The organism is Mycolicibacterium aichiense (genome assembly GCF_010726245.1).
GTDB lineage: Bacteria > Actinomycetota > Actinomycetes > Mycobacteriales > Mycobacteriaceae > Mycobacterium > Mycobacterium aichiense.
Genome location: NZ_AP022561.1, coordinates 1,938,219 through 2,053,044, shown reverse-complemented (window position 1 = coordinate 2,053,044; position 114,826 = coordinate 1,938,219). Strand labels below are relative to the sequence as shown.

Annotated in this window: 109 protein-coding genes and 1 pseudogene (2 of these 110 only partly in view); 41 read left to right on the top strand and 69 right to left on the bottom strand. The window is 67.5% G+C overall.

Going from position 1 to position 114,826, the window contains the following annotated elements:
- Nucleotides 1-2,637: pseudogene (locus tag G6N32_RS09900) on the top strand (FAD-dependent oxidoreductase); it begins 384 nt to the left of the window's first position.
- 7 nt (nt 2,638-2,644) lie between these two features.
- Here G6N32_RS09900 and G6N32_RS09895 read toward each other — a convergent pair.
- From G6N32_RS09895 to dapB, 4 genes are read right to left on the bottom strand one after another with little or no spacing between them, the layout of a single operon-like run.
- Nucleotides 2,645-3,097 (bottom strand): flavodoxin family protein, encoded by a 453-nt coding sequence (locus tag G6N32_RS09895; protein ID WP_115321049.1) that lies wholly within the window; start codon nt 3,095-3,097, stop codon nt 2,645-2,647.
- Nucleotides 3,098-3,123: 26 nt separating this feature from the next.
- Nucleotides 3,124-3,606: a nitroreductase family deazaflavin-dependent oxidoreductase gene (locus G6N32_RS09890; RefSeq protein WP_147292007.1), complete on the bottom strand. Its 483-nt coding sequence runs from the start codon at nt 3,604-3,606 to the stop codon at nt 3,124-3,126.
- The gene (locus tag G6N32_RS09885; protein WP_115321048.1) at nt 3,603-4,025 is read right to left on the bottom strand and encodes a tetratricopeptide repeat protein; all 423 of its coding nucleotides are present in this window, start codon (nt 4,023-4,025) and stop codon (nt 3,603-3,605) included. The genes G6N32_RS09890 and G6N32_RS09885 overlap by 4 nt, the downstream gene beginning before the upstream one ends.
- Before the next feature lie 35 nt (nt 4,026-4,060).
- The gene (dapB, locus tag G6N32_RS09880) at nt 4,061-4,795 is read right to left on the bottom strand and encodes a 4-hydroxy-tetrahydrodipicolinate reductase (protein WP_115319449.1); all 735 of its coding nucleotides are present in this window, start codon (nt 4,793-4,795) and stop codon (nt 4,061-4,063) included.
- Between the two features lie 99 nt (nt 4,796-4,894).
- Between dapB and G6N32_RS09875 the strand changes: the two genes are divergently transcribed.
- The gene (locus G6N32_RS09875) at nt 4,895-5,794 is read left to right on the top strand and encodes a PE-PPE domain-containing protein (protein ID WP_115319448.1); all 900 of its coding nucleotides are present in this window, start codon (nt 4,895-4,897) and stop codon (nt 5,792-5,794) included.
- 67 nt (nt 5,795-5,861) lie between these two features.
- Here G6N32_RS09875 and aldR read toward each other — a convergent pair whose 3' ends face one another.
- Nucleotides 5,862-6,374 carry an HTH-type transcriptional regulator AldR gene (aldR, locus tag G6N32_RS09870; protein ID WP_115319447.1) on the bottom strand — a complete coding sequence of 171 codons (513 nt, stop codon included), beginning with the start codon at nt 6,372-6,374 and terminating at the stop codon, nt 5,862-5,864.
- A gap of 94 nt (nt 6,375-6,468) precedes the next feature.
- Here aldR and ald point away from each other — a divergent pair, with 94 nt between their 5' ends.
- Nucleotides 6,469-7,584 (top strand): alanine dehydrogenase, encoded by a 1,116-nt coding sequence (gene ald, locus G6N32_RS09865; RefSeq protein WP_115319446.1) that lies wholly within the window; start codon nt 6,469-6,471, stop codon nt 7,582-7,584.
- 76 nt (nt 7,585-7,660) lie between these two features.
- On the opposite strand, the gene G6N32_RS09860 is transcribed toward ald, so the two are convergent.
- The 6 genes from G6N32_RS09860 to rpsO all read right to left on the bottom strand — a co-directional run bounded on the left by G6N32_RS09860 (nt 7,661) and on the right by rpsO (nt 14,567).
- A complete protein-coding gene (locus G6N32_RS09860) occupies nt 7,661-8,455 on the bottom strand; it encodes a VOC family protein (protein ID WP_115319445.1) in 795 nt (264 codons plus the stop codon).
- A 60-nt stretch (nt 8,456-8,515) separates the two neighbouring features.
- Nucleotides 8,516-9,430 carry a class A beta-lactamase gene (gene bla, locus G6N32_RS09855; RefSeq protein WP_115319444.1) on the bottom strand — a complete coding sequence of 305 codons (915 nt, stop codon included), beginning with the start codon at nt 9,428-9,430 and terminating at the stop codon, nt 8,516-8,518.
- The gene (locus tag G6N32_RS09850; RefSeq protein WP_115319443.1) at nt 9,427-10,452 is read right to left on the bottom strand and encodes a nitronate monooxygenase; all 1,026 of its coding nucleotides are present in this window, start codon (nt 10,450-10,452) and stop codon (nt 9,427-9,429) included. The genes bla and G6N32_RS09850 overlap by 4 nt, the downstream gene beginning before the upstream one ends.
- Before the next feature lie 2 nt (nt 10,453-10,454).
- Nucleotides 10,455-11,804, bottom strand: a complete 1,350-nt coding sequence (locus tag G6N32_RS09845; protein ID WP_115319442.1) for a M16 family metallopeptidase — start codon at nt 11,802-11,804, stop codon at nt 10,455-10,457.
- A complete protein-coding gene (locus tag G6N32_RS09840; RefSeq protein ID WP_115319441.1) occupies nt 11,782-14,031 on the bottom strand; it encodes a polyribonucleotide nucleotidyltransferase in 2,250 nt (749 codons plus the stop codon). The genes G6N32_RS09845 and G6N32_RS09840 overlap by 23 nt, the downstream gene beginning before the upstream one ends.
- Nucleotides 14,032-14,297: 266 nt before the next feature.
- Nucleotides 14,298-14,567, bottom strand: a complete 270-nt coding sequence (gene rpsO / locus G6N32_RS09835; RefSeq protein ID WP_115321047.1) for a 30S ribosomal protein S15 — start codon at nt 14,565-14,567, stop codon at nt 14,298-14,300.
- A 177-nt stretch (nt 14,568-14,744) separates the two neighbouring features.
- On the opposite strand from rpsO, the gene G6N32_RS09830 reads away from it, so the two are divergent.
- On the top strand, nt 14,745-15,083 hold the full coding sequence (locus G6N32_RS09830) for an ArsR/SmtB family transcription factor (protein WP_115319440.1): 339 nt from the start codon (nt 14,745-14,747) through the stop codon (nt 15,081-15,083).
- A gap of 3 nt (nt 15,084-15,086) precedes the next feature.
- Nucleotides 15,087-15,572, top strand: a complete 486-nt coding sequence (locus tag G6N32_RS09825; RefSeq protein WP_115319439.1) for an SRPBCC family protein — start codon at nt 15,087-15,089, stop codon at nt 15,570-15,572.
- Nucleotides 15,573-15,578: 6 nt separating this feature from the next.
- Here the strand turns inward: G6N32_RS09825 and G6N32_RS09820 are convergent, their stop codons facing one another.
- A complete protein-coding gene (locus G6N32_RS09820; RefSeq protein ID WP_115319438.1) occupies nt 15,579-16,556 on the bottom strand; it encodes a bifunctional riboflavin kinase/FAD synthetase in 978 nt (325 codons plus the stop codon).
- 80 nt (nt 16,557-16,636) lie between these two features.
- Here G6N32_RS09820 and mntR point away from each other — a divergent pair, with 80 nt between their 5' ends.
- Nucleotides 16,637-17,341, top strand: a complete 705-nt coding sequence (mntR, locus tag G6N32_RS09815; RefSeq protein WP_115319437.1) for a manganese-binding transcriptional regulator MntR — start codon at nt 16,637-16,639, stop codon at nt 17,339-17,341.
- 12 nt (nt 17,342-17,353) lie between these two features.
- Here the strand turns inward: mntR and truB are convergent, their stop codons facing one another.
- Genes truB through G6N32_RS09800 form a run of 3 tightly spaced genes read right to left on the bottom strand, consistent with a single transcriptional unit; the run spans nt 17,354 to nt 19,844 of the window.
- A complete protein-coding gene (gene truB, locus G6N32_RS09810) occupies nt 17,354-18,247 on the bottom strand; it encodes a tRNA pseudouridine(55) synthase TruB (protein WP_264028711.1) in 894 nt (297 codons plus the stop codon).
- Complete coding sequence (gene pptT / locus G6N32_RS09805) at nt 18,244-18,912, bottom strand: 4'-phosphopantetheinyl transferase PptT (protein WP_115319436.1); 669 nt, start codon at nt 18,910-18,912, stop codon at nt 18,244-18,246. Before pptT ends, truB begins: the two co-directional genes overlap by 4 nt.
- Nucleotides 18,909-19,844 (bottom strand): ACP phosphodiesterase PptH, encoded by a 936-nt coding sequence (locus tag G6N32_RS09800; protein ID WP_115319435.1) that lies wholly within the window; start codon nt 19,842-19,844, stop codon nt 18,909-18,911. The genes pptT and G6N32_RS09800 overlap by 4 nt, the downstream gene beginning before the upstream one ends.
- A 97-nt stretch (nt 19,845-19,941) precedes the next feature.
- Here G6N32_RS09800 and G6N32_RS09795 point away from each other — a divergent pair, with 97 nt between their 5' ends.
- Nucleotides 19,942-21,669, top strand: a complete 1,728-nt coding sequence (locus tag G6N32_RS09795) for a CocE/NonD family hydrolase (protein WP_115319434.1) — start codon at nt 19,942-19,944, stop codon at nt 21,667-21,669.
- Here the strand turns inward: G6N32_RS09795 and G6N32_RS09790 are convergent.
- Together G6N32_RS09790 and G6N32_RS09785 are read right to left on the bottom strand one after the other, a co-directional pair.
- Complete coding sequence (locus G6N32_RS09790) at nt 21,580-22,125, bottom strand: DUF1802 family protein (protein WP_115319433.1); 546 nt, start codon at nt 22,123-22,125, stop codon at nt 21,580-21,582. The two genes, G6N32_RS09795 and G6N32_RS09790, sit on opposite strands and share 90 nt — an antisense overlap.
- Nucleotides 22,122-22,385, bottom strand: a complete 264-nt coding sequence (locus G6N32_RS09785) for a DUF2277 domain-containing protein (RefSeq protein WP_115319432.1) — start codon at nt 22,383-22,385, stop codon at nt 22,122-22,124. Before G6N32_RS09785 ends, G6N32_RS09790 begins: the two co-directional genes overlap by 4 nt.
- Before the next feature lie 143 nt (nt 22,386-22,528).
- Between G6N32_RS09785 and G6N32_RS09780 the strand changes: the two genes are divergently transcribed.
- From G6N32_RS09780 to G6N32_RS09770, 3 genes are all read left to right on the top strand, one after another.
- A complete protein-coding gene (locus tag G6N32_RS09780) occupies nt 22,529-23,080 on the top strand; it encodes a TetR/AcrR family transcriptional regulator (protein WP_115319431.1) in 552 nt (183 codons plus the stop codon).
- Between the two features lie 144 nt (nt 23,081-23,224).
- On the top strand, nt 23,225-24,550 hold the full coding sequence (locus G6N32_RS09775) for a hypothetical protein (RefSeq protein ID WP_115319430.1): 1,326 nt from the start codon (nt 23,225-23,227) through the stop codon (nt 24,548-24,550).
- A gap of 21 nt (nt 24,551-24,571) precedes the next feature.
- Entirely contained in the window at nt 24,572-25,330 is a 759-nt protein-coding gene (locus G6N32_RS09770) for an enoyl-CoA hydratase (protein ID WP_115319429.1), read from the top strand.
- A 7-nt stretch (nt 25,331-25,337) separates the two neighbouring features.
- Here the strand turns inward: G6N32_RS09770 and G6N32_RS09765 are convergent, their stop codons facing one another.
- On the bottom strand, nt 25,338-28,004 hold the full coding sequence (locus G6N32_RS09765) for a Calx-beta domain-containing protein (protein ID WP_232077584.1): 2,667 nt from the start codon (nt 28,002-28,004) through the stop codon (nt 25,338-25,340).
- Between the two features lie 447 nt (nt 28,005-28,451).
- On the opposite strand from G6N32_RS09765, the gene G6N32_RS09760 reads away from it, so the two are divergent.
- On the top strand, nt 28,452-29,012 hold the full coding sequence (locus G6N32_RS09760) for a class I SAM-dependent methyltransferase (protein WP_115319428.1): 561 nt from the start codon (nt 28,452-28,454) through the stop codon (nt 29,010-29,012).
- Here G6N32_RS09760 and G6N32_RS09755 read toward each other — a convergent pair.
- The 8 genes from G6N32_RS09755 to rimP form a co-directional block, all read right to left on the bottom strand.
- A complete protein-coding gene (locus tag G6N32_RS09755) occupies nt 29,009-30,310 on the bottom strand; it encodes an MATE family efflux transporter (RefSeq protein ID WP_115321045.1) in 1,302 nt (433 codons plus the stop codon). The two genes, G6N32_RS09760 and G6N32_RS09755, sit on opposite strands and share 4 nt — an antisense overlap.
- Nucleotides 30,311-30,502: 192 nt before the next feature.
- Nucleotides 30,503-31,501, bottom strand: coding sequence for a DHH family phosphoesterase (locus G6N32_RS09750; protein ID WP_115319427.1), 999 nt, complete (start codon nt 31,499-31,501; stop codon nt 30,503-30,505).
- The gene (gene rbfA, locus G6N32_RS09745) at nt 31,476-32,009 is read right to left on the bottom strand and encodes a 30S ribosome-binding factor RbfA (RefSeq protein WP_115319426.1); all 534 of its coding nucleotides are present in this window, start codon (nt 32,007-32,009) and stop codon (nt 31,476-31,478) included. Before rbfA ends, G6N32_RS09750 begins: the two co-directional genes overlap by 26 nt.
- Nucleotides 32,009-34,807: a translation initiation factor IF-2 gene (infB, locus tag G6N32_RS09740; protein WP_115319425.1), complete on the bottom strand. Its 2,799-nt coding sequence runs from the start codon at nt 34,805-34,807 to the stop codon at nt 32,009-32,011. Before infB ends, rbfA begins: the two co-directional genes overlap by 1 nt.
- Nucleotides 34,808-34,887: 80 nt before the next feature.
- Complete coding sequence (locus G6N32_RS09735) at nt 34,888-35,271, bottom strand: YlxR family protein (RefSeq protein ID WP_172507309.1); 384 nt, start codon at nt 35,269-35,271, stop codon at nt 34,888-34,890.
- 49 nt (nt 35,272-35,320) lie between these two features.
- Nucleotides 35,321-36,727, bottom strand: a complete 1,407-nt coding sequence (locus G6N32_RS09730; RefSeq protein WP_163789211.1) for an NAD(P)-binding protein — start codon at nt 36,725-36,727, stop codon at nt 35,321-35,323.
- Nucleotides 36,728-36,825: 98 nt separating this feature from the next.
- Nucleotides 36,826-37,860, bottom strand: coding sequence for a transcription termination factor NusA (gene nusA, locus G6N32_RS09725; RefSeq protein ID WP_115319423.1), 1,035 nt, complete (start codon nt 37,858-37,860; stop codon nt 36,826-36,828).
- Entirely contained in the window at nt 37,857-38,390 is a 534-nt protein-coding gene (rimP, locus tag G6N32_RS09720) for a ribosome maturation factor RimP (protein WP_115319422.1), read from the bottom strand. The genes nusA and rimP overlap by 4 nt, the downstream gene beginning before the upstream one ends.
- 114 nt (nt 38,391-38,504) lie before the next feature.
- Between rimP and G6N32_RS09715 the strand changes: the two genes are divergently transcribed.
- Nucleotides 38,505-39,035 carry a hypothetical protein gene (locus G6N32_RS09715; RefSeq protein ID WP_115319421.1) on the top strand — a complete coding sequence of 177 codons (531 nt, stop codon included), beginning with the start codon at nt 38,505-38,507 and terminating at the stop codon, nt 39,033-39,035.
- Nucleotides 39,032-39,523 carry a ferritin-like domain-containing protein gene (locus G6N32_RS09710; protein WP_115319420.1) on the top strand — a complete coding sequence of 164 codons (492 nt, stop codon included), beginning with the start codon at nt 39,032-39,034 and terminating at the stop codon, nt 39,521-39,523. Before G6N32_RS09715 ends, G6N32_RS09710 begins: the two co-directional genes overlap by 4 nt.
- Here G6N32_RS09710 and G6N32_RS09705 read toward each other — a convergent pair.
- Both G6N32_RS09705 and G6N32_RS09700 read right to left on the bottom strand, forming a co-directional pair.
- Entirely contained in the window at nt 39,520-41,274 is a 1,755-nt protein-coding gene (locus G6N32_RS09705; protein WP_115319419.1) for a proline--tRNA ligase, read from the bottom strand. The genes G6N32_RS09710 and G6N32_RS09705 overlap by 4 nt on opposite strands.
- A gap of 23 nt (nt 41,275-41,297) precedes the next feature.
- Nucleotides 41,298-41,972 (bottom strand): 4a-hydroxytetrahydrobiopterin dehydratase family protein, encoded by a 675-nt coding sequence (locus tag G6N32_RS09700; RefSeq protein WP_232077583.1) that lies wholly within the window; start codon nt 41,970-41,972, stop codon nt 41,298-41,300.
- Between the two features lie 127 nt (nt 41,973-42,099).
- On the opposite strand from G6N32_RS09700, the gene G6N32_RS09695 reads away from it, so the two are divergent.
- From G6N32_RS09695 to G6N32_RS09685, 3 genes are all read left to right on the top strand, one after another.
- Entirely contained in the window at nt 42,100-42,813 is a 714-nt protein-coding gene (locus G6N32_RS09695) for an ATP-binding cassette domain-containing protein (RefSeq protein ID WP_172507276.1), read from the top strand.
- 2 nt (nt 42,814-42,815) lie between these two features.
- Nucleotides 42,816-44,822, top strand: coding sequence for a YhgE/Pip domain-containing protein (locus G6N32_RS09690; RefSeq protein WP_232077758.1), 2,007 nt, complete (start codon nt 42,816-42,818; stop codon nt 44,820-44,822).
- A 92-nt stretch (nt 44,823-44,914) separates the two neighbouring features.
- Nucleotides 44,915-46,279, top strand: a complete 1,365-nt coding sequence (locus G6N32_RS09685; protein WP_115321040.1) for a purine-cytosine permease family protein — start codon at nt 44,915-44,917, stop codon at nt 46,277-46,279.
- Here G6N32_RS09685 and G6N32_RS09680 read toward each other — a convergent pair.
- From G6N32_RS09680 to mqo, 8 genes are read right to left on the bottom strand one after another with little or no spacing between them, the layout of a single operon-like run.
- Nucleotides 46,276-47,769, bottom strand: a complete 1,494-nt coding sequence (locus G6N32_RS09680; RefSeq protein ID WP_115319418.1) for an MFS transporter — start codon at nt 47,767-47,769, stop codon at nt 46,276-46,278. The genes G6N32_RS09685 and G6N32_RS09680 overlap by 4 nt on opposite strands.
- A 52-nt stretch (nt 47,770-47,821) precedes the next feature.
- Nucleotides 47,822-49,390, bottom strand: coding sequence for an MFS transporter (locus G6N32_RS09675; protein ID WP_115319417.1), 1,569 nt, complete (start codon nt 49,388-49,390; stop codon nt 47,822-47,824).
- A 33-nt stretch (nt 49,391-49,423) separates the two neighbouring features.
- Nucleotides 49,424-50,647, bottom strand: a complete 1,224-nt coding sequence (gene cobA, locus G6N32_RS09670) for a uroporphyrinogen-III C-methyltransferase (protein ID WP_115319416.1) — start codon at nt 50,645-50,647, stop codon at nt 49,424-49,426.
- Nucleotides 50,644-52,026: a cobyrinic acid a,c-diamide synthase CobB gene (locus G6N32_RS09665; protein ID WP_115319415.1), complete on the bottom strand. Its 1,383-nt coding sequence runs from the start codon at nt 52,024-52,026 to the stop codon at nt 50,644-50,646. The genes cobA and G6N32_RS09665 overlap by 4 nt, the downstream gene beginning before the upstream one ends.
- Complete coding sequence (gene cobO, locus G6N32_RS09660; protein WP_115319414.1) at nt 52,020-52,634, bottom strand: cob(I)yrinic acid a,c-diamide adenosyltransferase; 615 nt, start codon at nt 52,632-52,634, stop codon at nt 52,020-52,022. The genes G6N32_RS09665 and cobO overlap by 7 nt, the downstream gene beginning before the upstream one ends.
- Nucleotides 52,635-52,667: 33 nt before the next feature.
- The gene (locus G6N32_RS09655) at nt 52,668-54,485 is read right to left on the bottom strand and encodes a VWA domain-containing protein (RefSeq protein ID WP_115319413.1); all 1,818 of its coding nucleotides are present in this window, start codon (nt 54,483-54,485) and stop codon (nt 52,668-52,670) included.
- The gene (locus tag G6N32_RS09650; RefSeq protein ID WP_115319412.1) at nt 54,482-54,955 is read right to left on the bottom strand and encodes a GNAT family N-acetyltransferase; all 474 of its coding nucleotides are present in this window, start codon (nt 54,953-54,955) and stop codon (nt 54,482-54,484) included. The genes G6N32_RS09655 and G6N32_RS09650 overlap by 4 nt, the downstream gene beginning before the upstream one ends.
- On the bottom strand, nt 54,952-56,523 hold the full coding sequence (gene mqo, locus G6N32_RS09645; RefSeq protein ID WP_115319411.1) for a malate dehydrogenase (quinone): 1,572 nt from the start codon (nt 56,521-56,523) through the stop codon (nt 54,952-54,954). The genes G6N32_RS09650 and mqo overlap by 4 nt, the downstream gene beginning before the upstream one ends.
- A 122-nt stretch (nt 56,524-56,645) precedes the next feature.
- Here mqo and G6N32_RS09640 point away from each other — a divergent pair, with 122 nt between their 5' ends.
- The 7 genes from G6N32_RS09640 (at nt 56,646) to G6N32_RS09610 (ending at nt 65,764) form a co-directional block, all read left to right on the top strand.
- On the top strand, nt 56,646-57,665 hold the full coding sequence (locus G6N32_RS09640) for an alpha/beta hydrolase (RefSeq protein WP_115319410.1): 1,020 nt from the start codon (nt 56,646-56,648) through the stop codon (nt 57,663-57,665).
- 10 nt (nt 57,666-57,675) lie between these two features.
- Nucleotides 57,676-59,088 (top strand): mycothione reductase, encoded by a 1,413-nt coding sequence (gene mtr, locus G6N32_RS09635; RefSeq protein WP_115319409.1) that lies wholly within the window; start codon nt 57,676-57,678, stop codon nt 59,086-59,088.
- Nucleotides 59,089-59,264: 176 nt separating this feature from the next.
- On the top strand, nt 59,265-60,056 hold the full coding sequence (locus G6N32_RS09630; RefSeq protein ID WP_115319408.1) for a DeoR/GlpR family DNA-binding transcription regulator: 792 nt from the start codon (nt 59,265-59,267) through the stop codon (nt 60,054-60,056).
- A gap of 95 nt (nt 60,057-60,151) precedes the next feature.
- A complete protein-coding gene (locus G6N32_RS09625; RefSeq protein WP_410432602.1) occupies nt 60,152-61,696 on the top strand; it encodes an amino acid permease in 1,545 nt (514 codons plus the stop codon).
- Nucleotides 61,693-63,120, top strand: coding sequence for an FGGY family carbohydrate kinase (locus G6N32_RS09620; RefSeq protein WP_115319406.1), 1,428 nt, complete (start codon nt 61,693-61,695; stop codon nt 63,118-63,120). The genes G6N32_RS09625 and G6N32_RS09620 overlap by 4 nt, the downstream gene beginning before the upstream one ends.
- Nucleotides 63,120-64,514 carry an NAD(P)/FAD-dependent oxidoreductase gene (locus G6N32_RS09615; RefSeq protein ID WP_115319405.1) on the top strand — a complete coding sequence of 465 codons (1,395 nt, stop codon included), beginning with the start codon at nt 63,120-63,122 and terminating at the stop codon, nt 64,512-64,514. Before G6N32_RS09620 ends, G6N32_RS09615 begins: the two co-directional genes overlap by 1 nt.
- The gene (locus G6N32_RS09610) at nt 64,514-65,764 is read left to right on the top strand and encodes an NAD(P)/FAD-dependent oxidoreductase (RefSeq protein ID WP_115319404.1); all 1,251 of its coding nucleotides are present in this window, start codon (nt 64,514-64,516) and stop codon (nt 65,762-65,764) included. Before G6N32_RS09615 ends, G6N32_RS09610 begins: the two co-directional genes overlap by 1 nt.
- 6 nt (nt 65,765-65,770) lie before the next feature.
- On the opposite strand, the gene G6N32_RS09605 is transcribed toward G6N32_RS09610, so the two are convergent.
- From G6N32_RS09605 to G6N32_RS09585, 5 genes are all read right to left on the bottom strand, one after another.
- Nucleotides 65,771-66,511 (bottom strand): energy-coupling factor ABC transporter ATP-binding protein, encoded by a 741-nt coding sequence (locus G6N32_RS09605; protein WP_115319403.1) that lies wholly within the window; start codon nt 66,509-66,511, stop codon nt 65,771-65,773.
- A complete protein-coding gene (gene cbiQ / locus G6N32_RS09600) occupies nt 66,508-67,284 on the bottom strand; it encodes a cobalt ECF transporter T component CbiQ (protein ID WP_115319402.1) in 777 nt (258 codons plus the stop codon). The genes G6N32_RS09605 and cbiQ overlap by 4 nt, the downstream gene beginning before the upstream one ends.
- Nucleotide 67,285: 1 nt before the next feature.
- Nucleotides 67,286-67,642, bottom strand: coding sequence for a PDGLE domain-containing protein (locus G6N32_RS09595; RefSeq protein ID WP_115319401.1), 357 nt, complete (start codon nt 67,640-67,642; stop codon nt 67,286-67,288).
- Nucleotides 67,639-68,322 (bottom strand): energy-coupling factor ABC transporter permease, encoded by a 684-nt coding sequence (locus tag G6N32_RS09590; protein WP_410432617.1) that lies wholly within the window; start codon nt 68,320-68,322, stop codon nt 67,639-67,641. Before G6N32_RS09590 ends, G6N32_RS09595 begins: the two co-directional genes overlap by 4 nt.
- Before the next feature lie 118 nt (nt 68,323-68,440).
- A complete protein-coding gene (locus G6N32_RS09585) occupies nt 68,441-68,773 on the bottom strand; it encodes an ArsR/SmtB family transcription factor (RefSeq protein ID WP_115319399.1) in 333 nt (110 codons plus the stop codon).
- Between the two features lie 78 nt (nt 68,774-68,851).
- On the opposite strand from G6N32_RS09585, the gene G6N32_RS09580 reads away from it, so the two are divergent.
- From G6N32_RS09580 to G6N32_RS09570, 3 genes are all read left to right on the top strand, one after another.
- A complete protein-coding gene (locus G6N32_RS09580; protein WP_115319398.1) occupies nt 68,852-69,571 on the top strand; it encodes a zf-HC2 domain-containing protein in 720 nt (239 codons plus the stop codon).
- A gap of 237 nt (nt 69,572-69,808) precedes the next feature.
- Nucleotides 69,809-70,060: a hypothetical protein gene (locus G6N32_RS09575; RefSeq protein WP_115319397.1), complete on the top strand. Its 252-nt coding sequence runs from the start codon at nt 69,809-69,811 to the stop codon at nt 70,058-70,060.
- 50 nt (nt 70,061-70,110) lie between these two features.
- Complete coding sequence (locus G6N32_RS09570; protein WP_115319396.1) at nt 70,111-70,683, top strand: hypothetical protein; 573 nt, start codon at nt 70,111-70,113, stop codon at nt 70,681-70,683.
- 56 nt (nt 70,684-70,739) lie between these two features.
- On the opposite strand, the gene G6N32_RS09565 is transcribed toward G6N32_RS09570, so the two are convergent.
- Nucleotides 70,740-71,411: a DUF5134 domain-containing protein gene (locus G6N32_RS09565; protein WP_115319395.1), complete on the bottom strand. Its 672-nt coding sequence runs from the start codon at nt 71,409-71,411 to the stop codon at nt 70,740-70,742.
- Nucleotides 71,412-71,517: 106 nt separating this feature from the next.
- Here G6N32_RS09565 and G6N32_RS09560 point away from each other — a divergent pair, with 106 nt between their 5' ends.
- Nucleotides 71,518-73,422, top strand: coding sequence for a cytochrome c oxidase assembly protein (locus G6N32_RS09560; protein WP_115319394.1), 1,905 nt, complete (start codon nt 71,518-71,520; stop codon nt 73,420-73,422).
- A 9-nt stretch (nt 73,423-73,431) separates the two neighbouring features.
- Here G6N32_RS09560 and G6N32_RS09555 read toward each other — a convergent pair whose 3' ends face one another.
- Together G6N32_RS09555 and G6N32_RS09550 are read right to left on the bottom strand one after the other, a co-directional pair.
- Nucleotides 73,432-74,052, bottom strand: coding sequence for a superoxide dismutase (locus G6N32_RS09555; RefSeq protein WP_115319393.1), 621 nt, complete (start codon nt 74,050-74,052; stop codon nt 73,432-73,434).
- A gap of 156 nt (nt 74,053-74,208) precedes the next feature.
- On the bottom strand, nt 74,209-75,357 hold the full coding sequence (locus G6N32_RS09550) for a GDSL-type esterase/lipase family protein (protein ID WP_115319392.1): 1,149 nt from the start codon (nt 75,355-75,357) through the stop codon (nt 74,209-74,211).
- Between the two features lie 144 nt (nt 75,358-75,501).
- Between G6N32_RS09550 and G6N32_RS09545 the strand changes: the two genes are divergently transcribed.
- Entirely contained in the window at nt 75,502-76,785 is a 1,284-nt protein-coding gene (locus G6N32_RS09545) for an amidohydrolase (RefSeq protein WP_115319391.1), read from the top strand.
- A 3-nt stretch (nt 76,786-76,788) separates the two neighbouring features.
- Here G6N32_RS09545 and G6N32_RS09540 read toward each other — a convergent pair whose 3' ends face one another.
- Genes G6N32_RS09540 through G6N32_RS09530 form a run of 3 tightly spaced genes read right to left on the bottom strand, consistent with a single transcriptional unit; the run spans nt 76,789 to nt 79,916 of the window.
- A complete protein-coding gene (locus G6N32_RS09540) occupies nt 76,789-77,403 on the bottom strand; it encodes a trimeric intracellular cation channel family protein (RefSeq protein ID WP_115319390.1) in 615 nt (204 codons plus the stop codon).
- A 41-nt stretch (nt 77,404-77,444) separates the two neighbouring features.
- Complete coding sequence (locus G6N32_RS09535) at nt 77,445-77,651, bottom strand: heavy-metal-associated domain-containing protein (RefSeq protein ID WP_115319389.1); 207 nt, start codon at nt 77,649-77,651, stop codon at nt 77,445-77,447.
- A gap of 15 nt (nt 77,652-77,666) precedes the next feature.
- Nucleotides 77,667-79,916: a heavy metal translocating P-type ATPase gene (locus G6N32_RS09530; RefSeq protein WP_115319388.1), complete on the bottom strand. Its 2,250-nt coding sequence runs from the start codon at nt 79,914-79,916 to the stop codon at nt 77,667-77,669.
- Nucleotides 79,917-80,048: 132 nt separating this feature from the next.
- Between G6N32_RS09530 and sigC the strand changes: the two genes are divergently transcribed.
- The 3 genes from sigC to G6N32_RS09515 all read left to right on the top strand — a co-directional run bounded on the left by sigC (nt 80,049) and on the right by G6N32_RS09515 (nt 82,877).
- The gene (gene sigC, locus G6N32_RS09525; protein ID WP_115319387.1) at nt 80,049-80,600 is read left to right on the top strand and encodes an RNA polymerase sigma factor SigC; all 552 of its coding nucleotides are present in this window, start codon (nt 80,049-80,051) and stop codon (nt 80,598-80,600) included.
- An 82-nt stretch (nt 80,601-80,682) separates the two neighbouring features.
- Nucleotides 80,683-81,747: a sodium:calcium antiporter gene (locus G6N32_RS09520; RefSeq protein WP_115319386.1), complete on the top strand. Its 1,065-nt coding sequence runs from the start codon at nt 80,683-80,685 to the stop codon at nt 81,745-81,747.
- Between the two features lie 71 nt (nt 81,748-81,818).
- On the top strand, nt 81,819-82,877 hold the full coding sequence (locus tag G6N32_RS09515; RefSeq protein ID WP_115319385.1) for a glucose 1-dehydrogenase: 1,059 nt from the start codon (nt 81,819-81,821) through the stop codon (nt 82,875-82,877).
- Between the two features lie 195 nt (nt 82,878-83,072).
- Here G6N32_RS09515 and G6N32_RS09510 read toward each other — a convergent pair whose 3' ends face one another.
- The 5 genes from G6N32_RS09510 to G6N32_RS09490 are packed head-to-tail and all read right to left on the bottom strand — an operon-like array spanning nt 83,073 to nt 87,995.
- Entirely contained in the window at nt 83,073-83,795 is a 723-nt protein-coding gene (locus tag G6N32_RS09510) for a FadR/GntR family transcriptional regulator (RefSeq protein WP_115319384.1), read from the bottom strand.
- A gap of 3 nt (nt 83,796-83,798) precedes the next feature.
- Entirely contained in the window at nt 83,799-84,572 is a 774-nt protein-coding gene (locus tag G6N32_RS09505; RefSeq protein WP_115319383.1) for a 3-oxoacyl-ACP reductase, read from the bottom strand.
- Complete coding sequence (locus G6N32_RS09500; RefSeq protein ID WP_410432615.1) at nt 84,573-85,889, bottom strand: aldehyde dehydrogenase family protein; 1,317 nt, start codon at nt 85,887-85,889, stop codon at nt 84,573-84,575. It abuts the gene before it with no gap.
- A gap of 44 nt (nt 85,890-85,933) precedes the next feature.
- Nucleotides 85,934-86,686, bottom strand: coding sequence for a gamma-glutamyl-gamma-aminobutyrate hydrolase family protein (locus G6N32_RS09495; RefSeq protein ID WP_115319381.1), 753 nt, complete (start codon nt 86,684-86,686; stop codon nt 85,934-85,936).
- The gene (locus G6N32_RS09490) at nt 86,673-87,995 is read right to left on the bottom strand and encodes a glutamine synthetase family protein (RefSeq protein WP_232077755.1); all 1,323 of its coding nucleotides are present in this window, start codon (nt 87,993-87,995) and stop codon (nt 86,673-86,675) included. Before G6N32_RS09490 ends, G6N32_RS09495 begins: the two co-directional genes overlap by 14 nt.
- Before the next feature lie 265 nt (nt 87,996-88,260).
- On the opposite strand from G6N32_RS09490, the gene G6N32_RS09485 reads away from it, so the two are divergent.
- The 3 genes from G6N32_RS09485 to ngg all read left to right on the top strand — a co-directional run bounded on the left by G6N32_RS09485 (nt 88,261) and on the right by ngg (nt 93,598).
- Entirely contained in the window at nt 88,261-89,832 is a 1,572-nt protein-coding gene (locus tag G6N32_RS09485; RefSeq protein ID WP_115319379.1) for an amino acid permease, read from the top strand.
- 191 nt (nt 89,833-90,023) lie between these two features.
- Complete coding sequence (locus G6N32_RS09480) at nt 90,024-91,832, top strand: N-acetylglutaminylglutamine amidotransferase (RefSeq protein WP_115319378.1); 1,809 nt, start codon at nt 90,024-90,026, stop codon at nt 91,830-91,832.
- Nucleotides 91,829-93,598 (top strand): N-acetylglutaminylglutamine synthetase, encoded by a 1,770-nt coding sequence (ngg, locus tag G6N32_RS09475; protein WP_115321039.1) that lies wholly within the window; start codon nt 91,829-91,831, stop codon nt 93,596-93,598. The genes G6N32_RS09480 and ngg overlap by 4 nt, the downstream gene beginning before the upstream one ends.
- A gap of 2 nt (nt 93,599-93,600) precedes the next feature.
- Here the strand turns inward: ngg and G6N32_RS09470 are convergent, their stop codons facing one another.
- The 5 genes from G6N32_RS09470 to G6N32_RS09450 form a co-directional block, all read right to left on the bottom strand.
- Complete coding sequence (locus tag G6N32_RS09470) at nt 93,601-94,164, bottom strand: alpha/beta fold hydrolase (protein WP_115319377.1); 564 nt, start codon at nt 94,162-94,164, stop codon at nt 93,601-93,603.
- A gap of 61 nt (nt 94,165-94,225) precedes the next feature.
- Nucleotides 94,226-94,897 (bottom strand): hypothetical protein, encoded by a 672-nt coding sequence (locus G6N32_RS09465; protein WP_115319376.1) that lies wholly within the window; start codon nt 94,895-94,897, stop codon nt 94,226-94,228.
- A 5-nt stretch (nt 94,898-94,902) separates the two neighbouring features.
- The gene (locus tag G6N32_RS09460; RefSeq protein ID WP_115319375.1) at nt 94,903-96,414 is read right to left on the bottom strand and encodes a cobyric acid synthase; all 1,512 of its coding nucleotides are present in this window, start codon (nt 96,412-96,414) and stop codon (nt 94,903-94,905) included.
- A gap of 73 nt (nt 96,415-96,487) precedes the next feature.
- Entirely contained in the window at nt 96,488-97,348 is an 861-nt protein-coding gene (gene map, locus G6N32_RS09455; protein WP_115319374.1) for a type I methionyl aminopeptidase, read from the bottom strand.
- A gap of 9 nt (nt 97,349-97,357) precedes the next feature.
- Nucleotides 97,358-97,933: a DUF1707 SHOCT-like domain-containing protein gene (locus G6N32_RS09450; protein WP_115319373.1), complete on the bottom strand. Its 576-nt coding sequence runs from the start codon at nt 97,931-97,933 to the stop codon at nt 97,358-97,360.
- A 43-nt stretch (nt 97,934-97,976) separates the two neighbouring features.
- Here G6N32_RS09450 and G6N32_RS09445 point away from each other — a divergent pair, with 43 nt between their 5' ends.
- Nucleotides 97,977-98,378, top strand: coding sequence for a QcrA and Rieske domain-containing protein (locus tag G6N32_RS09445; protein WP_170310588.1), 402 nt, complete (start codon nt 97,977-97,979; stop codon nt 98,376-98,378).
- A 1-nt stretch (nt 98,379) separates the two neighbouring features.
- Here the strand turns inward: G6N32_RS09445 and G6N32_RS09440 are convergent, their stop codons facing one another.
- Nucleotides 98,380-99,294 carry an NAD(P)H-dependent flavin oxidoreductase gene (locus G6N32_RS09440; protein WP_115319372.1) on the bottom strand — a complete coding sequence of 305 codons (915 nt, stop codon included), beginning with the start codon at nt 99,292-99,294 and terminating at the stop codon, nt 98,380-98,382.
- Nucleotides 99,295-99,495: 201 nt separating this feature from the next.
- On the opposite strand from G6N32_RS09440, the gene G6N32_RS09435 reads away from it, so the two are divergent.
- The gene (locus G6N32_RS09435) at nt 99,496-99,726 is read left to right on the top strand and encodes a hypothetical protein (protein WP_232077579.1); all 231 of its coding nucleotides are present in this window, start codon (nt 99,496-99,498) and stop codon (nt 99,724-99,726) included.
- A gap of 9 nt (nt 99,727-99,735) precedes the next feature.
- On the opposite strand, the gene G6N32_RS09430 is transcribed toward G6N32_RS09435, so the two are convergent.
- From G6N32_RS09430 to dxr, 5 genes are all read right to left on the bottom strand, one after another.
- Entirely contained in the window at nt 99,736-101,559 is a 1,824-nt protein-coding gene (locus G6N32_RS09430) for a penicillin-binding transpeptidase domain-containing protein (RefSeq protein ID WP_115319370.1), read from the bottom strand.
- 526 nt (nt 101,560-102,085) lie between these two features.
- Nucleotides 102,086-102,940: a GNAT family N-acetyltransferase gene (locus G6N32_RS09425; RefSeq protein WP_115319369.1), complete on the bottom strand. Its 855-nt coding sequence runs from the start codon at nt 102,938-102,940 to the stop codon at nt 102,086-102,088.
- A gap of 43 nt (nt 102,941-102,983) precedes the next feature.
- On the bottom strand, nt 102,984-104,135 hold the full coding sequence (ispG, locus tag G6N32_RS09420) for a flavodoxin-dependent (E)-4-hydroxy-3-methylbut-2-enyl-diphosphate synthase (protein WP_115319368.1): 1,152 nt from the start codon (nt 104,133-104,135) through the stop codon (nt 102,984-102,986).
- A 47-nt stretch (nt 104,136-104,182) separates the two neighbouring features.
- Nucleotides 104,183-105,412 (bottom strand): M50 family metallopeptidase, encoded by a 1,230-nt coding sequence (locus tag G6N32_RS09415; protein WP_115319367.1) that lies wholly within the window; start codon nt 105,410-105,412, stop codon nt 104,183-104,185.
- Nucleotides 105,409-106,587, bottom strand: a complete 1,179-nt coding sequence (dxr, locus tag G6N32_RS09410; RefSeq protein WP_115321037.1) for a 1-deoxy-D-xylulose-5-phosphate reductoisomerase — start codon at nt 106,585-106,587, stop codon at nt 105,409-105,411. Before dxr ends, G6N32_RS09415 begins: the two co-directional genes overlap by 4 nt.
- A gap of 193 nt (nt 106,588-106,780) precedes the next feature.
- Between dxr and G6N32_RS09405 the strand changes: the two genes are divergently transcribed.
- The 4 genes from G6N32_RS09405 (at nt 106,781) to G6N32_RS09390 (ending at nt 109,909) form a co-directional block, all read left to right on the top strand.
- Entirely contained in the window at nt 106,781-107,440 is a 660-nt protein-coding gene (locus G6N32_RS09405; protein WP_115319366.1) for a fasciclin domain-containing protein, read from the top strand.
- Nucleotides 107,441-107,541: 101 nt separating this feature from the next.
- The gene (locus tag G6N32_RS09400; RefSeq protein ID WP_410432613.1) at nt 107,542-108,132 is read left to right on the top strand and encodes a fasciclin domain-containing protein; all 591 of its coding nucleotides are present in this window, start codon (nt 107,542-107,544) and stop codon (nt 108,130-108,132) included.
- Between the two features lie 121 nt (nt 108,133-108,253).
- Nucleotides 108,254-109,597 carry a cryptochrome/photolyase family protein gene (locus tag G6N32_RS09395; RefSeq protein WP_115319364.1) on the top strand — a complete coding sequence of 448 codons (1,344 nt, stop codon included), beginning with the start codon at nt 108,254-108,256 and terminating at the stop codon, nt 109,595-109,597.
- Nucleotides 109,598-109,654: 57 nt separating this feature from the next.
- Nucleotides 109,655-109,909, top strand: a complete 255-nt coding sequence (locus G6N32_RS09390) for a DUF2631 domain-containing protein (RefSeq protein WP_115319363.1) — start codon at nt 109,655-109,657, stop codon at nt 109,907-109,909.
- On the opposite strand, the gene rlmN is transcribed toward G6N32_RS09390, so the two are convergent.
- From rlmN to G6N32_RS09360, 6 genes are all read right to left on the bottom strand, one after another.
- A complete protein-coding gene (gene rlmN, locus G6N32_RS09385) occupies nt 109,910-111,001 on the bottom strand; it encodes a dual-specificity RNA methyltransferase RlmN (RefSeq protein WP_115319362.1) in 1,092 nt (363 codons plus the stop codon).
- Between the two features lie 17 nt (nt 111,002-111,018).
- Nucleotides 111,019-111,885: a phosphatidate cytidylyltransferase gene (locus G6N32_RS09380; protein ID WP_115319361.1), complete on the bottom strand. Its 867-nt coding sequence runs from the start codon at nt 111,883-111,885 to the stop codon at nt 111,019-111,021.
- 23 nt (nt 111,886-111,908) lie between these two features.
- On the bottom strand, nt 111,909-112,466 hold the full coding sequence (frr, locus tag G6N32_RS09375) for a ribosome recycling factor (RefSeq protein WP_115319360.1): 558 nt from the start codon (nt 112,464-112,466) through the stop codon (nt 111,909-111,911).
- 10 nt (nt 112,467-112,476) lie between these two features.
- The gene (gene pyrH, locus G6N32_RS09370; protein WP_115319359.1) at nt 112,477-113,229 is read right to left on the bottom strand and encodes a UMP kinase; all 753 of its coding nucleotides are present in this window, start codon (nt 113,227-113,229) and stop codon (nt 112,477-112,479) included.
- Nucleotides 113,230-113,353: 124 nt separating this feature from the next.
- A complete protein-coding gene (locus G6N32_RS09365; RefSeq protein WP_102806847.1) occupies nt 113,354-113,707 on the bottom strand; it encodes a Fe-S protein in 354 nt (117 codons plus the stop codon).
- A 42-nt stretch (nt 113,708-113,749) separates the two neighbouring features.
- On the bottom strand, nt 113,750-114,427 hold the full coding sequence (locus G6N32_RS09360) for a class I SAM-dependent methyltransferase (protein ID WP_115319358.1): 678 nt from the start codon (nt 114,425-114,427) through the stop codon (nt 113,750-113,752).
- Between the two features lie 46 nt (nt 114,428-114,473).
- Here G6N32_RS09360 and G6N32_RS09355 point away from each other — a divergent pair, with 46 nt between their 5' ends.
- Nucleotides 114,474-114,826 carry the 5' portion of a MarR family winged helix-turn-helix transcriptional regulator gene (locus G6N32_RS09355; protein ID WP_115319357.1) on the top strand. It continues 73 nt past the right edge of the window, so 353 of the gene's 426 nt are visible here — the first part of the coding sequence; its start codon is at nt 114,474-114,476; the stop codon falls past the right edge of the window.

Below are 114,826 nucleotides of genomic sequence, written 5' to 3'. Positions count from 1 at the left end.
CCCGTCTACCAGAACACCCGTCGATCCGACGGCACCTCACACTGGACGCCGACCTCGCGCACCGTCTACGACAACGTGCGCCGAGTAGTCACCCAGGGAGCCACCGCAGACGGTGAGCCGTCACTTGTATTTCCTCGCGAACTTCCGCGCAGCCCGGCCGAATTCCTCAGTGTGCTGTCGCAACTCACGACTTTTGGGTTCGCCCCAACCGACATAGCGACCTACCAGAGCAGACTGCTTCGCTACCTTGTCACCAGCCCTTTACGTCGCAGGTTCGAACTGCAGAACGTCTCGGCATACGACTTCTTCGTTGGACATGACCCCCAGACCGGAACGGACAAATACTCCTACACCGCGCAATGCGACAAGCTATTGCGCCAAATGCCACGGGTTTTGGTCGCCCTCGACTCACGGTGGGGTGACGCGCGCACGAACCTCAGCACGAATCTCCAGCTTTACCTGAGCATGGACCGTCGCGACAACAAGGCCGACGGAGTGCTCAACGGCCCCACCACCGAATCGTGGTTCGACCACTGGTACCACCACCTCATCGCACTCGGCGTCCGCTTCGTCCACACGGCGGCGACCCGGCTTGACCCACCGACATTGGACCTCACACAGCCACCGCATCTGCGCCCACGCGCCCAGATCACGTTCGCCAACGGCACCCGGGTGACCGCGGACTACACAGTCGTCGCCGTCGACGCACCCGCTGCCGAGTACCTCGCCACCGCATTGCACGCGGCAGGCACCGGCGGTACTGCGGCCAAGCTGGAAGGCTTCACCACCACGGCTCCGCCACCTGATGGCCCGCTGCAACCCTCTTCCACCCGACCCAAACAGTGGCGGGATCCCTACTCGATGGACGAACTGGGTCGAGTGCCATGGGATCGTTTTCAGACTTTGTGCGGGATCCAGTACTACTTCGACACAGAATTCCAGCTCGTCCGAGGTCACATGCTGTATGTCGGCAGCCCATGGGCCCTGTCGTCGGTCAACCAAACAGGATTATGGGAAAAGCGCCCGATTCTGGATCGCGACGGACACGTCTCGGTGCTGTCGGTCGACATCGGCGATTTCAATACCCCCTCTCCGCACGTGCTCGACGAATCCGGCCGCGCGAAAGCAGCACGCGATTGCACGCCAGATGAGATCGCTTGCGAAGTATGGCGCCAGATCATCACCGCGCTGGCAGGCGACTCGGGATCAGCCGGACAAGGGGTGGTGCCGAGCCCGATGTGGTACGCACTCGACCGCGGTCTCGTCATGGCAGGTGGACCCGGTCAGGGCCAGGGCCGGGTGGTCCGCAACAAGACTCCGTATCTGGTCCCCATCGTGGGAGATTGGGGCAACCGGCCTGGTACCGAGCCGTGGAATCCGCACGGGACGTCATGGAGTTTCATCCCGCCGGAGGACGTGTGGCTCGAGAATCTCGAACAGGCCAACGTCTGGCAAGCGCGTCACGGCGGCTACCAAGTGCACAACAATTCGGTGGTCTTCGCCGGCACATGGAACAAGACGTTCACTCGGTTGACGTCGATGGAGGCCGCGTGCGAGTCGGGCCGCCACGCAGTCAATGCCATTCTCGACCACTACATCTGGGTTGAATCGGGCGGCGTCGACCGCCGGGAGAAGAGTCCGCCGCTGAAGTGGGTGTTCCCGTACGGCTTCCTCGATCAAAGTCTGTCCAGTCCGATCCGGATGCCGACACCGGCCGGCGATTACTGCTATGTGTTCGACATCGAGAACCGAGAGCCGGCCGACACCCGCCCCCTCCGCAATATCGATTCAGACTTTTGCGAGCGGTCACTGCCACACCCCTTGGACATCGTGGCGCCATACCCGCTCGGCGCCTCAGCGCTTCCGACCGCACCAGCAGGAGGTTAAACAATGTTCACACCGTCACCGTCGCCCGATTATCTTCAGCAGCTGTTCGCCTATCTCCAAGCCGGACAACAGCTTCTGCAGCAATGGGCCACCATGTCCGGAGCGCCTCAACTTCCCACGAATGCCTTCATGCCGCCCCCTTCGACGGCGGCTGCATATCCCATACCCACCATGCCGTTGCCGGCACAGCCCGCACCGGACTACGCACAACAGTTGTTCGGCTACCTCCAGGCCTGGCGGCAGCATCTCGAGCAGATGGCACCCACACCACCGGCGCCCGCCCAGTCCCCTGCCGCGGCACCGCTCTTCGGCGCTCCGCTTCAGGCCACTCCCCACCCTGCTCATGGTGGCGGGCCAGACATCCCCACCAAGCCCGACGACAACGGGAGCAAGAGCAATGTGTTGAAGACCCAGAATTCGGGGCCGACGCCGCCACCGGAGGTGGTGTCGGTCGGACCCGCCGTTCGAAACTCAACGCAGGTACCCGATTCGAAGCGGCTGGAGATCCTGATCCCGCCCTACCTGGATACCGGAAACCAGATCGACCGCCTCGGCCAAGCCATCGTCGCGGAGAGCCCGGACACGTCATCCGCGCAGGCGACGGCCGTCCGCCACTCGTCGAACATAGCCAGCCCGCGAGCCGCGTCGGCATTCACCAGTGCGATGAGTCGGGTGAACCCGGCATCCGTGCAGCCGATCAACGCCAAATCGCTTTTCTCTCAAGCCGGCTTCGACACCCCGTCCGGCTAAGCGGTATTCACTCCATCAACCCGGCCGCGACCGTCGCGCCGAGATTCCAGCACGCCTCGAGATCATCCTTGGTCGGCTTGCCGGACACGATGACCGTCTCGGCGGCTCGCACCCAGCCCAGCCCGGCGGCGATGCCGTCGACGGCACGCTGCGCCCCCTCGGTGCCCTCGTTACCGTGCAGATAGACGCCGAACGGACGACCTCGGGTGGAATCCAGGATCTGGTAGTAGGACTGGTCGAAAGCGTGTTTGAGCGCACCGCTGATGTAGCCGAGATTGGCGGGGCTACCCAGCAAGTAAGCGTCCGCATGGAGCATGTCGGCGGCCGAGCACGTCAGTGCCGGCCTGCGGATCACCTCGACTCCGTCGATCTCCGGGTCGGTCGCACCGGCGAGCACGGCCTCGAACATCTCCTGGCAGTGCGGCGACGGCGTGTGATGCACGAGCAGTAGACGCTTCATTTCCGACACCATGGATTCCCCCGCGCTCACGTCGCCGTCGGAGTCAGGACGATGACCGGGATCTGACGCGTCGTGCGTGTCTCGTAGTCGGCGAAGTACGGATACATCTGCACCAGTCGTCGCCAGAGCTCGTCGCGCTCATCGGCGTCGGCTTCGGTGGCATTGACCGGCACTGTCGTCTCCCTGACCTGAACCTGCGCAGAGGGATTGGCTTTCACGTTCAGCCACCACACTGGGTCGGTGTCGCTGCCCGAGTAGGCCGCCGCGATGACGAACCGGTCGCCGTCCTCGATGTAGATCAGCGGCACGGTCCGCGACTTGCCGGTCTTTCGTCCGGTCACGGTCAGCAGCATCGTCGGATACTTCGGGTTCTGGGCCTTGCCGCCGCTCACCCGGTACGCCGCGGAGTGCAGTCCGCTGACCGCCCGGGTCACCGGTCGCATGGCCGGGCGCCGCAGCACGTTACTCACGGCGTTGAAGAGACGCGCCCCCGGGGAATCAGTCGTCACCGCGTCACCTCCGCGTGCATGGCAACGGCTTTGCGCATCGTCTCACGGGCTCGGCTGCGATCTCCCGCATAGTCGTAGGCCCGCGCCAACCGGTACCACCGCTGCCAGTTGTCCGGATCGGCTTCCAGCTCGGCCCGCACCGTGTCGAACAGCGCGTCCGCAGCGTCGCGCTCGATACGTCCCGACGGCGTCCGCGGCAGCTGGCTCACATCAAGTTCCATCCCGGCCTCGACGGCCAGCCGCGCCAGCCGCTGATGGGCGAATCCGGCGCGCAATGTGGCCACCATCGCCCACACCCCGACGATCGGAAGGATCAGCACCCCGATGCCGAGCGCGACCGCGACCGGAGTTCCGGTGCCGATCAAGGTGATTCCGGTGCGGCCCAGCAGCAGGAAGTAGACCACCAGGGCCGCACACATCAGGCCGATCAGGAGCTGGATACGCAGGGCGGGGTTCACAGGTCCAGCAGCGGTTCGATTCCGATGGTGAGGCCGGGCCGGGTGGCGACCTGGCGGACTGCGAGCAGGACACCGGGCACGAACGACGTGCGGTCCAGGCTGTCGTGCCGGATGGTCAGCGTCTCCCCGAGCGTGCCGAACAGCACCTCTTGATGTGCGACCAGACCGGTCAGCCGAATGGAGTGCACCGGCACCCCGTCGACGTCGGCGCCGCGAGCTCCATCCAAGCCGGTACTGGTGGCATCAGGGTTGGGCGGCAAGCCTTTTCGCGCCTCGGCGATCAACCGGGCGGTACGGGTCGCAGTGCCCGAAGGAGCGTCGGCCTTGTGCGGGTGGTGCAACTCGATGACTTCGACGGATTCGAAATAGGGCGCGGCCTTCTGCGCGAAATGCATCGACAACACGGCGCCGATCGCAAAGTTGGGGGCGATCAGAACCGCTGACTCGGGGTGGTCGGCCAACCACGACCGGACGGTGTCCAGGCGCTCGTCGGTGAAGCCGGTGGTGCCGACGACGGCGTGGATCCCGTTGTCGATGAGGAACTTCAGGTTGTCCATCACCACATCGGGATGGGTGAAGTCGATGACCACCTCGGTGTCATTGTCGGTCAACAGCGACAGCGCATCACCGGCGTCGACCTCGGCGCTCAGCGTCAGGTCGTCGGCCGCGCGGACGGCGTCGCACATCGTGGTTCCGACTTTGCCTCTGGCTCCCAGGACCGCAACTCGCATACCTGCAGCCTAACGAGGCACCCCCGCCGTCATCTCAATGCACCAATCACCGTCCGCCACGGGTTGCTAGCACTTACCATCGGTCTGGGGAGGTCGGGGATGTTCAAGAAATCTGGATTGGCCGTAGCAATCAGCGCCGCGTTGATCGCGGCAGCGCCGGTGGGCAATGCCGCCACGGTGCTGACGATCGAGGGCGGTTTCGTGGGGATGCAGCACTTGGTGCACTTCGTGCCCACCCAGCTGCACGGCGACCTGTGTAAGAGCCCGAATCATTGTCAGCCCGTCGACTACTTCGCGTTTCCCACCAACGCTTTCACCGCTCAGGGAGCGACGAACGTGCAGCAGGCAATCGCGCGCCTGCCTGCTGACGAGCAAATCGTTCTCTTCGGCCACAGCCAAGGCGGACAGGTCGTGTACGCCGACCTGCGCAGGTTTGCCGCGGACCCGGCCACTGCACCCGATCCGTCCCGGCTGACCTGGGTCTCGATCGGCAACCCGGAGAATCCGTACGGGGGTCGGCGACCCAAGACCGAGAGCTCGACCACCCCCTGGCTGCCGGTGGACACCGCCTACACGGGCACCGAGGTCATCCGCCAGTACGACGGGTGGGCTGACTGGCCGGACGACACCCGCAACCTGCTCGCAGTCGCCAATGCGTTGGCCGGAATGTTCTCCATCCACACCAACTACCGCAACGTCGACCTCAACGACCCGAACAACGTGAGGTACACACCGGACGTGGCCGGGCAGCCGGGCAATGTCACGTATGTCTGGGTGCCGACGAAGACACTGCCGCTGGTCGCCTGGGCCGGACCACTGGCCCCGGCGCTGGACAAGAAACTGCGCCCGATCATCGAGAAGGCCTACCACCGGCCGGTCGACATACCCGATCCGCATGCGCCGGCCAGCGCGTCCAAGCGCACTGCCACCAAGGTCGCAAAACCGGACAGTAAGCCGAAACCGAAGTCGTCGACGGCGTCTTCGGCGCGCCGAAAGTAACGCCACGGCGATGGTCGGCGCGGTTTCCCGCCGTGGCGTTACGTTGGGCGCCAGGGGCATTGGCACGCTAGAGCGGAGCGGCACCGCGCAGGTGCTCGAAGATCAGCGACGTCTGGGTTCCCGCCACGTCGGCGTCGGAGTTGAGGTTCTCGACGACGAACGAGCGCAGGTCGTCGGTGTCACGGGCGGCCACGTGGATGATGAAATCGTCGGCGCCGGCCAGAAAGTACACGTCCATCACCTGTGGTTTGCGCCGGATGTGCTCGATGAAGCTGAGGATTTTTCCGCGGGCGTTGGATTGCAGGCTCACCGAGATCATCGCCTGCAACGACAGCCCGATCGCAGCGGGATCGATATCGGTGTAGAAGCCGCGGATCACGCCGATGTCCTGCAGCCTGCGCACCCGCCCGTGGCAGGTCGACGGTGCAATACCGACAGCGTCCGCCAGTGCGCTGTTGGAGATGCGCGCGTCCGCGTGCAGGGTGGCCAGAATCCGTCGGTCGACGTCGTCCAGCTCAGCCCGAACATCCTTCGGCGACATCGCCGGACGAGCATCGGATCTCGACGATTCTTCACTCATGCGTGCAATCTATCGAATCTTCACCAATTCGATTGCATTCCACTCGAATTTTCTTCACACTCTTGCTAAGCCAATTTCCAATCGAGGAGCGATCATGCGCGTCGGTGTCCCGACCGAGATCAAGAACAACGAATACCGCGTCGCCATCACCCCGGCCGGCGTGTCCGAACTGGTCCGACGCGGTCACGAGGTCATCGTCCAGGCCGGCGCCGGTGAGGGTTCCGCCATCCACGACGACGACTTCAAGGCCGCCGGTGCGCAGATCATCGCCGGCGCCGACCAGGTGTGGGCCGAGGCCGATCTGCTGCTGAAGGTCAAGGAGCCCATCGAGGCCGAATACGGCCGGATGCGCAAGGACCAGACCCTGTTCACCTATCTGCACCTGGCCGCCTCCCGCCCGTGCACCGATGCCCTGCTGGCATCCGGCACCACGTCGATCGCCTACGAGACGGTGCAGACTGCCGACGGAGCGCTTCCTCTGCTGGCCCCGATGAGCGAGGTCGCAGGCCGGCTCGCCGCGCAGGTTGGCGCCTACCACCTGATGCGCACCCAAGGCGGTCGCGGCGTGCTGATGGGCGGCGTTCCCGGCGTGGCCCCGGCCAAGGTCGTCGTCATCGGCGGCGGAATGGCCGGCGACAACGCCGCCGCCGTCGCGTGGGGTATGGGCGCACACGTCACCGTGTTCGACCTCAACATCAACATCCTGCGCAAGATCGATGCCGAGTACGGCGGAGCGATCGAAACCCGCTACTCCTCGCGACTCGATCTCGAGGACGCTGTCAAGCAGGCCGATCTGGTCATCGGCGCCGTGCTGGTCCCGGGCGCCAAGGCCCCGAAGCTCGTCACGAATGCGACTGTGGCACAGATGAAACCGGGTGCGGTGCTGGTGGACATCGCCATCGACCAGGGAGGCTGCTTCGAGGACTCCAAGCCCACCACGCACGACGACCCGACCTTCCGCGTGCATGACGCAGTGTTCTACTGCGTGGCGAACATGCCCGGCGCTGTCCCGCGCACCTCGACGTACGCACTGACCAACGCGACCATGCCGTACGTCATCAAGCTCGCCGACAAGGGCTGGCAGGCCGCATGCGGATCCGATCCGGCTCTCGCCAAGGGCTTGTCCACCCATCACGGACAGCTGCTCAACCACGAGGTCGCCAATGACCTCGATCTGCCCTATACCGATCCGGCCGGCCTGATGGCCTGAAAACCTCAGTGAGCCACCAGCTCACTACTGCACAGCGAACCGGGACTGCTCACCGCAGCGTCCCGGTTCGTTGGTCTTACATCCCAGCCGGCGGATGGCCGAGGCAGATAAGCGCGCCCAAGGGATCTTTGATCGCTGCCAAGGTTCCGTACGGCGTCTCCTCGACGGGCATCAGCAGCTGCGCACCGAGTGACTCGGCCTGCTTCGCCGTCGCCGCCACATCGTCGACGGTGATGTACACCTGCCAGAACGACGGCACCTCAGCGGGCATCAGCTTGGCTGCGTCCATGATTCCGGAATATGCACTCTCCCCGGCGAATACCTGGCCGTACCGTTCCGGGCCGATGGCGTCCGGGGCGCCACCGGTACCGATTTCCTCGATCCGGGCGCCCAGCACGGCGCGGTAGAACGCCAGTGATGCGTCGTAGTCCTTGCTCTGGCATTCGAACCAGTACGGCGTTCCGTGCTCACCCCACTCGGTGAACCCGGGATGTGTTCCGGGCTGCCAGAATCCGATCACCGCGCCGGCCGGATCGGTCACCACCATCATCGAGCCCAGATCACCGACCGCCATCGGGGGCACCATCACCGTCGCGCCCGCGGCCTCCGCCGCCGCGACGGTGGCGCTCCCGTCGGTGGTGTGCAGGTACACCGACCAGATGTTCGCCGGTCCCTCGCCCATCGGCGGGATCAGCCCGGCCACCCGCTTACCGTTGCGGGTGAAGTTCTGATAACCCCCGAACTCCGGGTGCGCCGGTCCCTCGAGCTCCCAACCGAAGATCTCCCGATAGAACTCCGCTGCTCGCTCGGGATCGCTGCTCATCAGGTCGAACCAGATGGGCGCCCCGACCGGGGCGGCGTACTCACTCACGATGGATCCTTTCGGCTGATGTCGTCGGTCTTCAGTACTGACATCCGGCGGGACGGAAACTCATCGCGGGCGCGTCACCTCCGGCAACGCCAGCGTCGCCACCTCGGCGATGAGCTGACGCAACGGCGCGGCCTGCGCATCGTCGGATTGTGTGCGGGTCATGATCGCCAGCAGAACGCGTTCGCCGCCCGGCCCGAACGCGATCCCGACGTCATTGGTGCTGGCGAAGTCACCGGAACCGGTCTTGTCAGCGGTCGTCCAGCCCGCAGGCAACCCAGCCCGCATGCTCGAGGTGGTATTGGCACGCATCCAGTCCTCGAGCTGCTTGCGGTGCGATCCGTCGAGAACGTCTCCGGTCAACACCCGGGCCAACCCACCGCCGAGCGCCCGCGGCGTGCTGGTGTCGCGCGGATCGCCGGGAAGGGCCGTATTCAGCTCGGTCTCCCAGCGGTCCAGCCGGCTGCGATCATCCCCGATCGACCGGGCGAAGGCGGTGATGGCCGGCGGTCCGCCGATGGCCCGCAGCAACATGTTGGCCGCGGTGTTGTCGCTGACTTGCAGCGCCGCCGCGCACAGATCTGAAATAGCCATGGGCTGACCGGCATTGGGCTCGGTGCGCGGGGAGTTGGGTTTCAGTTCCGCCGGGTCGACCAGCACCGTGTCCGTCAGCAGCAACTCCCCCGCCTGCGCCTTCTGCAGCACCCGAGCCGAAAGGTAGGCCTTGAACGTCGAGCACATCGCGAACGGGTCGCCGTCTCGGTGAGCCAGATCCAGCTTGGAATCCAGGTTCTGGGCGTAGAGCCCGACGAATGCGTTGTGCCGCTTCTCCAGATCGGCGATGCGCTGCCCGACGGGCGGCAACGGCTCGGCCGGGTCACTCAGAGTCGGATGGGCCGGTGAGGACTTGACGCCACAGGCCGCGAGAACGGTCGCCGCAGTGCCAGTGATCAGAAGGCGTCGCCGAGACAGGCTCATCGGGCGTCGCCAGCCAATGCCGCCACGATGTCGGTTGCGCTGCCCCCGCTGATCTCCCGCCACGCGGTGCCCGCCCACAGATTGGTTCCGTGCGGATCGCCCGCGGCGACGGCGGCGCGGCGCAGCGGCCCGGTCATCTGGTTGACCTCCGGATAGCCCAGCGGTGCCACATCGTCATAGCGGGCGGTGAAGTCATTGGCCAGGCCGCGCGCATACCGCCCGGAAAAGGCCCGTGTCACCACCGTTTCGGTGAAGTTCTCATCGGTCAGCGCTGCGCGGTGGGCTGCGTTGGTGCCGGCCTCCTCGGCCAGCAGGAACGCGGTGCCAGCCTGCGCCGCGGCCGCTCCCCCGTCCAGCACCCGCCGGACATCCGCCGCACCGGACAGACCACCCGCTGCGATCACCGGCAGGTCGTAGGCCGCGACGATCGCCGACAGCAACGAGTCCAACGGCTCATCGCCCGGCCGGACGACGGGATCGAACGTCCCGCGATGGCCGCCCGCTTCCGGGCCCTGCACCACCAGAGCCTCGGCGCCCGCGCCGGCAGCGACCCCCGCCTCGTCGAGGCTGGTGACCGTCACCGCAACCAGTACGCCCCGATCACGCAGACGGGCAATGATTTCCGGTGCCGGGCAGCCGAAGGTGAACGAGGCCACCTCCGGTGCGGTATCGGCGACCACGTCGAGTTTGGCCTGCCACCCGTCGTCGTCGGGATGGGGCCGCGGGATCTCGGCACCGTAGTGTTCGGCAAGTGGGGCGAGCAGGTCGCGGTAGCGCTCCAGCTCATCGGCATGTGCCGCCGACGGCTGCGGCACAAAGAGGTTCACGCCGATTGGTGCCGACGTCAACGCGCGGGCGCCGGCAATCACCTCGGCGAATCTGTCCGCTGGCAGGTAACCGGCTGCTACGAAACCCAGACCGCCGGCGTCGGACACCGCGGCCGCCAGAGCGGGCGTGCTCGGACCGCCTGCCATTGGTGCACCGAGAATCGGTAACGCCAAATCCTGCAGGCTGAAAGGCACGGCTAGCTCCTGATCGTCCGAAGTTGCTGCGGCAGAGATCGTTTGGATTTGTGTGGCCCCAGGACGGCTGCACCGAACGGCTTGTTCAGCACCTGGCGGGCGACCGCATTGACCTGATCCAGGGTGACTTCATCGATGCGCTCCAGAGTGCTCGCGACGCTGCGGTACTCACCGTAGTTCAGCTCGCTGCGACCGAGACGGTGCATGCGTGACGCCGAGTCCTCCAGGCCGAGCACCAGTCCGCCGCGGATCGAACCCTTGGCGATGCGGCATTCCGCCTCGGTGATGCCGTCACGCGCGACACCCTCGAGAACCTCGGTGGTCAACCGCACCACCTCGTCGAAGCGCTCCGGAAGGCAGGCCGCATACACCGACAATGCCCCGGCATCCGAGAAGCTGTCAACCGAGGAGTACACCGAATAAGCCAGCCCGCGGTTCTCCCGAATCTGTTGGAAGAGTCGGGAACTCAATCCACCGCCGAGGGCGGTGTTGAGCACCGATAAAGCCCAGCGATGTGGCCAGTGCCGCCCCGGTACCCGAACACCCAGCGACAGATGGGTCTGCTCGGCGTCACGACTGATCAGCTCCAGCCTGGGCGCGCCGGCCGGCCGGCCGGTGCCCTTGCGCGGAGCCTGCGGTGTTCGGCCCTTGACCAGATGTGCGCCGAAGTGCTTGCGCACCAACCGGACTACCTCGTCATGATCGATGTTGCCCGCGACCGCCACGACCATCCGCTCCGGGGTGTAGCGGCGCACATGGAATGAATGGAGCTGCGATCGGGTCATTCCCGACACCGAATCGACGCTGCCGATCACCGGCCGTCCGACCGGGTGGTCACCGAACATCGCCGACAGGAACACGTCGCCCAGGGCGTCTTCAGGATCGTCGTCTCGCATCGCGATCTCTTCGAGCACCACGTCGCGTTCCAGTTCGACGTCGTGCGGTGCGCACACACCGTTGAGGACCACGTCGGCCACCAGATCGACGGCCAACTCCAGATCGTCGTCCAGAACGTGGGCGTAGTAGCAGGTGTGTTCCTTGGCGGTGAATGCGTTGAGCTCACCGCCGACAGCGTCGACGGACTGCGCGATCTCCACAGCGGTGCGACGCGGTGTCGCCTTGAACAGCAGGTGCTCCAGGAAGTGCGCAGCACCGGCGACTGTCGGACCTTCGTCGCGGGAACCGACGTTCACCCAGACGCCCACCGAGGCCGAGCGCACCGAAGGCACATACTCGGTGACGACCCGCAGACCACCGGGAAGAACGGTGCGCCGCACCGCAACCGGCGCCTCGCTGGAGAGGCGCCGGCCGCGGCGAAGTGCGGGGCCGCTAGCTGCTGGCGGTCGCGGCATCGGCATCAGCGGGTGCCGGTGCAGCGTCCTCGGGAGCGTCTGCCCCGTCTTCGGACACCAGGATCAGCGAGATCTTGCCGCGGTTGTCGATGTCGGCGATCTCCACACGGAGCTTGTCACCGAGCTTGACGACATCCTCGACCTTGGCGATCCGCTTGCCCCTGCCCAGCTTCGAGATGTGCACAAGGCCATCGCGACCCGGGAGCAGCGAAACGAACGCACCGAAATCGGTGGTCTTGACCACCGTTCCGAGGAACCGCTCGCCGACCTTGGGCAGCTGCGGGTTGGCGATCGCGTTGATCATGTCGATCGCCGCCTGCGCCGACGGGCCGTCGGTGGCGCCGACGAACACGGTGCCGTCGTCCTCGATGGAGATCGACGCGCCGGTCTGCTCGGTGATCGAGTTGATCATCTTGCCCTTGGGGCCGATGACCTCGCCGATCTTGTCCACCGGCACCTTGATGGCGGTGACGCGGGGCGCATACGGGCTCATCTCGTCGGGCTCGTCGATGGCCTCGGCCATCACCTCGAGGATCGTCAGGCGAGCGTCCTTGGCCTGAGCCAGAGCGCCGGCCAGCACCTGCGAGGGAATGCCGTCCAGCTTGGTGTCCAACTGCAGAGCGGTGACGAAGTCCTTGGTGCCCGCGCACTTGAAGTCCATGTCGCCGAAGGCATCCTCGGCACCGAGGATGTCGGTCAGCGTGACGAACCGACGCTCTCCGTCGACGTCGTCGGACACCAGGCCCATGGCGATTCCGGCAACCGGGGCCTTCAGCGGCACACCGGCGTTCAGCAGCGACAGCGTCGAAGCACACACCGAGCCCATCGAGGTGGAACCGTTGGAGCCCAACGCTTCCGACACCTGGCGAATCGCGTACGGGAACTCTTCGACACTGGGCAGCACCGGCATCAGAGCGCGCTCGGCAAGCGCGCCGTGGCCGATTTCCCGACGCTTCGGGGAGCCGACGCGACCGGTCTCACCGGTCGAATACGGCGGGAAGTTGTAGTGATGCATGTAGCGCTTGGAGGTCTCCGGCCCGAGCGAGTCGATCTGCTGAGCCATCTTGACCATGTCGAGAGTGGTGACACCCATGATCTGGGTCTCGCCGCGCTCGAACAACGCGCTGCCGTGCGCCCGCGGGATGATCGCGACCTCGGCGGACAGGGCGCGGATGTCGGTGACGCCGCGGCCGTCGATACGGAAGTGGTCGGTCAGGATGCGCTGGCGCACAAGCTTCTTGGTCAGCGAGCGGTAGGCCGCGCCGATCTCCTTCTCGCGCCCGGCGAATGTCTCGCTGAGCTCTCCGAGGACCTCGTTCTTGATCTCGTCGGTGCGCTCGTCGCGCTCCTGCTTGCCGGCGATGGTCAGCGCCTCCGCCAGCGGGCCGGCGGCCACGTGCGAAACGGCGGCATACACGTCGTCCTGGTAGTCCGGGAACAGCGGGTAATCGGCGACCGGCTTGGCGGCCTTGTCGGCCAGCGCCTGCTGCGCGTCGCAGAGCGCGGCGATGAACGGCTTGGCGGCTTCGAGGCCTTCGGCCACCACGGCCTCGGTCGGTGCGCCCGCGCCACCGGCAATGAGCTCGATGACGTTGTCGGTGGCCTCGGCCTCGACCATCATGATCGCGACGTCATCGCCCGCCTTGCGGCCCGCGACGACCATGTCGAACACCGCTCCCTCGAGCTGCTCGACGGTCGGGAACGCCACCCACTGGCCGTTGATGAGGGCGACGCGGACGCCGCCGACCGGACCGGAGAACGGCAGGCCGGAAATCTGGGTGGACGCCGACGCGGCGTTGATCGCCAGCACGTCGTACAGATCCTTGGGATCCAGGCTCAGGATCGTGACCACGACCTGAATTTCGTTGCGCAGGCCCGAGACGAACGTCGGGCGCAGCGGGCGGTCGATGAGCCGACAGGTCAGGATCGCATCGGTGGAGGGACGGCCTTCGCGGCGGAAGAACGAGCCGGGGATGCGCCCTGCGGCGTACATCCGCTCCTCGACGTCGATCGTCAGCGGGAAGAAGTCGAAATGATCTTTGGGGGTCTTGCTGGCGGTGGTCGCGCTCAGCAGCATGGTCTCGTCGTCGAGGTAAGCGACGACGGAACCCGCGGCCTGCTGCGCCAGCCGACCGGTCTCGAAACGTACGGTGCGGGTGCCGAAGCTCCCGTTGTCGATGACGGCGGTCGCTTCGAATACGCCTTCGTCGATTTCAGCTACAGACATGGATGCCCGTTCAGCCTTTCTGAATTCACTGTTCAGCTGTTTCGCGTCATCACAGGTGAGTCCAGTCGGCTACGGCCGTCGATCGAAGCGGCCGGGCGCTCCCCAATCGTTTGGGGCCCGGCAGCCACTACCGAAGACCGCCCGATCAGGGAAGCTTCGCGTGTGACACGCAGGAACGGGACACGCGGATATGCATGCACCGCACCCGTTGTTCGAGCCGAAACCCGGCTCGCAACGCCCCTATGTTACACGGCGGGTCGTGCGCCTCAGCGGCGCAGACCGAGCCGCTCGATCAGTGAGCGGTAGCGCGCGACGTCCAGGTCGGCGACGTACTTGAGCAGCCGGCGACGGCGGCCGACCAGCAACAGCAGACCGCGCCGCGAGTGGTGGTCGTGCTTGTGCTGCTTGAGGTGCTCGGTGAGATCGGCGATGCGCTTGGTCAGCAGCGCCACCTGGGCTTCCGGCGAACCGGTGTCGGTCTCGTGCAGACCGTACTGGCCCAGGATTTCCTTCTTCTGTTCGACGGTAAGCGCCACGAAAACATCTCCATCACATCGGTGCCGCGCGGGAAACAAGTCGAGAAGTACGTGGGCCGCCGCGGACTGCAGCACCGCCGTATCGATCGCCGACTCTAGCAGCGTGAGCACCACGAACCGAAATCGCCGAGGGCCGCCCCTTGACAACATACAACCATTTGGTTGTATGTTGGACCGGTGACCGTAGCTGCCGAAGACCGTGCGGACGCCCTGTTCCACGCTCTCGCCGACCGGACCCGTCGCGACATCATGCGCCGGGCACTGGCCGGTGAGCATTCGGTGTCCGCGCTCGCGCTGAAGTACGACATGAGCTTCGCCGCGGTGCAAAAACACGTCGCCGTCCTGGAGAAGGCCGGCCTGCTCACCAAACGGCGCCACGGCCGCGAGCAGTTGGCCAGCGGTGACGTCACCGCCGTGCGATCCGTGGCGGCAATGCTCACCGAACTGGAAGAGGTCTGGCGCGGCCGCATCGGCCGCATCGACGACCTGATCGCATCCGAGAAGAAGGAGGACTAGCTGATGCCTGTTACCGACGTGAAGCACGATCTGGAGAACCTGACGCTGACCATCACCGCCGATTTCGCGGCACCGGTACAGCGGGTCTGGCAGATCTACGCCGACCCTCGTCAGCTGGAGAAGGTGTGGGGACCGCCCTCGCATCCGGCGACCTTCGTCGACCACAGCCTCACCCCCGGCAGCCGGGTCACCTACTACATGACCGGCCCGGACGGCGAGAAATACGCTGGGTACTGGGACATCACCAGCGTCGACGAGCCCAGGAGCTTCGCGTTCCGGGACGGGTTCGCCGACGCCGATCTGAACCCGAACCCCGATATGCCGGTTTCGGAGAACACCTACACCTTCACCGAACTGGGCGGCGGCACGCGCGCGGTCTACGTCAGTACGTTCGCCTCCGCCGAAGGCCTGCAGCAGGTACTCGACATGGGCGTGGTCGAGGGTTCCACGTCGGCGATCAACCAGATCGACGACCTGCTGGCGTCCTGAGGGCGATCAGTCCTGCGCGGACAGGATCGCGCGAGCTTTCTCGGTGTCCTTGCCCATCGCCTGGATGAGGTCGTCCACCGAATCGAACTTGAGCTGGCCACGCAGCCGGGCGACGAAGTCGACCGCAACATGCTGGCCGTACAGGTCGGCGGCGGTGTCGAGGACAAACGCCTCCACGGTGCGGGTACGCCCGGAGAACGTCGGGTTGGTGCCTACCGACACCGCGGCCTGATACCGCTCCCCCGGAATCACCGAGCCGGTCACCGGGCCGTGGCCCAGCACGGTGAACCACGCCGCGTACACCCCGTCGGCCGGAATCGCGGAGTACATGGGCGGCGCCACGTTGGCCGTCGGGAAGCCCAGCACCCGGCCACGGCCGTCGCCGCGCACCACCACGCCTTCGACGCGGTGCGGGCGGCCCAGTGCCTCGGCGGCCGTCACCACGTCGCCGGCGTCGACACAGGAACGGATGTACGTCGACGAGAACGTGACGGTTTCGCTCTGGTGGTGTTCGGCGACCAGGGAGAGGCTCTCGACAGCGAAGCCGAAGCGCTCGCCCGCCTTGCGCAGGGTGCCGACGTTGCCGGCCGCCTTCTTGCCGAAGGTGAAGTTCTCGCCGACGATCACCTCGACGACGTGCAGCCGCTCCACCAGCAGCTCATGGATGTAGCGCTCAGGGGTGAGCTTCATGAAATCGGTGGTGAAGGGCACTACCAGGAAAACGTCGATGCCCAATTCCTCGGCCAGTTCGGCACGCCGGGTCAACGTGGTCAGCTGTGCCGGATGGCTTCCTGGGAAGACCACTTCCATGGGGTGCGGGTCGAACGTCATCAGCACCGTCGGGACCCCACGCGACCGGCCGGCCTTGACTGCTCGGCCGATCAGTTCCGCGTGTCCGCGGTGCACACCGTCGAAGACGCCGATGGTCACCACGCATCGGCCCCAGTCCGAGGGGATCTCGTCCTGTCCGCGCCACCGTTCCACGAGGCCAAGCCTACGGCGCGCCGAGTCGCCCGGACACGCCAGATCCCCAGATCAGGTGATGATTGCCTAAACTTTTGGATGTGAGTCCTGACGAGCGCCCCAACCCCGGGGTACACGACCTGACAACGGTCGCGCAGGACTACCTCAAGACGATCTGGTCGGCACAGGAGTGGTCGCACGACAAGGTCAGCACCAAGCTCCTCGCCGAGCGCATCGGGGTGTCGGCCAGCACCGCCTCGGAGTCGATCCGCCGGCTGGCCGACCAGGGGCTGGTGGATCACGAGAAGTACGGCGCGGTGACGCTGACCGAACGCGGACGGCTCGCCGCGCTGGCGGTGGTCCGCCGGCACCGGCTGTTGGAGACGTTCCTGATGCGCGAGCTCGGCTACAGCTGGGACGAGGTGCACGACGAGGCGGAGATTCTCGAGCACGCCGTCAGCGACATGATGCTCGACCGGATCGACGCCAAGCTGGGTCATCCCGTTCGCGACCCGCACGGTGACCCCATCCCCTCGTCCGACGGCCGGGTCCCCACACCACCCGCCCGGCAGCTGTCGGCATGCGTCGACGGCGAACTCGGCACCGTGGCACGGATTTCCGATGCCGACCCCGAAATGCTGCGCTATTTCGACACGGTGGGCATCAGCCTGGACTCGCGGCTTCGGGTCCTCGCGCGGCGCGACTTCGCCGGCGTCATCTCGGTGTCGGTCGAAGCGCCCGACGGCGCAGCAAACACCGTCGATCTGGGAAGCCCTGCAGCACAAGCGATTTGGGTCGTCGGCTGAAAGAGTCCACGACTACAGCGTGGCCGGCCGGATCACCACGACCGATCTGGTGCGGGCACCCTTGTCCTCCAGCAGTGCGATGACGCGGCGATCGGGATCCGTTGCGGCATAGATCCCGTCGATTTTCGCAGCGCTCAGCGGCCGCCCGTGACTGGCGTCCTCGGCTTCGGCAGCGGTGATGTCGCGGCGCGGGAAAGCCAACAGGCAGGCGTCGTCAAGGGAGTAGCTCAGTTGCGGATGTTCGGCGAGTTCGTCCAGCGACCTGGCGTGGTCGAGCCCGTAGCCACCAACGCGGGTGCGGCGCAACGCCGTCAGATGCCCTCCGACACCGAGTGCGTCGCCGAGGTCACGGGCCAGTGCCCGGATGTAGGTGCCCGACGAGCAGTCGACCGCAACATCGAGGTCCACAAACGCGCCGTCGCGCCGGATCTCGCACACGTCGAACCGGTCGATCCGCACGGTGCGCTCGGCAAGCTCCACCTGCTGGCCTTCGCGCACCAGTTGATAGGCACGCTTGCCATCGATCTTGACCGCACTGACTGCGGACGGCCGCTGCGAGATCTCACCGCGGAGGTTTGCGATACCGGCAACGATCTGTGCGTCGGTGACCTCGGCCGCGGAAACGTCCTGCAGCACTTCGCCTTCGGCATCATCGGTGCTGGTCGACCGACCCAGCCGAACCGTCGCGGTATAGGACTTCGACGTGGCTGTCACCAGTCCGAGGATCTTGGTGGCTCGTTCGATCCCGATCACCAGAACGCCGGTGGCCATCGGGTCCAGAGTGCCGGCGTGACCGACCTTGCGGGTCCCGAAGATGCGCCTGCAGCGGCCCACCACATCGTGGCTGGTCATTCCGCCGGGCTTGTCGACAACGACGATCCCGGGCTCGGGCGCCCCGGACGTCACAACACGATCGCCGTCAGCACCAGGCCGCCGCCCACCGACCACCGGCCGGCCAGCTCGCGCAGCGGTGGGCCGGAGCGCGCGGCCGGGTCGATCAGGATTCGGGACACGAACGTCCCGGTGACGCCGGAGGGATCGACACCGAAGGTGATGTGGGCATCCTCGAATCCCAGCCAGCGCTCGGTCAGCGGGAACCACACCTTGTAAGTTGCTTCTTTGGCGCAGAACAAGATCCGATCCCAGTGCAGTCCGCCCGGGAGGGCACCCATCTCATACCGCTCGGCGGGCAGGCTGACCGCGTTGAGAACCCCGTCCGGCAGCACGCCGTGCGGTTCGGCGTCGATGCCGACCGAACGGATTGCCGTCGTGCGCCCCACCACCGCGCCGCGGTAGCCCTGGGTGTGAGTCAGGCTGCCCACTACGCCGTCCGGCCAGCACGGCTGGCCTTTCTCCCCCTTGAGGATCGGCGCCGGCGGGATACCGAGTTGCCCCAACGCCACCCGCGCACAATGGCGGACGGTGATGAACTCGTTGCGCCGCTTGGCCACCGACTTGGCGATCAGTGGCTCCTCCTCGGGCAGCGGAGCCAGATCCGGTGGATCGTCGTAGGTCTCGGCGAACACCAGGCCGTCGAGGTCGGGCAGCACCGCCCGCATGAGCTCGCTCATTCGCGCCGACTGCGCAGACGCTCGCGCAGCTTCGTCGACTGCTCTTTCATCTCCTCGGTGATGACGAAGTGGCCGCCGAAATCGTTGAGGTAGCCCGGTGCGTACTGCGGGTCGGGCAGAATCTGGCGCAACCAGCGATAAGGCTTGCGGCGCCGCCACTCTCGGGGGTAGCCGACGGACACCTCCTCGAAACGCACGTCGTCGTACCAGGTCGTCCGCGGGATGTGCAGGTGGCCATAGACCGAGCAGACCGCGTTGTAGCGGGTGTGCCAGTCAGCGGTCTCGGTCGTCCCGCACCACAACGAGAACTCCGGGAAGAACAGCACATCGCACGGTTCACGCCGGAGCGGGAAGTGGTTCACCAACACCGTGGGCGTCATCCAGTCGAGTTCGTCAAGCCGAGCCTTGGTGTGGCGCAGCCGATCCCGGCACCACGCGTCGCGGGTGGCGTACGGCTCACTGGACAGCAGGAACTCGTCGGTGGCCACCACATTGCGTTCCCGGGCGATTGCCAGGCCCTCGGCCTTGGTCGTCGCACCCGGGGGCAGAAACGTGTAGTCGTAGAGCAGGAACATCGGCACGATGGTCGCCGGGCCGCCCTGCTCGGTCCACACCGGAAACGGATGTTCGGGGGTGATGATGCCCATCTCGTCGCACATGTTGACCAGGTAGTCGTAGCGGGCCCGGCCGAACACCTGGACCGGGTCCTTACCGGTGGTCCACAGTTCGTGGTTGCCCGGCACCCAGATCACCTTGGCGAAGCGCCGGCGCAGCAGATCCAGCGACCAGCGGATGTCGTCGGTGCGCTCGGCGACGTCACCGGCGACGATCAGCCAGTCGTCGGGGGTCGAGGGATATAGCGATTCGGTGACCGGCTTGTTGCCGGTGTGACCCGTATGCAGGTCGCTGATCGCCCAAAGCGTGGGTGCCACAACATGCCAGCCTACGTGCGCACGTCACGCCGCCCCAGTTCTGGGTGATGAACCCCACCGGTGAACACGCCGGTTCGCGCTACATATTCTGAGAGGCGTGCACAGCAGCCGGGTTCGAAAGATCGTCGACCGATCGCTTTTCCGCGCTCTTCGCATTTCGCCGCCGACCACGGACTATGCCGTGCATCGCGGCGTCGGGGTGCCGATGCGCGACGGCGCGATCCTGCGGGCCACCCACTATGCGCCCGAGGGCACACCGCTGGGCACCATCCTGGTCCGCTGCCCGTACGGCCGGGCCTTTCCGTTCTCCCTGGTCTACGCACAGCTCTACGCCGCCCGCGGCTACCACGTCCTGCTGCAGAGTGTGCGCGGCACATTCGGGTCCGGCGGCGACTTCGTGCCGATGGTCCACGAAGCCGACGATGCCACCGACACCGTGGCCTGGCTACGCCAGCAGCCGTGGTTCACCGGCACGTTCGCCACCATCGGGCTGTCCTATCTGGGCTTCACCCAGTGGGCGCTGCTGTCCGATCCGCCACCCGAGCTGGTCGCCGCGGTGATCACCGTCGGCCCGCACGACTTCCACGCCTCGTCGTGGGGCACCGGATCGTTCTCGTTGAACGACTTCCTGGGCTGGTCGGACATGGTCGGCCACCAGGAGCAGGCCAGCCTGCGCCGCCTGGCCTTCCAGACCCGTGCGGCGCGACGGCTCGAACAGGCCACGTCGGGGTTGCCGCTGGGGGCAGCCGGCCGCGCGCTGCTGGGCGCCGCGTCACCGTGGTACGAGTCGTGGATCGACCACCCCGAGGCCGACGACCCGTTCTGGGACACCATGCGGATGACCGCCGCGCTCGACCGCTGCGAGATACCGGTGCTGTTGCTCAGCGGCTGGCAGGACCTGTTCCTGGAGCAGACCCTCGCGCAGTATCGCCACCTGCGCGGGCGTGGGGTCGACGTCGCGATGACGGTCGGGCCGTGGACCCATACCGACATGATCATGAAGGCGGGCGGCATCGCCGCCACCGAGACTCTGGACTGGCTCGGTACGCATCTGGCCGCTGCCCCGACCAACGCCCGGCGCAGCCCCGTGCGGGTGCACGTCGCCCATCACGGCTGGATCGACCTGCCGGACTGGCCGCCGCCCACCGGTACGGGTGTCATGTACCTGCAGCCAGGCGGACGGCTCGCCGCCACCGCGCCACCGGCCGATGCGGCACCATCGACGTTCCGCTACGACCCCGCCGACCCGACCCCGACGATCGGCGGCCGGCTGCTGTCGCAGCTGAGCGGCTACCGCGATGATGCACGGCTCGCCGAGCGGGCCGACGTGCTGAGCTTCACCAGCGGTCCGCTGGACGCCGATCTGTATGTGTTCGGCGAGCCGGTGATCGAGCTGGCCCACCACGCCGACATCGCGCACGCCGACGTGTTCGTGCGCATCAGCGAGGTCGATGCCCGCGGGCGCTCCCGAAACGTCAGCGACGGGTACCGACGGCTCGATTCCGCGCCACCGGGGCCGGTTCGACTCGAGCTCGACGCCATCGCACATCGCTTCACCGCCGGAACCCGGATCCGGGTGCTCGTCGCCGGCGGCTCACACCCGCGGTACGCACGCAATCTCGGAACCGGCGAACCGGTGCTCACCGGTCAGCGGATGGTGCCCTCCCTGCACACCGTGCACCACGGGGCCGGTGGGGTGTCCGCGCTGCACCTGCCCGCATCAGCGGACCTGCCCTCAGGCGACGGCAGCGCGAACCCGAGCGGCCACTCCGGCCAGGGCCGCGGCGTCGTAGACCGGGGCGCCGACGGCGGCAGTCGCGGGTAGCTGCACCCAACTGGTGCAACCGCCATAGCTCGGGACCCGGTCCAACCGGATCGGCGCGGCGAGCGGGAAAGCCTGCACCACCAGCACCGTCAATTCGTGACGGGGCCGGAAGTCCAGCCGGTCGGCCTGCACCGATCCGGCCGTCCAGATGTGCAGGTCCTCGATGTCGGATAGCCCCTGCGGATCCGAAACCGCGACAGCAGCAACCACTTTGGCGGCAGCTCTGATGACGACATGGTCATCGGTGCTGTCCGGTTCCGCGCCCGCCAGGAGGTCCCGATGTTCCGGGCGCACCCGTTCGGCATGGCTGTGCGCCACGGTGGGGAACAACAAGAATTGCTCGGCTGCCACGGCGAACCGCTTCTCGTGGATGCCGCCCTTGCGCAGCAGCACGGTCTGCCGGCCCTGCAGCAGCGCGTGCACCGCCGCACTCCACTCCTTGAGCGCAGTGGTCATGTTGCGAGCCGCGCCCGCACTTCGGGGCGGCGCAGCGGCGGAATGGATTTCGGTGGCTGGCGGCGGGTGGGCAACTGCTCCAGCAGCCTTGCCGTGGTGGCCGCGACCTCGGCGACCGCGATCTCGAACGCTTCGGCGACGGCATCAGACGGCCGGGTGATCCCACTGACCTTGCGCACATACTGGCGGGCCGCCGCAGCGATCTCTTCGTCGGTGGCGGGCGGCTCAAGGCCACGCAACTCGGTGATGTTTCGGCACATAGCCCCCAGCATGCCCGCCTTCACCCCGGACTTCACGGGCGAAGTGCTGATCGGATTGATATCCGGCACCCATCTGACTCACACGTTCACGACCTAGCCTGGCCGCCAAGTGTGTCGAATTCGTGTGACGAGAAGGGTGCACCATGACCGCGGGACTGGCGTCACCTCGAGCTCGAGTGATCAAACGGACAGTCGGCCGGCCGCGCGGCTCGAACACCGATGCGCGACGCGAGATGATCATCACCGCCGCGATCCGCGTCTTCGCCTATCGCGGATATGACGCCGCCACCGTGCAAGAGGTCGCCGATCTCGTCGGCATCACCCGACCGGCGATCCATCACTATTTTCCAGGCAAGGCACCGCTGTATCGCGGCGCGCTGGACCGGGCCTACGACATCGCCATGACACCGGCCGGGATCGGATCGGAACGCTTCACCGATCCCGAACTCAACGGATTACGCATGGCCTGCGCACTTTTGGGCACGTCGCTTGCGCACTCGCACCGGATAGCGGACGTCGCACCACGGATCACCGGTGTCTCGGCCGACCTGCGCCGGATGTGCGCCCAGGCCGTCGGCCGGCACGATGGTGCGGCTCAGGTGGACGCCCTGGTCACCACGATCGTCGGCCGATGGGTTCTGACCGCGTGCGACCTCACGTGGATCGATCTGGAGGTGGACGTAGACGTGTTGTGAGCAACCTCCCGGCCGCTGGTCCGGCACGTCTGCAGCCCAAGGATGCTGCGCGGGAGTAGATTTGCCCCTGGTCTGCGCTGAGCGCGTCACACAAGCTCGCAGTCCATGTGACGAAGGGTTGGAGGTCCGTTGCGAATGCGACGAGTGGGCCGAACCCTTTCAGCTCTCGCTCTGCTCGCCGGTGCCGCTGTCGTTCCTGGTTGCGGCGCTCCCGGCAACCTCACCGAGATCGCCAACAGCCTCCAGTCCGCGCTGATCTCGATGCCGGGAGTGACCGACGCGTGGGTGTATCACGACCAGAGCTACGCCGACGGCATCGTCTTCACCGTCGCGGTCGACGTCCCCGACGCGACGCCGCCCCAGCTGGTCGCGGTGGCGAACCGAATCGCCGAGACCCGGATCAGCCTGGTCTCGAACTACATCGAAGACGTCGAATTCTGGGTGACGCCGGACAAACCCGTGACGGTCCGACGGCAGTCGCACCTCGATTCCGCGCAGATCGCCGACGACGCGGAACGACTCCGCGTGATCGCCGCCCACACCGACGGCAGGATCGACTGGTTCCGGGACGACGACGATGCCAACCAACTGGCGATCACCGACAGCCACACCCCGGGGTCCGACCTCCTCGACATCGTGCGGCGAACCGCAGGCGACACCGGCCTGACGATGACGGTGTCGCCCGCGTCGCCCTCGCCCAGCACACCGCGGATGCGAGTGACGTTCCCGATGAGCGCCGGAGACCGACACTCGGTCGAGCAGTTCCTCGACGTCGTCCCCGTCGATGTCTTCGGGGTGCGGATCGACGACGGCGGCGTCCGTGTGCTGCAGGCCATGGTGCCCGCCGACCCGGCCGTCGCCGAGCAGAAACTGTCCACGGTCATCCAGGAGAGCAGGGCTGCCGCAGCGGGCCCGATGTGGTTGGCGTGGTACGTCCCCAGTGCACTCGGCGGCGTACCGATGTTCGGCGGCGTCGTCGAAGTTCACGATTGCTCGGTGGCGGCAGCGGCGATTCATCAGGCGTCCCTGCGCTCGGAGCATCAGCCGGATCACTCACTGCAGGACCGTCTGCAGTCCTTGATCGACACCTGCACGCCGCCGGAGCACATCAGCACCGACGTGACCGCACCATCGATCCCGCAGCCGGTATTTCCTTCTTCCCCAACTCCCCCAACAACATCGGTTGATCGTCAGGCACCCGACCGGTTACGGGTCGTCGATGCCGTCGCCATCGCCGTCGCAGTCGAGCCGGCACCGAGCGGCACCACACCCGGACACACCTCGCCTGCGGCAGTTGTGCGCCCGCCGCTGCCCGCGCGAACCGCCGCGGCCGCGCCGCACCCGGCGGCGGCCGTCAATCCAGGGGCGCCGCAGCCCCATAGCGGTCCAGCCGTCACCGCCGGCGGTTCACCGCGTCCCGCGACGGCACCTCACCGCTCGGCGAGCCGGAGCGCACGCCCGGGACGTTAGGGGTGCCGATACGGTGTCCCTATGACCGGCGACGACATCCTGCTCATTGACACCACCGACCGCGTCCGCACGGTGACGCTGAATCGGCCCAACTCGCGTAACGCGCTGTCGAGCGCACTGCGAAGCCGTTTTTTCAGCGCGCTTCGCGAGGCGGAGACCGACGAGGGCGTCGACGTCATCATCGTCACCGGCGCCGACCCGGTGTTCTGCGCGGGGCTGGACCTCAAGGAACTCGGCGACACCACCGAGCTGCCCGACATCTCCCCCAAGTGGCCGCCCATGACCAAGCCCGTCATCGGTGCGATCAACGGCGCTGCCGTGACCGGCGGACTCGAACTCGCGCTGTACTGCGACATCCTGATCGCCTCTGAGAACGCCCGCTTCGCCGACACCCACGCCCGGGTCGGGCTGCTGCCGACATGGGGCCTGAGCGTGCGGCTGCCGCAGAAGGTGGGCGTCGGAATGGCCCGGCGGATGAGCCTCACCGGGGACTACCTGTCCGCCGACGACGCGCTGCGGGCCGGGTTGGTGACCCAGGTCGTCGCCCACGACGAGCTTCTTCCCACCGCGCGGGCGGTGGCCGCCTCGATCGTCGGCAACAACCAGAAGGCCGTCCGCGCGCTGCTGACGTCATATCACCGCATCGACGAGGACCAGACCGGCTCGGGACTGTGGATCGAGGCGATGTCGGCCAGGAAGTGGATGGCAGCGACATCCGGTGACGACATCGCCGCCAGCCGCGCCTCGGTGATCGAACGTGGTCGCAGCCAGGTGAAATAGCTTCTCGCTACACCGCTTTCGCGGCGGCGATGAGGCTCTGCCACTTGGCCAGCGTGCCGGCGTCCTTCGCGATGATGTTGCCGGCCTGCAGCTGACTCAGCGTCACGCCCTGGAGCGTGTACGTGTGATTGTTGCCGACCACGGAGATCACCACGGAACCGGCCTTCTCGGTGACGTCGAACTCGCTGGGCTGCATCCAGACGAAGTCCAGGGTGTCCTTCGCCGGGTTGAAGCTGAGCACCGGGTTACTGCCCCAGCCCCACGTGATCGTCGTCGTCGTGCCGCCGGTCACCGGGGTGCCGCCGCCGGTGCCGCCGGTTCCCCCGGTGCCACCGGTTCCCCCGGTGCTGCTGTAGTCGACGACGTTGATCGTGCCGTAATCGTTGAACACCTTGCTGAATGCGCCCTGCGGATCACTCAATCCGGAAGCCCCGGTGCTCGCCTGCCCCAGGGTTCCCGGGGTGTCGCGGAGCACCTGCCACATCGAGAGCATGCCGATGCCGTTGGCGCGGGCGAAGTCTTCCAGCGCCTGCGCGTCGGCCACGGTGAACACCTCGGTGAGGACGTCGTTGACGCCAAGCATCGGAGTCACACCGATCTGGCTGTAGCCGAAGCTCTGCCCGTACTTGCCGTACAGCGACTTCAGCTGCGTGTACGTCGACTGGGCTGATTGAATCGCATACGCGCCCATGGTTTTTGCGCCCGCACCGCTTGTCGGCGCTGCGGACTCGCCATAGTCCATCGCCATCACGTTCACGCCGTCGAGTTTGACCCCGGCCTTGACAGCGGAGTCCACGACGTTGAGTCCGTCGGCGGTCAGCCCGGTCGGCAAGACCGGCAGCGTGTACCAGATGTGCAGCTCCGGCTTCTGCTTCTGCAGCAGCGCGAGGGCTTGGCTGTTGAGCGCGACCGACGCCGGGTCGGCGACGGCAGCACCCTCGATGTCGAAGTCGATATGGGTGACGCCGTAGGTGTCGATCACCGCGGCGTAGGCGTTGGCCAGCTCCTGGGCGCTGCGGCCCTTGGCCGCATACGCCTGGGCGAGGCTGGTGCCCGACGCGCCGCCGAACGAGATCATCACGTCGCCGCCGGCCGCCTTGAACGTGGCGATCGACGTGTTGATGGCAACCGCCTGTTCGTTGGTCGAACTCGGTTCCAGCGCAGCCAATCCCGCCCAGGCGAGGTTGCCGTTCTGGTCGGCCTGCATGAAGCCGAGCGTCACCAGCGAGGTGCCGTAGGTCTTCGACAGCGCGAGCAGATTCGGCACCGGGTAGGCGCCCATGTCGATGTACGGCGCGAAGAAGCTCGTGCCCCACTGCGCGGTTCCGCCCGGTGTCGTCGCGGTGTCGTCGTTGGTGATCGTGCCGACCGCCGAGCCGTCGGCGATGGTGGCGCCGGACGCATTCGACAGCGTGACCGTGAACGTCTCGGTCGGCTCGACCGTGGTATCCCCCAGCACGCCGACGTTGATCACCTGCGAGGTGACCCCGGGCGCGAACGTGACCGTGCCGGAACCGGCTGTGTAGTCCTGGCCGGCGGTGGCTGTGCCGTTGGCCGTCGTGTAGTTCAGGGTGACCGTGGTGGTCGACGCTGTGGACAGCGTCACCGTGAACCCCATCGAAGCGCTGCCGCTGTTGCCCTCAGCCGCGGTGGCGTCCGCAATAGAAATCCTCGGCAGCACGGGTGCGGCGTCGTCGTTGGTGATGGTGCCCGTCGCGGTGGCCCGACCGAGGGTGGCACCCGACGGATTCGACAGCGTGACAGTGAACGTCTCAGTCGGTTCGACGGTCGCATCGCCGAGCACGTTGACGTTCACCACCTGCGACACCTGCCCCGCGGCGAACGTCACGGTACCGGAGCCGGCCGTGTAGTCCTGGCCGGCGGTGGCCGAGCCGTTGGCGGTCGTGTAGTTCACCGTCACCGGTTTGGTGCTGGCCTTCGACAGGGTGATCGTGAACGCGGCCTTCGTCGTGCCGCTGTTGCCTTCGGTGACCGTCGTGTCGGCGACCGAGACGCTGGGAAGCGCGGTCTGCGCGCCGCTGATCAGCGACTGCCACTTGGCCACGGTGCCCGCGTCCTTGGCGACGATGTTGGTCGTCGACAGCTGCCCCAGGCTGACTCCCTGCAGCGTGTAGGAGTGGTTGTTGTCGACGACCCCGATCACCACGGATCCGGATCTCTCGACGACGGTGAACTGGCCCGGCTGCATCCAGCCGAAATCGAGTTTGTCGGTGGCCGGGTTGAACGCCAGCACCGGGTTCGACCCCCACGCCCAGGTGACCGTGGTGGTCGTGCCGGTGGCGGCGGCGGACAGGCTGCGGGTGGCCGGAGCGGCCGTCCACGCCGTCACCTGGTTGACCACCGACTCGATGTCGCGCCTGATCAGTGCCAGCGCACCGGTCAGCAGCTGGATCGGGGCCGGCGGCAGGCCGGTGCCCGGCCTCAGTCCGAACAGTGACAGAAATCCCGACACGATGTTCGGTGGGCGAACCGCGACAGCCGCGGCGTGCCGCGCCGGGGCAACGAGGGCCGCAGGCACCGGCACGGTGGTGATAGCTGGCAAATTCTGTTCGGTTGCAGGCGTTACGGCGGCGGCCGTGTTCGGCGCGCCGAGATCCGCCCGCTCGCCGGCCTGCGTCGTCACCGGGGGTGTGGCGTCTGCGGAGGTGGTCACCGGCGCGTCTGACCGAGCAGCGGTGCTGGGTCGCGTTGCCGACGACCGGGTGTTCGACTTCTTCTGCGGGTCGGCGGCGACGCGGGGCTGCTGCGCCGCACGCCGGGACGAGCCGACAGTGCGCGGCCCTGATCGGTTCGAATCAGCGGAGTCTGACGAGTCGGTCGATTTCGAGGATGTCGAGGAATGCGCGGTAGAACCCGAGTCCGGGCCTTCAGCTAGGGCGACTCCGGGGTTGCTGGCAACTGCCACACCCAGGCCCATGGCGAACGCTGCGGAACCGATGCGAAATCCAAAGTTGGTCGAACTCATGGAGCCCCCGTCACGAATCGATGTACCAGCAACGTCATTAATAGCCCACCAGCGAGGCGCTGGGAAGTAACTCAGCAAAAATCGATACATAGGCACACAACATATTTGACGGGCTACTCATTTACGCTTGACCGCATGAACGAGGCGCACGAGGTCTGCGGCAGTGACGAATGGCGCACGATCATGCGGGAGCAGATCCTGCCGTGGGTCCTCGGTGACACCGACTTGGGCGATGACGTCCTGGAAGTGGGGCCGGGCTTCGGCGCGGCCACCGACGTGCTGAGCCGGACTGTGCCACAGGTGACGTGCGTCGAGATCGATGAACGGCTCGCGACGATGCTCGGCGAGCGGTTCGCCGGGGAGCCGTCGGTCCGGATCGTGCGCGGCGACGCGACCGCACTGGAGTTCCCCGACGCGCGGTTCTCGGGTGCGGCGTGTTTCACGATGCTGCACCACGTTCCGACCGCCGAGCTGCAGGACCGACTGTTCGCCGAGGTGGCCCGGGTATTGCGGCCGGGCGCCACGCTGGTGGCCAGCGACGGCATCGGTGACGACGACATGGCTGCCGCACATGTGGGCGACACCTACAATCCGATCGATCCGGCCGACCTGGCGGACCGATTGACCGCGGCCGGATTCGAGCGAATCGATGTGCGCACCAACGACTTCGGCTGGGCGGCAATCGCCCGCCGCTAATTCGTGCCTGGCACCAGCCAGCGCCCGGACAACGCCCGCCACCCGACGAACACCAGTCGCAGCACCATGAACGCGCTCAGGCCCGACCAGATGCCGAGCAGCCCCCAGCCGAACACCAACGACAGCCAGATCAGCGGCAGGAAACCGACCAGCGCGCTGACCAATGTCGCGGTACGCATGAACGCCGCGTCGCCGGCGCCCAGCAGCACCCCGTCGAGAGCGAACACGATTCCGGCGATGGGCAATTGGGCCACCATGAACCACCACGGCACCCCGATCTCCGCCAGCACCGACCGGTCGTCGGTGAACAGCGCCGGCAGCACCGATGCGCCTGCTGCGAACACGAACGCGAGCACGGCGGCGGCGATCGCGGAGAACACCGTCACCCGCCATGCGACCGACTTCGCGTGCTCCGCGCGGCCCGCGCCGAGCGCGGCGCCGACCAGCGACTGCGCGGCGATCGCAAGTGAATCCAGCACCAGCGCAAGGAAATTCCACAGCTGCAACACGACCTGATGCGCGGCGACCGCCGCCGCCCCGAACCGGGCGGCCACCGCGGCGGCCGACACGAAACAGGCCTGGAAGGCCAGGGTCCGCAACACCAGATCACGGCCCATCACCACCTGCGCGCGCAGCACCGAGGTGTCCAGCCGCAGCGACACCTTCTCGGCGAGCAGTGCCCAGCAGAACAGGGTCGCGGCCAGCCACTGCCCAACCAGATTGGCGATCGCCGAACCGGCCAGTTCCAGCCGTGGCAGGCCCAGCCAGCCGTAGACGAGCAACGGGCACAGCACCGCCGAGACGGCGAAACCCACCAGCACGTAGCGCAGCGGGCGCATGGTGTCCTGCACACCGCGCATCCAGCCGTTGCCTGCCGCGGAGATGAGGATGGCCGGCACACCGAAGATCGCGATCCGCACCCAGGGCAACGCGGCCCCGGCGATGTCGCCACCGCCGGACTTCGTGCCCGCGATCGCCGACACAATCGGAACCGCGGCCACGTGCACGGCAGCCACGATCGCGACGCCCATCCCGAGCGCCAGCCAGGTGGCCTGTACCCCTTCGCCGACGGCCGCGGCCCGGTTACCCGCGCCGTAGAAGCGCGCGGAGCGAGCCGTCGTCCCGTAGGACAGGAAGGTGAGCTGGGCGCTGACCACCGACAGGATCAGGCCGCCGATCGCCAGGCCGGCCAGGCTCAGCGCACCGAGCCGGCCGACAATCGCGATGTCGAACAGCAGATAGATCGGTTCGGCGGCAAGGACACCCAGCGCGGGAAGCGCCAGCGCCGCGATCCGCAGGCTGGTTACCGAACCCTTGCCCTGCTCGCTCCACTCCTGCCCACCGGAGTCATCGTGAGACGAGTCAGCCAAGCCAAACCACCGTCTTCGTCGTAGTGGGATCGAGTTTCACCTTGTGCACGCGAACTACGAGTAGATCGCTACCAAAGGTGAAATTCGATGACGCGACAGCGGTGCGGGCCAAGACCCGACTCAGCCAAGGGCGGCGGTCAGCTGCGCCACCACGTCGTCGATCGGTCCGGCTGCGGAGTACCCGGCGGCCAACGTGTGCCCACCGCCGCCGAAACCGCTGGCGACCGCCGCCAGGTCATAGCTCTTGGCCCGCATCGACACCGACCAGTGCCCGGGCTCGATCTCCTTGAAGACCGCGGCGACCTCGGCTTCGTGCGTGGTGCGGACGATGTCCACGATGCTCTCGACCTCTTCGGAGCGGTTCTCCATCCACTCCTCGTGAGCGACCACCGCGAAGACCAGCCCGCGCCCGCCTGCCGCCTCGGGCACCAACTGTGCGCGGGACAGTACCCGCGACAGCAAGGGCAGCCACACGAACGGATGCGTGTCGAACAACTCCCGGCTGATCGCGGCATTGTCCACCCCGAGCTCGACCAGGCGCGCGGCCAGCCGCAAGGCACCCGGCGATGCCCACCGGAACGAGCCGGTGTCGGTGGTCAGCCCGGCGTATAGGCATGACGCCACGTCCCGGTCGATCTCCTTGCCCCACGCGTCGAGCAGCTCGGCGACCACCATGGTGGTCGAATCCGCTTTCGGATCAACAAGATTCACGCTGCCGAACAGGGTGTTCGACTTGTGGTGATCGATGACGAGCACCGCGCAGCCGAGCTGAGTGAACTCCGACAGCGCGCCGAGGCGGTTCACGCTCGGGGCGTCGACAGTCACCACCAGATCGACGTCGCGGCGCATGTCACCGGGGGCCACCAGCAGGTGTCCCCCGGGCAGCATCCGCAGGGATTCCGGCAGTGTCGACGGCGTCGCGAAACTCACTTCGACGTCGACACCGTCACGCTCGAGAATCAACGCCAACGCCAGCCCGGCTCCCACACTGTCGGCGTCGGGGTGGACGTGGCAGATGACGCTGACCGCGCCGGCGCCACGCAGGACCTCGACGGCGCCGTGCGCGTCCACCCGCCGCGATGGGCGGGTGATCTCAGTCGTCGAGTCGATCGCGGTCACCGGCGTCCTGGTCGTCCTGCGAAGAAGAACTGTTCACATTTCCCGGGTCGCTGCGCTCCTGCCCAACGTCCCCCTCTTCTCCTACCACACGGTACGGCTGCGCGTCTCCCGCAGGAGTGGCCCCGGCCCGAATCCGGGCCACATCGGCGTCAGCAGCCCGCGCCTTGGCGAGCAGCTCCTCCATCTTCTGCGCGGTGTCGGGCACCTTGTCCAGAACGAAGGACAGGGTCGGAGTGAACCGCACACCGGTGCCCGCACCGACCTTGGTACGCAGGGTGCCTTTGGCACGTTCGAGCGCCGCGGCCGCACCGGCATAGTCCGGCTCGTCGTCGAGGGTCTTGCCGCGCACCGTGTAATACACGGTGGCGTCGTGAAGGTCACCAGTCACCTTGGTGTCGGTGACCGTCACGAACGCCAGCGGCGGATCCTTGATCTCGAACTCGATCGCCGAGGCGACGATGGTGGCGATGCGCTTGGAGAGCCTGCGGGCCCTGCCAACATCAACCACTAGACGCGCTCCTTCTCGACCAGCTCGTAGGTCTCGATGACGTCGCCTTCCTTGATGTCGGAGTACGTCAGCGTGAGACCGCATTCGTAACCCTCGCGCACCTCGGTGGCGTCGTCCTTTTCCCGCTTGAGCGAGGAGACCGTGAGGTTCTCGGCGATGACGACGTTGTCACGCAGCAACCGCGCCTTGGCGTTGCGCCGCATGATGCCGGACTGCACGAGGCAGCCGGCGATGTTGCCGACCTTCGACGACCGGAAGATCGCGCGGATCTCGGCGCGGCCGAGCTCCTTCTCCTCGTAGATCGGCTTGAGCATGCCCTTGAGCGCGCTCTGGATCTCGTCGATCGCCTGGTAGATCACCGAGTAGTACCGGATCTCCACACCCTCGCGGTTGGCCAGTTCGGTGGCCTTGCCCTCGGCGCGCACGTTGAACCCGATGATGATCGCGTCCGATGCCGACGCCAGGTTGACGTTGGTCTCGGTGACGCCACCGACACCGCGGTCGATGACGCGCAACTCCACCTCGTCGTCCACCTCGATGCCCAGCAAGGCTTCCTCGAGCGCCTCGACGGTGCCCGAGTTGTCGCCCTTGAGGATCAGGTTCAGCTGGCTGGTTTCCTTCAGCGCCGAATCCAGGTCTTCCAGGCTGATCCGCTTGCGGGTACGCGCGGCCAGTGCATTGCGCTTACGCGCGCTGCGCCGGTCGGCGATCTGGCGGGCGATGCGGTCTTCGTCGACAACCAGGAAGTTGTCGCCGGCACCTGGCACCGACGTGAAACCGATGACCTGCACCGGTCGCGACGGCAATGCCTCGGTGACGTCCTCGCCGTGCTCGTCGACCATCCGGCGAACCCGGCCGTAGGCGTCGCCGGCGACAACGGAGTCGCCGACCCGCAGCGTGCCGCGCTGGATGAGCACCGTGGCCACCGGGCCGCGGCCGCGGTCCAGGTGCGCCTCGATGGCCACGCCCTGGGCTTCCATATCGGGGTTGGCCCGCAGGTCCAGTGCCGCGTCGGCGGTCAGCAGGACCGCTTCCTCCAGCGCCTCGATGTTGGTGCCGTTCTTGGCCGAGATGTCGACGAACATGGTGTCGCCACCGAAGTCCTCGGCAACCAGGTTGTATTCGGTGAGCTGGGCCCGGATCTTGGCCGGGTCGGCGCCCTCCTTGTCGATCTTGTTGACCGCGACCACGATCGGCACATCAGCGGCCTGCGCGTGGTTGATGGCCTCCACCGTCTGCGGCATGACGCCGTCGTCGGCGGCGACCACCAGGATCGCGATGTCGGTGGCCTTCGCACCGCGGGCACGCATGGCGGTGAACGCCTCGTGACCCGGGGTGTCGATGAAGGTGATCGGGCGGACGACACCGTCGTGCTCGACGGTCACCTGGTAAGCGCCGATGTGCTGGGTGATGCCGCCAGCCTCGCCCTCGCGGACGCTGGCCTTGCGGATGGTGTCCAGCAGTCGGGTCTTGCCGTGGTCGACGTGACCCATGACGGTGACCACCGGCGGGCGGACCTCCAGGTCGCCCTCGTCGCCTTCGTCCTCGCCGTAGGTGAGGTCGAACGACTCCAGCAGCTCGCGGTCCTCGTCTTCCGGCGAGACGACCTGCACGACGTAGTTCATCTCGCTGCCGAGCAGTTCGAGCGTCTCGTCACCGACGGACTGGGTGGCGGTCACCATCTCACCGAGGTTGAACAGCGCCTGGACCAATGCGGCCGGGTTGGCGTCGATCTTCTCGGCGAAGTCGCTCAGCGATGCGCCACGGGCCAGCCGGATGGTCTCGCCGTTGCCGTGCGGCAACCGCACGCCACCGACGACCGGGGCCTGCATGCTCTCGTACTCGGCGCGTTTTGCCCGCTTCGACTTGCGGCCGCGACGCGGCGCACCGCCGGGACGGCCGAACGCACCGGCCGCGCCACCGCGCTGACCGGGACGACCACCGCCACCACCGGGACCACCGCCGCCGGGACGGCCTCTGAAGCCGCCGGCAGCAGCTCCGCCGCCACCGCCGCCACCGGGACCGCCGGTGCGGTAGTTACCGCCACCGCCGCCACCGGGACGACCGCCACCACCGGGACCACCGCCGGGGCGGGGACCGCCACCCGGACGCGGGGCGCCGGGGCGACCGGGCGCACCGGGGCGGGCGCCGGGCGGCCGAGGAGGCATGTTGCCGGGTGTGGCTCCACCCGGACGCGGCGCGCCGGGACGCGGACCACCGGCACCGGGCCCGGGACGCGGGCCCTGGGGGCGGGGCGCGGGACGCTCGACGGGCTGAGCCGAAGAGAACGGGTTGTTGCCGACGCGCGGCGGCCGGGGCATGCCCGGCTTCGGCGCGGCCGGTCCCGGACGGGGACCGGGCGTCGGCCCCGGGGTGCCGGCCGGCGCGGGTGCCGCGGGTGCGGCAGGGGCCGCCGAGGCCGCGGGGGCGGGTGCGGCCGGAGCTGCAGGCGCGGGCGGTGCCGGAGTCGGCGCAGCCGGGGCGGGAGCCGGGGCCGGGGCGGACGGCTTGGGTCCCGGCGTCGCGCGCGGCGCCGTCGCCACAGTGCCATCGGCGACGGGCGCGGGCTTGGGTGCCGGCGCTCCGTTTCCGGCCGCGCCGGCCGGGGCGGCTTTCGCCGGGGCTTTGTCGGGCTTACCGCCGCCGAACGACTCCCTCAGGCGGCGTGCGACGGGGGCTTCCACCGTCGACGACGCGGATTTGACGAATTCGCCCTGATCGCTCAGTCGGGCGAGAACTTCCTTGCTGGTGACACCGAGTTCCTTGGCCAACTCGTGTACGCGGGCCTTACCTGCCACTACATCTCCTACTCAAGAGGCGACAGCGGTGGTAGGCCGCGCCTCGGGTTTAGCTACGACGCATGGTCATCGTCGGGACTTCACGGTGTGCTCATGTTCTTCGCTGCCTGTTCTCTTGCCGGGCTGGTCTGGTCCGTCGATCTCTCGACGTACTCGACCACCGCGGATGTATCCGGTGAACCGGTGATGCGCAACGCTCGCCCGAAAGCTCGCCGTCGGAACGCTGCCTGCAGGCACCGGTCATCGGGGTGCAGCCACGCACCCCGCCCCGGGAGGTTACCTGCCTGATCAACGGTTAGGGCGCAATGGCCGTTCCCGTTCGACACAGCCACCACTCGGAGGAGATCGACGGCCAACTCTCGCTTCCGGCACCCGACACATGTCCGCACCGGACCTTCGGTACGTCGATGCGGTCTCTCGGAAGCCGGAGTCTCGCGCTGGATCACGGCATAGTCTACCGTCATCGCGGCGCCGCCCAGAACCACCCTTGGCTGGGCGACGCGGGTCCCGTCCTCAGCCCGCTTTCTCCTGATACCGCGAATATTCGTCCCGCCCGACCACGCCCGCGAGGTCGGCGGGCAGTGCGCCCACCCGCGTTCCCAGCTCCCTGGCCTGGTCGAGGTTGATGTAGATCCCGGCGCCCTGACGTCCCGTGGCGATGATCCCGGCGCCGAACCGCCGAAGTGCCGTGTCGAGCTCGTCGAACAGGTGCGCGGCGGCGTCGAAGTTGGAATAGGCGTCGGCGGTCATCTCGGATCCCAGGAACTCGAAGGAACCCCCGTTGAGCAGGATGGACATGTCCTTCGAAGCAGTGGATGCAACGTCGAACGCCTCACCGGACGGCACGGCGTACTCCAGGCCGATGACGCCGGACGGACAATTCAGTGTCTTCCACTCGCCGTAGTTGTTGAACCGGTGCGCCCGCACGCCGGCGTCGTGGGTGTACAGCCACTGGTAGCCATGCCAGGTCGGCGGCGCGTCGGGCAGTCGCACCACGCCGACGACGAGGTCGCGCCGTCCGGAGGCCCGCGCGATGGCGGCGGACAGCTCGGTCAGCCCCAGGCTCGTGGCAAGGTCATCGGGTCGCCCGGTCCAGATGATCCGCCCGCAGGACACGACGTGCTCTCCGCCGTGGCCCGACATGGTGACGGTGAATCGTCCGCCACTGGACCTCGTGATAGCGGCCACGGTGGAGTCGAACAGCCAGTCGACTTTTCGTCCCAACGATGCGGCCAGGCGCGACCACAGGACCCCCGCCCCGCCGTGCGGGTAGATGAACCTGTCGGTCGGCTCGTCGGGACGCGTCGATTCCCGCAGCCGCGGCAACGCGGTGGCCAGTACCGAGGCAAGTCGCGGCGAGAGGATCCGCTGCGACGCCCACGCCGCCGGAATGTTCTTCGGGTCGATACCGAACACCTTCCGCGCGTGCGGGGCCATGAACTTCTCCGACAGGTACGGCCCGTACCGGTTTTTGACCCAGTCATCGAGGGTGTCGTCGGTGCGGCCGGTCGGCGCCGTCAGCTTCCAGGCGATGAGCGAAGCTGCGCCGCGGGCACGGACTGACAGCGGCGCCGAATGGCGAAACTGCCGCCAGTCGAACGGATAGCTGACCACGTAACCTTCCCGCAGAATTCCGCTGTGCCGGTCGATGTCCGACATCGGGATACCGCCGAGCCGGTCGGCGAAGTCCAGCCACACCCGGCGCTGCTCCGGCGTCGCGGACAGCAGCCGGTGACCGCCGAGGTCGACGTCATGGCCGGCCACCGTTGCCGGACGCGCCAACCCGCCCACAAAGCCGGTGCGCTCCACGACGGCCACCGAAGACCCGGCGGCGACACACGCATCGGCCGCCGTCAGCCCGGTCGGACCCGCTCCGACCACGAGCACGTCGACGGACTGCGCAGCCCCGAGTTCTGCCAACGGATTCCCCCTTTGACGATGGTGCACCCATCTAATTGACGATGGTGTACCCACCGAAGGCCGATGCGGCTACATCAGCAGCTCAGCGCCCGGTTTCGTCACTGCTCCACGTCATGCGACGCGCCACGGTGCGGGTCGGCTTCCGGCGCTGCGGCGTCGCTGCGGATATCGATGCGCCACCCGGTCAGGCGGGCGGCCAGTCGGGCGTTCTGCCCTTCCTTGCCGATCGCCAGCGACAGCTGGAAGTCGGGCACCACCACCCGCGCCGCGCGGGTGTTCGCATCGATGACGGAGACGGAGACGACCTTGGCCGGCGACAGCGCGTTGGCGACGAACCGCGCCGGGTCCTCGTCGAAGTCGATGATGTCGATCTTCTCGCCGGACAGTTCGCTCATCACGTTTCGCACCCGCTGACCCATCGGGCCGATACAGGCGCCCTTCGCGTTGAGCCCCGGAATCTTCGAGTTGACCGCGATCTTGGACCGATGTCCGGCCTCTCGAGCCACCGCGACGATCTCGACCGAGTTGTCGGCGATCTCGGGCACCTCCAGCGAGAACAGCTTGCGAACCAGGTTCGGGTGGGTGCGCGACAGCGTGATCAGCGGTTCGCGCGCACCGCGGCTGACTCCGACGACGTAGCAGCGCAACCGGTCGCCGTGCTCGTAGGTTTCTCCGGGCACCTGCTCGGCGGCCGGGATGACACCTTCGGCGCCCTTGGTTTCACTGCCCAGCCGCACGACGACCAGGCCGCGCGCATTGGCGCGGGCGTCGCGCTGGATGACACCGGCGACGATGTCGCCTTCCCGGGCGGAGAACTCCCCGTAGCTGCGCTCGTTCTCGGCGTCACGGAATCGCTGCAGCATGACCTGACGGGCCGTCGTCGCCGCCACCCTGCCGAATCCCTCTGGCGTGTCGTCCCATTCGCTGATCAGGTTGCCGTCTTCGTCGGTCTCGCGCGCAATCACCTGCACCGCACCGCTTTTGCGGTCGATCTCGATGCGCGCGTCGGGCTGATGCCCCTCGGTGTGCCGGTAGGCGGTCAGCAACGCCGTCTTGATGGTGTCGAGCAGCTCGTCGACCGAGATACCGCGATCGATCTCGATCGCATGCAGGGCGGTCATGTCGATGTTCATGCTTCGGCCTCCGTTCCGGCTGCTCCCGCAAGTTCGAGCTCGCGTGGCTTTGGTGGTGAAAACTCAACCTGGACAACAGCTTTGACAATGTCGGCCAGCGGAATTCGGCGCACCGTCCAATCGTTGCGCTCGCGCACCACCAAGTCGACGGCGTCGTCGGACACCATGCCCAACCGGGCGGTGACAGTGGTTCCGTCGACCAGTTCGGCGTCGACCAAGCGGGTGTGCGCACGACGAAAATGCTTTTCCGCGGTCAACGGCCGGTCCACACCGGGCGAGGTGACTTCGAGGACGTAGGCGTCCTCGCCGCTGATCAGGTCGTCCAGCAGTGCCGAGGCCGAGCGGGACAGCGCGGCGACGGTGTCCAAGTCCAGCGGCTTGTCGCCGTCGGCGATGACGGTGATGCGCGGCGGCTGCGGGCGGGTGTCGATTACGACGTCTTCGATTTCGTATCCGGCGCGCACGAACTCACCATCGAGTAGCTCGATCACCTGCTTCTGGGTTGGTAGCCCCGTAGAACGGCCAGCCACGGCGAGCTCCTCATCTTGAGTTGTCCTGATCAGCTGCGTCGGATGCAGGGCTCTCGAGAGAGCCAGCCCTCCACGATACGCCAGCACCGGGCGCCGCAATGGCAGGATGTTGGCGTGCTGAGCCGAGATCCCCGCCCGTTCGGCGGGATATCCCGACGACGAGTTCTCATCGACGGCGGCCGCGGGTTGGCGCTGCTCGCCGTGGTGGGCGCGGCGGGTACCGCCTGCGGAAACCCTGCGCCACCCGAGCCCGACCCGTTGGAGCAACAGGCCGAGTTGGCCCGCCATGACAGCGAACTGGCGGCTGCCGCGGCCAAGACCGCTCCCCCTGCGCTGGCGCCGGCATTGACCGAGCTGGCGGCCGAGCGCGGGAGGCACGCCACGGTGCTGGCTGCCGAGGTCGCGCGGCTCTCCGGCAAACCGGCATCGACGACGAGTTCGACCGCTCCGACCGCCACGTCGGCGGCCGCCACCCCAGCACCGACGGTGGCCGATGTGATCGCCGCGCTGCGCAGCTCGGCCGACAGCGCCACGTCACTGGCACCGACCCTGTCCGGGTACCGGGCCGGGCTGATCGGCTCGATCGCGGCGTCCTGCGTCGCCGGATACACGGTGGCGCTCGCCGCCGGGAAGGCCGGGCAATGACCTCACCGACATCTCCGACTCCGTCGACCACGGCAAATCCCGACCGGCCGTCTGATGCGGCTGCGGCGGCGCTGTTCGACGCGGTGGCTACCGAGCACGCGGCGATCTACGGGTACGGCATCGTCTCGGCCCACAGCTCTCCGGACGAGAACGACCTGGTTTCCGAAGCGATGGCCCAGCACCGCGAGCGACGCGAAGCGGCCATCGCGATGCTGACCGGCCGGTCGGCCAAGGCACCGGTGCCCGCCGCCGGATATCAGCTGCCGATGGCGGTGAACACCCCGACCGACGCGGGCAACCTCGCGATCCGCATGGAGGATGACTGCGCGACGGCCTGGCGTGCGGTGATCGAACAGGCGGCGACCGACCAGGACCGCGCCTTCGGGGTCAGCGCGCTGACCGAGACGGCGGTCCTGACGGCACGCTGGAAGCAGGTGCTGGGGATCCGGCCGCTGACCGAGCCGTTCCCCGGCGGCACCGAGTCCTAGGGGGTGAGTGCGGCCGCGATGTCGGCGACGGCACCGTCGGCCGCGATCTCGCGCTTCTCCCCGGTGAACCGGTTACGCAGCTCGACCACCCCGTCGGCCCAGCCACGCCCGACCACGACGATCCACGGCACACCGAGCAACTCGGCGTCCTTGAACTTCACCCCCGGCGAGGCCGTACGGTCGTCGAGCAGAACCTCCAGGCCGAGCCGGTCCAGGTCGCGGGCCAGCTCCTGCGCCCCGGCGCGGGCCTGCGCGTCCTTGTTGGCGATCACCACGTGCACGTCGAACGGTGACACCGACGCCGGCCAGCGCAGTCCGAGCTCGTCGTGCTGTTGCTCGGCGATCACCGCGACCAGCCGGGACACCCCGACTCCGTAGGAACCCATCGTGAGCCGCACCGGCTTGCCGTCCTCGCCGAGGACGTCCGCGGCGAAGGCGTCGGTGTACTTGCGGCCCAACTGGAAGATGTGACCGATCTCGATGCCGCGCGCCGACACCAATGGTCCGGCGCCGTCGGGCGACAGGTCGCCGTCGCGCACCTCGGCGGCCTCGATGGTGCCGTCGGCGACGAAATCCCGGCCCGCGACCAAGCCGACGACGTGCTTTCCGGTTTCGTCTGCGCCGGTGATCCAGGCCGTCCCGTCCACCACCCGCGGATCCACCAGATAGCGAACCCCGTTGGCCAGCAAGCCTTTCGGGCCGATATATCCCTTCTTCAGGAACGGGTACCTGGCGAAGTCGGCGTCGTCGAGCAGCGCATACTCGGCGGGCTCCAAGGCGGCACCGAGGCGTTTGTCGTCGACCTCCCGGTCACCGGGCACCCCGATGGCCAGCAGTTCCCACTCCCCGCCGGGCACGCGCGTCTTGAGCAGCACGTTCTTCAAAGTGTCAGCGGCAGTGATCTCCCGGCCCAGGCCGGCGGAGTTCGCCCATTCCACCAGGGTGGCGATGGTCGGGGTGTCGCCGGTGTCATGCACGGTGGCAGGCGGAAGCCCGGCCACCTCCTCAGCCGGCCTTGCCTCCGGCACCGCGGTGACCACTGCCTCGACGTTGGCCGCGTACCCGGATTCCACGCACCGCACGAAGGTGTCCTCGCCGATCTCGCTTTCGGCCAGGAATTCCTCCGAGGCCGAACCGCCCATCGCGCCGGACACCGCCGAGACGATCACATAGCGAATTGCCATGCGCTTGAACATGTTCTGGTAAGCCTCGCGGTGCGCGTGGTACGCGGTCTTGAGGCCGGCGTCGTCGACGTCGAACGAGTAGGAGTCCTTCATGATGAACTCGCGCCCGCGCAGGATCCCGGCCCGCGGCCGGGCCTCGTCGCGGTACTTGGTCTGGATCTGGAACATCAGCAGCGGGAAGTCCTTGTAGGAGCTGTACTCCCCCTTCACCGTCAGAGTGAAGAACTCCTCGTGGGTGGGTCCCAGCATGTAGTCGTTGCCGCGGCGGTCCTTGAGCCGAAACACCCCGTCGCCGTACTCGGTCCAGCGGTTGGTGGTCTCGTAGGGCGCCTTCGGCAGCAGCGCCGGGAACAGGATCTCCTGGCCGCCGATCGCGACCATTTCCTCGCGCACGATCTTCTCGATCTTGCGCAGCACCCGCAGGCCCAGCGGCAGCCAGGTGTAGAGCCCCGGCGCCACCGGCCGGACGTACCCGGCGCGGATCAACAGTTTGTGGCTGGGCACTTCGGCGTCGGCTGGATCGTCGCGCAGAGTGCGCAAGAACAGCTCGGACATGCGGGTGATCACAGTGGGCAAGCCTAGCGATGCCCTCAGTCGCGTCCCTGCCAGGTGCAGATGCAGGCTTCGTTGCCCTCCGGATCGGCCAGCACCCAGAACGCGGGCGCGCGGCGATCGGACAGCAGCGTCCCGCCAGCGGCGAGCGCCGCGGCGACGCGCGACGATGCCACGTCGTGCGGCACGTCGATGTCGAGGTGGATGCGGTTGCGCTGTGGCCGCGGCGCATCCATCTGCTGAAACCAGATCGCCGGACCGCGCCCGGCCGGGTCGACCAGACCGTCGGTCAGATCCGATGGCCCGACCTCGTCGACGTAACCGGTGACCGCCTGCCAGAACGGCCGGACCGCGCTGATGTCCAGCGCATCGATGGCGATCTCGAATGCCTGCACGAAGCCCGGCGAAAGGTGCAGGCTTCGCTCCGATAGTGCCGATGAAATTGCTTCTGCCAGAGCGATATCCGCATTCGTGACCGTCCCGGAGACCGCAGACTGCAGCCGAATCACCACTCGATCGGCCCGAATGTCGATGCTCACGTGACCCTGGCCGTCCGCGCCGACGGCGGCCAGCACCAGAGCGGCCACCTCACCGGCGTCGGCCAGCGACGACACCGCCACCTCGGCGTAGATCGCACCGAGCACCAGCCGCCAGCCCAGGCCGGTGACCGCGTCAGCGATGTCCTGGCGGCTCGGCCGGTCCGGCGCACTCACGGAGGTCAGCCTAGCGATCTCGCCCGGTCGCGCCCTGGGCGTGCATAATTTTCCGCGCGCGGCACCGCCGCGGCGTGTTCTGATGTGCTGGCACGCACGACGCGGGAGGTGCGCAGTGTTACCGGAATTGCCCGACAGCCCCAGTGACGACTCCGGTCCACCCGCTGTCATCGCCCGAGGAATCAAGGTGCGCGGCCCGTGGGGTCCGGTCTATGGTCCTGTCGACCTCGAGGTGCCGGCCGGCGGCGTCAACGTCCTGGTGTGTCCGGCCGGCTCGGGACGCACGGCGCTGCTGATGACGATCGCCGGACGGATGGCACCCCAGTCCGGCGAGCTGACCGTCTTCGGCGCCGACGACGCCCGCAGCATCTTCGCCAAGTCGGCCCTGGCGGGTATCGACGAGATCGACACCGTTCCCGAGTCGGTCACCGTCCGCGATCTGATCACTGAACAAATGCGTTGGGACGCACCGTGGTTCCGCCTCGTGCGCAGGGCCGACCCGGCGGAGCTGACGACCGTCTGCGCGCCGGTGTTCGGCCCGCTTCCACTGCCTCCCCTCGACGAATACTTCGAAGAGCTCTCCGAGCTCGACCGCCTGCTGCTTCGTATTGCGCTGGCCAACACCAAGCGCCCCCCGCTGCTGGTCGTCGGCAACCTCGATTTCGTCACCAGCGACCTCAACCGGGACCTGCTCATCGAGCGGCTGATCGATCTGGGCCGCGAACAGACGATCGTCACCGCGACGGTCAACGGGGTCGCCGGCCACGACGTGCGGTCACAGATCCCGGTCGCCAACGCCGACCGCGCCGAATTGTCGGAATCCCAGAAAGGGACGGGTTGACCATGCTCGCCGGAATGTCACTGGGCACCGACCTCAAGCGATACTCCCGGGGCGTCCTACCCCGCATCGCCCTGATCACCATCATCCTGATGCCACTGCTGTACGGCGCGATGTACCTGTGGGCGTTCTGGAATCCGTTCGCCGCGGTCAACAAGGTTCCCGCCGCCCTGGTCAACGAGGATCGTGGCGCGCAGGCTCAGGGCAAGCCCCTGCGGGCCGGGGATCAAGTTGCCAAGGCGCTCAAAGAATCCGGCCAGCTGCAGCTGCACGAGACGTCGGCGGCCGACGCCGCCCGCGGGCTCGCCGACGGCACCTACTACTTCACGATCACGATCCCGACCGATTTCAGCGCGGACATCGCCTCACCCTCGGGCAATGAGCCCACCCCGGCCAGCCTGAAGTTCACCTTCAACGACGCCAACAACTACCTCGGCTCCATCATCGGCCAGAACGCCGCGCGGGAGGTCATCAATCAGGTCAATTCCAGTGTCGGCGAGCAGACCGTCGGCACCGTGCTGACCGGGCTCACCGACGCCGGCGCCGGCCTCAAGGCCGCAGCCGACGGCGCCGACCGACTGGCGTCCGGGCTGGACACCGCCGACGCGGGAGCCCATCAACTCGCCGCAGGCTCGACCACCCTGGCCACCAGCATGGCCACCGCCCGTGACGGTGCAGCCCAACTGGCCACCGGCACAAAGCAATTGAACGCAGCGGTCACCACCGCAACTGATCCGTTGGTGCACGTGCTGGAGCGGGTCGACGGGTTGGGGCTGGATCCGGCCGAGGTCGGTGCGGTCGCCGAGCACCTCAGCGGGGCGGTGCGATCGACCTCCGACCGGATAGCGGCACTGAACATCGACCAGAGGCAGGCCGCAGCACTGGTCGACCAGGCGGTGGCCACGCTGTCGAACAACCCGGACCCCACGGTGCGCGACGTCGGCACAGTCCTCGCCGGCGCCCAGCGACTGCTGCGGGCCCAGGGCATCGATCCCGCGACCGACGACGGGCTCGCCCGGCTGCGCGACAGCGCAGCCCAGCTCGAAAACGAGTTGGGCGACCCCACCAGCAAGTTGCGGACCTTCCTCACCGCGGCGGTCGACGGAAGCCTGCGCGCCGATGTGCTGAAGCTGCGCGGCGGTGTCCAACAGCTCGATTCCGGCACGCAGCGGCTCAGCGCGGGGCTGGTGGCGCTGACCGACGGCAGCCGTCAACTGGCGGCGGGCGCCCAGCGGCTGGCCGACGGCACCGGGCAGTTGCGCGCCGGCAGCCAGGAGCTGGCCGGAAAGCTACGCGAAGGCTCGACGCAGGTTCCGTCGTGGACGCCGCAACAGCGCCAGGTGGTCGCCAAAACCGTTGCCGCACCGGTGAATCTGGACATGGAGACACACAACCCGGCGGCCACCTTCGGCACCGGGTTCGCCCCGTTCTTCCTGCCGCTTGCGCTGTTCATCGGGGCGCTCATCATCTGGATGCTTCTGACACCGTTGCAGTCCCGGCCGATCATCAACGGGCTCGGCGCGCTGCGCGTGGTCCTGGCGTCGTACTGGCCTGCCCTTCTCGTCGCGGTGAGCCAGGTGTTGGTCATGTACGTCGTGGTGCACTACGGCGTCGGGCTCAAGGCCCGCTATCCGCTGGCGACGGTGGCGTTCCTGATCCTGGTCATCGCCGCGTTCCTCGGCATCATCCAGGCGTTCAACGCGGTGTTCGGCGTGGCGGTCGGGCGCGTGGTCACGCTGGCGTTCCTGATGCTGCAGCTGGTGTCGGCCGGTGGGATCTATCCGGTGGAGACCACCGCCAAACCCTTCCAGGTGATTCACCCGGCAGACCCGATGACCTACGCCGTCAACGGTTTACGCCAACTCATCAACGGTGGGATAGACCACCGATTGTGGATCGCGGTGGCGGTACTGTCCGGCGTCCTCGCCGCATCACTGACGGCCACCTCGTGGGCTGCCCGGCGAAACCGCCAATACACGATGGAGCGGCTGCACCCACCCATCGAGGTGTGAGCCCGCGGCTCTAGGGTGGGTGAGTGACAACCGAATCGTCGCCCGCAGGTTCTGCCGGGTCCTCGCTGGCCGCCCAGACCTACGCCGGCCGGATGCCGTCGCACGTCGGCGACATGGCAGTCGAAACCCACGGGATCGCCCCGATCCCGCCGGGCAACCGGTACGGCGGCGCGCGCCGGCTGTTCACCGTCTGGTTCGCCCCCCAGGTGAACATGACAGTGGTGTTCACCGGCACGCTGGCCGTGGTGCTCGGGCTGGGCTTCTGGCTGGGCCTGCTGGCGATGGTGATCGGCACGGTGATCGGTTCGCTGGCCGTGGCTTATCTGTCCACCTGGGGACCACGCACCGGTACCGCGCAACTTCCCAACGCGCGCATGGCATTTGGCGGCACCGTGGGCGTGGTGGCGGTGATCCAGTGGCTGTCGTCGATCGCCTGGGACGGCCTGGTCGGATTGTTCGGCGGCGAGGCACTGGCCGAACTGCTGGGCATGCCGTTCTGGCTGGCGGTGGTGATCGTGCTGGCGGCCCAGGGTGCGGTCGGCGTCTTCGGCTACGAGGTCATCCACCGGGTGCAGGCGGTGATGACGGTCGTGCTGATCGTCACGTTCGCGGTGTTCGCGTGGAAACTGATCAGCGGTCATCAGGTGATCTCACTGCCGACTCTGGGCGGCGCCGACCTGGCCGGGGCGTTCGCGCTGGAGGTCACGATCGCGCTGAGCCTGGCGATCTCGTGGGCCAGCTACGCCTCGGACTACAGCCGGTATCTGCCCGTCACCACCTCCCGCACGGCGGTGTTCGGCTACACCTTCGGCGGACTGGCGGTGGCCTACATCGCCGTGCAGGCGATCGGGGTGGCCGCGGCAGGCACGCTCACCGATCAGACTGCGCAGGGCGTGCGCGACATCATGGGCGGCGGTGTGCTGGGCGCGGTGGCGCTGCTGGTGATCGCGCTGGGGTCGGTGGCCTCCAATGCGATGAACGACTACAGCGGTTCACTGGCGCTACAGACCGTCGGGGTGCGGGTGCGGCGGCCGGTGTCGGCGGTCGTGGTGGTGTTGATCGCGTTCGCGCTCATCATGTGGCTGCACTCCGGCGACCTGGCATCGCGCTTTCAGGGTGTGCTGCTGTTCGTCAGCTACTGGATTCCGGCATTCGTGGCGATCGTGGCGATCGACTGGCGGTTCCGCAGCGCGGGCCGTGATGCGGTGAACCCGGCCGACGAGGTCACGCCCCGCCGCGACGCCGTCGTGGCGCTGGCGGCGTTCTTCGTGGCGTTCGCCGCGGCGATCCCGTTCATGCACACGAACCTGATCGTCGGCCCGGTGGCGACCGCCCTGCACGGCGCTGATCTGGCGTACTTCGTGAATTTCCTTGTCGCAGGGGCGGTTTACGGCGGCTATCGGCTGATTTGGGGGCGAGCGAAGCGACGGGGAGTGATGGCGTCGCGCAGCTCCTAGAGCTCGCCGGCCTCGACGGCCTCACGGGTGTGCTGGGCGGCGGCGATGTCGCGGCTCGAGAACCCGATGCCGAGGGCGGCCACCCCCACCAGCACGGCGATGCCGGCCACCCACAGCAGCGAATAGGTGTACCCCTGGCCCAGCGCGTCGAGCTGGGCCGGCGTCATGTACTTGACCGGCCCCGTCGTCCCACCCAGGTACAGCGTGCGCGACGTCTGTACCGCCTGGACGATTACCAGGACCAGCGGTCCGCCGAGGTTGAACACCATCAGCGTGACCGACGAGACCGGGCCGATCTCGCGTGGCCCGACTCCGGCCAACGTGCACAGCGGCAGGATCACCGAGATGATGCCGATGCCCAGACCGCCGACGACGATCGGGACGAACAGGTCGGGGAAGTACGGGATCGACCGATTCAGCGTCGACCCGTAGAGCATGGCGGCCAGCACGAGCAGACCACCGCCCAGGATCACCCACCGCGGCGCGACCCGCAGCGCGAGTTTGGTGGCCGCGACGTTGCCCACCACGAACGCCGCCGCGAACGGCATGAAGCAGATCCCGGCGCGCAACGGCGAGTACCCGAGCACATCCTGGACCAGCAGACCGATCATCACGCTCAGCGTCAGCATCACGCCGCCGGCCATGAAGTACGCCGCGAAAGACGCGACGCGGCTGCGATTGTCGAAGATCGAGAAGGGCACCAGCGGGTTGTCGGCACCGCGCTCGACGATCAGGAACGAGATGAAGAACACCGCCGCAGCCACACCGGCGCCGATCACCCACGGATCGATCCAGCCGCGCGGCGGGCCCTGGGTGAAGACCAGCACGGCCGAGGTGCACGCCAGGGTGGCCAGCAGCGCGCCGGTGATGTCGAGCTTGAGCCTCTCGTGCCGGGTTTCCTCGAGCCGGGTCAGACCCACGACAATGATGAAGATTCCGATCGGCACATTGACCAGGAAGGCCAGCCGCCAGGACAGGCCGGTCACCGCTCCGCCCGCGACGAGGCCGAGAACCGATCCCAGGCCCTGCATCGCGGCCGAGACGGCCAGTGCCTGATTGCGGGCATGTCCGACGGCGTATGTGGTGGCGATCAACGCCAGGCCGGTCGGGGCGGCCACCGCGGCGCCCATCCCCTGCACGGCGCGGGCCACGATCAGCGTCCACTGGTCGTTGGCCAGGCCGCAGGCCAGCGACGCGATCGTGAACACGCCGACGCCGGACATGAACGCGCGTTTGTGACCGACGGCGTCGCCGACGCGGCCACCGAGCAGCAGCAGGCCGCCGAAGGCAAGCACGTAGGCGGTGATCACCCAGCTCTTGGAGGCATCGGACAGGCCGAGCTCGGCCTGCATCCGCGGCAGCGCGACGATCACGATCGTGCCGTCCAGCGTGGACATCAGCTGCATACCGGTGATCGCGACGATCGCCAGCCCCAGCACCCTGGAGGAAAGCGGTCTGGCGGTCGGCTGACGACCACTCACACCAGACATGGGTCACAACCCTACTGGCCGCCGGGGCGGTCGTCGGTAAGCCCTCGCGGAGTTACAGCTCTCCCGCGTCGATCGCTTCCTTGACTTCCTGGGCGTGCGCGACCTGCGCAGCGGTGTACCCGATGAACAGCGCGACCACGCCCACGATCACCGCGACGGCGGCGACCCACAGCAGGCCGTAGGTGTAGCCCTGGTCCAGGGCGTGCAGTTGCGCGGGGCTCATCTTCTTCACCGGGCCGGTGGTGCCGCCCAAGTACAGGGTGCGTGAGGTGATCACGGCCTGGATGATGGCGAGCACGACGGGTCCGCCGAGGTTCTGCAGCATCAGCGCGATCGCCGACACCGGGCCGATCTGGTCGAAGCCGACACCCGCGATGGCCGACACGGTCAGCGGCACGACGATCATGCCAATGCCGAAGCCGCCGACGGTGATCGGCAGGACCAGGTTGGGGAAGTACGGGATACCGCCGTTGAGCGTGGAGCCGTACACCATCGCGCCGAGCACCAGCACACCACCGGCGATCACCAACAGCCGCGGCGGGAAGTACGACACCAACTGCGACGATGCGCCGAGGCCGATGCCGAGGGCGATCACGAACGGGATGAAGCCGATCCCGGCCTTCAGCGCGCTGTAGCCCATGATGTCCTGCACGTACAGGCCGATCAGCACCGTCAGCGTGAACATCACGCCACCGGCGAGGAAGACCGCCGCGAACGTCGCGAGCCGGTTGCGGTCGCGGAACAGGGTGAACGGCACCACCGGGTTGACCGCGCGACGCTCGACGAATGCGAACGCCACGAAGGCCAGCACGGCCGTGACGCCAGAGGCCAGCGTGATGGGCGACTGCCACCCGTTCTCCGGAGCCTGGGCGAAGCCGAACACCGCCGCGGTGCAGCCGAGGGTGGCCAGCAGTGCGCCCGCGGCATCCATCTTCATGCGCTCGCGATGGGTCTCGCGCAGGGTCCTGCGAGCCAAATAGATCATCAGCAGGCCGATCGGCACGTTCACCAGGAACGCCAGCCGCCAGGACGCCTCGACCAGCGCGCCGCCGACCACCAGGCCCATCACCGAGCCGATGCCCGTCATCGCGGCGAACACCGCGGTCGCGGCGTTGCGCGCCGGACCCTTCGGGAAGGTGGTGGCCACCAGGGCCAGGCCGGTCGGCGAGGCGATCGCGGCACCGACACCTTGGAGCAGCCGTGCGATCACCAGCGTCGCCTCGTCCCACGCGACGCCACAGAGGACCGAGGCGATGGTGAACAGCGCGACGCCGACGATGAACGTGCGCTTGCGGCCGATGGTGTCGCCCAACCGCCCGCCGAGCAGCATCAGCCCGCCGAAGGTCAGCACGTAGGCGGTGATGACCCAGCTACGGCCGGCATCGGACAGCGCCAACTCGTCCTGGATCTTGGGCAGCGCGACGATCGCGACCGTGCTGTCCATGGTGGCCAGCAACTGCATGCCACCGATGGCGGTCACCGCGGCGAAGAACCGCCGAGACGGTAACCAGCTCGGGATGTACTTGTTGGTCTTCGCAAGTGCTGCCGGCTCGAGGCGCATCGGGACCGCGCGCTCAGAACTGTTGGCGGTCGCCCGCGCAGCGTCGTTGAGGGCCGTCATACCGAGCTACCCTACAGTAATCTTAAGGATTCTTTAAAGGCCGAAAGCCTCGGGAAGGCCCGCAACGGGGCCGATGACGATGATTGCCGGGGGCCTAATACCGTCGGTTCGAATCCGATCAGGCGCATCGCGCAGTGTGGTCCGGAGTGTGCGTTCGGCGGCCGTGGTGCCGTGCTGCACCACCAGGACTGGTGTTTCCGCAGGTCGGCCGCCTGACATCAATGCCTGGGCAAACAATTCGATACGTTCGACCGCCATCAACAAAACCAGCGTTCCCGACAATTGCGCCAGCGCATTCCAATTCACTAACGATTCCGGATGGTCGGGTGCCAAATGGCCGCTGACCACCACGAATTCGTGATTGACGGCGCGGTGGGTGACGGGCACCCCGGCCATGGCGGGCACCGATATGGCACTGGTCACACCAGGGACGACTGTGACCGGGATCCCGGCCTCCGCGCAGGCGAGAACTTCCTCATATCCGCGGGCGAACACGAACGGGTCGCCGCCCTTGAAGCGCACGACGAACCGCCCCTCTCGGGCGCGGTCTATAAGGATTTTGTTTATGGCTTCCTGAGCCATCGCCCGGCCGTACGGGATCTTTGCGGCGTCGATGACTTCCACGTGCGGTCCGAGCTCGGCGAGCAGTTCCGGCGGAGCCAACCGGTCGGCGACGACGACGTCGGCGCGGGCCAGCAGCCGGCGGCCGCGCACGGTGATCAGCTCGGGGTCGCCGGGACCGCCGCCGACCAGGGCGACGCTGCCGGGCGTGACGTCGTCGGGGGCTCCGGCAGTGATCAGTCCCTGCTGGAAGGCTTCCCGGATGGCCGTGCGGATCGCGGCCGACCGGCGGTGCTCCCCACCGGCCAGCACACCCACGAGGAGCCCGTCGTGGTCGAACGAGGCCGGGGTGACGGCGCTGCCCTCGCGGGCGATGTCGGCGCGAACACAGAAAATCTGCCTGCGATCCGCCTCGGCGACGATGGCGGCGTTCACGGCCGGGTCGTCGGTGGCGGCGATCGCGTACCAGGCGCCCTCGAGGTCACCGTCGCGGTAGTCCCGCAACTCCAGCGTGATGCCGGGGCTGGTGGTGGTCAGTACTTCGACGGCCGGCGTCGCGGCCCGCGCGATCACGTGCACATCGGCCTCGCGGGCCATCAGCAGCGGAATCCGGCGCTGGGCGACTGTCCCGCCGCCGATCACGACGACCTTCTTGCCGCTCAGGCGTAAGCCGACGAGGTAGGCGTTCTCGGTCACCGGGGCAGCCTAGTCAAGGTTGCGTGCGCGACAAATCGAGCGACCGAGTGCGGTTGGGCGACCGGGTGGGTGTGCAGATACGACGCGTGCACCCCGGCGCGGACCGCACCCTCCTGCACAGGCTGTCCGTCGTGCCGCCGGAACGCCCAGGCGGGTTCGGGAGATTCAATGAATTCTGCTGTGGTGCGGTGGAATTCGTGTCCGACGACGCGCTGACCCGCGGGGTGCAGGGAGGAATCACCCACCGCGACGGCCTCCCGGTAGCCCAGTGTCAGCCTCGGGGTGAACCGGGCAGAGCCGGTCAGCACCCCGCACATCGGGTGGCCGTCCAGATCGTCCATCAGATACGCGAGCCCGCCGCATTCGGCCTGCACGGGTGCATGCCGGGCGAGTTCGCGGATCTGGGCGCGCAATTCGGTGTTGGCCGACAAATCGGCCAGATGCTGCTCGGGAAAACCGCCCGGCAGGATCAGTGCCGCGGCCCGCGCGGGCAGGGTATCGGTGAGCGGGTCGAACTCGACGACGTCGGCACCGGCGGCCCGCAACAGTTCGCGGTGTTCGGCGTAGCCGAAGCTGAAGGCCTTGCCCGCGGCCATCGCGACCACCGGACGCCCGATGTTCGGTTCGCCGACCACGTCCTCGGGTGCCCACGCCTGCGCCGACACTCGCGAGGCACCGAGTGCGACGACGGCGGCCAGATCGACGTGGCGGGCGACGAGTTCGGTCATCGCGGCGACCGCGGCGCGGGCCTGTTCACCGTGCTCGACGGCGGTGATCAGCCCCAGATGCCGTGACGGCACCGCCAACTCGTCGTGGCGCGGGATTGCCCCCAGCACCGGCACCCCGACCGCCTCGCATGCTTGACGCAACACCTGTTCGTGGCGGTTCGTGCCGACCCGGTTGAGAATCACCCCACCGATGTGCACACCGGCGTGAAACGTCGAAAAACCCTGCAGCACGGCCGCGATGCTCTGCGACTGGCCGCGAACGTCCACCACCAGGACGACGGGAGCCCCGAGCAGTTGGGCGACATGGGCGGTGGAGCCGCGCGCGGGTGTGACCGGGTGCTCGTCGATGCGACCGTCGAAAAGACCCATCACACCCTCGATCACGGCGATGTCGGCGTCGCGGCTGCCGTGCCGGTAGAGCGGACCGATCAGCTCCTCGGGCACCAGAACCGGATCGAGGTTGCGGCCCGGCCGGCCTGCGGCCACGGCGTGATAGCCGGGGTCGATGAAGTCCGGACCGACTTTGAACGGGGCGACCCGCCGACCGGCAGCCTGCAGTGCACCGATCAAACCTGTTGCGATGGTGGTCTTTCCGCTGCCCGACGCGGGAGCGGCGATCACGACGGCAGGAATGGACACCACGCCTACCATTCAATACCGCGCTGGCCCTTGCGGCCGGCGTCCATCGGGTGTTTGAGCTTGGCCATCTCGGTGACCAGGTCGGCTGCGTCGACAAGGCGTTGCGGCGCATCACGACCGGTGATCACGACGTGTTGGCCGCCGGGCCTGTTCAGCAGCGTCTCGACCACATCGTCGACGTCGACCCAGCCCCACTTGAGCGGGTAGGTGAACTCGTCGAGGACGTAGAAGTCGTGTCGCTGTTCAGCGAGGCGCCCGGCGATCTCGGTCCACCCTTCGGCGGCAGCGCCGGCGTGATCGTCAGCGGAGCCGGCTTTCCGAGTCCAGGACCAGCCCGAGCCCATCTTGTGCCATTCCACCGCTCCGCCGAGGCCCTGCTCGTCGTGCAGCCGGCCCAGAGCGGTGAACGCCGACTCCTCGCCGACCTTCCATTTGGCACTCTTGACGAATTGGAAGACCGCCACGCTCATCCCGGCGTTCCACGCGCGCAACGCCATTCCGAACGCCGCGGTGGATTTCCCTTTGCCGGGCCCGGTGTGCACGGCCAGCACCGGGGTGTTGCGGCGGGCCCGGGTGGTCAGCCCGTCGTTCGGCACGGTGAGCGGCTGACCCTGCGGCATGGACGTGAACCTTTCCGAACGCTGACGCGGGTTTTACGCGGCCCCGCGCACGGCCTGTGCGAGATAGTCTGCGCGCAGCTGCTCCAGTTGCAGCAGGGGGGCTTCCAGATGCTCGGCCAGATCGGCGGCCAAGCCCAGCCGGACATAGGACGTCTCGCAGTCCACCACCACTGCCGCCGCACCCTCGGCGACCAGCCGGCGGGCCGCGGAACGGCTGCGCCCCAACGGATCCGGACCGCCGGTGGCCCGGCCATCGGTCAGGACAACCACCAGCGGGCGCCGGGTGCGGTCCCGCACTCGTTCACGGACCACGACGTCACGCGCTGCCAGCAGTCCTTGTGCCAGCGGCGTGGTGCCGCCGGTGTCGAACCGGGTCAGCCGCCGCGAGGCGATGTGCGCCGACGTCGTCGGCGGCAATAGTTCCCGTGCGCCGTCCTGCCGGAAGGTGATGACGGCGACCTTGTCTCGGCGTTGGTAGGCGTCCCGCAGCAGCGACAGCGCCGCACCCGACACTGCCGACATCCGGTCCCGCGCCGCCATCGACCCGGAGGCGTCGACGACGAAGATCACCAGGTTGCCTTCCCGGCCGACCCGGATCGCGCGGCGGATGTCCTCGGGTTGCGGACGCAGCCGGCGGTTGCCCGCGGCGGTCAGCACGGTGGCGAACAGGTGCAGGCCGTGCCCCTGCTCGGGAGCATCGGTAGCGGTGACGACGGCTCCGGAGCGGTTACGGGCCCGCGAGCGCCTACCCGGGTTGCCCTCCCCCACACCGGGCACGGTCAGCGCCCGGGTCCGAAACGTCGCAGCGGGCGGTGCAGCCGGGCGGGGAGCCGACGAGGAATTACCTTGCGGTGCAGACGATTGCGACGATCCATCGACGGATTGCCCGCCACCGGGCGGATCCGGTTCGGACTCCGGCTCGGGACTGGGGTCGGTGGCGGCCAACGCTTCGTCGAGCTGGGCCGGATCCAGGCCCGGGTCGTCGAACGGGTCTCGGCGACGGCGGTGCGGCAACGCCAGCTCGGCGGCCACCCGAATGTCCTCACTCGTCACCGCCTGAGCACCGCGCCACGCCGCGTGCGCCACCGCGGTGCGTGCCACCACCAGGTCGGCGCGCATGCCGTCGACGTCGAAGGCGGCGCACAGCGCCGCGATCCGGTTCAGTTCGGCATCGGGCAACACCACCGCGGACACCCGTGCTCGCGCGGCCGCGATCCGGGCGGCCAACTCGCTGTCCGCGCCCGCGTGCAGGGTGGCGAATCCGGCGGGATCGGCCTCGTAGGCCAGCCGCTGGCGGATCACCTCGCTGCGCACCGCGACATCGCGGGAGGCGTGCACGTCGACGGTCAACCCGAACCGGTCCAGGAGTTGCGGACGCAGTTCGCCCTCTTCGGGATTCATGGTTCCGATGAGCACGAAACGCGACTCGTGAGAATGGGAGATGCCGTCACGTTCGATGTGCACGCGGCCCATCGCTGCGGCGTCGAGCATGATGTCGACGAGGTGGTCGTGCAGCAGGTTGACCTCGTCGACGTAGAGGACGCCGCCGTGGGCGCGGGCCAGGAGGCCCGGCGAGAAGGCATGCTCGCCGTCGCGAAGCACCTTCTGCAGGTCCAGCGACCCGACCACCCGGTCCTCGGTCGCCCCGATCGGCAACTCGACGAGCCGGGCACCGGTATCCACCTCGGCCAGGATCGCGGCCAGCGCGCGCACCGCCGTGGACTTGGCGGTGCCCTTCTCGCCGCGGATCAGTACCCCGCCGATCTCGGGGCGGACCGAACACAGGATCAGCGCCAGGCGCAGCTGGTCGTGCCCGACGATCGCACTGAACGGAAAAGCGGGCGCGCTCACGGCTTCTCGGTCAAAATCGGTGCGGCCGGGCGCAACATCGGAACGTGCGGGATGCCGTCTTCGACGAATTCGGCACCGTCGACCACGAACCCGTGGTTGCCGTACATGTCGACCAGGTAGGTCTGGGCGTTGATCCGGCAGGCGTGATCGCCGACATCAGCCAGCGCGGCCTGCATCAGCCGGGTGGTGTGGCCCTGACCGCGGGCCACCCGCTGTGTGCACACCCGGCCGATGCGGAATGCCTTCTCTCCCCCGGCGTGCTCTTCCATCAAGCGCAGCGTCGCGATCACCGTGCCGTCGGGTTGCTCCAGCCAGAAATGCCGGGTCTCGGCAAGCAGGTCGCGGCCGTCGAGTTCCGGGTAGGGACAAGCCTGTTCGACGACGAACACCTCGACCCTGAGCTTCAACAGCTCATAGAGGGTCGCCGCGTCGAGGTCCTTGGCCCAGGAGCGACGCAAGGCGACCGTCACACCACTCCCGCAGGTTCCGGGTCACCGGAATCCGACGCGACCGGCGTGCTGTCGGGGCCGGCGGCCCGCGCGGCGTGGCCGGCGTGGGTTCCGCTCTCCAACCCGAGCACCTTGGTGCCGTGCGCCCACACCTCGCCGAACAGGTCCGGATTCTCCGACAGCTTGACGCCCAGCGACGGGACCATCTCCTTGAGCTTGGGCAGCCAGCCCTGGTAGTGGTCGGCGAAGCACCGTTCGAGAACCTCGATCATCGCCGGGACCGCGGTGGAGGCGCCCGGCGAGGCACCGAGCAGGCCGGCAATCGAGCCGTCGGCCGCGGCCAGCACCGTGGTGCCGAACTCGAGGACACCGAGCTTCTTCGAGTCGCGGCGGATGACCTGAACCCGCTGGCCGGCGATATCCAGCTCCCAGTCGGAATCCCTTGCGGTGGGCGCGAATTCGCGGAGATTGTCCACCCGGTCGGCCTCGCTGAGGGCCAGCTGGCCGATCAGGTACTTCAGCAGGCCCATCTCGGTGAGCCCGACGCCGATCATCGAGGCGAGGTTGTTGGGCTTCACCGACAGCGGCAGGTCGGTGACCTTGCCTTCCTTGAGGAACTTCGGCGACCACCCGGCGAACGGGCCGAACAGCAGCCACGAACGCCCGTTGATCACGCGGGTGTCCAAGTGCGGCACCGACATCGGCGGCGCACCCAGCGGGGGCAGTCCGTAGACCTTGGCCTGGTGCGCGGCGGCCAGTTCCGGGTCGCCGGTGCGCAGCCACTGGCCGCTGACCGGGAAGCCACCGAAGCCCTTGGCCTCGGGGATGCCGGCCTTCTGCAGCAGCGGCAGCGCGCCTCCGCCGGCTCCGACGAACACGAACTTCGCCGACAGCTTGCGCTTCTGCCCGGTCCGCCGGTTGTGGATCTTGACCGTCCAGCCGCCGCCGGACTCCTTGTGCAGATCGAGGACGTCGTGGCCGAACAGTGTGCTCATCCCACGCTCGGTGCCGAAGGAGAGCAGCTGACGGGTCAGCGAACCGAAGTCCACGTCGGTGCCGTCCTGCGTCCAGTTGAGGCCGACCGGCTCGGAGAAATCGCGGCCCTTGGCCATCAACGGCAGCCGGCGGGCGAACTCGTCACGGTCGTCGATGAACTCCATCGTGGCGAACAACGGGTTGCGCACCAGGGTCTCGCGGCGACGCCGGAGGTAGTCGACGTGCTCGGCCCCCTGCACGAAGCTGACGTGCGGGATGGGGTTCAAGAAGCTACGGACGTCGGGCAGGATGCCGTTCTCGTGGGCGTAGCTCCAGAACTGGCGAGTGACCTGGAACTGCTCGTTGACGGTGATGGCCTTGGCGATGTCGATGGTGCCGTCGGCCTTTTCCGGCGTGTAGTTCAGTTCGCACAGCGCGGAGTGCCCGGTGCCCGCGTTGTTCCACGGATCGGAGCTCTCGGCGGCCGCGGCGTCGAGGCGTTCGACCAGCGTGATCGACCAGTCCGGCTGGACGAGCCGCAGCAGGGCGCCCAGCGTCGCGCTCATGATTCCCGCACCGACCAGTACGACATCGGTCTTGGTGGTATCTGACACCGGATCGTCGTCCTTTACTTGTGACAGCTGTATAGACAGTCAGGTTATCCCGCCCGACACCGACTTATTCGCGAGAGTCGCCAGCACCACACCCCGCATTGCTCACAGCTAGGGTAGGGGCTGTGACGCCACGGCAGGCCGAATGGGTTGACGACGTCCTTTCCGGCTACCAACAGGCCACGATGGCGCTGGGCCCGGACCCCGACGGTGAGGGCGATCTGTTCGCCACTCTGGTGCGCCGGGCGGACGCCAAAGCCGCCCCCCACACCGTGCTGGCGGTGCACGGATTCACCGACTATTTCTTCAACACCGACCTGGCCGACCACTTCACCGGCGCCGGGTTCCGGTTCTACGCCCTCGACCAACACAAGTGCGGGCGGTCCTGGCGTGACGGTCAGACCCCGCACTTCACCACCGACCTGGCCCGTTACGACCGTGAGTTGGAGCGGGCGGTGGCGGTGATCGCGACCGAGAATCCCGGCACGACGATCCTGGTCTACGGCCACTCGGCCGGCGGCCTGATCGTGTCGTTGTGGCTCAACCGGGTGCGGCGGCGTTCCGCGACCGCGGCGCTGTCCGTCGGCGGCCTCGTGCTCAACAGCCCGTGGCTGGACCTGCACGGGCCCGCGATCCTGCGCACGCGGCTGACCTCGACGGCGATCGGTGCGATGTCGCGGGTTCGCAAGACGCGGGTGGTGCGCGGCACCAGCAAGGGCGGCTACGGGCTGACGCTGCACCGCGACTACCACGGTGAGTTCGACTACAACCTTCAGTGGAAGCCGCTGGGCGGCTTCCCGGTGACGTTCGGCTGGATCCACGCGATCCGCCGCGGGCACGCCACGCTGCACCGCGGTCTGGACGTCGGCGTGCCGAACCTGATCTTGCGTTCTGATCACAGCGTCACCGAGAGCGCGGACGCGGCAGCTATGCAGCGGGGCGACGCGGTGCTCGACGTCAGGCAGATCGCGCGCTGGGCGGGCTGTATCGGGAACCGTACGACAGTGGTGCCGATCCGCGACGCCAAGCACGACGTGTTCTTGTCGTTGGCCGAGCCCCGCGCCGAAGCCTACGACGAGCTGTCGGGCTGGCTGGATTTCTATCTCGCACACCACACCGCCGCGTCGGCCGCAGGTCAGGGATAAGGGGAAGTTGTTGGAGCACTTCGATATTGCGATCATCGGGACAGGTTCGGGCAATACGATCCTCGACGAGCGGTTCAGCGGCAAGAAGATCGCAATCTGCGAGCAGGGCGTCTTCGGCGGCACCTGCCTGAACGTGGGGTGCATCCCGACCAAGATGTTCGTCTACGCCGCCGAGGTGGCCCAGACCGTGCGCGACGCCGCCCGATTCGGCGTCGACGCCCACATCGACGGCGTGCGCTGGACCGACATCGTCTCGCGCGTGTTCGGCCGGATCGACCCGCTGGCGGCCGGTGGGGAGAACTATCGGCGTTCCTCGCCGGACGTGACGGTCTACGACAGTCACACCCGGTTCACCGGCCGCGACGGCGACGACTACCGGCTGCGGACCGATGCCGGTGACGAGTTCACCGCCTCGCAGGTGGTGATCGCCGCGGGTGCGCGGGCGATGGTGCCCGACGCGATCGCCGGTTGCGGCGTCGATGTCCACACCAGCGACACGATCATGCGTATCCCCGAGCTACCCGACCATCTGGTGATCATCGGCGGCGGGTTCGTCGCGGCCGAATTCGCGCACGTCTTCTCGGCATTGGGCAGCCGGGTGACCATCGTCATCCGCGGTGCCGCGATGCTGTCGCACTGCGACGACACGATCTGCGAGCGCTACACCGACATCGCCGGCAAGAAGTGGGAGATCCGCAGTCACCGCAACATGACCGGGGCGCATGTGGACGGGTCCCAGACCGTCGTCGAACTCGACGACGGATCGCAGGTGCACGCCGACGCGGTACTGGTGGCCACCGGCCGCACGCCGAATGGCGACCTGATGGACCTGCACCTGGCCGGCGTCGAGCTCGACGAGAACGGTCTGGTCAAGGTCGACGACTACCAACGCACAACGGCGCGAGGCATTTTCGCCCTCGGCGATGTGTCGTCGCACTATCAGCTCAAGCACGTCGCCAACCACGAGGCCCGGGTGGTGCGGCACAACCTGCTGCAGGACTGGGACGACACCGACGCGCTGATGTACTCCGATCACCGCTTCGTGCCGTCGGCGGTCTTCACCGATCCTCAGATCGCCTCGGTCGGGCTGACCGAAAACGAAGCCCGTGCAGCCGGATACAAGATCAACGTCAAGGTGCAGGACTACTCCGACGTGGCCTACGGCTGGGCGATGGAGGACAACACCGGGTTCGCCAAGATCATCGTCGAGCAGGACAGCGGCAAGATCCTGGGCGCCCACATCATGGGGCACCAGGCCTCCTCGTTGATCCAGCCGCTGATCCAGGCGATGAGCTTCGGGCTGCCCGGCCAGGAGATGGGCCGTGGCCAGTACTGGATCCACCCGGCTCTGCCCGAAGTGATCGAGAACGCCCTGCTGGCATTGTGCGGCGAGCCGCCCTGGCCGCCGTCGCGCCGGCACTGACGCCCCCCGTTTCCCTGACTGTGCGGTCTCATCCGCTGACCACGGCGCGTCGCGAATAGAACCGCACAGTCGTCACAGCGGCTCGCTGCGTCGTGCGCTCGGCTTGACGTGATGCACACAACACTCCACACTTGCAGTCATGCGCGGTCAAAAATCCACAAAATCGGTCAGTTGAGATGCTGCCCGTCGCGCGCCAAGAAGCAATCGTGGAGGCCGTCACCAGCTCCGGCCACGCCGTCAGCACAGATGACCTGGTCCGCCGGCTGGGCGTCTCGGCGGAGACCGTACGCCGCGATCTCGCGCTGTTGGAGGAGCGTGGCGTGATCCGCCGGGTGCATGGCGGTGCCGCCGCCGTCGACCAGCGCCGAGCGATGGAACCGTCGTTCACGGAACGGTCGGTCATCCGGCATCAGGCGAAGGCTCAAATCGCGAAAGTCGCTGTGGGACTGATGGAGAACGGTCAGACCGTGGTCCTGGACATCGGCACGACGGCGGTCGCCGTCGCCCGGGCGATCCCGCGCGGATTCACCGGCACGATCGTCACCCCGTCACTGCCGGTGGCCGTCGAGTTGGCCGACCGTCCCGGCATCCAGGTGCTGCTGGCCGGCGGCCGAGTCCGCCCCGGCGACCTGGCCTGCTCGAACGCCCACACCAAAGCCTTTTTCGCCGACATCTATCCCGACATCGCCATGATCGGCTCCGGCGGGGTCGACGCCCGCTCGGGTCTCACCGATTTCCATCTCGACGAGATCGACGTCCGGCGCACCATCATCGCCAACAGCGCGCGGAGTTACATCCTGGCCGACTCGTCCAAGCTCGGCCAGGTCGCACCGCACCGCGTGTGTGACCTCAGCGCGGTCGACGGCCTGATCACCGACCAGAGCACCGACGCGGCTGTCGCGGCAGCCTTCGACGAGACGGGAGGTGTGGTCTTGTCAGCGCGGCCACCGGCCGCAGCCACTGCCTGAATCGGTCCCCCCACATGGGTGCGGGCGGCGTTGCAGCGCCGCCCGCGGGACCGAGCCTCATATCCGAAACACTCAGAGTCAGAAAGACCGATCCAGTGACGCATTCTTCCACACCGCCACCCGGGCGAATCGTTTCCCAGGGCATCTCGCAGGTCATTCCCGAGGGCACCTATACCGACACCCTCGAGCGCTCCACCGGGCGATTCGCCTCCTTTGCAGTGGCATTCGCCTTCGTCTCGATTGCCACCGGCATCTTCACCACCTACGGCAGCGTGCTGAAAAGTTCCGGCCCACTGGGCATCTGGACCTGGCCCATCGTGATCGTCGGCCAGCTGGCGGTCGCCCTGCTGCTCGGTGCGCTGGCCGCCCGGATTCCGGTGACCGGTTACGCCTACCAATGGGTGTCGCGGCTGGCCAACCCCATCCTGGGGTGGATCACCGGCTGGATCTCGTTCACCTTCCTGGCCATCGTGGCCGTCGCGGTCGACTACACCGTCGCCGCGACCGTGGTTCCGGCGTTGTTCGACTTCACCGGCACGGCGTTGACGTCGTTCTTGATCACCGCCGCCGTCCTGCTGTTGCAGGGTCTCCTGGTCGCGGTCTCGACCAAGTGGACCGAACGGGTGAACAACTTCGCGGTCAGTGCTGAACTGATCGGCATGGTGGCGCTGGTCGTCCTGCTGTTCATCGTGGGTGTCATCACCCACAAACTGTCGGCGGGCAACTTGTTCTCCCGCGGCGACATCCCGGCCGAGGGTTACTGGAACTTCGGCACCGCGACCGCCGCCGGCCCCTGGATGCTGGGCTTCCTTCTCGGCGCGTTCACCATTGTCGGCTTCGAATCAGCCGCCAACCTGGCCGAGGAGACCAAACGGCCGGAAGTTGTTGTGCCACGGGCGATGTGGCAGGCCGTGTTGGCCTCCGGCGTGCTGGGCTTCCTGTTCCTGCTGGTGGTGACCGCCGCCGTCAACGATCCGACGACTCTGGCCGAGTCGGGAACTCCGATCGCCGACGTCATCCGCGACATCCTCGGCTCATTCGTCGGCACCGCCCTGCTGATCCTGGTCGCGATCGCGATCTTCGCCTGCGGGCTGGTGATCGTGATGAGCGGTGTGCGCCTGACCTGGGCGATGTCGCGTGATCAGCGCTTCCCGGGATGGCAGGCCCTGCACAAGGTGTCTCCCCGCACCAAGACCCCGTTGAACGCCACCATCGCGATGACCACCATCTCGGCGGTGATCCTCGGCATCTTCTCCACCAGTACCGACGCGCTGTTCATCCTGTTCTCCGCGGCGACCCTACTGCCGGCGGTCATCTACACCATCACCGTGGCGCTCTATATCGCCAAGCGGCGTCAGCTGCCGCAGAGCGATGCCTTCAGCCTCGGCCGGTGGGAGATCCCGATCATCGTCGTGGCGGTCGCGTGGCTGGTGTTCGCGCTGTCGTTGTTCCGCGACGCCTCGTTCCGGCAGCCGTGGCTCTATGTCCTGGTGATGGTGGCGATCGGTGCGGTCTACCTGGGTTACCTGTTGAGCACCCGCGGTCGCGACGGACTGAAGATGCCCGAATTGCGTTCCATCGATGCCGAACTCGACAGCGCGGCCGGCGCACGGGAAGTCGCCGAGGACGTGCCACGATGACCGTGCTGGCCATCGACCAGGGCACGTCGGGCACCAAGGCCATCGTCGTCGACGCGGTCGAGGGTGTGGTGGGCCTGGCCGAGGTCGCGGTGCATCCGCGCTATCTGGACGGCGGTGGCGTCGAACAGGACCCGGACGAATTGCTGGAGTCGGTCCTGTCCGCCGGGCGCGGGGCGCTGGCCCAGGCGAACCGCCCGATCGACGCGGTCTCGTTGGCCAATCAGGGCGAGACGGTGTTGGCGTGGGATCCCGACACCGGCCGTGCCTTGACCCCCGCGATCGTGTGGCAGGACCGCCGCGCCGAACCGCTGTGCGCGGCCCTGGGCGAGTGGAGCGAGATGGTCGCCGCCCGAACGGGACTGGTACTCGATCCGTACTTCTCCGCACCGAAGATGGCGTGGCTGCGTCGCAACGTCGAGACCGCCGGCGTGGTGACCACCTCGGACACCTGGCTGCTGCACCAGTTGACCGGAGAGTTCGTCACCGACGCCACCACCGCCAGCCGGTCACTGGCGGTCGATCTGGGCGCCAAGGACTGGAGTCACGAGTTGCTGGCGCTGTTCGGGCTCGACGGCGAGCGCCTGCCCGACATTGTCGGCAACGACGAAACCATCGGCACGACAACAGTATTCGGCGGCGATATTCCGGTCGGCGGGATTGTCGTCGATCAGCAGGCAGCACTGCTGGCCGAGGCTTGCTTCGAGCCGGGTATGGCCAAGTGCACCTTCGGCACCGGTGCGTTCCTGTTGGCCAACACCGGGACCACCGGCGTGCGCTCCACGACCGGGTTGACCTCCTCGGTGGCCTGGCGGCTCGGGGGCCGCGACACGTTCTGCGTCGACGGCCAGGTGTACACCGCGGCGTCAGCCGTCCGCTGGCTCAGCTCGCTCGGCATCGTCGGCGGCGCCGAGGAGATGGACGGTATCGCGGCCCCGGATAGCAACGGGGTGCTGTGTGTGCCCGCACTGGCCGGGCTGGCCGCACCGTGGTGGAAATCTCAAGCGAAGGCGTCGATTTCGGGGATGACGTTGTCGACCGACCGCGGACATCTGGTGCTGGCCGTCCTGCAGGGCATCGCCGCTCAGATAGCCGAGTTGGTCACCGCCATCAATGCCGACACCACGACTCCGCTGACCACGCTGCGCGCCGACGGTGGACTGACTCAGTCCACGGTCCTGATGCAGGCGTGCGCCGACATCCTGCAGGTGCCTGTCGAGGTCTATCCGTCCGCCCATGCCACCGCACTCGGTGCGGCGGCGCTGGCCCGGCTGAGCCAGTCTCCGAAGCAGTCTCTGCCCGAGGTCGTTGCGGACTGGGCGCCTTCGGCGACCTACCAACCGAATTGGACGGGACACCGGGCCGACGAATTTCGTGATCGGTGGCGTGAACTCGCCGCCACCACCTACCCCTCCCAGGAGATGTGATGACCACCCCCACCGCCTACGACGTCGTCGTCATAGGCGCGGGCATCGTCGGATCGGCGATCGCCCGTGAACTGTCCGGCCACCAACTCTCGGTCGCGCTCATAGAAGCCCGCAGCGACGTCGGCGACGGCACCAGTAAAGCCAACACCGCGATCCTGCACACCGGCTTCGACGCCAAACCCGGCACGCTCGAGTCGACGATGGTGCACCGCGGCTACCACCTGCTCTCCGACTACGCCACGCATACGGGCATCCCGATCGAACGCACCGGTGCCATCCTGGTGGCCTGGGACCAGGAGCAACTCGACGCCCTGCCCGGCTTGCGGAAGAAGGCCGAAGACAACGGTTACCACGGCTGCGAGATCATCGACGCCGCGGCGGTTTACGCCGATATCCCGAACCTCGGACCGGGCGCGCTCGGTGGCTTGACCGTCCCCGACGAATCCATCATCTGCACGTGGACGGTGAACCTCGCCCTGGCCACCGATGCCGTCAACCGCGGGACCGTGCTGCTGACCGACCACCGGGTCGACGGTGTCGACGTCGGAGCGCAGGCCACCACCGTTCACACCGGCGGCGGAGAGGTCACCGCGCGGTGGATCGTCAACGCAGCGGGACTCGGCGCTGATCGCGTCGACGCCCTGTTCGGCCATCACCGGTTCACGGTCACCCCGCGCCGCGGTGAACTCATCGTCTACGACAAGCTCGCCCGCGCGTTGGTGGACAAGATCGTGTTGCCGGTGCCGACCGCACGCGGCAAGGGCGTGCTCGTCAGTCCGACCATCTACGGCAACGTCATGCTGGGACCCACGTCCGAAGATCTGCAGGACCGCACCGCCACCGGCACCTCCGAAGCCGGCTTCGAATTCCTGCTGGGCAAGGGCAAGGCGCTGATGCCACGCCTTCTCGAGGAGGAAGTCACCGCCACCTACTCCGGCCTCCGTGCGGCCATCGACCACGGCGACTATCTGATCGAGGCCGACCCGACTCAGCGCTACCTGCTCGTCGGCGGCATCCGCTCCACCGGTCTGACCGCCGGTATGGCCGTGGCCGAATATGTGCGTGACCAACTCGCCGACGCCGGCCTGTCGTTGGTGCCGAAGACGGACCTGCCGCCTCCCCCGCGGATGCCGAATCTGGGCGAGGCATTCCCCCGCCCCTTCCAGCAGCCCGAGGCGATCGACGCCGACCCGGCCTACGGGCGCATCGTGTGCTTCTGCGAACGCGTCACCGAAGGTGAGATTCGCGACGCCTGCCATTCGGTGATCCCACCCACCTCCGTGGACGGACTGCGGCGACGCACCCGCGTGATGAACGGTCGCTGCCAGGCGTTCTTCTGTGGCGCCGAAGTTCAGTCGTTGTTCGACCGTGAGACCTACCAGGGGACGCACTGATGACCGCCACCGAAACGGTCGACGTCGCGATCGTCGGCGCCGGCCCCGCCGGTCTGACCGCCGCCGCCGACCTGGCGCGCAACAGCACACTGAACATCGTTGTCCTGGAACGTGAATCAGAAGCCGGCGGGATCCCGCGACACAGCGATCACCCGGGCTACGGAATGCGTGACCGGAAGACGTTCATCAGCGGGCCCGCCTACGCTGCGCGCCTCACCCGGGATGCCCGCGCCGCCGGCGCGGCGATACGCACCAACGCGATGGTGACCGGCTGGGCCGACGATCAGACACTCGAGATCACCTCTCCGCAGGGGCGTTACGACCTCACCGCCAGGGCCATCGTGCTGGCCACCGGCGCCCGTGAACGTCCGCGCCCGGCCCGGCTGATTCCCGGCGACCGCGGGGCGGGCGTCTACACCACCGGCCTGTTGCAGAACGCGGTGCATCTCAAGCACCGCAGCGTCGGCCGGCGAGCTGTTGTGGTCGGCGCCGAGCTGGTCAGTTACTCGGCGGTGCTCACCCTCAAACACGTCGGCTGCCACACCGCCCTGATGACAACCGAATACCCCTCACCGGAGTCCTACGGCGTGTTCAACCTCGCCGGCCGGTCACCGCTGCTGGGACTGCAGATCGCCACACGCACCCGGGTGGTGCGGATCATCGGCAAGCCGACAGTCACCGGTGTGGAGGTCGAGAACCTCGACACCGGGCATCGGCGCATCGTCGACTGCGACACCGTCGTCCTGACCGGCGACTGGATCCCCGATCACGAGCTCGCCCGCAGCACCGGCCTCGACATCGATCCCGGAACCCTCGGCCCCGTCGTGGACACGGCGCTGCGTACCAGCCGGCCCGGGGTCTTCGCGATCGGCAACCTGCTGCACCCCGTCGACACCGCCGACATCGCCGCACTCGACGGTCGCCACGTCGCCGACCGGGTCCGCGCCCACCTCGCCGGTAACCGGCCCGCCGATGCAGGAGTTCCGATCCACGCCGAGGCGCCGTTGCGCTGGGTGGCCCCCAACCTGCTGCGTCCCGGCGATCCGGCGCCCGCCCGGCACCGGCTTCTGTTGTGGACTGATCGGCTGGTCCGCATCCCGAAAGTCGTTGCCCGGCAGGATGGCAGGATCGTCGGGCGCAAGACCCTCCCCTGGCCTGCATCGCCAGGACGGGTGTTCCGCGTCCCGTCGAGCATCCTCGACGGCGTCGACGAACACGGCGGTCCGGTGACGTTGTCGCTGGCCAACTGAGAACTCTCAGCGCGTGGGAGCCACGAAACCCCAGGGCAATTCGAGCCGGTGGGCGGCCAGCAATTCGGCGTCGGACAGCACCGCGGTGACGGTGTCGTCGGCGACCACCACGCCGCCGTCGAGCACGATCGCCCGGTCGCACAGCTGAGCGGCATACGGGAGGTCGTGGGTGACGATCACCATCGTCGCCGCCAGCGTCGGCAGGGTCTCGGCCAGTTCCCGGCGCGCGACCGGATCGAGATTCGCCGAGGGCTCGTCGAGCACCAGTATCTCGGGCTCGCAGGCCAGGACGGTGGCCAATGCGGCGCGGCGGCGCTGCCCGCCGGACAGGTGCGCGGGACTGCGGTCGGCGTGCTCGGTCATCGATACGACCTCCAACGCGGCGGCCACCCGGGCGGCCAGCGCATCGCCGGTGAGCCCGAAGTTTGCGGGGCCGAACGCGACGTCCTGGGCGACCGTGGGCATGAACAGCTGATCGTCGGGATCCTGGAACACCAGCCCGACGCGGCGCCGGATGTCACGAAGGCTCTTGCGAGTCAACGTGATTCCACTGATCTCGACGGTCCCCGACGTGGCGGTGAGGACGCCGTTGAGATGCAGCATGAGCGTGGTCTTGCCTGCCCCGTTGGGGCCGAGGATGGCTACCCGCTCGCCGGGCGCGATGCGCAGATCGACACCGTCGAGGGCCACCCGGCCGTCGGGATAGCGGTAGTGCAGACCCTGGACCCGGATCGCCGGCGTGCTCATCGAAGCACCCAAGCGGTCGCCGCCACCGCAGCCGCGGCCACCGCCGGCGTCAGCGCGAACACCCACTGCGCCCCCGAGGCCCGCGGACCGGCCCCGACGATCGCCAACTCGGGCACCTTGCCGTCGAAACCACGTGACGTCATCGCCAGGTACACGCGCTCGCCCCGCTCATAGGACCGAAGAAACAACGCCCCAACGCCTTTCGCGATCGCACCGATCTGATGGATGGCTCGCGGAGAGTCGCCGCGGGAGATCCGCGCCATTCGCATCCGGCTGACTTCCGCCGACAGCAGGTCGATGTAGCGGATCATCAACACGAGCATCGAGGTCACCAGCCCCGGCACACCGAGCCGGCTCAACGCCAGCGGCAGCTCACGCGCCGACGTGGTGGCGGCGACGGTGAGCGAGGCGGCCACACCGAGCGTGCCCTTGACCACGATCCCCCACGCCGCCCACAACCCGGCCACCGACAACTGCAGACCGCCGACCGAGACGCGTTCGCCGCCTTCGGCGAACGGCAGCAACACGGCAAGCACGATGAACGGCGCCTCGATCAGCATCCGCGGCAGGATCCATCGCAGCGGGATCGTGGCCACCCGCCAGACCATCAACACGATCACGGCGTAGACAGCGAACGGCCAGATCATCTCCCGCGGGGTGGCCACCACCGCGAGGACGAACAACACGAGTCCGGCGATCTTGACTTCGGCGGGCGCGCGGTGCACCACCGAATCGCCGTCCCGGTAGAGCGGGTGGGAGTGCCCGGCTCCCATCTCAGTCCTTCGCGCGGCGGCTGCGCGCGATCAGCCAGAATCCGCCGAAGGCGATGCCCAGCACGACGACGGCGCCGATGACGCCGGCGAGTCCACTCGTGGCCGGGTGACCGAAGATCGTGTAGTCGGCCAGCGGCGAGGCGGCCATGGTGTGTTCGGTCGCGTGCTGGGCGATGCAGGTGCCGGTCAGTTGTTCACCGTGGTCGGTGTGGACGACCTGACACCCCTGCAATGTTGCCGAGTCCAGTCCGTCCGGGCTCGAACTGGCGAAGTAGGACACCACACCGGCGATCAGCAGGATCGCCACCCCGAATCCCACCCAGAACCGCCAATTCCGGGCCACGGCCTGGGCGCTCACGCGGCCACCGCCTCACGGTCGCGATGACGGCGCAGCAGATAGACGAGGTCCGGGCGGGACCGGGCGACGGCCATCACGGTCACCGCCGTGATCAGCCCTTCGCCGATACCGATCAGGACATGGGTACCGAGCATGTAGGCGCCGACCGTGTCCAGCGAGGTCGGCGCGGAACCGCCGATCGCGTATTCGGCCACGAATCCCATTGCCGCGCAGACTGTTCCGAACAGCGCTGAGAGGAAACCAACGACCCCGAGCGCCGGTACCGAACCGGGACGGCGCCGTCGCACCAGCGCGTAGAGAATCCGAGCGGCGGCGTATCCCGCGGCAACGCCGATCAGGGCCATGTTGGTGATGTTCATCCCCAGTGCGGTCACCCCGCCGTCGGCGAACAACAGGGACTGCACCACCAGCACGATCGTGATGCACAGCACCCCGGTATACGGGCCGACCAGGATCGCGGCGAGTGCGCCACCGAGGAGATGCCCACTCACGCCGGGCAGGATCGGAAAGTTGATCATCTGGACCGCGAAGATGAAGGCGGCGACCAGCCCGGCCAAGGGGACGGTGCGCTCATCGAGTTCGGTACGCGCCCGCCAGCCGCACAACGCCACCGCGGCGATCGCCAGCACCCCGAACATCACCGAGGTGGGCGCGTTGACCAGGCCGTCGCTCATGTGCATGGCCGTGACCTGGACGCTCAACGTGTCTCCTCGCGATCGGCTCGGCCCCCAACGGTCAACCCTAATCGGCCGGCCAGATATCTGTCTACCTGTACAGATAATGAAGTGAACAGTTCACTCACTCCGAGTGAGCGGCGCCGATCCAGTGCAACAGATCGTGCACGGTGTGGTCTTCCAGCCGGTAGCTGACCTGACGCCCCACTCGCGTCGAGGTAACCCAGCCTTGCTGACGTAGCACCCGAAGTGCTTGCGAGACAGCGTTTTCCGAGCGTCCGACGGCGGCGGCAAGGTCGCCGACGCAGATGCCGGGCGCTCGGTGCAGCCCGAGCAGGATCTCCAGCCGGTGCGGGTCGGACAACAGATCGAAGCGTTGCGTCCAACCGTGGATGTCGACATCGGCCAGCGCGGACGAGGCAAGCTCGACCTTCGCCGTGTCGCCTGGGGCATCCATGCCTAGGAATCTAGCCCAGCAGTCGGGCTGGACCCGGGACGCTGGAACAATCCGGCCTCCGTAGGCGACTATTGATCCGTGGACTGCGATGTCGCCAGGGAGGCGTTGTCAGCCCGGATCGACGGCGAACGTGAACCCGTTCCCGCGGCCCGGGTCGACGAGCATCTCACCACCTGTGACCAGTGCGGGGCGTGGTACGCCCGGGCCGTCGAGCAGACCCAGCAGCTGCGCCGACTGGCCGGCCGGTCCCAGGTGGCGGCCGTCGCTGCGGCCAGCCCGCCGTCTCAGGCGGCCCATCGTCGGCTGCCATCGACCGACACCATGCTGCGCGCGACGTTGGGCGCCGTCGGGCTCATGCAGGTCGGCCTGGCCGCAGCCCAGGCATTCGGCGTCAACGTCGGGACATCGGCGGCCACCCAGCACGCGATGATGGGCGGCCATCTGCTCAACGAGTCGACGGCATGGTCGGCGGCACTGGGCGTGGTGATGATCATCGCGGCGGCGCGGCCGACGGCAGCCGCCGGCCTGGCCGGAGTGCTGTCGGTGTTCACCGCGATCCTCACCGGCTACGTCGTCACCGACGCGCTCGCGGGCGCGGTGACGCTCGACCGGGTGCTGTCGCACCTGCCCGTGCTGGCGGGCACTGTCCTGGCGCTGCTGGTGTGGCGAGACAGCCGCGCGTCCGAGCCGGAGCCCCGAGGTGACGCCGCACCCGTCACAGCCGATGTGGTGTTGCCCGACAACGCCTCCCGGGGGCGCCGCCGGGGGCACCTCTACCCCACCGACGGCGCTGCGTGACCTGACGGCCCGGAACTTTTCACGGCGTCTCGCGACCAATTGTCTGTGCATTTCCTGAATACCTGCTGTGAGAGATCTAGCTCCACGGCGATGGTTTCGGGGCTCGCACCCAGCTGACGAAAAGCAGGGTCAGCAGGCCCACCCCGGGCACCGCTATGCCCTCGATTACTACAGCCCGTAGTAGATCGGGGTCCACAACAACGGGAGAGATGAATGAAGGTCAGAAAACACCGTCGGATGCCGCGACTCCTGGGCGCCTTCCTAGCCGCCGGAACGCTCACATTCAGCGCCGCTCTGGCGGGACATGCGGCCGCGCATCCCGGCCACGACCACGGCTCCGATTCAGGCAGCGGCGGCAACACCGATAGCAACGCTGAGCGCGGCGGCGCCAACACCCGCGGCGGGGCCGGTGCCGGCACTGCCACCGGCGGCAGCAGCGGGTCCAAGGCGATGTGCACCGACACCGGCCTGCCTACCAGGGCGGCCTGAACGACCAGGACCGTTGAGAAACAACACCATTGACTGAAGGGCAGGCTCACATGACCACGCAGCATCTCAATCCCCGCCGCCGCATTCGCGCAGGCGCCGCCCTGAGCGGGACCGCGCTTGCCGCGGTACTGATGGTGGCGGCTCCCGGAGCTGCTATCGCGCACGCCCACGGCTACAGCACCCCGTCAGGCGACGCAGTCGGCAGGCCGGGCTTCGGGACTGAAAGCACTCCGGGCAATCCGGCACCGGGCGTACGCGCCGTCCAAGCACTCGGTGACCGAGTGTTCAACCAGAACACCGCATTCAACAAGTCCCTGGACGATTCGCCACTCGGGACCAACTACCACAACGCTTTTGGAACGCCGAACTATGAGCACCCGACACACGGATCGAACGGCACGGTAACCGGCCTGTTGAACGGTGGCCTGATCAAGACGACCTACGACTCCCTGCAAGCCAGGGGTGCGGCGCTTCCCGACGAGGCAGACCTCTCCGCAGCAGTAATCCGCCAACTCAGCGGCCACCACGTCACGATCACCCCGCATCGTTCGCCGTCTGCGGCCGTGAAGTCGTGCACAGCACAGGTCGCCAAGACGTCGCTGCGGGCCCAGGGCTCCTGTTAGACCGACACCACGATGCTGTGGCCTGGTCCGAGGTCGGGCCACAGCTCGTCGGCGCCTCAGAGCATGACGCCGAACATGATCGCCATCCCCGCGGCCATCATCGATTGACACAGAATGCCCAGCGGGCGCGCCGCCACGACCGGCTCGCGATTCATCCGCACCGCGAGGTAGCGATACAGCCAGAACGCCGCGGCCACCGCGAACCCAATCGTGCAGACCCAGTTCAGCGCGTCGATGTAGGGCGGATACCCGCCGCCGGAACTGTCTGCCGCGTCCGTGGTGCCGGACATGTCCATGCCGGGCATGTTCATCCCCGCGTGACCGGCATGGCCCGACGACCCGGCGGACGTCGACGCCGTGTCCCCCGCGTAGGACGCCTGACCGGGCAGCAACCGACCGTTCATCACCGCATACATCCAGGCCATCGCCAGCATCATCAGTGCGTGATACCCGCCCGCGATCCGGTGGCCGGCACATATCGGGCTCGCCGTGACGGCCACGAACCACAGGGTCGCGAGCAGGAAGAAGACCATCGGTGCAACCGTCGGCAATGCTGCGCCCCAGGGCCAGGCCATCACCGCCATCGCCACCGCCATCACGACGTGCAGCAGTTGGCTGACGACGGCCGCCGGACGCCGCTCTGCGCCGACGATGGTCGAGAGGCACTCCGCGGCGGCGAGCACGAACAACAGCGTGACGACCCAGCGCAGCGTGAGGTCAGCGATCACCGGTCACTCCTTGTCCGATCCGCACGTCAGCAATGGTCGATTCATCGCACCAGAAAGTTCCCACCACGGCGACTCGACTACGACGACCAGTCGTAGACTCGCGACGATGGACGCTACCCACACAGCCACCCGGTCGCCGGGGCGATGGCTGCTGGGCGGCTACCTCGTCCTGCTCGTGGCGATCGCCGTATACGCAGTGGCATCCGGCGACCGGCGCTTCACCGCCACCGGCGATTCCTACCCCGGCACGGCAACCAGTGTCGCCGGTCTGATCGGTTACTTCACCGCGACACTGGCCGCCGCGATCTGCCTTGGCGCGCTGGTGTTCATCGTGATCACCGCCGAACCCGACGACCGCGGCGTGCTCGACCCCCTGTCGTTCCGCGTGCACCTGCTTGCCGAACGCCTCGCACCGGTCTGGCTGGTGACGGCGCTGGCGATGATCCCGATCCAGGCTGCGACGGCATCCGGGGTGCCGGTCACCCGGCTGATCACCGAGGGCGGCCTCGGCACCGCGCTCGGCGCCTCGGAAATGGGCCGCGGCTGGATCGCGGCCGCCGTCGCCGCGGCCGTGGTGACCGCGAGTCTGCGCGCCACCGTGCGCTGGTCGTGGCACGCCGTGCTGCTGATTCCCACATTCATCGGCGTGATCGCACTGCCGGTCAGCGGCAACGCCGGCCAGGGGCCCGACCACGACTACGCGACCAGCGCCGTGATCGTCTTCGCCGCCGCGCTGGCAGTCCTGACCGGAGTGAAGGTCGGCGCCGCGCTCGCCCCGCCGAAAGCCGAACTGCGCAGACGAGTTCTGCTCACTGAGCTCGCAGCGGGCACGGTCGCGCTGGTGTATGGCGCGCTGCTGTGGTTCCTGCTGGCGATGCCTTCCGGGTTGACGTCGGACTATGGACGATTCGGCGTGCTGGCCGCGGCCGCGCTCCTCGCCAGCCTGCTCATCAAGCACAGGCCGGCAGGCGCGGTGGCCGCCATCCTGGCGGTCGCGGCCGTGTCGACGATGGCGATGCAGACCGCGCCACGGCTACTTGCACACGAATTCACCGCGTGGGACGTCTTTCTCGGCTATCAGCTCACCGAGCCACCCACCGCGCTTCGGCTGCTGACGGCCTGGCGGTTCGACGTGCTGCTCGGCGTCGCCGCGGTGGTCTTGGCCTTGGGGTACGTGATCGGGTACGTCCGGCTGCGGCGGCGCGGCGACGCCTGGCCGCCCGGCCGGATGGTCGCGTGGCTGCTGGGTTGTGCCGCACTGCTTCTCGCCACCAGTTCAGGGGTGCGCGCCTACGGGTCGGCCATGTTCAGCGTGCACATGGGCGAGCACATGGCATTGAACATGTTCATCCCGGTGTTCCTGGTGCTGGGCGCACCGATTACGTTGGCGCTCCGCGCGCTTCCGGTCGCAGGCGCCGGCCGCCCACCCGGTCCCCGGGAATGGCTGCTGTGGCTGGTGCATTCGCCGGTGTCCCGGTTCCTGTCTCATCCCGCAACGGCATTTGTGCTGTTCGTCGGCTCGCTGTACGCGGTGTATTTCACGCCAATTTTCGACACCCTGGTCCGCTACCACTGGGGCCATGAGTTCATGACCCTGCACTTCCTGATCACCGGGTACCTGTTCTTCTGGGGAATCATCGGCATTGACCCGGGGCCGAAACGCTTGCCGTTCATCGGACGCCTGGGCCTGCTGTTCGCGGTGATGCCGTTCCACGCGTTCTTCGGGATCGCGACCATGACCATGACTTCGGTGCTCGGCGGCACGTTCTACCGCTACCTGCACCTACCGTGGCTGGCGAGCCTGAACGACGACCAGCATCTCGGTGGGGCGATCGCCTGGGGCTCCAGCGAGCTTCCGGTGATCGTCGTCGTCATCGCGCTCGTGGTGCAGTGGGCACGCCAAGACCGGCGGACCGCCACCCGCACCGACCGGCACGCCGATGCCCACTACGACGACGACCTCGACGCCTACAACGCGATGCTGCGGGAATTGGCCAAGAACCGGCGCTGAATCACGCAGTCAGGCAAGACCGCCCTGTGGCTTGCCGATTGCCGAGGTGAACCGGTCCCCAACGTCGGCCCAGTTCACGACATTCCAGAACGCCGTCACGTAGTCGGCCTTGACGTTTTTGTACTGCAGGTAATAGGCGTGCTCCCACATGTCGACCTGCAGCAGCGGCACGATCCCCGCGGGCACGTTGGCCTGCTGGTCGTAGAGCTGGAACGTCAGCAGCTTGCCGCCGAGCGGCTCGTAACCCAGTACTGCCCAGCCGGAACCCTGTAAACCGTTGGCAGCGGCGCTGAACTGAGCGCGGAACGCATCGAATGACCCGAACGCCTCATCGACGGCGGCTGCCAGCTCTCCGACTGGCTTGTCACCTCCGTTGGGCGACAGGTTCTTCCACCAGATCGAGTGGTTGAGGTGACCGCCGAGATGGAAGGCCAGGTTCTTCTCGTTGAGGAAGATCGCAGCGTGGTCGGCGGTGGCGCGAGCTTCCTCCAGTTTGGCCAACGCGTCGTTGACGCCTTTGACGTAAGCCGCGTGGTGCTTGCTGTGGTGAATCTCGTTGATCTCGCCGGAAATATGGGGCTCGAGTGCGCTGTAGTCGTAATCCAAGTCAGGCAAGCGGTAATCAGTCATGTCATCAACTTATCTGTTCAGGTGTTCAGATGATAGGGTGACGGTGTGGCAGGTCGGTCGCGGGCGACGAGTCGATGCAGCACATCGCCAAGCCTCACGTCGAGGTGGTGACTCGCGACCGGCACTGCCCACCACCGTGCGCGACAAGGGTTCTCGCTAGGACGATGCGCTGCTCTCGCGAATCACGCAGGCAAAGCGCTGCCCCATCCGGTCGTGGGCCTGCGGGCCGGGGTGCAACCGGTCGGGAAGCGGGAACTCGGCGAAGTCTGCCGGACCGTACAGGTCCAGGCCGTCGACGTAGCGCAGGTGCGGGTCGGTCAGTGCTCTTTCGCCGACGATGTGGGCGAGCTCGTCGCGAATGACGCGCAGCGTGAGCTTGCCTGCCGCCACCTCCGTCGGGTTGCCGGTCGCGGCGAATGCCAGTGTTCCCCCGCTGAAATCGGGGGCCAGCGGTCCCGGCGTGTCCTCATGGATGGGGCAGTACACGGCGGAGATCACGATGATCGGCGTCACCGGATGCCCGTCGCGGATGGTGTCGAGGAAGCCGTGCACGGCCGGACCGAAGGCGCGCAGGCGCATCAGGTCGGCGTTGACGATGTTGATGCCGATCTTGACACTGATCAGGTCGGCCGGGATATCGCGCATCGTGCGGGCGGTGAACGGATCCAGCATCGCCGCACCGCCCATCCCGAGGTTGATCAGTTCGACACCGGCACCGGCTGCCGCCACCGCGGGCCAGGTGCCGGTGGGGTGCAGCGCATTGGACCCGTGGCTGATGGAACTGCCGTGATGCAGCCACACCGGCCGGGTGATCGGGCAAGGTTGCAACGGATGGTCACTCCGTAGCGCTATCAGTTCGGTGATCTCGTTGTGCGGCAACCAGATTTCGACCATCTTCGGCCGGTCCGGCAGGTTGGTGAAGCGAATCACACCCGGCGCGCCGGCAATGAGTTCCTCGGTACCGGCGGCAGCGTCCTTCATCAGCACGTTGCCACCGGACAGGCTGGCTTGCGCGGTCAACTCCCCGTCGACGACCAGATCGTAGACGCCATCGGGCCGCATGGGCATGCCCTTATAGGCGGGCCGGGTTCGCAGCGCTTCCAGTTCGATTTCAGTGCAACGCGTTTCGAAAACCAGTCGGCATCCGGCCGGTTGAGCTTCGGCCATGGCGAGTTGGGGGTCGTCACATTGCGCGCGGGCCCAGCGAGGTAGCCGATGCGGCAACAGACCCTGGTTGGTGATGTCGAGTTCCTGCGCCCCACGCACCAGGTTCATCGTGATCGGAACCTCGAACAGTTCGGGCATGTGCTCGTTCTCGCTTCTCTATCCCGGGTGACCCGCTTGGCAGATGGCAAGGTTATCGGAGTCCGGCAGGCCGAGGACATCGCATGTGGGGGCGGCGTAGGTTGGGTACTGCGTTGCCCACCGGGCACGGCAAGGAGCCGAAAGATGGCCGAGACCTCGATCGCGGATTCGACGACTGGTCGCGATGGCGCCATCTTGGCCGGGCTACCCGCGGTCCGGCAGTGGCAAGAAGATTTCTACCGCGACCTGCACCGGCATCCCGAACTTTCCCACCAGGAACACCGGACCGCGGGCCTGGTCGCCGAGAAACTACGCGAGTCGGGAATCGAGGTCCGCGAGGGAATCGGCGGCACCGGCGTCATCGGCATCATCCGGGCCGGTGAAGGCCCGGTGGTGCTGCTGCGCGCGGATATGGATGCGCTGCCTGTGCAGGAAGCAACCGGTCTGGCCTACGCCAGCACGGAGCGCGCCATCGACGCCTCCGGCAATGAGGTTCCGGTCATGCACGCCTGCGGGCACGACGTCCACGTCACCTGCTTGCTTGGTGCGTCCGAATTGTTGGCCAGGCACGCCGAGCAGTGGAACGGGACCGTCATCGCTTTGTTCCAACCGGCTGAAGAGGTCGGTGATGGTGCACGGGGAATGGTGAATGACGGCCTGCGCGAAGCCATTCCGGATGTCGACGTCGCCATGGCGCAACACGTGCTTCCCCTACCCGCCGGCGTGGTCGGAACGCATCGCGGTCCGTTCCTGGCAGCAGCCGACAGCATGCGGATCACGGTGTTCGGCCGCGGTGCGCACGGCTCGATGCCTCAGGCGGCGGTGGACTCGGTGGTCCTGGCGGCGATGATCGTGATCCGCCTGCAGACCATCGTTTCTCGAGAGGTCGCTGCGGCCGACACCGTCGTCCTGACCGTCGGCAGCATTCGAGCAGGGACGAAAAGCAACGTGATCGGCGATCGTGCCGTCCTGGAACTCAACCTGCGCACGTTCGACGAGTCGACGCGCACCTCGGTACTCAACGCGATCCGGCGCATCGTGATCGCCGAATGCCAGGCCTCCGATTCACCCGAAGAGCCGGAATTCGAACTCTACGATTCGTTTCCGCTCACCGTGAACGACGATGAGGTCACCGGCCGAGTACACGACGCCTTCGCGCGACACTTCGGCGCACGCCTGCACGCTATGCCGCAGGGAGCGGCGAGTGAGGACTTCAGTGACATCCCCACCGCGCTCGGGGTGCCGTTCACCTATTGGGGTATCGGTGGAATCGACGAGCAGCACTATCGCAGGGCAGTCCAGAACGGACGGGTCAGCCAGGACATTCCGGTCAACCACTCGCCGGGGTTCGCTCCGGTCATCCAACCCACCCTGGACACCGGCACCGAGGCGCTGGTCGTCGCGGCGCTCGCCTGGCTGGCCCCCTGAACCTCAGCGGTCGGTGCCGAGTGGGCCGGGTGCGTTGAGGCCGAACCGAACCCCGAGCATCCGGATGACGAAACACACCGCCGCGGCGGCCAGGGCGGCCGCCAACCCGTAGCAGTCCAGCCGAATGGCGCCGACCGTGATCGCCGCCGCCATCAGGGCCGGGATCGCATACAGTTCGCTGCGCAGCACGGTGGGGATCTGCCCGATCAGGACGTCGCGAATAGTGCCGCCGCCCACCGCGGTGACCACGCCCAGCAGCAACGTCGGGGCGACACCCAACCCGAATGCCGCCGCCTTGGCAGTCCCGATCACCGCGAACACGCTCAGGCCCATTGCATCGAACACCGTGATCGCGGCCTCCAACCGGTGCAACAGCTTGCTGAGTGCGAAGGCGAGCAGCCCGCCGGCGACGGCGAGCGCGAAGTATCGCCAGTCACGAAACGTCGCAGGCGGGATGTCGCCGATGATCACATCCCGGATGACGCCACCGCCCAGGGCGGTCATCATGCCGAGTGTGACCACCCCGACGATGTCGAGACGAGCGGCGCGCACTGCGGTCAATGCGCCGTTGAGCGCGAACACAAACGTCCCGATCAGGTCCAGCGCAAGCCACAGCATGGCTTCGGGAGTCACCGAGTTATCCTGGGGCGCTTGAGATCTCAGCCTACGACGGTGTAATCCTCGTCTGCCAGCGCCTCGCGCACCTGGTCGACGGTGACCTCGCCGTCGACCCGCACGATCGACGCGCCCTCGGGGTCGAGGTCGATGTCGACGACACTGACGGTTGGCAGCGCCGCAAGAGCACCGGTGACCACCCGCACGCAGCTCTGGCAGTGCAGACCGGTGATCGTGAACGTGTTCGACACGAGATATGCCTTTCGTTAGCGGGCGTCGAAGTTGCGCAGCCGCAGGCTGTTCGAGACGACGAAGAACGACGAGAACGCCATCGCCGCACCGGCGATGAGCGGATTGAGGAATCCGGCCGCGGCGATCGGGATGGCTGCCACGTTGTAACCGAATGCCCAGTACAGGTTGGTCCGGATCGTGCGCATGGTGGCCTTGGCCAGGTCGAGTGCCTGCGGGACGATGTCGAGATCGTCGCGCACCAGGATGATGTCGGCGGCGCCGATCGCCACGTCGGTGCCGCGTCCGATGGCCAGGCCCAAGTCCGCCGACGCCAGCGCGGGACCATCGTTGATGCCGTCGCCGACCATGGCGACCACTCGGCCCTGGTCGCGCAGCTGCTCGATGACGTCGACCTTGCCTTCGGGCAGCACCTCGGCGATGACTTCGTCGATACCGACCTCCGCGGCGACCGCTCCTGCGGCGGCGGCGTTGTCGCCGGTGAGCAGCACGGTACGCAGCCCGCGGCGGTGCAAGGCGGCCACCGCGCCCGCGGCCGATTCCTTGACCGCGTCGGCCACCGCCACGGCACCACACACCTGCCCGTCGACGGCGACGAATACCACCGTCTCCCCGCGTGATTCGCCGCTTCGTCGAGCCGCCTGAACCGACTCGGGCAGGTCGGTCTGCCCGGCGACCCAGGACGGGCGCCCGACCGTCACCCGCCGCCCCGATACCGTGCCGGTGACCCCGCGACCCGGATGGGCGCGGAAGTCCTCCACCGGCCGGCGCTCGTCGGTGGCGGTCGTGATGGCCACTGCGACAGCATGTTCGGAGGCGGCCTCGACAGCCGCGGCGAGCGCCAGGATCTCGTCGGGCCGCGCGCCGTCGGCAACGGTCACCTCGGTGACCGCGAGATGCCCGGTGGTCAGCGTGCCGGTCTTGTCGAACACCACGGTGTCCACCGCGCGGATGGCTTCGAGCGCCCGGTAGCCCTTCAGGAAGATGCCGAGCTGTGCGCCGCGTCCGGAGGCCACCATCATCGCCGTCGGGGTCGCCAGCCCCAGCGCGCAGGGGCAGGCGATCACCAGCACCGCCAGCGCGGCCGAGAACACCCGGTCGGCGTCGGCTCCGGCCAACAGCCAGCCCATCGCCGTCAGTGCCGCGATTCCGAACACGACCGGCACGAAGACACCGGCGATCCGGTCGGCCAGTCGCTGAGCGTCAGCTTTCTGCGCTTGCGCTTCTTCGACCAGCCGCACCATCCCGGCGAACTGGGTGTCGGAACCCACGGCAGCGGCCTCGACGATCAACCGGCCGTCGAGCACCACTGTTCCGCCGACCACCGGTGCACCCGGGTGCGCACGCGACGGCTTGGCTTCGCCGGTCATCGCGCTCATGTCGATCGCGGCGTCACCCTCGATCACCAACCCGTCGGCGGCGATGGTCTCGCCGGGGCGCACCACGAATTTCTGCTGCTCTTTGAGTTCGTCTGCCGGCAGCACCATTTCACTGCCGTCGGCCAGCAGCACCGTCACGTTCTTTGCGCTGAGAGCGGCCAGCGCGCGCAACGCGCTGCCGGCCCGCGACTTCGCCCGCGCCTCGAAGTAGCGCCCGGCCAGGATGAAGACGGTGACGCCGGCGGCCACCTCCAGGTAGATCGAATCGCTGCTCAGCAGCGCCTGCCAGATGCCGTCACTGCGTCGTTCGCGATGCCCGATGAAGATCGTGTACAGCGACCACAGTGTGGCCGCGGTGACGCCGACCGAGATCAGCGTCTCCATGGACGCGGTGCCATGGCGGGCGTTGCGCAGGGCAACCCGGTGGAACGGCCAGGCGGCCCAGGTGACGATCGGCGCCGCCAGCGCGGTGAGCAGCCAGCCCCAGCCGGTGAACCGGGTACTGGGAACCACCGCGAACATCACCGACAGGTCGGCCAGCGGCACGAACAGCACGGCGGCGATCGCCAGCCGCCGCAGCAGGCTGCGGGCCAGCGTGTCGTCGGGGTCCGCTGTCTCGGCGGCCGCGGCGGAGCGCGGAGCGGCGTCGTAACCGGCCTTGCGGATGACCTCGCACAAATCCTCGGTGGCCACCGATTCGGGGGCATCGATGCTGGCCACCCGGGTGGCGTAGTTGACCGAGGCGCGCACTCCGTCGACCTTGTTGAGCTTGGTCTCGACCCGAGCCGCACACGCCGCGCAGGACATCCCCGAGACGTCGAGTTCGACACGCTGCGAGGCGTCGGACTCGTTCGTAGCGGCTGAACCGCCCACGACCGACACCGTCATCGCACTCCTTGCCTGTCAGGGACCCGGGTAGTAGTCGGCCACGACGGCCGCGCGGTTCCCGACCACCCAAAATACGCTCCCGCAACAGGCCGGGAATGTGCCGGTCACGGTGATCCCCTAGTCTCACTGAGCGTGGCCGAACACGACGACGACCCCGTCACCGCGCTGGCCCTGGCTGCCGGCCGGGGCGACGCGGCCGCTCTCGAGGCGTTTATCAAGGCCACCGAGCGCGACGTCTGGCGTGCGGTTGCCTTCCTCGGTGATCCAGGTCACGCCGACGACCTGACGCAGGAGACATTCCTGCGGGCGTTGGGCGCACTCCCCCGATTCTCCGGTCGGTCCTCGGCCAAGACCTGGCTGCTGTCGATCGCCCGCCGCGTCGTCGTCGACCAGATCCGGCGCAATCAGGCACGACCGCGCACGACCTCCGCAATCGATCTGGAGCAGGTGCTCGACGCCCGACACAGCGCCGGCCGGTTCGAGGACATCACCGAGATCAGGATGCTGCTCGACGGATTGGACACCGACCGCCGCAACGCGTTGATGCTGACCCAGGTGCTGGGGTTGTCCTATGCCGAGGCCGCCGAGGTCTGTGGCTGCCCGGTGGGCACCATCCGCTCCCGGGTGGCGCGAGGGCGCGAGGATCTCCTCGCCGCCGCCGGCCGCGACGATCAGGTCGGCTGAGCGGCTCACCCCCGCGGCGAATGTTTGTCGCCGAACAACTGTTGACTGTGGTTAACATTTCGCTGGGCGGGAACATATCGCCATGACGTCTTTGCCTTCGCCGGCACTGGTGGCAATCTTCGTGGCGTGCGCCGGCGTGATCTGGTTCGCGGGTATCAAGTTGTCCCAGACGACCGACGTGCTCTCGCAACGGTGGCATCTGGGCGCGGCGCTCGGCGGGGTCATCCTGCTCGCGATTGCCACCAACCTGCCGGAGATCGCCATCACCGCCAGCGCCGCGCTGTCCCATCATGTCGACGTCGCGGTCGGCAACATCCTCGGTGGCATCGCGATCCAAACGATCGTGCTGGCGGCCCTCGACGCCGCCGGCACCCGACCGCGTAAGCCGTTGACCTACCTGGCGGCATCGCTGACCCTGGTGCTGGAAGCCGGTCTCGTGGTGGCGCTGTTAGTCATCGTGGTGATGTCCACCCAGTTGCCCAATTCGCTGATCGCGTGGCGGCTGACTCCCGGTGCGGTCCTGATCGTCGTCGTCTGGGCGATCGGTTTGTACCTGATCCGCCGGGCCGGCAAGGGACTACCGTGGCAACAGGCCGGTCATGCGCCGGACAGCCAGGACAAGCCGCCCGGCCACTCCACCGCGACGAACGAGAAGACCGCTACGCAACGCGGCGTCAGCACCGGCCGCGCGGTCACCGTGTTCGCCGTTGCCGCCGTCGCCACGCTGGTCGCCGGTGTTCTGATCGAACGCAGCGGCGAGGAGGTGTTCGGCCGCTGGGGAATGTCGGGGGTGTTGTTCGGCGCCACCGTTCTGGCAGCCGCCACCTCCCTGCCCGAACTCTCGACCGGCCTGGCCTCGACCCGGATGGGCGATTACAAGCTCGCGATGAGCGACATCTTCGGCGGCAATGCCTTCTTGCCGGTGTTGTTCCTCCTCGCGACGCTGCTGTCCGGCGACGCGGTGCTGCCGACCGCCCACCGCACCGACATCTACCTCACCGCCCTGGCCGCCCTGCTCACCGTCGTATACATGGCGGGATTGATCTTTCGCCCGCAGCGCCAGTGGCTCCGGATGGGGCTGGACTCGATCGCCGTGAGCGTGCTCTACATCGTCGGCATTGTCGGGTTGGCCTTCATCAGCCGATAGCAGCTTGTTTCCCAGCAACCATTGCGGTACGGCAATGGATGAGGGCCGCACCGGATGGGTACGCCGATAGCATGCGTGCGTTGACAGTGCAGCCCGGCCGAGCCCACACCCTTGCCGTCGAGGACGTCGCCGAGCCCTCCGCCGGGCCCGGTGAACTGCGTGTGGCAGGCCTGGCGATCGGAGTGTGCGGGACCGACAAGGAGATCGCCGCAGGCGAATACGGCTGGGCCCCGCCTGGGCGTGATCGGCTGATACTGGGTCACGAATCGCTGGGCCGGGTGCTGACGGCCCCGCCGGACAGCGAGTTCGGCGAAGGCGATCTGGTGGTCGGCGTGGTTCGGCGGCCCGATCCGGTGCCCTGTGGCGCCTGCGCCCACGGCGAATTCGACATGTGTCGCAACGGCCGGTACACCGAACGCGGCATCAAGGAGATCGACGGGTACGGCAGTGAGATCTGGTGTGTGGAGACCGATTACGCGATCAAGCTCGATGACGGACTCGGCGACGCCGGCGTGTTGATCGAGCCCACCACGGTCGTGGCCAAAGCCTGGGAGCAGGTGTACCGCATCGGGCAGCGGGCCTGGTTCGAACCACGCACCGCGCTGGTCACCGGCGCAGGCCCGGTCGGTCTGTTGGCCGCTCTGCTGGGCGTGCAGCACGGCCTCGAAGTCCATGTGCTCGACCGGGTGACCGACGGACCCAAACCCGAGATCGTGGACGCCCTGAACGCCACCTACCACCACACCAGCGTTGAGAAGGCGGTCGGCAAGATCCAGCCGGACATCGTCATCGAGGCCACCGGCGTGGGCGCGCTGGTCTTCGACGCCATGACCGTCACCGGCTCGTACGGCATTGTCGCGTTGACCGGCGTCTCCCCGAAGGGCCGGGCCCTCACTGTTGACGCCGGGGGCCTCAATCGCGAGATCGTGCTGGAGAACGACGCGGTCGTGGGTTCGGTCAACGCCAACCTTCGGCACTACCGGCAAGCCGCCGCAGCGCTGACCAAAGCCGATCCGAAGTGGTTGGCCAGTCTGATAACCCGTCGGGTCCCGCTGCACGACGCGGCGAACGCGTTCACCCCCGAATCTGACGATGTCAAAGTTGTTGTCACCCTGGATGGATCGCACTAGCGACACCCCGTCGCGAGGACTACCCGCTGCTGGGAGTCCTGCGCTCCGCGGCATTGGTGTCGCGCAGCGGCGATATCGGGTGGACGCGAGAGGCCACCGAACTTTTTCGACCGGCTGATCAGCCTGCGCAACGATGTCGGTCTGCTCGGCGCGGAATACGACGCCGCACCGCGTCGTGACGGCCGGCCGGGGAAGTCAGTCCAGGAAGCCGTGCAGCAGGGCCGCCGACCCGGCGACGTGGGCCTGCATCGCCGCTCCTGCGGCATCCGGATCGCCGGCCAGGATGGCGATGACGATGCTCTCGTGCTGTTCGTCGGAGTGCGCAATGTTGCGCCGCAGCAACGGAATCTGATCCAACAGGGCGTTCAGTCGCATTCGGTTCTCGGCCACCAGCGGCACCAGTGATGCCGATCCGGCAGCCTCCGCGATGGCCAGATGCAACCGGGAGTCCAGCCGCCGGTAGTCCTCGGCACACGAGCAGCGCACATCGGTCAGCCGGGACCACAAACCTTCCCGCTCGGCGGCGGTCAGCGTTCGGGTCGCGGCCATCCTGGCGGCGCCGACTTCGAGGATCTCGCGCAGCCGCAGCGCGTCGTCGATGTCGGCGCGGCTGAAGCGCACCACCCCCTCGGTGGGGGCGGGTAGCGGTTCGGCCAGGAAGGTACCGCCATAGCGGCCGCGCCGCGACACCAGGTAACCGGCGTCGGCCAGCGACTTGATCGCCTCCCGGACGGTGTCGCGGCTGACGCCGAGCCGGGTGGCGAGCTCCCGTTCCGGGGGCAGCGAGTCACCGGGGGTGAGCACACCGAGCTTGATGGTCTGCAGCAGCCGGGCCACAGTGTCCTCGAACGCGTTGCCCAGGCGCACCGGACGCAGCAGTGCCTCGTGGGCCTGCTGCGGTTCCGGTACGGCTGTCATGGTTTACAGCGGGGTGACGTAGTGGCCGGTGATGCCGCCGTCGACCAGGAAGCTCGACCCGGTGATGAACGACGAGTCGTCGCTGGCCAGGAATGCCACCGCGGCGGCCAGTTCCTCCGGCTCGGCGAACCGGCCCATCGGCACGTGCACCAGGCGGCGTGCAGCGCGCTCGGGATCCTTGGCGAACAGCTCCCGCAACAGCGGGGTGTTCACCGGGCCGGGGCATAGCGCGTTGACCCGAATTCCCTGGCGCGCGTACTGGATTCCGAGCTCGCGCGACATGGCCAGCACGCCGCCCTTGGACGCGGTGTAGGAGATCTGGGAGGTGGCCGAACCATTGACCGCGACGAACGAGGCGGTGTTGATGATGGAGCCGCGTTGCGCGGGCACCATGTGCCGCAGCGCGGCCTTGCAGCAGAAGAAGACCGACTTCAAGTTGACGTCCTGCACCCGGTCCCAGGCGTCGATGCCGGTGTTCTCGATGAGGTCGTCGTCGGGCGGGCTGATCCCGGCGTTGTTGAACGCGATGTCGACGCCACCGTGTAGCTCGAAAGCGGTGTCGAACAACTGATCCACCGCGACCTGATCGGCAACGTCGACCTGGACGAACGTCACGTTCAAGTCGTTGGCCACAGTCTTGCCGGTGGTCTCGTCGAGATCCCCGATGACGACGATCGCGCCTTCGTCCCGCATCCGTTTGACGGCCGCGAGCCCGATGCCGCTCGCGCCACCGGTGACGACGGCGACCTTGTCCTTCAGTCGCTGGGACAGATCCATCTAGCTCTCCTCTACAGCAAAAAAGACGTTCTTGGTTTCGGTGAAGTGCAGGGGTGCGTCCGGACCGAGTTCGCGGCCGAGCCCGGATTGTTTGAAGCCGCCGAACGGGGTGTTGTACCGGACCGACGAATGCGAATTGACGCTCAGGTTGCCTGCCTCGACCGCGCGTGACACCCGCACTGCCCGAGAAAGGTTGTCAGTCCAGATCGACCCGGACAGGCCGTATTCGGTGTCATTGGCCAGCGCGATGGCGTCGGCCTCGTCGTCGAACGGCAGCACCGCGACGACCGGTCCGAAGATCTCCTCGGTGACGGTGCGGTCGGTGCGTTGCGGGGTGATGACGGTCGGCGGGAACCAGAAACCGGGCCCACTCGGCGCTGAGCCGCGGAAGGCGACGTTGGTGTCATCGGGTACGTAGGCGGCCACCGATTCGAAGTGCTTGCGCGACACCAGCGGTCCCATCTCGGTGTCCCGGGCCGCGGGGTCACCGACGACCAGGCCCTTGACGGCCGGCTCGAGTAGCTCCATGAATTTGTCGAACACACTGCGCTGCACGAGGATCCGGCTGCGCGCACAGCAGTCCTGCCCGGCATTGTCGAACACACCGTAGGGCGCGGTGGCCGCCGCCTTCTCCAGATCGCAGTCGGCGAAGACGATGTTGGCGCTCTTGCCGCCGAGTTCCAGGGTGACCCGCTTGACCTGGTTGGCCGCCCCGGCCATCACCTTGGTGCCGACCTCGGTGGAGCCGGTGAACACGATCTTGCGGACATCAGGGTGGCTGATGAACCGCTCACCGACCACCGAGCCGCGGCCGGGCAGCACTTGGAACAGGTCCTCGGGGAGGCCGGATTCCACCGCGATCTCACCGAGCCGCATCGAGGTCAGTGGCGTCCACTCGGCCGGCTTGAGCACCACCGCGTTTCCTGCGGCCAGCGCGGGCGCGAAACCCCACACCGCGATCGGCATCGGGAAGTTCCACGGCGTGATCACCCCGATCACGCCCATCGGCTCGTTGAACGTCACATCCAGTCCGCCGGCCACTGGAATCTGCTTACCGGACAAGCGCTCCGGGGTGGCCGAATAGAACTGGAGCACGTCGCGCACGTGGCCGGCTTCCCACTCGGCCGCGCCGATCGGGTGACCGGAGTTGGCGACCTCCAGGGCGGCCAGCTCGCCGACATGCGCGTCCACTGCAGCGGCGAACGCCCGCAATGCGGCCGCCCGCTCGGCGGGCGCCTGTGCGGCCCAGACCTTTTGGGCGACCTTGGCGCGCGCAACGGCGTCGTCGACGCCGGCGACGTCGGTCAGCTCGACCATGCGCAGCGACTCTTCCGTGGCCGGATTGACCAGTTCGGTTGTACTCAATTCACTCTTTCTGTTGTGTAGGCCCGGGCTGCCTCGACCAGGCCGGCGAACACGCGAAGGTCGTCCAGGGTTTCCTCGGGATGCCATTGCACGGCCAGCACGAAATCGTGACCCGGCAACTCGACGGCCTCGACCACACCCTCCCCGTCGAACGCGCTGATCATCAGTCCGTCACCGAGCCGGTCGATGGCCTGATGGTGATAGCACTGCGCATTCGTGCTCTCCCCGATCAGGCCGGCAAGCCGGCTACCCGCCACGGTGTGGATCGTCGAGGTCGTGAACACCGCGTTGCCCTGCTGATGACGGGTGTGCCCCACGACGTCCGGGAGGTGCTGGTGCAGTGTGCCGCCCAGTGCCACGTTGAGCACCTGCGCGCCGCGGCAGATGCCGAGCACCGGCAGGTGCCGGCGTATCGCCGCGGCAACCAGCGCGAGCTCCCACGCGTCGCGAACGCGGTCCGGCACGTCGGTGGCGGGGTGCGAATCGTGGCCGTACGCGGACGGATCGACATCCCGGCCGCCGGTGACGATCAGACCGTCGATGCCGTCGAGGATCCGCTCGACGATGCCGGCGTCCACCGGTTGCGGCGGGAGCAGCGTGGCGATCCCCCCGGCCAGCGTGACGCCTTCGATGTAGATGCCGGGCAGGAAACTGGCGTGCACATCCCAGATGCCGGTCTGTGCCTGCTGGAGATACGTCGTGAGACCCACGACGGGACGCAGCCCCGCCTCCCTCTCAGAGCCGCTCAAAGCCGCGCACCCTCTCCCAGTCGGTGACCGCGGAGTTGAACGCCGCCAGCTCGACGCGGGCGTTGTTCAGGTAGTGCTCGACGACGTCGTCGCCGAATACCTCGCGCGCCACCGTCGAACCCTCGAACAGCGCGGCCGCCTCGGCCAGCGTGGTCGGCAGCCGATCGGCCCCACTGGTGTAGGCGTTGCCGTCGACCGCGTCGGGCAGCTCCAGCCCGTTGTCGATGCCGTACAGCCCGCCGGCGATCAGCGCCGCCACCGCGAGGTACTGGTTGACGTCACCACCGGGCGCGCGACACTCCATCCGCATCCCGGATCCGTGGCCGACCACCCGCAACGCGCAGGTGCGGTTGTCCATGCCCCACGCGATCGCGGTCGGAGCGAAGCTGCCGTCGACAAACCGCTTGTAGGAGTTGATGTTCGGTGCATAGAACAGCGTCAGCTCACGCAGTGTGGCGAGTTGACCGGCGATGAAGCTGCGAAACATCGGCGACATGCCGAGCTCGTCGGAGTCATCAGCGAAAACTGCGGAGCCATCGGTGCCGCGGAAGGAGATGTGAATGTGGCAGCTGTTTCCTTCCCGCTCATCGTATTTCGCCATGAACGTCAGGCTCTTGCCGTGTTGATCGGCGATCTCTTTCGCGCCGTTCTTGTAGATCGTGTGGTTGTCGCAGGTGACCAGCGCGTCGGCGTAGCGGAACCCGATCTCCTGCTGGCCGAGGTTGCATTCGCCCTTCACGCCCTCGCAGTACATTCCGGCACCGGCCATCCCGTTACGGATGTCGCGGAGCAGCGGCTCCATCCGGGTCGAGGCCAGCATCGCGTAGTCGATGTTGTAGTCGGTGGCAGGAGTGATGTTGCGGTAACCGGACTTCCAGGCGTCGCGGTAGCTGGTGTCGAAGGCCATGAACTCCAGTTCGGTCGCGGCGACCGCACACATGTCGCGTTCGGCGAGCCGGTCGAGTTGCTTGCGCAGGATGCCGCGCGGAGCCTGGTTGACCGGGCGGCCATCGGTCCAGGACAGGTCGGCCATCACCAGCGCGGTGGCGGGCAGCCATGGTATGCGGCGCAGCGTGCTGAAATCCGGGGTCATCACCATGTCGCCGTAGCCGGTCTCCCAGCTCGAGATCTCGTAACCGTCGACCGTGTTGTTGTCGACGTCCACCGCCAGCAGGTAGTTACAGCACTCGGCGCCGTGGGCGGCGACATCGTCGACGAACAGTTCGGCCGAGATCCGTTTGCCGGTCAGCCGGCCCTGCATGTCGGCAAAGGCCACGATGACCGTGTCGATCTCACCGGCGGCCACCATGTCGTCCAACTCGGCCTGCAGCAACAGACCTGGCCGGCGTCGGCCTGCACCATCAGGCGTCACGCGTGCCCCTCTCGATAGCCCGGGATCGGGTTGATTCGACGGAAAGTCAACCATTGGATGTCGCCAGCGTGGCGGCGTCGTGGTCCAGGTTTACATAAACGTCACTCCAAAGGTAGGACACCAGACCAATAGCACTCTATTGTCCCTACTCAGGAGAGCGCCGGTGGGCGCCTCTTCGTCATCACGCCCAGAAGGAGAAACCGTGCCAGAGGGTCACGAACTACTCGACGACGACGAAAAGCACCTCGCCAGCCTCGGGTACACCCAGGAGCTGCACCGGTCCTGGTCCGGCTTCAGCAATTTCGCCATCTCGTTCTCGATCATCTCGATCCTGGCCGGCTGCTTCACCTCGTTCGGCCTCGGCTGGAACAACGGCGGCCCGGCGGCGATCGCCTGGGGCTGGCCGATCCTGTCGGTCTTTATCCTGCTCATCGGGCTGTGCATGTCCGAGCTGGTGTCGGCCTTCCCGACTTCGGGTGGAATCTATTGGTGGGCAGCCAAACTCGGCGGCCCGAAGGCCGGGTACTACACCGGCTGGCTGAACCTGATCGGCCTGATCGCGATCCTGGCGTCGGTGGCCTACGGGTCGGCGACGTTCCTGGACCTGACGCTGGGCACCTTCAGCGAGAGCTGGCTCGCCGGCTACAGCCTGACCCGGACGTTCATCATGTTCCTGGTCATCCTGGTGATCGTCGCGACCATCAACATCTTCTCCAGCCACCTGCTGGCCGTGATCAACAACATCTCGGTGTGGTGGCACGTCATCGGCGCCGCCGCAGTGATCGTGATCCTGTGGCTGATCCCCGCCCAGCACGCCAGCTTCTCCACGGTGTTCGCCACCACGGTCAACAACACCGGCTTTTTCGGCGGATCCACCTCCGGATTCGGCTTCCTGCTGTTCGTGCTGCCGATGTCGGCGATCCTCACGCAGTACACGATCACCGGCTACGACGCGTCGGCCCACTTGTCCGAGGAGACCAAGAGTGCGGCCGATGGCGCGGCGAAAGGAATCTGGCGGTCGATCTTCTATTCCACGATCGGTGGCTGGATCCTGCTGCTGAGCTTCCTGTTCGCGGTTCAGGACGTCGATGGCGTGACGACAGGCGGTGGCGCGGTCGCCACTATCTTCAGCCAGGCGATGGACTCCAAGTGGGTGGCAATCGTGCTGCTGATCTCCACCGCCGGGCAGCTGTTCTGCACCACGGCGTGCCAGACCAGCGCCTCGCGGATGCTGTTCGCGTTCAGCCGCGACCGGGCGGTGCCCGGCCATCAGCTGTGGTCCAAGCTCAGCACCAAGAAGGTGCCCGCCAACGCCGTCATGGTCACCGCGGCCATCGCTGCTATCTTGACGCTGCCCGCGCTGGTCCAGGTGGACATCAATGGCGCCCCGGTGCCGATCGCGTTCTTCGCGGTGGTCTCGATCGGGGTGGTCGGCCTCTATCTGTGCTTCGCGGTGCCGATCTACTACCGCTGGAAAGCCGGTGACTCGTTCCCGCTGGGCAAATGGAATCTCCGGGGACACCACAAGTGGATGGCACCTCTGGCATTGGCCGAGATCATCATCACCTCGATCATCGCGATGTTCCCGACGTCGATCGGCGGTGCGCCGTGGGACGCGAGCTTCGAGTGGAAGTACGTGAACTACACCCCACTGGTGGTCGGCGGCGTGCTGATCCTGCTCTACATCTACTGGCACGCGTCGGTGAAGAACTGGTTCACCGGGCCGGTGCGGCAAATCGACATCACCGGAGAAGAACTGGAGGGGGTTTCCTGAAACAGGAGGAGACCACACCCCAGGCCCGCCGCGAGGCGGGCCCCGCGCCCCTCGTGCCCCACGGCCGAGGGGCGCGGTTTGTGTGAAGCCCCGTCTTGTGTGAGCACCGTCTCGGTCCGGGTTAAGACTCGTTCGTCGCGGGTAAATAGGAAAGCCGAAGGTAGCGAAACAGACGGGATTGGTCGGGAACGATGTGTGGAGCGGCGGGTGAAGTCCGTCTCGACAATCAGGCCCCCGATGTGGCCGCGGTGGCTGCGATGGCGGAGACAATGGAGCCTCGCGGGCCGGATGGGTCAGGGGTGTGGTCGCAGGGCCGGGTGGCGCTCGGCCACCGCAGGCTGAAGATTATCGATCTGACCCCAGCGGGCGCCCAGCCGATGGTCGATGCCGAGCTCGGACTGACCATCGCCTGGAACGGCTGCATCTACAACTACGAAGCCCTGCGCGACGAGCTCGCCGGACACGGTTACCGGTTCTTCTCCCACAGCGACACCGAGGTGTTGCTCAAGGCCTACCACCACTGGGGTGACCGGTTCGTCGACCGGCTCTACGGGATGTTCGCCTTCGCGATCACCGAGCGTGACAGCGGACGAGTCCTGCTCGGTCGCGACCGGTTGGGCATCAAACCGCTGTACATCAGCGAGGATTCCCACCGCATCCGGTTCGCGTCGTCACTGCCCGCCCTGCTGGCCGGCGGTGGTGTCGACACCCGCATCGACCCGATCGCGCTGCACCACTACTTGACGTTCCATTCGGTGGTCCCGGCCCCACGCACCATCCTGTGCGGTGTCCGCAAGCTCTCCCCCGGCACCCTGCTGGCCATCGAGCCTGACGGCAAGCGACGTGAGATCACCTACTGGGCGCCGGATTTCAGCCGTCGCGCGGACCGGTCCGACTGGAGCGAACGCGACTGGGAGGACGCGGTTCTCGACTCGCTGCGTGCCGCCGTCAAGCGCCGCCTGGTCGCCGACGTGCCGGTCGGCTGCCTGCTCTCGGGCGGGGTGGACTCCAGCTTGATAGTCGGCCTGCTCGCCGAGGCCGGCCAGCAGGGACTGTCGACCTTCTCCATCGGCTTCGAATCGGTCGGCGGCGTCAAGGGTGACGAATTCGTCTACTCCGACATCGTGGCCGAGCGGTTCGGCACCGACCACCACCAGATCCGCATCGACACCGCCCGGATGCTGCCCGCGCTGCAGGGCGCGATCGGCGCGATGAGCGAGCCGATGGTCTCCCACGACTGCGTGGCGTTCTACCTGCTGAGCCAGGAGGTCGCCAAGCACGTCAAGGTCGTCCAGTCCGGCCAGGGCGCGGACGAGGTGTTCGCCGGCTACCACTGGTATCCCCCGATGGCCGAGCCGGACGCGGCCAGCGTCGACGGTTCCGTCGCGCGCTACCGCGGTGCGTTCTTCGACCGAGACCATGACGGCGTCGCAGCACTACTCGCTGACGACCGGCTCAGCGGCCGTGAGGATCCCAGCCTGTCATTCGTCGCCGAGCACTTCGCCCAACCCGGCGCTCAGACGGGCGTGGATCGGGCATTGCGGCTCGACACCACCGTGATGCTGGTCGACGATCCGGTCAAGCGTGTCGACAACATGACGATGGCATGGGGGCTGGAGGGACGGGTGCCCTTCCTCGACCACGATCTGGTAGAGCTGGCGGCGACCTGCCCGCCCGAGCTCAAGACCGCCCACGGCGGTAAGGGTGTCTTGAAAGAGGCTGCCCGGCAAGTGATTCCGGCAGAGGTGATCGACAGGCCGAAGGGTTACTTCCCGGTGCCCGCGCTGACCCACCTGGAAGGTCCGTACCTGGAAATGGTCCGTGACGCGTTGTACGCGCCGGCGGCCAAGGAACGCGGCCTGTTCCGGCCAGAGGCGGTCGAACGGTTGCTGGCCGATCCCAACGGCCGCCTGACCCCGCTGCGCGGCAACGAACTCTGGCAGATCGGACTCCTTGAGCTATGGCTGCAGCAGCACGGCATCACGGGGCCGGCGGCATGAGCTCCTCGTCGCACACCGAGGCCATCACGATGAGCCTGCACGAGGCCTCGCCCGAAGAACTGGTCCGCGAGATGTCGGACGATGTGGTGCTCGAATTAGGTTGGGGCCGATTGATTTTCGGGCAGACCTTCGAAAGCCCCGACAAGCTGGCCGCGGTGCTGCAGCAGGAGGAGCAGGGCCGGCGCGACATCTGCATCTACGCCCGCGAATCGCATGTGCTGGTGGCCAAGTCGCCGGCCGAGCTGTTCATCGACCCCAGCCACACCTACCGCTGGCGGCTGCACCCCGACGACCCCGACGTGCCAACGCCGGCCGGGTTCACCGTGCGCCCGCTGCGCGATCAGGCCGAAGCCGACGAGATGAACCGGGTGTACGTGCGCTGCGGCATGGTCCCGGCGCCCACCGAACTGATCTGGAACAACCACCTGCACTGCGACGCCGTGGAGTATCTGGTCGCGGTGCGCGATGACGACGGGTCGGTGGTCGGCACGGTCACCGGCGTCGACCACAAGCGGCTGTTCAACGATCCCGAGGACGGGTCCAGCCTGTGGTCACTGGCCGTCGACCCGACCGCCAGCCTGCCCGGTATCGGCGCATCGCTGACCCGCACACTGGCCGCGGTCTTCCGCGACCGCGGCCGCGCCTACCTGGACCTCTCGGTGGCCTACGACAACGCCGCGGCGATCGCGCTGTACGAGAAGCTCGGTTTCCAGCGCGTCCCGGTGCTGGCCGTCAAGCGCAAGAACGCGATCAACGAGCCGCTGTTCACCCCGGCGTCTGAAACTGTCGACGATCTGAACCCCTACGCGCGCATCATCGCCGACGAGGCCATGCGGCGCGGAATCCGCATCGAGGTCCTCGACGCCGAGACCGGTGAGATGAGGTTGTCCTTCGGCGGGCGCAGCGTGGTGACGCGAGAGTCGTTGAGTGAATACACCTCCGCTGTCGCGATGAGCCGCTGCGATGACAAACGACTGACCCGTCGCATCGTGTCCGAAGCCGGCATCGTCGTGCCGCGGGGCCGCCTGGCCACCTTCGACGGCGACGACCACGCCTTCCTGGCCGAGGTCGGCGACGTCGTCGTCAAACCGACCCGCGGCGAGCAGGGCAAGGGCATCACCGTTGGCATCGACAGCCCCGAGGCGCTGGACGCCGCCCTGGCCCGCGCCCGTGAACAGCACCCCGAAGTGCTGATCGAACAGCGCGCCGGCGGTGACGATCTTCGCCTGGTGGTCATCGACGGCAAGGTCGTCGCGGCCGCACTGCGCAAACCGGCCGAGATCGTCGGCACCGGCAAACACACCGTCCGCGAGCTCATCGAGACCCAGAGCCGACGCCGCGCCGCGGCCACCGGTGGCGAATCCCGCATCCCGCTCGACGAGGTCACCGAAGCGACTGTCGCCGAAGCCGGTTGGTCGTTCGACGACGTCCTTCCCGAAACCGAGCGACTGCGCGTGCGCAAAACCGCAAACCTGCACCAGGGCGGCACCATTCACGACGTGACGGCCATCGTGCATCCCGAGTTGTGCCGGGTCGCGGTGGTGGCGGCCGATGCCATCGGTATCCCGGTCACCGGCATCGATCTCCTGGTGCCCGACGTGACCCGCGACGAGTATGTGTTCATCGAAGCCAATGAACGGCCCGGACTGGCCAATCACCAGCCACAGCCCACCGCACAGGCTTTCGTCGACTTCTTGTTCCCCGGACAACCGGGCCTACCGCAGGCGTGGACTCCCAGCGAGGCGACGGACGCACCGCTTCGCTAGATTCACCAGGTGCTGGTGCGCAAGACGATCTCCGCGGCCAACTGCGCGGTGGACTCGGCGGCATTGCGCCTGCCGGTGAACTCCACCACCCGGTAGTCGCTGTACACGTAGCGCTGACTGGCCCTGGCCAGGGCCCGGGCGGCGGGGGTGCTGACCAGCGCGGTGGTATTTATCTCCACCGGCGGGCAATCCTCGTCGCGGACCACGCCGTTCTGGTCGGGGACGCGCGGGTGTCCCCGATCGATCACGACGAGGCCGGTGAACCGGTCCAGCCGGGTGGCCGCCAGTTCCCACGCGAGTTCGGCGCCCGCGCGGTCCCCCACCAGGATTCCCCACCGGACGTCGAGAGCGTCGAGGATGCCGATGACCGCTTTGGGATGTAGCCGAGGGTCGGCGCCGATGACGACCGTGCGAACCGACGCCGTGTGCAAGCGTTGGCAGACCCCGTCATAGGCGGCCGGAGCATGCTGGGCCGCGCCCAGCAGGACGACATAGGGGCCCTTCTCCGGTCCGGTCACGCTGACCGGGACGGGGAACCCGTCGACAGTCACCATCGTCGAAGGCATTTCGCCACGTTACTGCGAAAGTGGCGTACCCGAGGCAGTTTCCGCAGGGTTCCTCATCTCCTCAGATCGCGTTACGGATCTTCACAGCTTGTTTGGCAAACACGTCCAGGAATGTCTGCGGCAGAGACGCTTTGGCATCGATACTGGGATCAGGTGTGGGAAAAGCGATTCCGAAAACTCCATACCGGCCCACATTCTGGAACGCCATGTAAACACTACTGGCCGAACCCATCAGCTGCATCGTTTGCTGATACGCCAGTGCATCATCACTCAAGCCGGGAAGTTCGGTCGTGGTGATCGGGATGCCCTTGCTCCTGGCGTCGAAGTAGGCTTCGAACTGGGCGCAGCGGCCCGCCGCCGCCTCGAGCTTGTCCAGATCCAGGGGCCACGACAACACCGTCATCACGATGCGCGCGCCGTCGTAGGTGGCCGCGTATTTGGCCGCGCTTCCCGGCCCGCGCTCAGCCGAATCGGCGATCACATTGGTCAGGGCGTTCGCGCAACCGTCCGGTCGCGAGCGCATCGACGGCGGACTACCGGTGTTGTCAGGTTGACCGAGCTGCTCGACGATGCGGTCGTACTGCACGCCGGGCGGGAAATCGGCGGGCGCAAGCGTGGCCTTTTCCAGCGTGGCGCCTGGCCACGTCGCGGTGCCCGACACCGTCGATCCGCAACCGGCGACGACCGCGACCGCGACCGCCGACGCGGTGACCAGAACTGCCCGACCCGACATGAGTTTCAGGGTAGGCGATGCAATTGGGTGCTCACCGTTGGACGCACCGGCGCACCGCCGCTGATCAGCGACAACAGCGTATCGATGTCGAGGTGGGCGACCAGCAGATCGGCCATCAGATCGAGCTGGGCATCGCGGCGCGCCGGCACGCTGACATCGGTCGCGACCTCGAAACCGGTCCGGCCCGCGGCCGCCGCTGCGGCGGTGAGCCAGCCGCGCCGGAACTCGTCGTTGTCCAGCAAGCCGTGCCAGTGGGTGCCGAACACCGCGCCTCGCACGTAACCCTGGACATCGCCGTCGGCGTCGAACCAGCTGTCCTCGCCGCAGCGGGATACCCGGCCGTGGTGGATTTCGTAGCCACTCAACGGACTCTGCCAGTGCCGCAGCACCTTCGCGGGCGCGAAGTCGATCTCGGCATCCAGCAGGCCCAACCCGTCGACATCACCGGTGCGGGTTTCGACGGTGTCACCGATGCGCCGCGCCAGCATCTGAAACCCGCCGCAGATGCCCAGCACCGGGCGACCGGTCTGCGCGTGCGCGGTGACCGCATCGGCCAGGCCCCGCTCCCGCAACCAGCCGAGGTCAGCGACCGTGGCCTTGCTGCCGGGGATGATGACGACGTCGGCGTCGGCCAGCTCGGCCGGCTCGCCGACCCAGCGGACCACAACACCCGGTTCGCAGGCCAGCGCTTCGACATCGGTGGAATTGGAGATGCGCGGTAGCCGGATTGCCGCGACGCGTAGCCGCTGCTCGCCGCGCGGCGGAGCCGGAACACCGACCACATGGCCCGCCACCACCGACACCGAATCCTCGGCGTCGAGCCACAGCTCGTCGCTGTAGGGCACGATGCCGTAGGTGGGCCGGCCGGTGAGCTCGGCGAGCTGGTCGAGGCCGGGGGCCAGCAGTGCCGGATCCCCGCGGAACTTGTTGACGATGAAGCCCGCGATCAACGCCTGATCCTCCGGTGACAGCACCGCGACGGTGCCGAAAAGGTGAGCCAGCAGACCACCGCGGTCGATGTCGCCGACGATAACGACCGGCAGATCGGCCGCCCGGGCCAACCCCATGTTGGCCAGATCGGTTGCCCGCAGGTTGATTTCGGCCGGGGATCCCGCACCTTCGCACAACACGACATCGAATTCCGCGCGCAGCGACGCCAGTTCGTCGGCGACCACCCCGGCGAGCCGGTCGCGATGATGGATGTAGTCGGCCGCGCCGACCGTGCCGACCGGGTGGCCCCTGACCACCAACTGCGAGGTGCGGTCGCTGCCGGGTTTGAGCAACACCGGGTTGAACCGGGTACTCGGCGCCAGCCCTGCCGCCCGCGCCTGCATACCCTGGGCCCGGCCGATCTCGCCGCCATCGACGGTGACCACCGAATTGTTGCTCATATTCTGCGCCTTGAACGGCGCCACACGAATTCCCTTGCGCACCAACAGTCGGCACAGTCCCGCGACGACCATCGACTTGCCGGCGTCCGACGTGGTGCCGGCGATCAGCAGCGCGCCCCCGCTCACTTTTTCCCCGCGAGCGTGCGGTTTCGTACGCAACACGCCGCGGACCGCGTACGAGGACGCACACTCGCCACGACTAAGGCGCCAGCGTCAGAATTTCCGCGCCGTCTTCGGTGACGACCAGCGTGTGCTCGAACTGTGCGGTCCACTTGCGGTCCTTGGTGGCGACCGTCCAGCCGTCGTCCCAGATCTCGTAGTCCAGCGCCCCGAGGTTGATCATCGGTTCGATGGTGAACGTCATCCCCGGTTCCAGCACGGTCTCCACCTCAGGCTGGTCATAGTGCAACACCACCAGTCCGTTGTGGAAGGTCGTGCCGATTCCGTGACCGGTGAAGTCGCGAACGACGTTGTAGCCGAACCGATTTGCGTACGCCTCGATGACCCGGCCGACCACCGACAGGGCCCGCCCGGGCTTGACGGCCTTGATCGCGCGCATCGTCGCCTCGTGCGTGCGTTCGACCAGCAGACGGTGCTCCTCGCTGACCTCGCCGGCCAAGAAGGTGGCGTTGGTGTCACCGTGGACGCCGTTGATGTAGGCCGTCACGTCGATGTTGACGATGTCGCCGTCCTCGACGACGGTCGAGTCGGGGATGCCGTGGCAGATGATCTCGTTCAGCGAGGTGCAGCACGACTTCGGAAATCCCTTGTAGTGCAACGTCGAGGGGTAGGCGCCGTGATCGATCATGTACTCGTGGGCGATGCGGTCGAGCTGATCGGTGGTAACCCCCGGTGCGACGGCCTTACCCGCCTCGGCCAGTGCACCCGCGGCGATCCGGCCGGCGATGCGCATCTTCTCGATCACCTCGGGCGTCTGGACCCACGGCTCGCTGCCTTCGGCGACCGTCGATTTACCTACGTATTCCGGTCGCTCGATCGCCTTCGGGACAGGCAGTTCCGGTGCAACGGTTCCGGGCCGGAGTGCGGTACGTACGGGCATGTTGTCAGCCTAGTGGCGACGCAGCAGCGGACGCTTGGGGCCGCGAACGTTGACCGACCCCATGACCACCCGCCCGGTGAGCACGACGTGCGGGGTGCCTTCGGCCGGAGCGTCCTTGCGACGGTCGCGGGCGCTGCCGGCATAGACGGTGACGTCGTCGATGGACGCGCTGGCGCCCTCGGGCAGCCGCAAATCCAACGACCCGCGCACCATGTCGAGCTCGATCACCACGACCGGCCCGGCGAACCGGGCATTGGTCAGGTCTAGGTCGACCGAACCCAGGCGGCGCACCAGCGCCAGCCGGGTAGGCACCGTCCACTCACCCTGCCGCCTCAGCGACCCCATCCAGCCTCGCAGCTCGACCCGGTCGGCCGCGGAGGTGACGATCGCACCGGGCCCCGGCAGGTCGTCGACCAGAACCTCGAGATCGGAATGCATCCGCGCCGCCGACACCTGCGCGGAGCGCTCCTCGAACTCGCCGATGTCGATCAGCCCGAGCGCGACGGCGTTGTGCAGCCGCCGCAGCGTTCCGTTGCGGTCGGCGTCGGAAACCCGCAGCCCAGGGGTGTGTTCGATTCCGGTCATGGCCTATCCACGGTACCTGCTCGACCTCGACTAGCCTGGGCCGATGAGTGCGTCCATCTCTGGGCTGCCGCGCCGAACAGTCCTGATCGGGGCCGCCGTCGCTCCGATCGCCGCGTGCAATTCCAATACCGGTGAGCTGGTATCCCCGCCGACGACCAGCGCGCCGGGTCAGGTGCTGGCGGCGACCACCGACATCCCGGTGGGGTCGGGCAAGGTGATCGGCGACACCGTCGTCACCCAGCCCACCGCCGGCGTCTTCGAGGGATTCGTGGCCCGGTGCACGCACGCCGGCTGCAAGCTGTCCACGGTGACCGACGGAACGCTCGATTGTCCGTGCCACGGCAGCAGGTTCGGCCTGGACGGCGCCGTGCTCCGCGGCCCCGCCGTGACTCCGCTGGCCCAGGTCCCGGTGAAGGTGGCCGGCGGCAACGTCGTCGCCGGCTGAATCAGAGCCGGGCGGCGGCCCCGGCGAGGATGCCCTGCGCGCCCAGCCAGGTGTCGCGGACGATGTCAGCGACCGGCAGCACGTCGCCGATGCGCGACGAGACCTGACCGGTGTTGGCCACGCTGGCCTCCATGTCGCCCTCGAAGTAGAGCTCGGTGACACCCCTGATCAGCGGCGCTGAGGCACCCTCGGTCGACACCCGGCGGGCCAGACCGACGTGCAGCACCCGCATCGTGGGATTCCCGGGAAGGTCGAGCAGGATCGTCCCCGAGTCGTCGGCGGCCACGATGGCGTCTTTGAAGTTGGCGTGCACCGCGGCCTCGCGGCTGGCCAGCATGCGGGTGCCCATCTGGACACCCTCGGCCCCCAGTACCACCGCCGCGGCGGCCGAGCGGGCGTCGCAGATCCCGCCCGCCGCGATCAGGGGCAGGTCGACCCGGTCGGCGATCAGCGGCAACAGCACCAAGGTGGACGCGCCGAGCGCCGATTTGAATCCCCCGCCCTCGACGCCCTCGACCACCAGCGCGTCCACGCCGGCATCCACGGCTTTGAGCGCAGCCCGCAGCGATCCCACCACGTGCACCACCGTCATGCCTGCGTCGTGCAGCCGCGCGGTGAACAGCGCCGGGTCGCCCGCCGAGGTGAACACGTGGCGGATGTTCGCGTCGGCCAGCACGTCGACGATCGACGGGTCCCGTTTCCAGCCCTGGATCATCAGGTTGGCGGCCACCGGCCGGTCGGTCAGATCACGCACCCGAAGCAGGTCGGCGCGACCTTCCGGGGTGAGCGTTTCGATCACGCCGAGTCCCCCGGCCTCGGACACCGCCGCGGCCAACGGCGCCCGCGCGATGTAGGTCATCGGAGCCTGCACGACGGGGTAGGCAATGCCCAGCAGACTCTGAATCCGGTTCGCCACGCCTCATCTAAACACCGGGCTTCCGGTCGCCGTGACCAGGCATCGACTCGCTGCGACTCATTACGGTCCCGTGCAGATTTGGCAAACTGAGGTAGAATCGCCGAAACACTTCCTAGCTGCGTATTGCGAGGTGATCTGATGCGCTATCAAATAATTGCCCGGCGGATGTCGCCCCCCGATAGCCGCGATTATCGCCATCTTGTGGCGGTTCAGTATCAAGTCGGAAACGATGTCGACAGCTGTCGCCGCGAGCACATGGTCCGCCGGCTCGAGCGCGGCGACACCGCCTACGTCGCGAGCGACCGGCATCACTCCGAAGTCGGCGTCTTCGACCTGAACACCGAGCGGGCGTTGCGGAGGTCCAAGTATCTGCGCAGCTACGGTGACGACGACTTCTGGAACGAGAGCCTGTCGTACCTGCCGACGTTCTGAGGCCTGGAGTTACGCCAGGTAGTCGGCAGGGAGCTCCTGCAGCATCATCTTGACCATCCGAACCGCGTACTCCGAACTTCCGCCGCCCACGATCAGCGCGGCGAACGCCATGTCGCCGCGGTAGCCGGCGAACCAGGCGTGCGATCCGCCCGCGAACTCGGCCTCACCGGTCTTGCCGCGCACGTCGCCGGCGTCATTGATGTCCTTCGCGGTGCCGTTGGTGACCACCAGGCGCATCATCGGGCGCAGCCCGTCGAGCATCGCCGGAGTGATCGGCGGATGATCACCGGTCTCGGACGTCTGGCTTCCCACGATCAGGTGTGGGGTCGGCGTCTTGCCCGCAGCCACGGTCGCGGCGACCAGCGCCATCCCGAACGGCGTGACCAGGACCTTGCCCTGGCCGAATCCGTCCTCGGTGCGCTCGGCCAGATTCACCGTCGGCGGCACCGTGCCGGTCACCGTGGTCAGCCCGTCGATGGTGTAGTCCGGACCGATGCCGTACTGCGAGGCCGCCACGGTCAGCGCGGTCGGGGGCATCCGGCTGGCCAGTTCGGCGAACGTGGTGTTGCACGAATTGGCGAATGCCTTGGACATCGGGACCGTGCCGAGGTCGAACTTGTTGTAGTTCGGCACGGTTCGGTGGCCGATGTCGATCTCACCTGGGCAACCGAGCAACGTGTTGGGGGTGGCCATGTTGCGGTCGATGGCCGCGCCGGCCGTGATGATCTTGAACGTCGAGCCGGGCGGATACAGGCCGGTGGTGGCCGCCGGCCCGTCGGCGTCGGCCGCTGCATTCTGCGCGACGCCGAGGATCTCGCCGGTCGACGGTCTGATCACCACGAGCATCGCCTTGCGGCCCTGGGTGTCGACGGCGTGTTGGGCGGCGTTCTGCACGGACCGGTCCAGGGTGATCGAAATCGACGGCGCCGGAGTGGGCGCCACCTCGTGCAACACGTCGATGTCGGCGCCGTTCTGGTTCACGCTGACGACTCTCCAGCCGGCCTCGCCGTCGAGTTCGTCGATCACCGCCTTCTTCACCTGGCCCATCACGGCCGGGGCGAAGCGGTCGTCGGTGGGCAACAGGTCGGCCTGCGGGGTGACGACGACGCCGGGCAGCATGTCCAGCGCCTGAGCGACCTTGTCATGGTCCACCGGCTTGAGGGTGACCAGATCCAGAGGGGCGCTGGACGAGCTGGCCTGCTCGGCGAGGCGCTGCGGATCCAGGGTGTTGTCGAACTGGCGCAGCTGGTCGGCGACCACCCGCGAGGTGGACATCAGCGCGGCACCCGCCTTGGCGGCGTCGAGCTGGTAGCGGTACAGGTTGGCCGGGGCGAGCACGTCGGTGCCGCCGAGTTCGTTGACCGAGGCCCGCCGCGGCGGATCAGAGCGCAGCGAGAAGTGCTGGTGTTCACCAAGTTTCGGATGCAGTCCGGCTGGGGTCCAACGGACATGCCAATTGCCCTCGTCGCGGATCATCTGCAGCACGCCGTCGTAGGTCCAGGTCCGTTTCTTGGGCAGCTGCCAGGTGAAGCGGTAGTTCACGCTGCCGGTGTCCTCGGTGTAGCGCGAGCCGAGGATCTGGGCGTCGAGGTGGGTGGCCTGCAGGCCGGCCCATGCCTCGTTCAGCGCGGCCTGGGCGTCGGCCGGGCGGTCGGAGAGCTGGGCCGCCGACGCGGTGTCCCCCTTGGTGAGGTCGGCGAAGAACTTCTCCGCCGCCGGTCCCGGCCCATCGGGGCGCGGGGTGCATGCCGACAGCGTCGCCGACGCCGCCACCACCGCCAAAACCGAGATGACGCCTGTTACTCGTGTTACTAGTGAGGTGCAAGTAGCCATTGGGGCAAATGTTATGAGCCCGTGACCGGAAAGTGCCGCAAACACACCGCGGCGAACTCGATCGGAACCTCAGCGATGCCCGGCGAGAGTCACCGGATCGATGCGAGCGAATACTCCGCTATCAGGGGCTGATCGGGCTTCTGGCTCCAGGATGGGGCGTCCGGTTGAAGAGTCTGACCCGGATCCGGCGGGCGAGCGAGTCGAGGAAGCCTCGCGGACTAGCCTCTGCGGGAACACTTTTGACGGCCTTCGCCACCGGTTTCTTCGCCCGCGGTGCGCGCGGCCGGCTCACGACGGCGCCTCGTCGGCGGACACGACACCGCGCACCGGCCACCCATCCCGAGCATGGCCAGCCATCAACAGAACCCCGCATGTCGACCCCCCGATTCGACACCGCGAACTGAGCGCAAACCGTGAGTTGCCTGCGATCTCCCGGCAATGGCGCGACTTGCGCCGCGCCTCAACCACATCAGGCGGGATCGAGACAATCGGGTTGTCCGATCGAGCAAACGAAATATGACGACATTCAGTCGAGCAGGACGGTCGCGAACATCCCGACCTCGGCGAAACCCACGCGCGCATACGCCGCACGGGCGACCGCGTTGAAGCTGTTGACATAGAGGCTTGCGATGCGGCCGCTGTTGACCACCGCGGCGGCGACCGCCGCGGTGCCCGAGGTGCCGAGCCCGTGGCCGCGCCACTCCGGATGCACCCACACGCCCTGGATCTGGCCGACCACCGGAGACTGCGAACCCACCTCCGCCTTGAACACCACCTGCCCGTGCTCGAAACGGGCGTAGGCCCGGCCGGCCGCGATCAGGCTGGCGACCCGGCGGCGATAACCCCGCCCGCCGTCGCCGATCCGTGGATCGATACCGACCTCGCCGATGAACATGTCGATCGCGGCGACCAGGTAGGCATCGAGTTCATCGACCCGCACGCGTCGCACGGCCGGATCGATCCGCGAGGACGGCGCCACACCCAGGGCCATGAGGGGCTGGTGGTCGCGCACGTCGCGCGCCGGCCCCCAGGTGTGCTGCAGGCGGTCCCAGAGCGGCAGCACAAGCTCGGCCCGGCCGACCAACGAGGAGCAGCGCCGGGCGGTGCTCATCGCCTTGTCGGCGAACGCATACAGGTCGGGCTGCGCACCGCGCAGGGGAATCAGATTCGCCCCGGCGTAGCAGAGCGATTCCTCGGCACGCCTGCGCGTCCACAACTCGCCACCGATCGCCTGCGGCTCGACGCCGTGGTCGGCGACGCGGGCGGCGACCATGCAGGAGCCGACCGGATCGTCGGCCAGTACCCGGTTCACCGCCGCGGCGTCGCGCACCACCGACACCCGTCGCTCGTCGACCAGACGGAACAATGGCGGAGCCGACATGGGCCTTACTTTCTGCGGACTGAAACCCCGGCGGGTGACGCCATCAGCTTACGGTCACGACAGGCGAACCGCTGGCAGATGTGCCGCTGTCACGCTGGGCGTCGCCGATCTCGGAGGCAAGTCTCATCGCCTCTTCAATCAGCGTCTCCACGATCAGCGCCTCGGGCACGGTCTTGATCACCTCGCCCTTGACGAAAATCTGTCCCTTGCCGTTGCCCGACGCCACGCCGAGATCAGCCTCGCGCGCCTCCCCCGGACCGTTGACGACGCACCCCATGACGGCCACCCGCAGCGGCACGTCGAGGCCGTCCAGACCCGCCGACACGGCGTTGGCCAGTGTGTAGACGTCGACCTGGGCCCGCCCGCACGACGGGCAGGACACGATCTCGAGGCCGCGGGGCCGCAGGTTCAGCGACTCCAGGATCTGGATCCCGACCTTGACCTCTTCCACCGGAGGCGCGGACAGCGAGACGCGGATGGTGTCGCCGATTCCCCGGGACAGCAGCGCGCCGAACGCGACCGCGGACTTGATGGTGCCCTGGAACGCCGGCCCCGCCTCGGTGACGCCGAGATGTAGTGGGTAGTCACACTTTTCGGCCAGCTGCTCGTAGGCGGCCACCATCACGACCGGGTCGTTGTGCTTGACGCTGATCTTGATGTTGCCGAAGCCGTGCTCCTCGAACAGCGAGGCTTCCCACAGCGCCGACTCGACGAGCGCTTCCGGGGTGGCCTTGCCGTACTTCTCCATGAATCGCTTGTCCAGCGAGCCGGCATTGACCCCGATGCGGATCGGAATGCCTGCGGCGCCCGCAGCCTTGGCGACTTCGCCGACCCGGCCGTCGAACTCCTTGATGTTGCCGGGGTTGACGCGCACGGCCGCGCAACCGGCGTCGATCGCGGCGAAGATGTACTTCGGCTGGAAGTGGATGTCGGCGATCACCGGGATGTTGCTGTGCTTGGCGATCTCGGACAGCGCGTCGGCGTCCTCCTGACGCGGACACGCCACCCGAACGATGTCGCAGCCCGCGGCGGTCAGCTCGGCGATCTGCTGCAACGTCGTGTTGACATCGTGAGTCTTGGTGGTGCACATCGACTGCACCGAGATCGGGTAGTCGCTGCCGACACCGACGTCACGCACCATCAGTTGCCGGGTTTTACGGCGCGGCGCCAGCACTGGCGGAGGAGCGGGCGGCATTCCCAGGCCTATCGAAGTCACTTTGTCATCTCCAAAATTCGGGCCGACTACTGGAACAGTCGAATCGGGTTGACCAGGTCGGCGGTGACGGTCAACAACATGTAGCCGACCACCACGACCAGGATCACGTAGGTCGCGGGCATCAGCTTCAGGTAATTGACCGGAGCTGCGGCGACTTTGCCGCGCGCCGATCGGACAAGGTTGCGGATCTTCTCGAACACCGCGATCGCGATGTGACCGCCGTCGAACGGCAAGAGCGGCACCAGGTTGATCGCACCGAGCACAAAGTTGAGCTGGGCCAGGAAGAACCAGAACGCGACCCACAGTCCATGGTCGACGGTGTCGCCGCCGATGATGCTGGCGCCGACGACACTGATGGGGGTCTCGGGATCACGCTCGCCACCGCCGATGGAATGCACCAGCGCCCCGACCTTGGTCGGGATCTTGGCCAGTGACTTGCCCAGCTCGACGGCGAGGTCACCGGTGAACGCGAACGTGGCGGGGACCGCCGACAGCGGGTTGTACTGCGTGGGCCCGAATACCTCGGGCGCGACGCCGATCGCGCCGACCGTGGTGGGCGCGGTCGCGTCCTTCGACGTCCACCGCTGGGTCGCGGTGACGTCGACGGTGGTGGTGAATTCGCGAGACTGCCCGTTCTCGACACGGTCGACGGTGAACACGGTGGGACCGTTCACCTTGCGCACCGCGGCGACGAGTTCGTCGAAGGTTCCGACGCGCGCATCACCGACTTTGGTGATGACGTCGCCCTTCTTGATGCCGGCCAGTGCGGCCGGGCCGGGCCCGGTGCAGTCCCCCGCCTTGTCTTTGCTGACTTGTGGTGCCACACAAGCGGTTTCACCGACCATCGCAGTGGTCGGTTGATGCAGGTTGGGCAGACCCCACACAACGGCGATCCCGTAGATCAGCACCAGCCCGATGATGAAGTTCATCGCAGGCCCGGCGAACAGTACCGCCGCCCGCTTCCAGGTGTCCTGCTTGAACATCGCGTAGGGGCGATCTTCGGGCGCGAGTTCCTCCACCGACGTCATGCCGGCGATATCGCAGAAGCCACCGAGCGGGACCGCCTTGACGCCGTACTCGGTGGAGCCGAGCTTGTTGGGCCGATGCGTCGACCACAGGGTCGGCCCGAAGCCCACGAAGTAGCGGCGGACCTTCATTCCGGTGGCGCGGGCCACCCACATGTGACCGCACTCGTGCAGCGCCACGGAGATGAGGATGCAGAGTGCGAACAGCACAATGCCGATAACGAACATCATCGGATTGAAGCGACCTCCTGTGTGACGGCCTCGCGGGCCCGTTGCCGTGCCCAGCGCTGCGCGTCAAGTACTTCTTCCACGGTAGCGGGTTCGGCGGCCCACTGGTCGGCGGCGTGCAGCACGTCGGCGATTGTTCGCACGATGGCCGGGAACCGGATCTTTCCGGCCAGGAAGGCCTCAGCGGCCTCTTCATTGGCGGCGTTGTAGACCGCGGTCAGGCACCCGCCGGTCTGCCCGGCCTCGCGGGCCAGGTCGACGGCGGGAAACACCGAGGCGTCCAGCGGTTCGAACTCCCAGGTGGAGGCCGTGGTGAAGTCGCAGGCCGCGGCCGCGCCCGGCACCCGGCCGGGCCAGCCCAGTGCGAGTGAGATCGGCAGTTTCATGTCCGGGGGGCTGGCCTGGGCGATCGTGGAGCCGTCGGTGAACGTCACCATCGAGTGCACGATCGACTGCGGGTGGACAACGACCTCGATGCGCTCGTAGGGAACACCGAACAGCAGGTGCGTCTCGATCAGCTCCAGCCCCTTGTTGACCAGCGACGCCGAGTTCAACGTGTTCATCGGGCCCATGTTCCAGGTGGGATGGGCGCCGGCCTGCTCGGGCGTGACGGGCTCCAGCTGGGCTGCCGACCAGCCGCGGAACGGACCGCCGGAAGCGGTGAGCACCAGTTTGGCGACTTCGTCGGGGGTGCCCGAGCGTAGGCACTGGGCCAGCGCCGAGTGTTCGGAGTCGACGGGCACGATCTGTCCGGGACTCGCCGCCTTGACCACCAGCGGTCCGCCTGCGACCAGCGATTCCTTGTTGGCCAGGGCCAGACGGGCACCGGAGGCCAACGCGGCCAGGGTCGGTTCCAACCCCAAGGCCCCGACCAGCGCGTTGAGCACGACGTCGACGCCGGCGTTCTCGCAGGTGTCGGTCACCAGACGAGTGACCGCGTCGGGACCGGTGTAGGTGACATCGCCGACCTTGTCCGCCGCGGCCGGGTCGGCGACGGCGACGCTGGTGACGCCGGTCTCCGCACGCTGCCGGGCCAGCAGGTCGGGGTTCCCGCCGCCGGCGGCCAAGCCGACGACTTCGAACCGGTCCGGATTCTCGGCGATGACCTCCAGCGCCTGGGTTCCGATGGAACCGGTGCTGCCCAAGATCAGGACCCGGAGACGGTTGGCGGCGCTCACCACTCAATTGTGCCGCGCGCGGCCCACAATCCCGGCATCGCTGCCGATTCGCACCCGCCGAGACTGTGACGTGTTTGTGACCCCACCGGGGGTGCACCCGTCCGGACCGGGGTGCGTGCCGAATTGCCTGTGCATTGCCGATCAAGACCGGTCGGACCGACTGGGACCGATTCACACGACAAGGGAGTCACCTATGGCATTTCATCGCACCGTTCTCAGCGCTGTCGGACTGACGGCGGCCGCCATGCTTTTCGCGGGCTGTTCCTCGACCAGTACGACGGCGGAGTCGTCGTCGAGCAGCTCGCCCGCGGCGACCACCACGACCACGACCACCACCTCGGCGGCGGCCGCACCGGCCGGCACGCTGGTCGGTCCCGGTTGCGCGAGCTACGCCGAGCAGGTGCCCACCGGACCCGGTTCGGTCGCGGGCATGTCGAAGGACCCGGTGACGGTGGCAGCCAGCAACAACCCGCTGCTGAAGACTCTGACATCGGCGCTGACGGGCAAGCTGAACCCGAACGTGAACCTGGTCCAGACTCTCGACAGCGGGCAGTTCACCGTGTTCGCCCCGACCGACGACGCGTTCGCCAAGCTCGATCCCGCCACGGTCGAGAAGCTCAAGACCGACTCGAACCTGTTGACCTCGATCCTGACCTACCACGTGGTTCCGGCGCAGGCCAGCCCCGCTCAGGTCGTCGGCCAGCACAAGACCGTCCAGGGCGCAGAGGTCACAGTGACCGGCTCGGGTGACGCACTGAAGGTCAACGACGCCAACGTCGTCTGCGGCGGTGTCCAGACGGCCAACGCCACGGTCTACCTGATCGACACGGTGCTGATGCCGCCCGCCCAGTGACTCGGCGAGCTCCCCACCCATCAGGACAACCCGCAACACATCGCAACGGTGCGCAGATCTCTTCTGGCGCAACGTCTTACGAAAGGAATGATCGAATGTCGATGAAAGTATCCACGAAGGTCGCTTCGATGGCCGGGCTCACCATGGCCGCGGTTTTCTCGGTGGGCCTGGCTCCCGTCGCCGCCGCTGACAATCACTCAGGTCCGGTTGGCCCCGGCTGCGCGGCGTATGCCGAGCAGGTGCCCACCGGGCCGGGTTCGGTGAGCGGCATGTCGATGGCCCCGGTCGCCACGGCAGCGTCCAACAATCCGATGCTGACCACCTTGACGGCTGCGTTGTCCGGCAAGCTGAACCCTGAGGTCAATCTGGTCGACACCCTCAACGGCGGCCAGTTCACCGTCTTCGCTCCGACGGACGACGCTTTCGCGAAGATCGACCCGGCCACAATCGATCAGCTCAAGACCAACAAGGATCTGCTGACCTCGATCCTGACCTATCACGTGGTTCCCGGTCAGGCCGCACCCGACAAGGTGGTGGGGACTCACAAGACCGTCCAGGGCGCGGACCTGACGGTCACCGGCTCGGGCGATCACCTGCAGGTCAACGGGGCCAACGTGGTGTGCGGCGGCGTGCGCACCGCCAACGCCACGGTGTACCTCATCGACACGGTCCTGATGCCGCCGGCGCAGTAGACCAGCGGGACCCGCACGCCGGCCGACTCGGTAATCGAGAGCCCGGGCGGCGTGCGGGTCAACCCGCGGGTGAGGACCTGCGTCGCGCATACCTTCGGCACGGAAAGGGCAGCATAGGAACATGCCCACACTGCTGTGGTTCCGTCGCGACCTGCGCCTGAGCGATCTGCCCCCGCTGCTGGAGGCGGCCGCCGACGGTAGCGACGTACTCGCCTGCTTCGTGCTGGACCCGCGCCTGGAGAAGTCATCAGGCGCGCGCCGACTGCAATTCCTCGGGGATTCGTTGCGTACCCTCGCCGACTCCCTGGACGGCCGACTGCTGATCACCCGCGGACGGCCCGAGGAACGAATCCCGTTGCTGTGCAAGCAGATCAACGCCACCGAGGTGCATGTCTCGGCAGACTTCACTCCGTTCGGGGTGCGGCGCGACGCGGCGGTCAAGGCTGCACTGGCCGATTCCGGGGCGACACTGCAGGCCACCGGATCGCCGTATCTGGTCACGCCGGGTCGTGTCACCAAGGACGACGGCACCCCGTACAAGGTCTTCACCCCGTTCCTGGCCCGCTGGCGCGAAGTCGGGTGGCGCGGGCCCGCCGCCTCGGCAACGGCGAAGGTGACGTGGATCGACCCGGCGGACCTGCCCGCGAAGCTGCGGGCCGAGGCCCCCGACCCGGGCGCCGACTTGGATCTCGAGGCCGGCGAGACGGCAGCGCTGGCCGGGTGGAAAGAGTTTGTCCGCACTCAGCTGGCCGACTACGACGAGGACCGCAACCGGCCGGACAAGGCGGCCACCAGCCGTATGTCGGCGCATCTGAAGTTCGGCACGATCCACCCCAGGACGATGGCCGCCGACCTCGACTTCCGCGCCAAGGGCCCGGCCTCGTATCTGCGCGAGCTGGCGTTCCGGGACTTCTACGCCGCGGTGCTTGACCACTGGCCGGACAGCGCGTGGTGGAACTGGAACCGCAACTTCGACGCCATCGAGGTCGACACCGGCTCGGAGTCGACGAAGGCGTTCGAAGCCTGGAAGGAAGGCCGCACCGGTTTTCCGATCGTCGACGCCGGGATGCGCCAGCTACGTGATTCGGGATTCATGCATAACCGGGTGCGGATGATCGTGGCGTCCTTCCTGGTCAAGGACCTGCATCTGCCGTGGCAGTGGGGTGCGCAGTGGTTCCTCAAGCAGCTCGTCGACGGCGACATGGCCAACAATGCGCACGGCTGGCAGTGGTGTGCCGGTTCGGGGACCGACGCGGCTCCGTACTTCCGGGTGTTCAACCCCACCACTCAGGGCCAGAAGTTCGACCCTGACGGCGAGTACATCCGCCGCTGGGTGCCCGAGTTGGCCGATGTAGACGACGTCCACAAGCTCAAGGGCGGCCCGCCGCCCGGTTATCCGGAGCCGATCGTCGACCACGCGGCCGAGCGGGTCGAGGCATTGCGGCGCTACGGCCAGATCGGCTGAGCTCGCGTCGAAGCGGTGTGCCAGAATTACCGCAATTGCCGAGTGACAGGAGCCGCAATGGTCAGCACCGAGGTGGAGCGCTATTCAGAGGTCGATCCGGCCGACGTACCCTCAGCTGCCTGGGGCTGGAGCAAGATCAACCCGCGCACCTGGCACGCTCTTGGCATCTTCGTCACGGTCTTCCTGCTGGCGATGCTGAAGGGCAACCACGTCGGTCACGTCGAGGATTACGTGCTGATCGTGTTCGCGGTGCTGGTGTTCGGCGCGACCGTCCGCGACTGGTGGGGTCGTCGCCGCGGCTGGATCCGCTAGCTAACCGCCGGCGGCGAGCTGACCACACGCCGCCGCGATCTCCCGCCCACGGGTGTCCCGCACAGTGCACGACACTCCCTGAGCCCGCACCCGGCGGACGAATTCGCGTTCCACCGGCTTGGGGCTGGCGTCCCACTCACTGCCGGGCGTCGGGTTCAGCGGAATCAGGTTCACGTGCGCCAACGGGCCGAGCACCTGATGAAGCTTCTTGCCCAGTAGGTCGGCCCGCCACGGCTGGTCGTTGACGTCACGGATCAGCGCGTACTCGATCGACACCCGCCGGCCGGTCTGATCGGCGTAGTAGCGGGCGGCGTCAAGCACTTCGCTGACCGGCCAGCGGTTGTTCACCGGCACCAGGGTGTCGCGCAGCTCGTCGTCCGGGGTGTGCAGGGACAGCGCCAGCGTCACACCGAGGTGTTCGTCGGCGAGCTTGCGGATCGCCGGTGCCAGCCCGACCGTCGACACCGTGACCGACCGCGCGGAGATCCCGAAGCCCTCCGGCGGGGCCGCGGTGATGCGCTGCACGGTGGCAAGCACTCGCGAATAGTTGGCCAGTGGCTCGCCCATCCCCATGAACACCACATTCGACAGGCGCTCGCCGAACTCGTCGCGCGAGGTCACCGCCGCCGCCCGGACCTGCTCCAGGATCTCGGCGGTGCTCAGGTTGCGGGTCAGGCCGCCCTGTCCGGTCGCGCAGAACGGGCACGCCATGCCGCAGCCGGCCTGCGACGAGATGCACACCGTGGTGCGGTTCGGGTAGCGCATCAGCACGGATTCGAATGTGGTGCCATCGTGGGCGCGCCACAACGTCTTTCGGGTCTCTCCCGCGTCGCACTCGATCTCTTTGGCCACCGAGAGCAGCGTCGGGAACAACGCATCGGCGACGGCGTCACGGACTGCTGCGGGCAGATCGGTCATCTGCTGCGGGTCGGCGAGCAACCGCCCGTAATACTGCTGCGCGAGCTGCTTGGCCCGAAATGCCGGCAGCCCGAGTTCGGCCACCGCGGTCGCGCGGGCGTCGGCGTCCAAGTCGGCGAGATGCCGCGGCGGTAACCCACGCCGTGGCGCCTCGAAGACAAGCTCTTGTTTCATTGGCTCCAGTATGGCGGTCAGGCCAGCAGAGTCAGGACTATCCAGCCGGCGACGGCCGACGGCAGCATCGCGTCGATGCGGTCCATGATCCCGCCGTGGCCGGGCAGCAGCGTGCCCATGTCCTTGATGCCGAGGTCACGCTTGACCTGGGACTCGACCAGGTCGCCGAGCACGCCGGTGATCACCAGCATCAGCCCGAGCGGCAGACCGACCCAGGCCGGTTTGTGCAGCAGGAACGTGACCGAAAGCACGGCAGCGGTGACACCGAACAGCAGTGAGCCGCCGAGCCCTTCCCAGGATTTCTTGGGGCTGATCGCCGGGGCCAGCAGGTGCTTGCCGAACAGCACGCCGGCCGTGTAACCGCCGATATCGGCGAACACGACAGTGGCGATCACGGTGAACACCCGGGCGCCGCCGTTGTCCTGGAAGATCAGCAGTGCGGTGAAACTCGCGAACAACGGCACCCAGGTGGCCAGCAGCACCGAGGCGGCGATGTCGCGAAGGTAGTTGACGGGCTGCTCGCGCAGCCCCTGGCCGAGCAGGCGCCACACCATCGCGACCACGATCGTGCCGCCGTAGGCGCCCAGCGTTCCCGCCACGCCCCACGGCCAGGCCAGCCAGATCATCGCCTGCCCGCCGACCAGCAGCGGCACGACGGGCATCACATACCCGTGCTCGCGAAGCCGGCGAACCACCTCGTGCGTGGCGATCGCCATCGCGATGGCCAGTAGCGGCATCCACCACTTCGGGGCGAACAGCAGGCTGCCGATCGCCATCGCGCCCAGCACGACGCCGACGGCGATGGCGGCGGGCAGATCACGCCCTGCGCGCGAGCTCTTGGGCGCTGGCTGCGCGGCCGCGCCGCCGGTATCGGTTTCCGCCACTTCGATGCGTTGCTGAAAGGTGGCTACACCTCCAGCAATTCGCCTTCCTTGTGCTTGACCAATTCGTCGATCTGGCCGACGTAGGTGGACGTGGCCTTGTCCAGATCCTTCTCGGCGCGCCCGACCTCGTCCTCGCCGGCCTCGCCGTCCTTGCGGATGCGGTGCAGTTCCTCCATGGCGCGACGGCGCACGTTGCGCACCGACACCTTGGCGTCCTCGCCCTTGGACTTGGCCTGCTTGACCAGATCGCGGCGGCGTTCCTCGGTCAGCTGCGGGATCGACACCCGGATGATGTTGCCGTCGTTGGTGGGATTCACCCCGAGATCGGAGTTGCGGATCGCGTCTTCGATCGCCCGAAGCTGCGACGCCTCGTAGGGCTTGATGACGACCATCCGCGCCTCGGGCACGTTGACGCTGCACAACTGCGTGATCGGCGTCGGCGACCCGTAGTAGTCGACGACGACGCGCGAGAACATTCCCGGGTTGGCCCGTCCGGTCCGGATGGACGCCAAGTCGTCGCGGGCGACCGCGACGGCTTTCTCCATCTTCTCTTCGGCATCGAAGAGCGCCTCTTCAATCACTTGGTCCTCCTCAACCGCTGACCAGAGTTCCGATCTTCTCACCCGCGACCGCCCGGGCGATATTCCCGTCGGTGAGCAGGTTGAAGACCAGGATCGGCATTCCGTTGTCCATGCACAAACTGAACGCCGTGGCGTCGGCGACCTGAAGCCCGCGGTCGAGCACTTCGCGGTGGCTGATTTCGGTGAGCATCTCGGCGTTCGGGTTCTCCCGCGGGTCGGCGGTGAAGACACCGTCGACCGCCTTGGCCATCAGCACGATGTCCGCGCGAATCTCCAGGGCACGCTGCGCGGCGGTGGTGTCGGTGGAGAAATACGGCAGACCCATGCCGGCGCCGAAGATCACGACGCGCCCCTTCTCCAGGTGCCGCACCGCACGCAGCGGGATGTAGGGCTCCGCGACCTGCCCCATGGTGATGGCGGTCTGGACCCGGGTGACGATGCCTTCCTTCTCCAGGAAGTCTTGCAGCGCAAGACTGTTCATCACCGTGCCCAGCATGCCCATGTAATCGGAGCGAGTCCGTTCCATCCCGCGCTGCTGCAATTGCGCGCCACGGAAGAAGTTTCCGCCGCCGATGACGACGGCAACCTGGACGCCACTGCGGACCACCTCGGCGATCTGGCGGGCCACCTGGGCGACGACGTCAGGATCGAGCCCGACTGATCCGCCGCCGAACATCTCCCCGCCGAGCTTGAGCACCACCCTGTTGAAATGCGGGCGCAATTCCCCCGTGCCGGCACCGTTGCTGTTGGCCGTCTCCCCCATCAGACTCCTCGGACTAGTCGGGCTCCTGGCATGAGAGTGCCATCCCGGCGACTTTCGGGACGGCACTTCCATCCTGCCTCATCGCCGACGGTGCCGATTTCCCGGGTTCTTCCTGGTGCGCACGTCACCACAGCACAGCGATACCCGCTGCCGTCAGCGATAAGACCCCCACCGAGAGGAAGACCGGACGCGGGACCGGCTCGCCGGTACGCCGCTGCCGGGCGTTGCCCATACCGAGCAGGCCACCGATTACCACCAGGATGGCCAGCTTGACCCCGATCTTGGGATAGTTCAAGACAATTCCGGCGGGCCACGGCGCGGCCAGCGCCAGACCGGTGAGCAGTGAGACCAGCAGGCCGTAGTCCATCAACCGGGTGGTGCGAAACCTTCGGGCAGCCCCCTCGGCCGCCCACGCGCCGAACGTCACCGCGAACCCGACGATATGCACCAGTACAACTACATGACGTAGTAGTTCCATGCGGCAGAGCCTACGACACGCAGCGCCCCGTCGCGGACGGATTCACCCGAGGTGCGCCGAGAGCAGCCAGGCCGCCATCGACTTGCGGCCCTTGGCCTCCTCGCGCAGGTCACCACCGGCGAACTCCACCATGTGTGCCATCTGCTCCGGCACGTTCGCGTGAATACGGGCCGGCCGGATCTCGTCGATCACCCAGTACGGCTCGACCGCAGCGCGCAACTCGTCAGCGGTCACGGGATGCGCGGGCCCGTTGGCTGGCATCGTTGCGGCATCGAAGACCAGGACGAAGTAGGACGCCCCCGGTGCGGCCGCACGCACGATCGAGCGCTGATACCCGTCGCGCAACTCCACCGGCATCGAGTGGAACAGCGTCGAGTCGACGATGGTGCCAAATCTGCCGTCGTAGCCGCCGAAGTCGCTGATGTCGGCGACCTCGAAACTCGCGTTGTGTAGGCCGCGCTTGGCCGCCTCCGCCCGGGCCAGCTCGATGGCCGCGGGCGACAGGTCCAGGCCGACAGTGGTGAACCCGCGCTCGGCGAGGTGGATCGAGACGGCCGCCTCCCCGCAGCCGGCGTCGAGGACATCGCCGTGGAACTTGCCCTGGTCGATGAGTGCCGCGATTTCGGGCTGCGGCTCGTCGATGCTCCATGGCGGACGAAAGCCCGCGAACTCCGGAGCCGACTGACGGTAGGCCGAATCAAAAAGATCCTCTGTGCTCATACCTCCACGACTATCAATCAAGTTGATATATGTCAATATCATTGACATGGGTGGAGGCCACGATGAGCCGCTGGGCTATCTGATGCACCGGGTGGCCTCGGCGCTGCGCGCCGAAGTGAGCGCCACCGCGCTGGAACCTGCCAGCCTGTCGTTCCCCCAGTACATCTGCATGCGAATTCTGTCGCGCTTCCCCGACCGCTCGAACGCCGAACTGGCCCGCGACACCGGCGTCTCGCCACAGGCGATGAACATGGTGCTGCGTAGCCTCGAAGAACGCGGGCTGGTCACCCGCCCCGACACCGTGACCTCGGGCCGGTCGCTGCCGGCGAAGCTGACCCGCGCCGGTGCGGAGCTGTTGAGCAGCACCGAGACGGGTGTGCGAGCCGCCGAGCAGCGGCT

Excerpts from the sequence above, each read along its gene's own strand:
- G6N32_RS09895 (WP_115321049.1), bottom strand. The coding sequence starts at position 3,097 with ATGAAGCGTCTACTGCTCGTGCATCACACGCCGTCGCCGCACTGCCAG.
- G6N32_RS09885 (WP_115321048.1), bottom strand. The coding sequence starts at position 4,025 with ATGTGTGCGGCCCTGGTGGTCTACTTCCTGCTGCTGGGCCGCACCGGA.
- dapB (WP_115319449.1), bottom strand. The coding sequence starts at position 4,795 with ATGCGAGTTGCGGTCCTGGGAGCCAGAGGCAAAGTCGGAACCACGATG.
- G6N32_RS09875 (WP_115319448.1), top strand. The coding sequence starts at position 4,895 with ATGTTCAAGAAATCTGGATTGGCCGTAGCAATCAGCGCCGCGTTGATC.
- aldR (WP_115319447.1), bottom strand. The coding sequence starts at position 6,374 with ATGAGTGAAGAATCGTCGAGATCCGATGCTCGTCCGGCGATGTCGCCG.
- ald (WP_115319446.1), top strand. The coding sequence starts at position 6,469 with ATGCGCGTCGGTGTCCCGACCGAGATCAAGAACAACGAATACCGCGTC.
- bla (WP_115319444.1), bottom strand. The coding sequence starts at position 9,430 with ATGAGCCTGTCTCGGCGACGCCTTCTGATCACTGGCACTGCGGCGACC.
- G6N32_RS09845 (WP_115319442.1), bottom strand. The coding sequence starts at position 11,804 with ATGCCGCGACCGCCAGCAGCTAGCGGCCCCGCACTTCGCCGCGGCCGG.
- G6N32_RS09840 (WP_115319441.1), bottom strand. The coding sequence starts at position 14,031 with ATGTCTGTAGCTGAAATCGACGAAGGCGTATTCGAAGCGACCGCCGTC.
- G6N32_RS09825 (WP_115319439.1), top strand. The coding sequence starts at position 15,087 with ATGCCTGTTACCGACGTGAAGCACGATCTGGAGAACCTGACGCTGACC.
- pptT (WP_115319436.1), bottom strand. The coding sequence starts at position 18,912 with ATGAGCGAGCTCATGCGGGCGGTGCTGCCCGACCTCGACGGCCTGGTG.
- G6N32_RS09790 (WP_115319433.1), bottom strand. The coding sequence starts at position 22,125 with ATGACCACTGCGCTCAAGGAGTGGAGTGCGGCGGTGCACGCGCTGCTG.
- G6N32_RS09785 (WP_115319432.1), bottom strand. The coding sequence starts at position 22,385 with ATGTGCCGAAACATCACCGAGTTGCGTGGCCTTGAGCCGCCCGCCACC.
- G6N32_RS09780 (WP_115319431.1), top strand. The coding sequence starts at position 22,529 with ATGACCGCGGGACTGGCGTCACCTCGAGCTCGAGTGATCAAACGGACA.
- G6N32_RS09770 (WP_115319429.1), top strand. The coding sequence starts at position 24,572 with ATGACCGGCGACGACATCCTGCTCATTGACACCACCGACCGCGTCCGC.
- G6N32_RS09760 (WP_115319428.1), top strand. The coding sequence starts at position 28,452 with ATGAACGAGGCGCACGAGGTCTGCGGCAGTGACGAATGGCGCACGATC.
- G6N32_RS09735 (WP_172507309.1), bottom strand. The coding sequence starts at position 35,271 with ATGACGGTAGACTATGCCGTGATCCAGCGCGAGACTCCGGCTTCCGAG.
- nusA (WP_115319423.1), bottom strand. The coding sequence starts at position 37,860 with ATGAACATCGACATGACCGCCCTGCATGCGATCGAGATCGATCGCGGT.
- G6N32_RS09710 (WP_115319420.1), top strand. The coding sequence starts at position 39,032 with ATGACCTCACCGACATCTCCGACTCCGTCGACCACGGCAAATCCCGAC.
- G6N32_RS09690 (WP_232077758.1), top strand. The coding sequence starts at position 42,816 with ATGCTCGCCGGAATGTCACTGGGCACCGACCTCAAGCGATACTCCCGG.
- G6N32_RS09685 (WP_115321040.1), top strand. The coding sequence starts at position 44,915 with ATGCCGTCGCACGTCGGCGACATGGCAGTCGAAACCCACGGGATCGCC.
- G6N32_RS09680 (WP_115319418.1), bottom strand. The coding sequence starts at position 47,769 with ATGTCTGGTGTGAGTGGTCGTCAGCCGACCGCCAGACCGCTTTCCTCC.
- G6N32_RS09675 (WP_115319417.1), bottom strand. The coding sequence starts at position 49,390 with ATGACGGCCCTCAACGACGCTGCGCGGGCGACCGCCAACAGTTCTGAG.
- G6N32_RS09665 (WP_115319415.1), bottom strand. The coding sequence starts at position 52,026 with ATGGTAGGCGTGGTGTCCATTCCTGCCGTCGTGATCGCCGCTCCCGCG.
- cobO (WP_115319414.1), bottom strand. The coding sequence starts at position 52,634 with ATGCCGCAGGGTCAGCCGCTCACCGTGCCGAACGACGGGCTGACCACC.
- G6N32_RS09630 (WP_115319408.1), top strand. The coding sequence starts at position 59,265 with ATGCTGCCCGTCGCGCGCCAAGAAGCAATCGTGGAGGCCGTCACCAGC.
- G6N32_RS09620 (WP_115319406.1), top strand. The coding sequence starts at position 61,693 with ATGACCGTGCTGGCCATCGACCAGGGCACGTCGGGCACCAAGGCCATC.
- G6N32_RS09615 (WP_115319405.1), top strand. The coding sequence starts at position 63,120 with ATGACCACCCCCACCGCCTACGACGTCGTCGTCATAGGCGCGGGCATC.
- G6N32_RS09610 (WP_115319404.1), top strand. The coding sequence starts at position 64,514 with ATGACCGCCACCGAAACGGTCGACGTCGCGATCGTCGGCGCCGGCCCC.
- G6N32_RS09605 (WP_115319403.1), bottom strand. The coding sequence starts at position 66,511 with ATGAGCACGCCGGCGATCCGGGTCCAGGGTCTGCACTACCGCTATCCC.
- cbiQ (WP_115319402.1), bottom strand. The coding sequence starts at position 67,284 with ATGGGAGCCGGGCACTCCCACCCGCTCTACCGGGACGGCGATTCGGTG.
- G6N32_RS09590 (WP_410432617.1), bottom strand. The coding sequence starts at position 68,322 with ATGCACATGAGCGACGGCCTGGTCAACGCGCCCACCTCGGTGATGTTC.
- G6N32_RS09585 (WP_115319399.1), bottom strand. The coding sequence starts at position 68,773 with ATGGATGCCCCAGGCGACACGGCGAAGGTCGAGCTTGCCTCGTCCGCG.
- G6N32_RS09575 (WP_115319397.1), top strand. The coding sequence starts at position 69,809 with ATGCCGCGACTCCTGGGCGCCTTCCTAGCCGCCGGAACGCTCACATTC.
- G6N32_RS09570 (WP_115319396.1), top strand. The coding sequence starts at position 70,111 with ATGACCACGCAGCATCTCAATCCCCGCCGCCGCATTCGCGCAGGCGCC.
- G6N32_RS09560 (WP_115319394.1), top strand. The coding sequence starts at position 71,518 with ATGGACGCTACCCACACAGCCACCCGGTCGCCGGGGCGATGGCTGCTG.
- G6N32_RS09555 (WP_115319393.1), bottom strand. The coding sequence starts at position 74,052 with ATGACTGATTACCGCTTGCCTGACTTGGATTACGACTACAGCGCACTC.
- G6N32_RS09550 (WP_115319392.1), bottom strand. The coding sequence starts at position 75,357 with ATGCCCGAACTGTTCGAGGTTCCGATCACGATGAACCTGGTGCGTGGG.
- G6N32_RS09545 (WP_115319391.1), top strand. The coding sequence starts at position 75,502 with ATGGCCGAGACCTCGATCGCGGATTCGACGACTGGTCGCGATGGCGCC.
- G6N32_RS09540 (WP_115319390.1), bottom strand. The coding sequence starts at position 77,403 with ATGCTGTGGCTTGCGCTGGACCTGATCGGGACGTTTGTGTTCGCGCTC.
- G6N32_RS09530 (WP_115319388.1), bottom strand. The coding sequence starts at position 79,916 with ATGACGGTGTCGGTCGTGGGCGGTTCAGCCGCTACGAACGAGTCCGAC.
- G6N32_RS09520 (WP_115319386.1), top strand. The coding sequence starts at position 80,683 with ATGACGTCTTTGCCTTCGCCGGCACTGGTGGCAATCTTCGTGGCGTGC.
- G6N32_RS09515 (WP_115319385.1), top strand. The coding sequence starts at position 81,819 with ATGCGTGCGTTGACAGTGCAGCCCGGCCGAGCCCACACCCTTGCCGTC.
- G6N32_RS09510 (WP_115319384.1), bottom strand. The coding sequence starts at position 83,795 with ATGACAGCCGTACCGGAACCGCAGCAGGCCCACGAGGCACTGCTGCGT.
- G6N32_RS09505 (WP_115319383.1), bottom strand. The coding sequence starts at position 84,572 with ATGGATCTGTCCCAGCGACTGAAGGACAAGGTCGCCGTCGTCACCGGT.
- G6N32_RS09500 (WP_410432615.1), bottom strand. The coding sequence starts at position 85,889 with ATGGTCGAGCTGACCGACGTCGCCGGCGTCGACGACGCCGTTGCGCGC.
- G6N32_RS09490 (WP_232077755.1), bottom strand. The coding sequence starts at position 87,995 with ATGGTGGCCGCCGGTGAGATCGACACGGTCATCGTGGCCTTTGCCGAC.
- G6N32_RS09480 (WP_115319378.1), top strand. The coding sequence starts at position 90,024 with ATGTGTGGAGCGGCGGGTGAAGTCCGTCTCGACAATCAGGCCCCCGAT.
- ngg (WP_115321039.1), top strand. The coding sequence starts at position 91,829 with ATGAGCTCCTCGTCGCACACCGAGGCCATCACGATGAGCCTGCACGAG.
- G6N32_RS09470 (WP_115319377.1), bottom strand. The coding sequence starts at position 94,164 with ATGCCTTCGACGATGGTGACTGTCGACGGGTTCCCCGTCCCGGTCAGC.
- G6N32_RS09465 (WP_115319376.1), bottom strand. The coding sequence starts at position 94,897 with ATGTCGGGTCGGGCAGTTCTGGTCACCGCGTCGGCGGTCGCGGTCGCG.
- map (WP_115319374.1), bottom strand. The coding sequence starts at position 97,348 with ATGCCCGTACGTACCGCACTCCGGCCCGGAACCGTTGCACCGGAACTG.
- G6N32_RS09450 (WP_115319373.1), bottom strand. The coding sequence starts at position 97,933 with ATGACCGGAATCGAACACACCCCTGGGCTGCGGGTTTCCGACGCCGAC.
- G6N32_RS09445 (WP_170310588.1), top strand. The coding sequence starts at position 97,977 with ATGAGTGCGTCCATCTCTGGGCTGCCGCGCCGAACAGTCCTGATCGGG.
- G6N32_RS09430 (WP_115319370.1), bottom strand. The coding sequence starts at position 101,559 with ATGGCTACTTGCACCTCACTAGTAACACGAGTAACAGGCGTCATCTCG.
- G6N32_RS09425 (WP_115319369.1), bottom strand. The coding sequence starts at position 102,940 with ATGTCGGCTCCGCCATTGTTCCGTCTGGTCGACGAGCGACGGGTGTCG.
- ispG (WP_115319368.1), bottom strand. The coding sequence starts at position 104,135 with ATGCCGCCCGCTCCTCCGCCAGTGCTGGCGCCGCGCCGTAAAACCCGG.
- G6N32_RS09415 (WP_115319367.1), bottom strand. The coding sequence starts at position 105,412 with ATGATGTTCGTTATCGGCATTGTGCTGTTCGCACTCTGCATCCTCATC.
- G6N32_RS09405 (WP_115319366.1), top strand. The coding sequence starts at position 106,781 with ATGGCATTTCATCGCACCGTTCTCAGCGCTGTCGGACTGACGGCGGCC.
- G6N32_RS09400 (WP_410432613.1), top strand. The coding sequence starts at position 107,542 with ATGAAAGTATCCACGAAGGTCGCTTCGATGGCCGGGCTCACCATGGCC.
- G6N32_RS09395 (WP_115319364.1), top strand. The coding sequence starts at position 108,254 with ATGCCCACACTGCTGTGGTTCCGTCGCGACCTGCGCCTGAGCGATCTG.
- G6N32_RS09390 (WP_115319363.1), top strand. The coding sequence starts at position 109,655 with ATGGTCAGCACCGAGGTGGAGCGCTATTCAGAGGTCGATCCGGCCGAC.
- rlmN (WP_115319362.1), bottom strand. The coding sequence starts at position 111,001 with ATGAAACAAGAGCTTGTCTTCGAGGCGCCACGGCGTGGGTTACCGCCG.
- pyrH (WP_115319359.1), bottom strand. The coding sequence starts at position 113,229 with ATGGGGGAGACGGCCAACAGCAACGGTGCCGGCACGGGGGAATTGCGC.
- G6N32_RS09365 (WP_102806847.1), bottom strand. The coding sequence starts at position 113,707 with ATGGAACTACTACGTCATGTAGTTGTACTGGTGCATATCGTCGGGTTC.
- G6N32_RS09360 (WP_115319358.1), bottom strand. The coding sequence starts at position 114,427 with ATGAGCACAGAGGATCTTTTTGATTCGGCCTACCGTCAGTCGGCTCCG.